Origin of the sequence: Acinetobacter sp. CFCC 10889, assembly GCF_003268395.1 — a bacterium.
Taxonomy (GTDB): domain Bacteria; phylum Pseudomonadota; class Gammaproteobacteria; order Pseudomonadales; family Moraxellaceae; genus Acinetobacter.
This window is the reverse complement of sequence record NZ_LQXQ01000008.1, coordinates 1-103595: the sequence shown is the minus strand read 5'-3', so window position 1 is coordinate 103595 and position 103595 is coordinate 1. Positions and strand designations below refer to the sequence as shown.

The following is a 103595-nucleotide window of genomic DNA, read 5'->3' as shown; positions in this document are numbered from 1 at the left end:
CAATACTTCCATTAGTTGAGAGATTTGATGATATTATAGATAGCTTATTACTGTCTATTTTATTAGACTCAGAAGAAGATAAAAGTGCTCCTCCAACTAAAAGAGCTCCCATCCCTAAACCACTACCTATATATAATGACAAATCAGAAGTTTCATTTAACTCTTCCAACTTCTTTTTAAAAAACAATAAATCATTATCTCCCATTTTTTGATTATTCAAAAAAGAAACAATTTGATTGTTCTCATTTATTATATTTAAATTAAAACTTTCTAAAACATCAACCTCAACCATTTCTCCATTTTTCAATACAAACAATATCTTATTTTTTTCAATAAATGATGTTTTGATATCAGCAATTTTTATACTAATATTTTTATTATTTTGAATAAAACTAATTTTATCATTAGACACTTATAAATCTCCAGATTAGCAATTTAATACCACATTAAAGTAATGTTGACCATTAATCAAACAAAAATTAGTACCATTAACACAATTGCTTTTGTAAAAACGGTCAATAATTTTTAGTTGATTTCAGGTAAATCAAGGTACAATCTCACAATAAATCCATCTCATACGCGTTTCTTCATAAAATTGAACAGAAAGCTCAGCAAGTGTTTGATCGCCTTTCAGTGCTGCTAATGCAGCCTTAGCTTTAAATTCTGCTGAGTGATTACGACGTTTTCTTCGTGTCATATTTGACTCCAAAAACAAGCATTTCCCATGCTCATTAGGGAGTAGATTATCACTTATAGCTGTGGTCTAAAATCCTGAGTCCACATCATTTATAAGTGGTCTATATAAATTAAACATGTCATAGCTTTTTCATAATTTACACAAAATAGGTGTTGTGATGTTTTTATTACATGTTTACTTTAAATACAGTACTTAGTGCAAATTTGAAAAATTAATAGACTCATTAACTTTTTCATAAGTTTTGTTAAAACCTGTTATTTATTTTATTACCTCAATATAAATTATTTATATTGAGGTATATTTTCAATCTTTCTGTTTCGACCAATAATTGGCAATTATTCCACAAACCATAAGCTGAATCTGATGGAAAATCATAATTGGCAATACAATCATTCCAATCGGCTGTCCAATAAATAAAATTTGTGCCATCGGTACACCACTCGCTAGCGTTTTTTTAGAACCACAGAAGAAAATCGCAATTTGATCAGACTTATTAAAACCAAGCCATTTTGGAATATACAATGCCAACAACATAATAATGGTCAAGAAAACCGAACATGCCAAAGTTAAATAAAATAGCGTTGTCCAACTTACTTGGTGCCATAAACCTGCAACCACTGCCCCACTAAATGCACCATAAACCACCATTAAAATCGTACCTTGGTCAAAGGTCTTTACGATACTCGGCACTTTTTGCATGAATGGGAATACATAAGGTCGTAATAACTGCCCTGCGATAAATGGCACAAGTAATAATAAGGTAATTTCAATAATGGATGAGGTTGGATCATAGTCATGTTTCGACTGCCCAAAAATAAAAAAACTCACCAAAATCGGAGTAATAAACATACCAATTAGATTAGAAAATGACGCACTACACACCGCTGCTGCAACATTCCCTTTGGCAACAGAAGTAAATGCAATCGATGACTGTACTGTAGATGGCAAAAAGCACATAAACAGGAAGCCCCAGTATAATTCTTGCCCAAGTACTGGCAATAAAATAGGTTTCGCCAATAAACCAATGATTGGAAATACTGCAAAGGTAAATGCAAATACCACCGCATGCAGTCTCCAGTGCAAGACACCTTCTATAATGGCTTCTCTTGAAAGCTTTGCACCATGTAAAAAAAACAAGATTGCAATAGCAATGGTTGTGATTTTACCAAAAATATCAGCAGCTTGCCCGTGAACAGGTAAAAAGCTTGCAAGAATGACCATCACAATCAATAAAATGGTAAAACGATCGAGTGCCAACAGTTTTAATATATTCATCTGAAACATCCTGTTTTTTTAATGAAATTTAAGCCTACAAAAAAGCTCAGTGCGATGAATTTACCTAAAGGTAAACAATGATCTTACTGAGCTTTTTTCATAAAGCGAACACTTCTATAGAAATGTTCACTATTTCATTTGGCTATATCATATACAAAACTCAATTATTTCGAGCATTTAGGTCTTGTTGAATAAGTTCAATTTTATAGCCATCAGGATCTTCAACAAAAGCAATCACAGTCACGCCACCTTTCATTGGACCCGCTTCACGGACAACATTACCACCACGCGCTTTAATTTCTTCACAAGCTTTATAAACATCATCGACAGCAATCGCAATATGCCCATAGGCATTGCCTAATTCATAGCTTGAAGTATCCCAGTTATGTGTCAACTCAAGCACTGTATGGTTTGCTTCATCACCATAGCCAACAAAAGCCAATGTAAAACGACCTTCTTCATAGTCACGTTTACGAAGCAAGGTCATTCCAAGTACTTCAGTATAGAACTTTAACGATTGTTCTAAATTGCCTACACGTAACATGGTATGCAGCATGCGCATATAATTCACCTTTTAGTTTTGAGAAAAGTTTTGATGTTCTCGTAGCAATTTAGCCACCCAAACCACCAAAATTAAAATCGGAATGCCAATAAATGTCGTCATCAAAAAGAACTTTGGATAACCTATATTGCTGACAATCGTACCTGAATATCCACCTAAAATTTTCGGTGTCAAAGTCATTAATGAACTGAAAATCGCATATTGAACTGCGGTAAATGACACACTGGTCAAACTAGAAAGAAATGCAATAAATGCAGCACCTGCTAAACCTGATGCCATATTATCCACAATAATTGCAAAATATAACCAACCTGAGCTATACGGCTCGATCAGCTTACCCTTAATTTCAATCGCATCATCTGAATGATTCGCCTTGACTGCTTGGATTGGATTAACATCTATGGCTAAAGTACTGTTGCTCTCTGCAATTTGATAACTTTTTTGTGCTGTTAAAGTTTGATTGACATCCTTAAAATTTACGCTAGCAGTGATAGTTTTCGTTACTGAGCTTTGCAAAGCTTGCGCATCAATTGAACCCGTAAATGTGCCCTCTTTATCTAATTTTGCAGGAAACTCTTTAGCATCCAATTTTAATGTAATCGCTTGTTCTGCTTTTAAATCTGCTGCATTTACCCCAACCAATTGTCCTTTTACAACCACATTTTGTTTTAATTCAGCTTCAGACAGCGTGTTATCACTGCTGATCGGTAAAAGTTGAATTTGTGCTGTGCCATTATCCTGTAAATAAGGCATGGTTACAGCAACTTGTTCTGATTGATCTTGATATTGTGAATGAATGTTTAATTCAGATGCAGTTGCCAAAGTTTGACTAGGCACTTGAACTTTCCAATAACCCACTTCATCAGGCGTTGCCTCAAATTGCTGTTGCCCCACTTGTACAGTCACTTGATCCATCGGCTTACCTGATTTTACTAAGCCAATAAAAATCAAATTGGTTGAGCTAGCAAGTACTGCACCGACAAACATCAACTTCATAATGTTCATACGTTGTGCAAGTAAGCCACCAAGAAAACCACCAACTAGACTAAAAATCACCCCGTAAATTTTAACAGCTTCAGCGATTTGCTCTTTCGTAAAGTTTAAATCTTGGTAATAGACATTCGAAATCACACCTGCAATAATGTCCGAAATACGATAAAAACCGATCAGCAATAACAAAACAAGTGCAAGTTTAACCCCATAACGTTTAAAGAAATCTGCGATTGGATTGACCCATGTTTCATGTGCCATTTGCTTATTTACAGCACCGATTTGAATCAATGCATACGCAACTAAAACAGCAACCGCACCTGAACCTATGAAACGTACAGCTTCCACACAAAATAATAAGAAACTGTCTTGAATCGTGAACTGTTCTACCAATGCCGAAGTTAATAATCCTGAAAAAATATAACTGGCAACAAAACTACTGACAGCAACAAAAAAGACCGCAACCAAACGGAAATAATCTGTCCGTTGATAATGTTTATCTACACGATTCACCTGTGGTTCACGAATACTTAATGTCGTCACAATCCCCACGCACATCACCGCAGCCATTGCTAAATAGGTATATTTCCAAGCCTCATAAATATAATTGCCTTTGGCTGTACCCAGTTTAGCTGCTAAAAATAATGCACCCGCTCCTGCAATGATCATCCCGATGCGATAACCCGCATTATAGGTCGATGCTAAAACGGTTTGCATTTCAGTTTCAGCAAGCTCAATACGATAGGCATCAATGACAATATCTTGGGTTGCCGCAGAAAAACCCAGTAAAACCGCACCGATTGCCATTTGATATAAATAGCTTTGTCCAAGTGCTGGATCAGAAAAAGCCATAATACAAATCGCACAGATAATCAGAATTTGTGCCATTAACAACCAAGCACGTCTGCGTCCTAATTTTTTGGTCAATACAGGCAGTGGAATTTCATCAATTAATGGTGCCCAAACAAATTTAAATGAATAGCCCAATGCCGCCCAGCTAAAAAAAGTCACTGCGCTTTTATCAATGCCTGCTTCACCTAACCACAAAGACAGACTTGAGAAAATCAGTAAAATCGGAATCCCTGCGGAAAAACCAAGGAATAACATGATCAAGGCACGTCGATCTAGAAATGCGAGAAAAGCAGATTTCCAGCCTGTTTTTTGTTCAGGCAATTGAGCTGAGTTTTGCGTAGACATTCGGTTGTTATTTTCTGCAAAATGAAATAATGCTATTCAACCGCTTAATGCAAATGGTTTCAATCACTTTTATGAAACCAAGCAGCAAATTTGTTGTTATTTACAGCATCAACGCTTGATCTTTTAGGGCAAACCTGTATACCTTAAAGCTTTCAACTTCTATTTAGTTTTGGATTTCACCTGTGACCCAAAGACACGACCAATTAAGTTCAAGCACTGTTTCAACTGTAACCACAACAAATCATTCAAAACAAATCGAATCCACTTTAGCCTCAGTATTTGACCAGACGGAAATTCAAAATACCTTGACGAAAACAGCCTTAAAACCAGAACAACTGACGCATATTCCAAATAGCTCAAATATTCCATTTTCAACCAAACGTATCAAACCATTAAACAACTTTTTAGGTCAAGATCGTGCACGTGCTTCTGTTGAAGCAGGTATTTCTTTACCTTATTCTGGCTACAATATTTTTGCAGTTGGTACAGCAGGCTTAGGTAAACGCACCATGATTAAGCGTTTACTCCAGCAACATGCCAAAACCATGCCTACGCCTGATGATTGGGTCTATGTTAATAATTTTAAAAATGCACGTCAGCCTTTAGCGCTATGTTTCCCAGCAGGACAAGGCAGTAAATTCCAAGCTTTACTGCATCAAGCTTGGCAAACCATTTTAAAACAACTTGAACGCCGTTTTAGTGCTGAAACCTATCACAATCGCATTGAACAAATTCGCCAAGTTACAGGCAATGAGCAACAACAAGCATTAGTTGAACTGACCAAAGAAGGCGAAATTCTGGATTTAAAACTCATTAATCGTCACGATGAACACATGTTTGTGCCTGTGCATTATATTGATGATAAAGCACAAGAAATGTCTCAAGAAGATCTAAATGCTCTTACAAATAAAGAACGTGCCGAAATCAATGCCAATATCCGCTATATGGATAAAAAATTAGAACGTTTAGGTTTACAACTTGGTGATCTTGAAGATGATGCCCGTGATCAAGTGTCTGAACTGAACCGTGATATAGCCAAACAAGTGATCATTCCTCGTATGGAACAAATTTTAAATAAATTTGATGGCGTACAAGGTTTAGAACAATACTTAAAACTATATGCACAAGATATTATTGAAAATGTGGAGACAGTGATCGACCAAGAAGGTGTTGAGTTTTCTCCCTCTTTGTTCAATCGTGTGCCTGCTCGCTATCAAGCCAACGTGGTGATTAGTAATAAAGCCAATTCTGGCGCACCTGTCATTTTTGAAGATTTTCCAACACATTACAATTTATTGGGACATGTTGAACAACTCACGCAAAATGGCACAATTACCACAGATTTCACCTTGATTCGCCCGGGGACTTTGCATCAAGCCAATGGTGGTTTTTTGATGCTTGAAGCGGAACAATTACTTGAGCAACCTTATGCATGGCAAGGGTTAAAACGTGCATTAAAATCAGGACAACTCAAACTTTCTTCACTGGAACACATGCTGACTTTAACAGGCAGTATTTCCATTGAGCCAGAATCTATTCCACTGAATCTCAAAGTCATTCTAATGGCTGAACCTGAAATCTATTATGAGATTTTAGAGGTAGAGCCTGAACTTGGTAGCGTTTTTAAAATTCGTGCTGACTTTACAGATACATTACAACGTAATGACGAAAATGAACAAGCCTATATGCAATTGATTGCCGACTATGTGCAGCAAGACAAATTATTGCCTTTTGATCGTTCTGCCCTGTCCGCATTGCTCACTGATTCAAGTCGTCAAGCCGAAGACCAAAGTTCATTGTCTCTACACGCATCAACTTTAGGTGATCTAATTCGTGAGTCCCATCACCATGCTGCGCAGCAACAAGAAAAAATGGTTACAGCACAGCATATCAATACGGCATTGAAGCATCGTCAATATCGCTTAGGCTATTTAAGAGAATTGTATTGGCAAGACTTGTCACGTGGCACACAATTGATTGAAACCAAAGGTCATCGTTTAGGACAAATTAATGCCCTTTCGGTGATTCAATATGCTGATGTCGAATTTGGTTTACCCTCACGTTTGACAGCTTCGGTATATCAAGGTGGTGGTGATATTCTTGACATTGAACGCAGTGTGGAATTAGGTGGCTCGCTACATGCCAAAGGTGTGTTATTGATGTCAAGTTTCTTAAAAGCACACTTTGGACGTGAACAAATTCTGCACTTCTCAGCAGCTTTGGCATTTGAACAAAGTTATGGTCAAGTCGATGGTGACAGCGCAACAGTTGCTGAGTTGTCTGCACTCATTTCTGCAATTAGCCAACTACCAATTGATCAGTCTTGGGCAATCACAGGCTCAATGAATCAATTAGGTCAAGTTCAACCCATTGGGGGCGTAAATGCCAAAATTGAAGGCTTCTTTGATGCTTGTAAATTACAAGGTTTTACAGGCAAACAAGGTGTCATTATTCCACGTCAAAATATGCAGCATCTGATGCTTCGCCAAGATGTAATTGATGCAGTTGCACAAGGACAATTTCATATTCATGCGATTGACACCATTGACCAAGCCCTTGAAATTTTAATGGCTCGCCCTGTTGGTACACTTGATAAAAAAGGTCGCTATAGCAAAGGCTCGATCTATGCTGCAGTGATGGCACAACTTGAGTACTGGCAAGCGCTTGAAGATGGTGTCGAAATCGAGGAAGAACCAAAGAAAAAAGACAAAAAGAAGAAGAAAAAAGACAAGGAAAAATCTGCAAAGAAAAAGGCAGTAGAACCATCTGAAGAAAACGGTAGTGAAATAACGACTGAAGCCACTCCAATGACGCAAGCGAAGGCTAAATAAACTGCGGATATAAATTTAAGCTCCATAAATAAAGCCCCTGAATTAATCAGGGGCTTTTTTAGACATTTTATTCAATCATGAAAATATAGGCTTAACCAAAACGACCCGTAATATACGCTTCTGTAAGCTGATGGTCGGGCTGTGTAAACACTTTTTCAGTTGAGTTTACTTCGATCAAATCACCTAAATGGAAATAAGCAGTACGATCAGATACACGTGCTGCTTGTTGCATTGAATGCGTCACAATCGCAATCGTATATTGATTCGACAATTCAGAAATCAATTCTTCTACTTTTGCTGTTGCAATCGGGTCAAGCGCAGAACATGGCTCATCCATCAAAATCACTTCAGGACTGACAGCAATTGTACGTGCAATACATAAACGTTGCTGTTGACCACCTGACAAACCTGTACCAGGTTGGTTCAAACGATCTTTTACTTCGTCCCACAAACCTGCTTTACGTAAACTATTTTCAACAATTTCTTCCATGTCATATTTATCACGTGCTAAACCATGAAGTTTTGGACCATAGGCAACATTATCAAAAATTGATTTTGGGAATGGGTTTGGCTTTTGGAACACCATTCCCACTTGTGCACGAAGCAATACCACATCAAGATTTGGATCATAAATATCTTGATTATCTAAAGTCACTTTACCTGTAACACGGCAGCCATCAATGGTGTCATTCATACGATTTAAAGTACGTAAGAATGTTGATTTACCACAACCTGAAGGTCCAATAAAAGCAATTACTTCATTTTCATAAATTTGTAAATCAATGCCTTTGATCGCTTCAAAGTCACCATAATACACATGGGCATCTTGCGCACTGATTTTCACAGTCGTTGCTGGATCTTTTTTAGGCGTACTATTTGAGTCAAATTGCGAAACAAATGAAGTCGCAGGGCGTTTTTGCTCAGTTTCTTGAGACGTAAATTGTGTGTGATCTTGATTCACGGATTGATCCTTTTCTAAGGAATTTTTAATATCTAGAGTACTCATATTTTGTCCTCAATTACCAGCGTACTTCAAACTTCTTACGCAACCAAATTGCAAAGCTATTGAGTAAAATCATTAAGCCAAGTAATACAATAATGGCAGCCGCAGTACGCCCCTCAAAGAAGTTACGTAATTCATTACCTTGCCATAAGAATACTTGTACAGGTAAAGCCGTTGATTGATCTAAAGGCGTTGCAGGAATATTCGCAACGAATGCGCTCATCCCAATCAAGAGTAACGGTGCAGTTTCACCGAGTGCTTGTGCAACACCAATAATCGCACCCGTTAAAATACCAGGTAAAGCCAAAGGTAAAACATGATGGAAAATGGTTTGTACACGTGATGCACCGAGACCCAAAGCGGCTTGACGAATCGAAGGTGGTACAGCTTTTAATGAAGCACGTGTAGTAATGATGACTGTAGGTAAAGTCATTAGGCTTAAGACCAAACCACCAACCAATGGTGCAGAAATTGGCATATGCATCCAACCTACAAAGATCGAAGCACCCAACAAACCAAATACAATCGAAGGAACAGCAGCCAAATTATTAATATTGACTTCAATGATGTCCGTTAACCAGTTTTGTTTTGCAAATTCTTCAAGGTAAACCGCAGATGCTACACCGATTGGAATCGAGATAAAAATCACGATCAGCATCATGAACAATGAACCCATGAATGCACCCGCTAAACCTGCCGTTGCAGGAGAACTGCGAGAGTCTGGATTGGTGAATAATTGTGTATTGAAAGTACGATCCATATCACCCGATGCCACCATCGTATCGGCTAATTTACGCACTTCAGGACTTAATTGTTGCTGATCATCAGGTAAAGTACGGTCAATATTACCTGCAAGCCACACATCAATATTTGCATCTGCCAAGACTTTTACATCTTTCTTTTGACCAATCAATGCAGGATCTTTCATCACCATATCACGTAAGCGATATGCTTCTGAACTGGTGTAAATACTCCCCAAATCATCACGATATTCTGCTAATTTCGGGTCTTTTGTAATCATACCATTTACAAGTAAAGCATCCCAATCAACCATCCCCATCTTGGTTTGCCATTCCACAAAACGTTCTTGAAATTGTGCTGGCGATTCATTTTGAGACTGTGTTGGCTGTGGACCTGCATCAATGATTTTTGGATCAAAATAGACAGGAACATTGACACTTGCTTGCCAAAATGCAGGTAAACCTTTGGCTAAAATGCTTCCAAAAAGTAATGCAACAAATGCTAATCCAATGATCACTGAAGCTAAACCAAAGAAACGGAAAGATTTTTCAGTACGATGACGCGAAGCCAACGATTTTTCAATTTTTGCTTTACGCTTTTGGCGTAATTCTTCTGCTAAACGAGGATCAAATACATTTTGATCCACTGGAGATGTATTTGATGTACTCATTCGTATTGCTCACGATATTTACGCACAATGTAAAGTGCAACGATATTTAGACCCAATGTAATCACAAACAAAGTCAAACCTAAGGCAAATGCCACCAATGCTTGTGGACTTGCAAAGTCTGTATCACCTGTCAATTGGTTGACGATTGTGACTGTCACTGTTGAAACTGCTTCAAGTGGATTAACATGCAATAATGGGCTATTCCCAGCTGCCAAGACCACAATCATAGTCTCACCAATCGCACGAGATGCAGCCAACAAGAATGCACCAATAACACCAGGCAATGCAGCAGGCATCACCACACGGCGAATGGTTTCAGACTTAGTTGCACCTAGTCCCAAAGAACCATCACGTAAAGCTCGTGGCACTTGGGTAATAATATCGTCAGACAATGATGATACGAATGGGATGATCATAATCCCCATCACGAAACCTGCAGTTAATGCGCTGGTTGCATTAATATTCAAACCAATCGTATCACCTGCCATTTTGAAAAATGGACCAATGATCATCAAGGCAAATACGCCATACACGATGGTTGGAATACCCGCTAAAATTTCAATGGCTGGTTTTGCCCAAGAACGGAATCGAGGAGAAGCATATTCAGCCAAATAAATTGCAATCATTAAACCAATAGGAACTGCAACCACAAGTGCCACAATACTGACCATGAGTGTGCCCCAAAGAAGTGGTAATAAACCATAACTTCCTTCCGCACTTCCTGATGTACTGAAGCCAGGATTCCATTCTGTGCCTAAGAAAAATTCTAATGGGCTGACAAATTGGAAGAAGCGCATTGCTTCACTAAACATCGACATCACGATACCAATTGTGGTTAAAATCGCAACACCAGAACATAGTGCCAATGCCACATTAATGGCTTTTTCAACTTTATTACGTGCTCTGTATTGTTTTTCGACACGCTTTTTCGCCCAAACTAAACCAAGTAATGCTGCACAAATCACCACAGCAAATTTAGCAAATGAACCAATTGTTTGAACTTTCTTTAACTCTGCAGCTGCGGCAACTTCATATGCAGCAGGTGTATCACTCACCCCAAAGCCAGAAGCAATCGCTTTAACACGCTCAACAAGAACTTGAAGACTAGCATGATCGGAAGATGCGACAACTGATGCAGGAACATGATTTAAAATAATCTGTTTTAATAAATTAGGCTCAACCAGATTCCATACAATTAAAATCAAAAATGCTGGAATCCCACACCACAAAGCAACCAGTGCCCCATAGTAACCTGGACGTGAATGTAAGGTAGCTGAGTTTTTCCCTTTACCCGCTATATTTCGACTTTTACTTAATCCGATTTGATACGCGATTGCCACGAGAGCCAATAACACGCCAATAAGTAGCAGATTCATGCATTCTCCACAGTTTTCTCAATGTCGTGCTTGAAAAAACACTGCTTAGCAAAAAATGCCAATGGCAGTCACCCACCATTAGCCTTTTTATCTTTTAAAATTATTTAACGCCTTGACCTGCTTTGAATGCTGCAAGAATTTTTGCACGCTCAGCATCAGACATTGAAATTAGACCTGCTCTTTCAAGTTTTGAGCCTTTACCAGAAACTTTTTTACTCAAGAAAAACTCTGTAAATTGTGGTAAGCCTTTGATTGATTTTAAATGTTCGCCTTTCACATAAAAGAATAATGGGCGAGATACTGGATAAGAACCATTCAAAATCGTTTGCTCAGATGGAGAAACATTATTCACAGTCGCTACACGTAACTTGTCACGGTTTTGATCATAGAAACCTAGACCAAAGACACCTACTGCACTTGGAGAAGTTTTTAAACGTGCCAATGTTTCAGTGTAGTCACCTGCAATTTCAATCACTTTTCCATCTTTACGGAAAGTTGAACATGCTTTCTTCATCGCATCTTTGTCTAATTTTTTGATTGCTTCATATGCTTCACAACCTGCATCAACCATTTTTTCTTGGAAGACTTCACGTGTACCATGATTCGATGCTGGAATTACCAAAGTAATCGGTTCATTTGGTAATGCTTTGTCGATTTGGTTCCAACGTGTATATGGGTTTGGCACCATTTTACCGTTTGAAGGTAATTCAGCGGCTAAAGCTGCAAATACATGTTGTGGACGTAATTTATACGCTGCTTTATTTGAGTTTGAAGCAAATACGATACCATCATAACCAATTTTGATTTCTAAGATTTGGTTTACGCCTGCTTTTTTACATGCAGCAATTTCAGTATCTTTAATTTTACGAGAAGCGTTTGCGATATCAATCGTGTTGTCGCCCACACCAGAACAGAATTGTTTTAAACCTGCAGAAGAACCACCAGAGCCAACAACAGGTGCTTTAAACTGCGGGAATGTATTACCAAATTCTTCAGCTACAATACTCGCATATGGAAGTACAGTTGAAGAACCAGCAATTTGGATCGTATCACGAGCTGCGTGTGTTGTAGATGCTACTGCTGCCCCTGAAACTGCTAAAGCAATTGCGATATGATTTAAGCGCATTCTTTTCTCTCTTTCTTAATTGCAATTATAAGTACTTAACTTCCACAATGGCGTACTTTTTGGATAACTGCATTTTGATTTTAAAATATGACAAATAAGTTACAGCTTTATGACGCTTTTATGATAATTAATGACTTGTTTTTGATTTAATTAAAATTCTTTAAAATTCAATATGTAAAAACATTTTACGCAATATTTATTTTTTTCATCTTTTGGGTTTGAATTGTAATAATTCATGAGAATGTCATGATGATGTAAGTGAAACTTGTAATAAATATGGCTCAAAGCTCAGCTTTTTGAGTTAGAAATCATAGAATATATAACCAATACAACACTTCTTTGAGTGTTCTAAAGTGCATTGTTATATTTAAAAGAAAATAGCTCCTCACATGTGAGTTACTCTTAATGATCCTTAAACACTGACAACTAAAAGAAAGCTTCATTTCCCCCAAAAGTTATAAAATCAGCAATACGACTCAAGGCTATTGCTGATTTTTCATTGTCAAAAAATAGGCTTTTAAAATCTACAAGACTGTAGATGACTAGAAAACTTCTCTAATTTCCACACTTGGATCATATGCATCTAAACGCTTGGCTAAAATATGTAAATGTCGTGTCGGCACAGCAGGAAACAAATGATGCTCTACATGGTAAAACATATTGTAAGTCACGACCCGTTTAAACTCATTTCGCACTGTACGTGCCATATACACATGGTCTTCAGTGTCATGATGCACTGTCCACACCGCAAAAAATGCAGTCATACATTGTCCAATAAACATCGCAATCACGTGATATTTTAAAATTGTGACATCTAAAATAAAAAACACGACAATCAATAAAATAACATTTGCCAATAGTTCAGCACTCATCCATTTTCTTTGCGTTTTTGTCCCAACCGCAAATGCCTTTTTATGTAACATCATTGGAAAAAATGGACCAAATAAAAAAGCTTGCCACCATTTCATACGGGCACTTTTGGCTTCAACATCTTCATCTTGCATACAATACTGGTGATGACGTAAATGGTTAATCTGCACCGCATGCATTGAACCGAGCATCAAAATACTCAGCACAAACATTGCCCAATGGGTTTTTTCTCGACTGATGCCTAAAGCAAAATGAAAAGCATTATGTACTTGACGTAAGCCTGTTAAAAAGAACATAAATGAACAAAATAATGCAATGGGATACCATGCAAAATATGCCATGACCAAAGAAATGATCAACCATGGCAAAGAGATTAACAGTTCAGACCAAACATCTTTTTGTTGTAAATGGACAAGATCTTTCCATTGTACTTGTTCTAATAAATGTGCATGTGTATTCATATTATAGCTGTTATTGTGAGACTTATTCGACTATAAAATGAACATAGATTTGGCGCAACCTCTATTTGCAATACATTAGGATTTCACTTGTCTTTGCATAATTTGTTCACTCAATAAACGGTAGACTTGCACTAAATCATCACGTTTTGTATCAGCTAATAACCCTTGATGCATATTTAAAATATTTTGGTCTCCACGCATTGCTGGTCCAGTTTGTACCATTTGCGGATCATACTGTGTTGCTTTATGCGCTGTTTCCAGCATCAAAGGAAATAATAAATTAAAATCAACCTGTTGAGCATCCACGATTTGTTTTGCCATGTCATAACAATAATTACTGAAATTACATGCAAATACTGCTGCCAAATGCAAACTCAAGCGCTGTTCAGACGAATATTGATATACACTGTTACTTAGGCTATTTGCAAGTTCTCGTAAAACTTCGCTTTGCTCAGACTGTGCTGCTTCAATAAATAATGGTGTATTGTCCCAATCAATCTGACGCTCAAAACTAAAAGTTTGTAATGGATAAAATACTCCAACATTTTCATAATATTTTGCCAATACATGAAGATGCGTACTACCTGAAGTATGTACCACCAACGTATTTTTAAGATACGGAGATAATTGCTGCATACAGGTAGAAATGGCTTGATCACTGACTGCAATCACACAAAGATCAATCTCGTAATTCATTTGTTCAACGTGATTGATCGCTTGAGCTGCAACTAAATTTGCCAGTTTTTGTGCATTCGCAAAGTTTGGACTCATGATTTGTACAATATCATGTTGTTGAGCAAATGCTTGTGCCAAATGTGTGGCAACTCGACCAGAACCAATAAAACTGATACGCATAGGACTGTTTCTCTTTGATAAAGCAATGATTTCACTTGATCTATTTTTCAATGAATCTAGTGAGAAAGCAAATAAAAACGAGTGACCAAAGTCACTCGTCATCATTCGATTTCATTTGAAATTAATTGGTTTTTTCAACACCCTGTTCATCTACTGTACGCACAGTGCCTGTTTCAGTATTGATCACCTCAAACTCAATACGGCGATTTTTAAATTGACCCTCTTTGGTTGCATTATCCGCAACAGGGTTTTCTTGACCAAAACCTTGTGCTTGTAATTTACTCGGATCAACCCCTTTACTAACCAAATAGTCCACTACTGACTTAGCACGCTTTTGTGAAAGCGTTTTATTGGCAGCCGCATTGCCTGTTGCATCGGTATAGCCTTTCACCACTAACTGTACATTTTGTACTTTATTCATCAGTACCGAAGCTTGATCAAGTACAGATTTATTCACATCTGGAATGTCCGCAGATGCTGAGGCAAAGTTAATAATTTGCAGATTCAACGCTGTTGCAATATCTAAAGGTTTTACTTGATTTGGATCAATTTGACTCAGTGCTTCTTTGGCTTTATCGACACTACTGGTCACTGCAGTATTTTCATCAAGTACAGCAGGCTGTTCAACCACAACTTGTACATCTTTTGCTAAAGGTTTAATTTTATCTGCTAGAGCTTGTAAAGCTGCTGTATCAGCGCCTTGTAAAGTGATTTGATTTCCAGTCCAAATCATTGAAACATTTGGCACACCTTTCAATAATTTTAAAACACTCACCAGTGAATTTTGATCCACCAAAGCCGCATTAAAATGACGACTTGAATCTGCGCCACAGCCATTTTCATGAGTAAAAATTTGCTTCACTTCTTTTTGTAAAATATCGATGAAACTCGGATCACCAATTTTTGCCTGACAAGTGACTAAGCCACCAGTATGATCCGTTGAAATTTGGAAATACGCAGGCTGTTGATTCACATTTGCAGTGTTTTCCGTTGCCGTCACAGGTGCTGTGGATTCATTATTTTTGCAACTACGTAATAACCAAAATGCCAAAAACAGTAAAATCAACAATGCAATCAATGGCAACCAAAAGTTAGATTTCTTCTGCTCCTCAACTATTGGTGCATGTGTTGGTGATGCTACAGGCTGGGATGTTACATTTGCTGTACCCGCCAAAGTTCCTAAACCTAAAGCCGCTAAAATTGCTTTTGCCCAAGGTGCTAAACCTGCTCCAATATCTGCATGATTTTGCTCTAAAAAATGTTGAATGACTGTAGGATCATGCGATCCTGCCTCATCCTCTAAAACATTTAAAGTCGCAGGAATTGAACGATTGAGTAGGTGCTCAATTTCATCTTGAGGAACTTGCTGACTCACGCTCGCTAAAAACTGATCTTTCAGTTCAGAACGTGTATTAAATAAATCACTTAATCTCGGGTTTAAATTATTTTGAAACAAAGAAATTAAACTGGGCTTTCCCTTTAAAATCGCCAATAAAAATGGAAAAAATTCAGCCAGTGCAGTACTTTTCTCGGTTAAATCCGTTGTTTCACCTTTTAAAACAATAGGTATCACTCTTTCTTTCAATAATGAAATCAGATCCATTGCTATACTCCTCACATGAAAATTCTACTTGTTATGTGACTTTTTATTACATGGAACAGTATGCGCCTAAAAATTCTACAATTTATTTAAGTTTTGTTATTTCACTCTACCTTCAATAACAATGCACTCACAGGAATACTGCTGATTCTGTCCAATTTTACAATGCTATGTTACGAAAGAAGTCTCTCAAATTATGTTAATTTTTCCTTAAATTTCGGATGATCATCCAAAATTTCAAACCAAGCAGCTTTATAGTCAGTAAATGCATGTGATGCAATCTCAGCCTTTAACGGTTCATTAATAATCCCGACTCTTAAACGAATCAGATCAGGCAAATCCAAACGTGCACTAAACAAAGGTGAACCACAGCATTTACAGAACACCCGCTTTTTATTGGTTGTTGCATAATATTCTGAGCATAATTCTTGCCCTTTAACGATTTCCACATTTTTCGTTTCAATCGGTGCAATTGCGACAAAGGCTGAACCTTGGGCTTTTTGGCATTGCTGACAATGACAGACAAATACGTGTAGAATTTCGGTATTAATTTTCAGTTGAATACCCCCACAAAGACAAGAAGCTGTGTACATTTTTATTCTTTCTTCATTTATTTTGATGAAAACAGATTAGCCTATTTTTTTGGTAAAACAATCAATATTAAAATACAAAATTCTGATCATTTAGACGCTGCTATATCACTATCCCGAACCTGTTTTAAATTGTCTATTTCGGTATAAATCAACTGTTGCAGATCATCTCGAAATGCAATCATATCGTCCATCGTTTCAATCTGATCAATGGCTAAACGGGGCATAAATTTAAAATAAAACGGAATTCTTTTCGGGATAATATGCGTTGGAATCGAGGGAATGACTTCTCCCTGACGTAGAAAAGAACCTATTTTTTTATTGGACAATAATTTATTGAACCATTTTTGCTTTAACAATATATTGGCATCAAAACCTAACTCAAAAACTTCGTCTCCACCCAAAGCAACAAAGGGTGCAATGTCATAACCAAATTCTTGGGCTAATTTTAAAAAGCCAAAGCGCTGTTTCCAAATCAGTTGATATGCTTCACCTTTACGTTTAATCACTTCTCGTCCACCACCCGGAAAAACAAGGATGGAATAGCCTTGTCGCATGGCTTCTTTGGCATATTCTTGAATACCATCGACACCACCGACTCGCTTGACCACTTCTTTCCAAATCGGGAGATGAAAATGGATGTGATCCGCCAAACTCACCACTGCAATTTTATGTTCATTGAATAAGTAATCAATCAGAATCGGAGAATCCAACACACCATAAATGGTATGATTGCCGACATACATGGCAGGTTTTTGAGGGTCGAGATTTTCAGTACCGAGAAAAGTTGGTCGGAAATAATAGCGTTGTAAAGCACTGATCATTTTTATAATTTTTGAATTGTGCTGAATTTTTAATTCTTTTTGGGTCATGTTGTATCCCTACAAATTTTTATTTCAAATCCAAAAATTATCTCCCCTAGCCCCTCTTTAAAAAGAGGGGAATTTTACGTATCCGCTTACACTAAGTTGCGCGATACCCCTCCCTTTTTTAAAGGGAGGTTGGGAGGGATTATATTTCAAAACAGAAAATCCAAATTAACCGTTTTGATATTTATATTAGAGAAGAATTATGCAACATCAAACCACATGCTTCTGTACAAGAATCGAACCGACTGAATAGCCTGCACCAAATGAACACAGCACACCATATTCACCATCACTCACCTGATCGGCAGTACGATGCAATGCAATGATCACACCCGCAGAAGAAGTATTGGCAAACTCATCCAAAATGATTGGCACAAGATCAGGATCAGCTTCAGCAACTTCTTTACCCACGATCAATTTAAGAATCAATTCATTCATATTGGCATTGGCTTGGTGTAACCAAAAACGCTTCACATTTTCAGGTTGAATGCTGTTCTTTTCCAACTGTGTCGAAATGATTTTTGCCACCAATGGACACACTTCTTTAAACACTTTACGACCATCTTGACGGAATTGTTTATCGTCACGAGAAGTCAATTCTGAACCATTCAAGAAACCGAAGTTGTTACGGATATTGTTTGAAAATTGTGTGAATAAATGCGTATCTACAATTTCAAAACCTGATTTGCTGTCTGTCTCTTCAATGATTGAAGCTGTCGCCACATCACCAAAAATAAAGTGACAATCACGTGAACGATAGTCTGTATGACCAGACGTAATTTCCACATTTACAAGCAACACACGACGTGCGCCTGTTTTTACCGCATCATACGCTTGTTTCAAACCAAATGTTGCCGCAGAACACGCCACATTCATGTCATAAGCATAGCCTTGAATACCCAACGCAGTTTGAATTTCAACTGCAACCGCAGGATATGCACGTTGTAAATTTGAACAAGCCAAAATCACCACATCGATGTCTTCCGCAGTTACGCCTGCATTTTCCATCGCTTGTTTTGCTGCAATCACGCCCCATTCAGCTTGAATTGATAATTCTTCATCAGTACGTTCTTCAAGGCGTGGACGTAAACGATTAATATCCAGTACACCTGATTTTTCAATCACATAACGGCGTTTTACACCTGAAGCTTTTTCAATAAATTCTGCACTTGAACCACGACGAGCTGCAACTTCACCCGCTTCAATTTTCTCAGCATTTACGCTGTTAAATTGTTCCACATAAGCATTTAAACTTTCGACCAATTCTTCATTGGTAATCACTTCTTCAGGATGATAGAGACCTGTACCTGTAATACGGATGCCCATGTAAAACTCCTTTTCCAAATTTACAAATATTTCAAATTGTTTCTATTCTAACTGATTCCGAGCTTTTCCCAAACTTTTTGCAGTCGGGTTGGCGAAATCGGCATCTTGGTTTTCATCGGTTGAGAGAAGATCGAAATGCGTAATTCTTCAACCATAAAATACAGCTCTTTCAAACGATCATCATTTTTAAACTTAAACAGTTTATCCATCCACGGATCAATCTGTGCAATTGCATCATCATCTCGATTGAGATTATTGGGCAAACGCTCCAAACGCAAGATTAAAGCTTTCAAATAACGTGGATATTCCTGCCATACATCGGAAGATTTGCTATAGACAAAGTCAGATAAATTCATCAAATCCAATTGATCTTCCATGTCATCTATATTCTTGGCAAAGACATTTTGATCGACCATCAGTAACTTTTGGCGGATCTCTTGCCATTGAATATAAATTTCACTGATCAGACGCAATGCATCCTGACCATGAGACAGGAATTTTTGCTTGACGTCGATGACTAATTTGTCAAATTCTTCTGCATTAATCGGTAAATCTGTAATCGACATTTGCAAAGTGGCATAGACCAACATCTGTTCCAATTTCGCCTTATCACCCAATGGCGAATATGCCAAAGCCAAAGGTTTGGAAATTTGCTTTTTCAACTGACGAATCAAATCACCGAGTTGCATGTGAATCAAACGAATCACACCTTCACGATGTTGTTTAATGGCTTCATTTTGATCATTAAAAGTCTGAATCACAATGCCTGATTCATCTTTAGCATCGAGCTTAGCAAAGTCTTTGGTGGTAACAAGTGCTTGATATTGCTTGACCACCACACCTGTGACTTTTTGTGAAGCTTCAAAAACGAACTTGTCAGGGAATGTTTTAAATTCGCCTTTCAATTGCTTCACAGGGCTATGCGTTTCAGTACGACAACGCGCTTTCAATTCGCTTAAATCACGCCCTTTTTCAATCAACTTACCTTTTTCATCAATCACTTTGATCAATGGAATCAAATATTCTTCAATGCGTTCAAAAGAAAAATCTTTGGCAGAAATTTGTTCGCCACGCAACTGAAAGGCAAGGAAATCGAAAATGTGCGCATTTAAATGTTGTGCATCAACCGCTTTCATCAGCTTTTTAGCAGTATCAGGAATTGGTACAAGATTACGACGCTTATCTTTTGGCAAAGCTTTGAGTAAAGCTTCGATCAAATCTGAACGCCAACCCGGAATCCCCCACGACCAAATATTTTCATCCACTTGTGGCAAGCTTGCACAGGAATTTTAACCGTTGCGCCATCTTCATCATGACTTGGATCAAAACGATAACTTGCAGCCAAACGCAATTGACCATTATGTAAATAGTCAGGGAATTGCTGTGTAGTCGGACGATCATTCATCCACAACGCATCATCATCTACAAATAAATAACGTGGATTTTTCGGCTCTACAGTTGCACGCCAATCTTCAAAACTACGACGACTTGCGATTTCCGCAGGCACTTTCGAAGCATAGAATTGGTAAATGGTTTCTTCGTCCACCACCAAATCACGACGACGTAATTTATCCTCAACGCGTTCAACTTCTTCAAGTTTGAGTAAGTTATGTTTTAAAAATGGCGGCGTTGTTCCTAAGTTTCCTGTGGTCAGTGCGTCACGTAAGAAAATTTCATGTGCCGCAGGCTGATCGACCTTTTCATAATTGGTCGCACGCTTCGGCTCAATAATTAATCCGAATAATGAAATCTGATCATAGGCATTGACCACACCCGGCTTTTTCGCCCAATGCGGTTCAAAATAATGATGTTTTAATAAATTTGGAGCGGCTAATAAAATCCATTCAGGTTCAATTTTCGCCAAAGTTCGCAAATACACTTGCGAAGTTTCCACCATTTCAAATGCCATCACCCACGGCGTATTGGTTTTATGCAAGGTTGATGCAGGGAAAATTCGGGCTTTTTGCTGACGCACTGCCATAAATACATTGCGTTCATCGGTTTTATTGGCAATAAAAGACAATAATCCTGTCAATAAAGCACGATGCAGATTTTCATAATTGGCTTTCTTTTCATTAAAAGACAGCTTTAAACCTTGTGCTAAATCAAGCAATTGCTCATGGGTTTTTTTCCATTCACGTAGACGCAACCAACTTAAGAAATGCTGTTTTGCAAATGCACGGCGTTTATTTTCACTTAAATTTTCACGATTCTCAGTCAGTGTATTCCACAGTTTGATATAGAACAAAAAGTCTGAATCCGCTTCTTTAAACAACGCATGCTTTTGATCCGCTTGCATTTGTTTATCGGCAGGACGTTCACGCGGATCTTGTACCGCAAGTGCTGCAACAATAATCAAAACTTCATTCAACACACCAAAATGCGCACCGCCTAAAATCATCCGCGCAAGCCGTGGGTCAATCGGCATTTTCGCCATTTGTAGACCAATTTTAGTTAACTCATCTTTTTGCTCGTTATATGCCCCCAACTCAATCAGCAATTTACGACCATCATTCACCAAACGATGATCAGGAGGCTCGATAAAATCAAAAGATTCAACAGCACCCAAACCCAAACTTTGCATTTGCAGAATAACTGACGCTAAGTTAGTCCGTTTAATTTCAGGTTCAGTAAATTCAGGACGACTTTGGAAATCTTCCTCAGAATACAAACGTATACACACGCCGGGTGCAATACGACCACAACGTCCTTTACGCTGATTCGCTGCTGCCTGTGAAACGGCTTCAATCGGTAAACGCTGCACACGAGAACGATAATTATAACGTGAAATACGTGCAAAACCGCTATCAATCACATAACGAATATTCGGTACAGTTAAAGCTGTTTCCGCTACGTTAGTGGCAATAATAATGCGTCGTCCACCACCTGATGGATTAAAGATTTTCTGCTGTTCAGCAAGTGCTAAACGTGCATACAGTGGTAAAACTTGAGTATGCTTTGGACCAAATTTATGTAAAGTTTCCTGTAATTCTCGAATTTCTTGTTCGGTGCTTGCGAAAATCAAAATATCCGCATGTTCAGGATGACCTTTACTTTCCGCATCATGGAAACATTCTTCCACTGCCGATACCACTGCACGAGGTAGATTCTCTTCAAAATCATCGAAATCGTCATCATCACTGCCCCCAATCGTCAATTCTGAAATTGGGCGATAGACCACTTCTACAGGGAAACTACGCCCTTCCACTTCAAAAATCGGTGCGTTATTAAAGTATTGACTGAAACGATTTACATCCAACGTTGCAGAAGTAATGATAATTTTTAAATCAGGGCGTTTTTTAACGATTTGTTTTAAATAGCCCATGATGAAGTCGATATTCAGTGAACGCTCATGCGCTTCATCGATAATAATAGTGTCATATTTATTTAAATAACGGTCATTGGATAGCTCTGCAAGCAGAATACCATCCGTCATTAAACGGACGATTGAATCATTTGAACCTTGTTCATTAAAACGAACTTTAAAGGAAATAGATTCACCGAGTTTTTGCCCCACTTCTTCAGCAATACGTTGAGATACGCTACGAGCCGCCAAACGACGCGGTTGGGTATGACCAATCATGCCCGTTAAGCCACGCCCTGCAAGCATTGCAATTTGAGGAAGCTGTGTGGTTTTACCTGAACCTGTTTCCCCTGCCACAATAATAATTTGATTGTTTTGAATCGCTTCAATCAATTTATCTGCATATTGGGTTACAGGCAGGTCTTGATTCAGTTTAATGGTGGGTAAACTTGCAAAACGCTTTTTGACCTGATGATTGGATTTTTCGAATAATGCTTGAAATTTTTCAGGATTCGCCTCTTTGCCTTTTTTCAGCCGACTTAAACGATGACGATCCCGAACCATGACCAATTGATCGACATTGAACTGATTTGGCACAGATAGATTTTCCTAAAGATAAATTTTGAACGAAACATTTTACGCTGTCTGTCCAAAGAGTTAAAGTTTATTCTCTTGTGGAAGATAAAGATAAAGCAACACTGTCAATATAAAATACCAAAGTGCAAAGCACCACAGCAGCAAAAAATGGTTGTGGCATAATCGAATACTGTCATAAACAATCTTAAAACCTGAAGCATCAAAGAACATATTCAGTGGAATCATCAGGAAAAATAACGTAAAACCTGAAATGATAAGAAATTTAATTTTAGATTTTACAAAGCACAGTATCACCACACCAATCAAGCTGAATATTGCAACATAGACCATCAATACAGGTTCATCTGCACTGAATCCGTTCATCTCTGCAAAATAAAGAGGTTGTGTATGTCCTTTTGGAATCACACAAAATTGTCCGTTATTCCAAAAGGACATACATGCAAATATTGATGAAAGCAATAGACTGACGATTGCCATCTTTCGAATCCAGTCTGAACGCAGCAATAAAAGTTTTTCGATCATTTCAAAATATTGTTTCCTTTATTTTATTAACCTGTTTTTAAAATCAAGTTTTATGACTTACCAAGATCAGAGTCATCTATAAAGCATTTAGACTAGCTTTCTCGACAAATAAAAATCAAACTCAGCAAAATAAACATCATCTCACCAACAACATAGGTGAGAAGCCAATATTGCTGACAATGCACAATACTGTCGTAAATTATTTCGCTAAAAGAAGTAGTATCAAGTAACGCAACAACAAATAATTGCAAGAATGCATACAGCGCCAGCAGACCAACATACCAGCCACGATGGTAGGAGAACAATAACGGAAAAAACATCAGTAACCCTACAAATCCACTTGCACCAATCATGGCAGGATCATCCGCCGATGAACTTTGTAACTCACTGAAATAAGTCACCATCTTCGGACTGATATATTCATACACACATAAATCTGTTCCTGCATCATCTACCATGAATAAACAAACCGATGCGATCATCAAACAAAATACGGCAATACAACGAATAATCTGATCTACCCACATATATTGACGATTTTCCTGTTTTATTTATATTCCTTTGTGCCTTGTATCACACTACAGTGGTTAATTTTATATTTTTTTGTTTTTTCACCTTGAAAAAAGCACCTTTAACCTGCATGTTTATCACGACTTAAAATTTTGTTTTGTCATTCAGCGATCATGTTTTTAATGTTTTAATAACATGGAAATGATGCTGCATGAACAAAATGATTCATTGAAGAAATAGTGTTAAAATCTGACTGATTCGGATTTTCCGATATTAACCATGAAAAAATACTATTTCCCCAATAAGTAAAAATGCACTATTCTACTTTCAAATTAAAGACTAACCTCAATCATGGAGATAATGATGAGCTTGATTAATACTGAAGTTAAACCATTTAAAGCACAAGCTTTCCAAAACGGTCAATTCATCGAAGTTACTGAAGCTGATCTTAAAGGCAAATGGTCTGTAGTTTTCTTCTATCCTGCTGACTTCACTTTTGTTTGCCCAACTGAGCTTGGTGACCTTGCTGACAACTATGCTGAATTCCAAAAATTAGGCGTTGAAATCTACTCAGTTTCTACTGACACTCATTTCACTCACAAAGCTTGGCACGATTCTTCAGAAGAAATCAAAAAAATCCAATACGTAATGGTTGGTGATCCAACTTGGACTCTTGCTAAAAACTTTGAAGTATTAATCGAATCTGCTGGTCTTGCTGACCGTGGTACTTTCGTGATCGATCCAGAAGGTAAAATCCAAATCATCGAAATCAATGCTGGTGGTATTGGTCGTGATGCTTCTGAACTTCTTCGTAAAGTTAAAGCAGCTCAATACGTTCACGCTCACCCAGGTGAAGTATGTCCTGCTAAATGGAAAGAAGGCGAAGCGACTCTTGCTCCTTCTATCGACTTAGTTGGTAAAATCTAATTTGTAATTAGATCATACTGATTGAAAAACCACGCTTTTTAGCGTGGTTTTTTATTGGATGATTTCAAATGTACTCACTCAGACCAAATTGCCAGCTCATATCCATCCAAATCCTCAAAATGAAAACGGCGACCACCAGGAAAACTAAAAATTTCTTGCACAATCGTTGCTCCTGCATCTTTTACACGCTGTAAACTGCCTTCGAGATCATGGCTGTACAAAATGATCAGTGCCCCTCCACTACTTTTTACATTGTCAGATTGAGCAAAACCACCTTTTAAAGCCCCAGAATGAAACTCACAATACGCTGATCCAAAGTCAATAAAAGTCCAACCTAAGTGTTGATAAAAAGCTTTTGATTTTTGAATGTCTCTAACATTAAACTCAATATAATTGATTGCATTTCTTTGGTCACTCAGTGTTTGATCCATTTTTTCCAAACCTTTTTTTCACAATAAAAATTATTAAATAATTTTAATTTACAACAGTTTAATAAAGCTTAGATTATTATGGTATTGCTCTACTTAATCGGTCAACCTCTTTCAACAATTCAGGAATACGAAACTTCCCATACATATTTTCCACATGATTCTTGGCGACATCCAAATCAATTCCAATCGCAGTCACATATAAAGGCTTCTGACTTTGCCCTCGTAAAATTTCACAATATTTCGGCGTCCCTTTAAATTCATTTTTAGCTACACCAATCACAGGAATTTTACAGTCCAAGGCTTCATATAAATATTGCCCTAAACCATGATGCTGATCTTCTCCTAAGGTGACATAGCCATCTATTACAATGATCTCTATTGGTTCTTTGACCTCTTGCAACAATGCCAACAGACAAGGTAATTCACGCTTATAAAATTGCCCTGATTCATATTCAGCAATCTCTTGCACCTTAAGTGTATAAGTTTGAGCTGCTTTCGGACTCATCCAATTCTCAAAAACAACACCTGCCACATGTGCAAAATTTTCAGTATAAGCCACATCAAAAGCAATAATCATCTCATTCCTCATCTTGCTTTAAAATGCTGATTCTAAAGCCATATAACCAACCAACTGTAAAGGACTCGTCACTACATCAAAGGTAATTGCCAATGGCATCAATAGTGCCTTACCTGCAACTTGTTTATAATTAAATTGCTCAATGTTGTATTCCACTTCAAGCTTTATAGGATGATTAAATTTATGTGCGAGTTGTTGTTGATTCCGAACTGGATTTGCCACATATAAATCAATCAAAATTTGTCTAGAGCAGCGCAAGTTTTGCTGAATATATTCACACTGAAAACCCAAAGCTTGCATTTTGCTTTCTTCACCTTGCGTTAACTGCTTCAAAGGCTTATAAAAAATAAATCCGATTTCATCTTGTAAAGTCTTATGTTTGGTATTTTTTGAATCTTTCATAGTGACTTTAATTTTTTGTTCCAAGCTATAATTTATATGTTGACCATCCTCAGCCATTCCTAGTGATTTAAACTGCCCTACTTTTAAATAATTTAAATCTACTTCATGCAATATTTTTTGAAATAAATCAGTCTGTTTCGTATATTTTGCAGCAGGTTGAGTCAAATAACTATATTTTTCACCTACCACCACGACTGCATTTTCAAAACCTTGAATTGGGCTTTTTGCAGTTCCAATCGCAATCAAAGTATCTTCTAGTGCAATACCTGTTTTTGTTCCTGAACTTTTATAAGGATGTTCATTCATCAAGATCATAGTTGCGCAACCAGACAATACTATTGGCACTAAACTACATAACAACAAATTTTTAATTTTTAACATAGTGACTCTCTATTTTCTAAAATAATTTTAGCTATATGCGTTCGATCATGCAGTTTTATATATTTTTAAAGTTTGATCATGGAAATATTCAACAATACTCATGACATTATCGACAATATGCAAAAAAAGCATATCCATAGTCAAAAAATTACGTGATAAGTTACAAAACTGTAATACTTTCCAACATACAAATAGACTAAGTTCAAATCATACAGAGAAACAATTTTCTGTAAAATAATCAAAAATTTAAGGGGTTGCTTATGGGATCAATGATTACCGTGACTTCTTGGAAGTACAATGCTTCTTCACGGTATTTAAAAATTTTTTATAACAATGGTTCTGGTGAACTTTACCATCCTGTACCAGAATTTATTTACAATAACTTATTACGATGTAGTGATAAAACTGCTTTTGTACATAAATACTTAGAATACGATTTACATTTTAAACGACTCTCTATTTTATAATTTTAAATGCCTTATACAACATCAGGGAGCAATGCTCCCTGATTTAAACGTACAAATTTTCTTAGTTTTTAAATGTCACAATAAAAAGCCCTGCACCAATCGGTAATGTCGTTGTCATAAAACGTTGATCTTGTTTGACTTCAGAAATAAAACTTTTCACCTCTGCTGAATGTGAAATAACATTATCGACAATAAGTACACCACCTTGATTTTCAATCATATTTTGTAAATATTTCCAGTAATGTAAATAAGCATCACGCTCAGCATCTAACAAAATAAAATCATATTTTTCTTGGCATGTTTCTAAATAATGCTGCGCATCACCTACCCAGAAATCAATAATATGATCCACCTGCAACTCTTTCGCATAATCTTTTGCCTGTTGAGTGCGCTTTTCATCAATTTCAAGGGTAGTGACTCTCCCACCCGTGACTAGAGCGGCATCAGCCAACCACAGTGTGGAGTAACCTGTCGAAGTCCCAATCTCTAAAATTCTTTTTGATTGTTGCACCCGAATCTGCATGGCTAAGAATAAAGCCGACTCTGGTTCAATATTACGATAACGTTTAATACGATCACATTGCGTGGCATCAAATTTGATAAAGGACTGGTATAACTCATTTAATCGCTGTAAAAATGGGCTACTCAAACTCATATTCAGATCATCCTCATCGTTTCTATTTCTATTATTTCAGTTGTTTACGTCATTCCTATGACAACTGTACGCCATACACACTGTTTTATAAATCTATGCATCCCTTTAAACATCATATTTAGATTTGAATAAAATATCTCAAAATTAAACTTCATGTAAAAATTCAAAACGAGGAACAATTTGACCATTTTCCAATGTTACAGTTTCAACAAACATATCCAACGGTCTTACCCAAATCGAATAATCATCATATAAACATTGATAAACAACTAATTTTTCTCGTGTTTCACTATGCTGTGCAACATATAACACTTGATATAAATGACCTTTATAGTGACGATAAATACCTTGTTTCACAATATACAACTACTTCATCTCAAAAATATCAGTATAAAGTTAAGCTTTGCGCCACACAAATTTTAATCACAAAAAATCCGCTGTGACAGCGGATTTTTTGCATTTTTGAATTAAGAAAAATCTAATTCTTTTTCGAAGCCTTTTAACTCGTGACGAGCCATTGCTAGGTTTGATTTAGAACGCTCTAGAACCAAGTAAAGGAATAAATGTTCATTTGACTCTAAAGGACGGATGATGTGATATTGTTTACCTAAAGTAATCAAAATATCTTCAATTTGGTCATCTAATTTCAATGCTTTTGCAACTTTACGCTTAGCACGAACAACTTCTGTGTTACCAGCAGCAGCTAATTCTAAATCGATACCAGTACCTGCAGTTGCAAGTGATAAACCACTTTCACTGTCAACCAGTGCAGCACAAACAAAACCATCGATATCTGATAAAGGTTCTAAAGTAATACGAGCCATAGGATTCCCCATTGTTTTCTTGTTTAACATGTTATTTTGCTTTAATTATATCGTTAAATATAACTAAAACGATTCGCCTCTCGATCTTAAAATCGAGTCCTTGCTTAAAAACTAATATTGAGTTTCTTTATTCTCATCCACCTCAATATTAAATTTTTATCTCTACTTAATTTTTTACTAATATATCAATATATAACCATCTGTATATAGTTTATTTTGATATATTTTTAATTTACATTATCTTTAACATAAATCTTTAAAAAAACTTAATATTTTACCAAACTATCAACTGTTACTTTAGTTTCATACAACATCTGTCCAATTAAAATATCTTTAGATGTTAATGCAACTAAGACCATCGGATATTTAGCATGTGGAACTGCTGTAAGTAAAGCCTTGCCATTTTCTGCATCAAGTGTAATGGTTTGACAACCGATTAAATTAATTTCAGAAATAAAGGCTGTTACCATTGCTAATATTGAGCTACTGACAGCTGCAATCTTACTTGAGTTTGCTACATTTTTTTTGTTTGCCAATGCTATTTCAAAACCATCTGAAGAACATAACATCACAAAATCAACACCAGAAACGCTATTTAGCAATTCTCTGATTTTTTGTTCCCCATATTTCACAAAGTCGTCTGGAATTTTTCTTGATAGATTTACATCTAACATGATCCACCTATAAATTTATTTAAATTAATACACTTTTCATAGATTAATTTTCTATGATCAAGGGATCAATTTATTATCAGCCCCAATTGATGTGAAATATATCACATATTTTATAATTTAAAATATATTTATCACACATTATTCAGTAAATTTCAGCTATTTCTTACTGTATTCTACAACTTCATTAAAATAAATTAATCTATTTTTCTACTTTTCTAATGCAATTATTTAGAAGAAGTAAATAAATATTATTTTATTGCTACTCACTTATATAAAATTAAAACGCCGTTAAAATAAAATCGAAAAAACAGATCATTAAAATAAAAACAAACTGTTTTACCTGTTATTAATTTTAGCTTACTATAGCCTCAATGAATAAATTTACTCCCTTGGAGATTGTTAGCATGTTAGATACAAATACTTCTGCTCAATTAAAAACATTGTTAGAACGTCTTGAAAGCCCAATCGAAATTGTTGCTTCTTTAAATGGCACTGAAAAATCAGACAAAATTAAAGAATTAGTCACTGAGGTTGCTGCACTTTCAGACCAAGTGACTGCACGTTTTGATGGCGAAAATGGTCGTAAACCAAGCTTTGGTATCGCTAAAGTCGGGGAACAACCTCGCGTATTCTTTGCTGGCTTGCCAATGGGGCATGAATTTACCTCTTTGATTCTTGCATTATTACAAGTGTCTGGTTATGCGCCAAAAGTCTCAGATGAAATTTTAGCGCAAATCAAAGGCTTGAACTTAACTGCAAACTTTGACGTATTTGTCTCTTTAAGCTGCCATAACTGTCCTGATGTCGTTCAAGCATTGAACTTAATTGCAATCAATAATCCAGGTACGACAGCAACCATGATTGATGGTGCATTCTTCCAAGACGAAGTTGAAGAACGCAAAATCATGGCAGTACCGATGGTATTCCAAAATGGTGAACATATCGGTCAAGGTCGCATGACTTTGGAAGAAATTGTAGCGAAACTGGACAGCGGTGCTGCTGCAAAAGATGCTGAAAAGCTTAATGCCAAAGAAGCATTTGATGTGTTGGTGATTGGTGGTGGACCTGCGGGTGCAACTTCTGCTGTCTATGCAGCACGTAAAGGTATTCGTACAGGAATTGTGGCAGAACGTTTTGGCGGTCAAGTCATGGATACCATGGACATTGAAAACTTTATTTCAGTGCAAAAAACCCAAGGTCCAAAATTTGCAGCAGATATGGAAGCACATGTACGTGAGTATGGTGTCGACATCATGAACTTACAACGTGTGAAAAACATTGTTGGTGCAGATCAGACAGCCAATGGTTTGGTAGAAGTTGAACTTGAAAATGGTGCAAAACTTGAATCAAAAACCATCATCTTATCAACGGGTGCTCGTTGGAGAGAAATGAATGTACCGGGTGAGAAAGAGTATAAAACACGTGGTGTTGCTTACTGCCCGCACTGTGATGGTCCATTATTTAAAGGTAAACGTGTTGCAGTGATTGGTGGTGGTAACTCAGGTGTTGAAGCTGCGATTGACCTTGCAGGGATTGTAGAACATGTGACTTTGGTTGAATTTGATACCAAATTACGTGCTGACCAAGTACTTCAAGACAAATTGAACAGTTTGCCAAATACCACTGTAATCATGAATGCACTTTCTACGGAAGTGGTTGGTGATGGTTCACAAGTAACTGCATTGAAATACAAAGATCGTGCAACAGATACAGAACATCAAGTTGAACTTGCAGGGATCTTTGTACAAATTGGTTTATTACCAAATACAGATTTCTTAAAAGAAACCGCTGTAGAACTTTCAAACCGTAATGAAATTGTAGTTAATGATCGCAACGAAACCAATGTTAAAGGTGTATTTGCAGCAGGTGACTGTACTACAGTGCCTTATAAACAAATCATTATTGCTTCTGGTGAGGGTGCAAAAGCGGCATTGTCTGCATTTGATTATATGATTCGTTCTGGACAATAATATTTCCCAGACATAACGATTCTTCCGATTTACACATGGCTCTTTATTTTTCGAAATAAAGGGCTTTCTATTTTTCTATCTGAAGTAACAATTTTTAATATTTTTTTCTCATTATTTTGTTTATATTGAAAATATCCGCCTTTGGATGAAAAATAATAGGTTAAAAGGTAAAATAAATGAATAAATTAGTTGTTGCTTTAGGTCTTGCTGCTACCGTTGCTCTTGTAGGCTGTAATAAAGACAAAGCGCCTGAAACAGGCGCTACGACTGGCGAACACATTGAAAATGCTGCTGAACAAGCAGGTCATGATGTTGCTAATGCAACTGAAAATGCTGCAAATGCAACAGCAACTGCGGTAGACAATGCAGCAAGTGCGACTGTTGATGCTGCAAATACTGCTGCAACTGCGACAGCAACTGCTGCTGATGCAACTGTAGAGGCTGCGAAAGATGCAACCGTTGCAACCGCAGGTGCTGTTGAGCAAGGTGCTGCAAATGTTAAAGAAGCTGCTAAAAACTAAGATCATATAATAAATAAAGAAACTCCTTCGGGAGTTTTTTTATACGAAAAGCTAAGTAAAGTATTTGATTTTTGTCAATATCCTACTATATTGATAAGAATACTTCTCATTTAAAAACCACTATGACACATCTTCCCCATCACGAACATCATTTAATGCAACGTGCAGGTTGGCTACGTGCAGCAGTTTTAGGGGCAAATGATGGCATTATTTCTGTGACAAGTTTAGTGGTAGGAATGGCTGCAAGTGGTGCATCGGCACAGACGCTCTTTATTACCTGTATTGCAGGTTTAATTTCTGGTGCAACTTCGATGGCAGCAGGTGAATATATTTCCGTTAAATCCCAATCCGATATTGAAGAAGCAGATTTAGCTGTTGAAGCACGAGAATTAGCCAAGAATCCACACCATGAACTCAAAGAACTGACCCATATTTATATACAACGAGGCTTAACACCTGAGCTTGCACATCAAGTTGCTGTACAATTGACGGAAAAAGATGCACTCGAAGCGCATGCAAGAGATGAAATTGGTATTAATGAAATAACAACAGCAAAACCCTTACAAGCCGCTGGCTCATCTGCACTCTCTTTTTCACTCGGTGCACTCTGCCCGATGCTTGCCATATTACTGAGCCCTGAGCAATGGATGGCACAAATTGTGATGGCTGTTGGAACTCTTTCTTTAGCAATTCTAGGCGCATTATCTAGTTATTTTGCAGGTACTTCAATGTTACGAGGGAGTATCCGTGTAACGGTTTGGGGACTGATTGCCATGTTCTTTGCCATGTGGATCGGCTCTTTATTTGATGTAAATCCGATATAGCGATATGTAAGAATGTAGAACATCATAAATTACTGCAAAATTTTTCACACAAGCCCTGCTGCAAGATTTAAAATACCCGAATCTACGAGTTCTCCACATTTGGTGACTTGATACATTTTTGCGCTGTTTACATAACGCTTTAAATCACGTCTTGATCATAAAAAATGATATTTTTTGCAACGCGAAAAATCATATCAATCATCAAGATTTGTAGATTGAACAGACGTTAAATGAGGTTATAAAGTTGAGTCAACATCAGGTCATTCAAGACTTATTTGATCGATCAAAGCATGCTCCTATATTTGTTGCACCAATGGCAGGTGTGACGGATCGTCCATTTAGAACATTGTGTAAATACTTTGGTGCAGGACATGCAGTCAGTGAAATGATGACCTCTGACCAAACTTTACGCATGAGCAAAAAAAGTTTGTATCGTGCCAATTTTGAGGGTGAACTCGCCCCAATTTCAGCACAAATCGCAGGTTCAGAACCTGAACAATTGGCTGAGGCAGCACGATATCAAGTGTCTAATGGTGCACAAATTGTCGACATTAATATGGGCTGTCCTGCCAAAAAAGTCTGCAATAAACTCGCAGGCTCGGCACTGCTTAAAGATGAAGATTTGGTTGCACGAATTTTGGATACGGTGGTTGCTGCGGTGGATGTTCCTGTAACATTAAAAACCCGTTTGGGCTTTTTAAATGGTCATGAAAATATTATGCGAGTTGCCAAACGTGCAGAAGAAGCAGGCATTGCAGCGCTCGCTTTACATGGACGTACCCGTGAAGATATGTATTTAAATACAGCACGTTATAGCTTAATTAAAGAAGTTAAAAGTATGCTGTCGATCCCTGTAATTGCCAATGGTGACATTGACAGTCCTGAAAAAGCCAAATATGTGTTGGATTATACAGGTGCAGATGCGGTGATGATCGGGCGTGCAGCACAAGGTCGTCCGTGGATTTTCCGTGAAATTGCACATTATTTGGAAACAGGTGAGCATTTGGCAGCACCTGATATTCAGGAAGTGAAAGAGGTACTCCTTGGGCATTTGTCTGAATTATATGGCTTTTATGGGGAATACTCAGGTTGTCGTATCGCTCGCAAACATATTGCGTGGTATACCAAAGGCTTACGCTCAAGTAATGAATTCCGCCAAAATATGTATAGGGTCGAAAGTACCGCAGATCAAGCCAAAGTGGTTGAAAGTTATTTTGATCATTTACTTGAACAAGGTCATATTATGAGTGATGTGCAAGTTGAGAATGTAAATTTGCTGGAAACAAAATGATTTATGAACAAACATTTAAAGTTTAACAAATAGGAAATTAATGAACTTAAGGAAATTTCATAATTGGTTAAAAAATAATACTGGCATCAAGGTGATCTATGAAGTATTCATAGTTGATCTTGATACAGACGGGCTATGTCCTAAAAAAAATCATTGTATCCAAGAGTTGATATTTAAAATCAATGAAAATTTTTGGTTTATTTCCGTTAATCATGAATATGATGATATTGATATAAAAATAAGAAAAAAACTTCCGATTAAGTATGAAAAGTGGAGAACTAACTTAATTTTTACAAATTTGATTGGAGCACATGTTGAGCAAGTTTTTATAGGATTTAATTTTAATTTATACACCGACTCAATGAAGCTAAAAATTATTGACAATGAAAATGAAAACTTGATTGGAGTGTTAAGTTTACATGCATTATCTGATATATATTATCAGTTTAGAGCTGATGGATTAGACAGGTATTTATAAAATTATTTAGGGAGTAAATTATGGATGCTCTAGATTTTCAAAATTGGTTATATAAAGTTCCTGAAGATAAATTATATATTGAAAATATATTTGTTGTTGACCCAAATGAAGAAAAATCGAATGTAGATAAAATTGTTTTTCAAATTCATAATAAATTTTGGATTATCACCGCCAATCAAACTGAAAATGAGCTTAGATTTGAGCTGAGCACTAATATTTGTGATTTATTTCCTGAATTACAGACAACTAAGTTTTTTGACCAATTTGTTCGATATTCTATTTGGTTATTTAGTCTACTTGATAATGAGCGGGGAAAAACTGTTGGGATTAAAATTCCTCTTTGGGATAGTTCTATAAATGAGGGGGGTAGCAGGAAGAAGGCAAAATTAAATATTTATGCCTATAAAGGGGAATTATACTATGAATATAGTGATGAAGGACTGGATGCTTTGATCTTATAAATTGGAAATGGATGAAACTTTTTTAATGAATAAAACCACTTTTCAACTTCTTGCCGAATACAATCTATGGGCGACACGGCGTTTGGTTCAACATTTGGAAAATATCTCAGAGGCAGATTTTCACCAAGATGCAGGACTGTATTTTAAAAGTATCGCAGGAACTTTAAATCATTTATTGTTGGGTGAGCATACGCTGTGGTATGCACGTTTTAAACAGGGTATATCACCGATTCTATCTTTAGAAACGATTTTACATACAGAAAAACAGCCATTATTAAATGATTTAGTTCAAAAATCACATAATTGGATTGACTTTGTACATGGCTTAGATGAGACAAAACTCACAGGAAATCTAAACTATCAACGGGCATCAGGTGCGCAGATGTGTTTGCCTTATGCAGCAACTTTATTACATGTGTTTAATCACGGTACACATCATCGTGGACAGGTTACAGCAGCCATGACGGCTTTGGGGTATGAATGCCCTGAATTGGATTTGGTCTATATGTTGGCAGAACAACATCAGGCTTAAATTCATTTAAACCTGATGTTAAAAAGATTTATTTAATTAATACTGATTCATTTCTACAACCAACTGATTAATCAAATCTTGCGCTTCAAGCTGACGAATTTGAGCAACATTTGAACCTGCCCAAAAAGCCCCATAACCTACCTCGCCATTTTGAACAGCTAAAGCATTTAACTGCTTCGCCAAATCATAAGCATAAGGATAAGGTGCAACTTGAGGACGATCAGGCAAATCAATAAATGAAGCCCATTGGTTAATTAAACCACGTGCAGGACGACCTGAAATACTCGCCGTGATTTGAGTGATCGGATGATCAAATAAGGCTTTGCGATACGCTGCATTGGCATTGGAGCTTTTACATTGCACAAAAGCTGTGCCGAGCTGTACCGCATCTGCACCTGCATTTAAGGCTTGTTTGGCTTGCTGACCATTCATGATTCCCCCCGCAGCCACCACAGGAGTTTGACAATACTTTTTAATCAGTTGAATCAGGTCCAAAGTTTTGATTGCACCATCCAAATCAGGATTAAAAATCCCACGATGTCCACCTGCTTCCACACCTTGCGCAATGATCAGGTCAATGCCTGCTGCCTCAATAGCTTTGGCTTCAGCAAGATTGGTCGCAGAAACCATCGTGATAATTCCTGCATCTTTTAATTTCTGAATTTGATCCGCATGCGGAATACCAAAGTGAAAACTGACCGCTTTGGGCTGTGTTTCCAACACTAAATTTAAAAAATCATCATTGTCCAAAAAACTTGGGTAAATACATTTCAAATCTTGAGGTACATCTGCATGAAACTTGGCAAATTCAGGTTTTAAATGCTCAATCCATGCTTGATTTGCAGTTTCATTCAACGCTTCAGGCTGATGGCAAAAGAAGTTCACCTGAAAGGGTTGATCAGTCAATTCTTGAGTTTTTAAAATTTGTTCACGGGCAGCACTGACAGAACTTGCACCTAAACCCAATGAACCAAGCCCCCCTTGATTGGAAACTTCTGCTGCCAATTCAGGGGTGGAGACACCTGCCATCGGTGCAAGGAAAATAGGATGTTTAATGTTTAAAAGATCGAAAATGGACATGGCTGAGCTTCCGTTCAATGATATTTTTACTTTGCCTAAGCTGAGGGAAATTAGCAAATTATACTCAGTATTTTTTATAAAAATATATCTGAAATACACCTTATGATTTATAACAATAAAAATGCAAAATCCCTTTCATTTTGAAAGGGATTTCAGCGTATCCTAAATAAAAAATAAATGTGATTTTATGTAGAAAATAGGACATTTTCTTAACTAAGAAAAAATTTGTGATTCAGCATAAAATGGATGAGATTGCCCTTTCATGATAAAACGGTTGTGATCTGCTTGCTGCAAAACATCTTGACTTTTTGACTGCTGATCAGAAACAGAAATACCATAACTCAATCTTAACTCTATTTCTTTACCTTTCGTTTTAACAGGATGTGCTTGAACAACTTGTAATAAACGATTGACGATTTGCGCCATATTTTCTTGATTAATATCGTTTAAAATCAAAATAAACTCAGAATCACTCAAACGCCCGACCAAATCAGTTTCACGAATATTATTTACAAGTTTATGAGCGATATGACGTACTGTATCATGGCTTGCTTTTTGAGAATATTGACTGCAAATCTCATCAAAATTATCTATATTAATCAATAAAATTCCATAATTCATCGCTTCTTGTGGATGTAATTCTTTAATAAATTGATTAATACCAAATTGATTATACACTCCCGTCAAAGCATCTATTTCTAAACTTTGATGTGTTTGCTCTTTATGAATCAGTTTTGCAATAAATGAATTTTTCAAAACTTGGTTCACAAATCTATAGATTGTACGGCGTTTTTCTGAATAGATTTTATTTCTCATTGCAGTCCCCTAACGGTTACATTTTTTTATTTTTCATCTCATAAATGTAGCAATTTATCGTGAAACTTCCAACACAAATTTAATACGCATTATTGATACAAGAAGTAAAATATAAAATTAACGTGACAAAATTCACAAAAAAAATAAAATAAATATGAAAAATAATTGATTTTTTTATTCCCAAAATCCCTTAAAAATGTTATGGGTTTATATTTTTTAATGATTCATATCAGATCACATAAATCATATTTATAGAAATATTCACACCATATATTTTTAAATATTTTATAAAACACACTTGATGATAATGTTTTCATTTATTTTATCTATTATTGCATTTTTATCAAAAATTTCATGCTCCTCCATCAACAGTTTTACATTCGATAATCTCTTCAACATGGATATAATTTAGACTTTCTAAATAAATGCTTAAGCTATTTTCTAATCTGAAATTAAGGCATTGTAAATTTTATAAAGATAAAAACATGAAAAATATTCACTGAATCTACCAAGCTATTCACACACTTGTGTTAAAAATTTCTCAATCGCAAATTGAGCAATCTCTGCATCCTGAAATGACTTTACACCTGAAACACCCACAGCACCGACCAATTGTCCTTTATACAAAATTGGTTCTCCTCCTTCTAGCATGCCTGAAAAAGTATCCATGGTCAGAAAACCCATTTGACCATTTTTAATCAGATTTTCAAACACCCCTGATGATCGACGACTGATTGCAGAACATTTGGCTTTTTCCACAGATAAATTTGCAGTCATAGGGGAAGCTCCATCCATGCGCTTCATTGCCAACAGATTGCCCGTTTCATCAACAATGCAAATGCTGACGTTAAACGCCTGTTCAACTGCATATTGATATGCTTGATTTAAAATAAATTCTGCATCGAACAAGGTTAAATAATGTTTGGTTTTCATCTTCAAAATCCTGTTTGAAATAAAAAAAGCCCGTAGAGAAATACAGGCTTATTTTAAACGAAGTAGCGACTTAATTTAGTACACTTTTACTTCATTTCCGCAAAAACTTCTTTCGCCATATCAATGGTGAATTGAATATCTTCATCGCTATGTGCAGCCGAAATAAAGCCAGCCTCAAAAGCTGATGGTGCAAGGTTTACACCACGTTGCAACATGCCGTGGAAGAACTTACGGAATGCATCTACATCACATTTCAACATCGAATCAAAACTGGTAATATCGGTTTGATCTGTGAAATATAAACCAAACATACCACCCACTTGTTGGGTTTTAAATGCAATGCCTGCCGCATCCGCAGCAGCTTGTAAACCTGCAAGTAATTTTTCAAGCTGAGCGGTTAATCTTTCATAGAAACCTTCAGCACGTAAATGCTTGAACATTTCAATTCCTGCACGCATTGCCAATGGATTTCCTGACAACGTTCCTGCTTGGTAAACTTTACCCAATGGTGCGATACATTCCATCACTTCACGCTTACCACCGAATGCACCAACAGGCAGCCCTGCACCGATGATTTTACCCAAAGTAGTCAAATCAGGAGTGACACCATAATGTGCTTGCGCACCACCTAAACCGACACGGAAACCTGTCATCACTTCATCAATAATGAACACTGAACCATGTTCATCACAAACATCACGAATCGCCTGTAAAAAACCATCAATCGGTTTAACCAAGTTCATATTGCCTGCAACAGGCTCAACAATCACACCCGCAATTTCTGAACCAAACTTGGCAAAACATTCTTTTAAAGTGGCAATGTCATTATATGGCAAAGTTAAAGTATGCTTGGCAAAATCAGCAGGTACACCTGCCGAAGTTGCTTCACCTTCACCACTGGTCAATAAACCTGAACCTGCTTTTACAAGCAGTGAATCAGAATGACCATGATAACAACCTTCAAATTTTACAATTTTGTCACGACCTGTATAACCACGCGCCAAACGAATTGCAGTCATGGTCGCTTCTGTGCCTGAGTTGGTCATACGCACCAATTCAATCGAAGGCATAATTTCACAGATCACATCAGCTAAAGTGGTTTCATGTACAGTGGGTGCACCGAAACTCAAACCATCAACAGCAGCGTCCTGAACTGCTTTGATAATGTCAGGATGCGCATGTCCAAGAATCATTGGTCCCCATGAACCCACATAGTCGACATAGCGTTTACCATCAACATCGTACAAATAAGCTCCTTTGGCTTTTTCAATAAATACAGGTGTCCCACCGACCCCATTAAACGCACGTACAGGTGAATTCACACCTCCTGGGATATGTTTACTGGCTTGTTTAAACAATTGTTCTTGCTTGGCAGATAAAGTCATGAAAATGCTCAACTCAAAAATAAAAAGGCATACAAAAAAGCTTAAGCTTTTGCTGCAAATAAATCAGCCCATTCGTGGGTACGCACAGAAACGCCTGATAAAGATCGACCTAATATATCACTGATCACAGCACAAAGGTCGGCACCAGCTTCGATCACAATGTCTGAATTTTCAACAGTTAAGCCACCAATTGCACAAATCGGTACATTTAATGTTGCTTTGGCTTGTTTCAAGGTTTCAAGTCCAATATTGCCCGCTTCTGGTTTGGTATCTGTGGCATAGATCGCACCAAATGCCACATAATTTGCCCCATCCGCAATGGCTTGCTCAGCAAGTTCAATGGAATTATTACAACTGCGACCAATCAAGACATTTTTAGGCAAACGAGCTACAGCATCAACGATTGAACCATCATCTTGTCCTAAATGCACGCCCACGCCATATTTCACAGCTGCTTCCAAATCATCATTAATCACGAAAGGCACTTTATATTGTGCGCACATTGATTTCATATATTCGATTTCATAGGCTTGATCTTCTTTAGCAACTTTTTTACGACGATATTGCAACACTGCAATTTCATAAGTTGCCATCGCACCTTCAAGTTTTGCCAATAAAAGTTCAATCGGATCATCATTGGTGATGAGATAAAGACCGCGCATATCAACTGCCTAAATTTTTTAATCTTTTTGATTATACCTTTGTTATTCTATATTTCATGTTATAAAACCATTAAAAATCAATTTCATTTGTTAAATAATCTTGGATAATTTAGATTATTTGTGCAGGTTTTCAATATACCTCTTCTTTGCTTTAACGTTGCTCTAAAGCTAATCTATCCATTTTTCTGATAAGAACTTAAATTTTAAACAAAAAAATGCTGTGTCTGGAGCACAGCATTAACTTAAAAAAACTAATCTTATTTTATTTAAAATTCTCTGTTAATAATCTAAAAGCTCGGACCAATTTTTGCTTTCATCAAATAGCACTTTACCATTCACAACCGCTTTGTATTGTGCTTTTTGATCATTTAAAGTTGAAATTGTGGTAATATTTTGATTATTTTTAAGATCTATAATCGTCATTACCCCTGCGTATGGTGCGGAAACTATATTTTCATTTGCATCTAATTTTACAAAAAATGGGCTATTCGTATTGTCATAAGCAACATTGAAATCACCAAATTCTCCACCTGTTGCAGCGACTTTACCACTTAGCTGTAATTTAAGATTTTTTGCATCTTGAGGTGTCCAAATCAATTTATAGTGATCAATTGTGTAATTAACAGTTCTAAGTTTTTTACTCGTATCAAATTCTTTGATCACAGCTTTAATTTGATTTACAGAAATAATCGCTGTAGTTGTTGTTTCAGTGACATTTAATCCTCCATTAATGAGCTGACTTTCTCCATTTGCAAAAGTCACTGTCAAGTCTTTAAACTCATAATCACTGCTACTATTGTTCACGCGTGTAAATTTCACGATACCTGAAGCACTTCCTTTATCTTCGTCTTCAAAAATCCCCACACAATTGTTAAATGTAATGCTATCTGCTGTTTTTTGATACGAACCAGAACTACATTTTGCACCATCTCTTGCTTCATCAGTAGCATAAACTAGAGAGTCAACTAAACCATCTGCTAGTGATTCACGTAATACAATTCCACTGACTTCTTTTATCAATGCTTTACTTGCTGCATCCGTTGTTGGCGTTGTTGGCGTTGTTGGCGTTGTTGGCGTTGTTGGCGTTGTATCATCATCATTGTCATCACCACACGCAATCAAAGATAAACTCACTAATAATATCAATAATTTAGCTTTCATAATCTTCCCCTATTTTTTTATCGTCATTTTATTTTGCGAGATAAAATACTGTGAATCTATTCCCTAAATGAGATATAGACTTATGGCATAAATCATCTGAAAATTAATATTTTTGTAAGTATGGATTAAAAATAAGAGAAGCTAAAATAAAATGCTATACTCTACAAAACAATATTGAACCTACAATAAAAACATTAAGAAAATGCAGATCTACAACAAAACACTCGAAAAAAGTATATCTAGACTTCATTATGAGTCATTATTATTTGGCTTCTTAGGATTATTAATTTTTATTTTTTCTGGATCTATTCTTGTTTCTATCTTTGGATATTTAAGTTTATATTATATTTACAAATCATTTAAAGCTATTTATGATAAAAATCAAACTAAATCTAGTTTATTTTTATACAATAAAAAATATATAAAAATCAAAAAAAATATTTCATTTATTCTAAAAATTTTCATTTTCCCACTCCCATTAATTATATTTATACCATATTTAATTCACTCTAATTTTGCAAAAATCCTCATCATAATCTATCTATCTCTACTACTTTATGCAATCTTTTATTATTTCCCTATTTTACTCTTAAATTTAATTTATTCTAAAATAAGATCCTCTTTTCAAACGATAATACTAGAAAATAAAAATGAACAGTTTTCTGAAGCTGAACCAATCCAATTAACCACATCGGAAGAAAAACCACTACCTGCTCCAACATCTTTTGTACATAAGCAAAGAAGAGTCAAAATAAAGCAACCTGTAAAATTTGAGTTTAATCCACAAGATTCTTCACTTAAACAAATATTTGAGTTAAAACAATATTTTCAGTCTAACTTAGGTTTAAGGCATCGAAGACAACTCAATGAATTACATCAAATTTTTCAAGATATTGAAAATAAAAATGCATCAACACACATACTGATCACACAGCGCCAAGCACTAAAAAATGCACAAGAAATATGCTTAGAACAGACATTAGATGCGATTACATTATTCTTAGATATTCCAAAAGAAGAGCGTTTGCGCTTTAATCAAAATTTAAATAACGTGCCTGATCTTTGGTTTACACAAACACTCAATAAATGTATCGCAAATTTACTCAAAGAGATTGAACCGCTCTATACGCATGATTTACAGTCATTACTTGATCATGAAAAATTTTTACAACAGAGTTTAAAACAAGAAAGTGATTTTAAAATAGACAATAAATAATATTTTAAAATAAAAATGAGAATAAGGAGTCCAATGAGAAAAGAAAAAATATTAAAAACTTATATTCATACAGGCTCATTTATGCATAGTCTAAAAGTTATTTTAATAATCTTGATCTGTAGTGTATGTATTTATAGCAAAATAGGATTTTTAAAATTTTTTGGTATTTTTATACTCATTTTTGTTTTCCTTTATCTCTTTCTACTTGGATTTATGACAATATACAATCGAATTTTATTTCCAAATTTAACACATGACCATTTTGAAAAAAACCAAAATCAACAACGACAAACATCTATTTTAAATCCATTATCTAAAGTCACATATGGACAAATCACTCAACCTAAAATCAGCATAGAACAACAATTTCAAAATTTTAAAGCGCATATTTACACTCAACTTGATGCACAAAACCAAGCCTTTTTAAATGAAATTGAGATGATTTTCCAAGACATTGAGCAACGTAAACAGTCTGCTAAATTTAACATGTCCAAAAAATTAAATCGTCAACTCCAATCAGCTCAACACAATTGTCTAAAGCAAAGCATACGACTCCTAAATGCTGATTTATATAATAAAAATAGAACTTTTGAACAACACGAAATTCTGGAAAACTTACTCAAAAAAATAGAATTTTTATACCAAAATGACTTACAATCTTTACTTGATCATCAACATTTCATACAAAAAAATTTAGATGTGAAACAAGTCTTTAAACTAAATCAAACTACAAAGAGTATTTGGCAAAACAATGAGGAATGATAATCAAACATCAAATAAAATTTCAGGAAAGGAAATTTTTATCACTTGTTTCATATCTGTCGCACTCGCGCTATTTATTATCATCCTTCTTGTGATCAATACATGGTTTTCTAATCTCATCGTTATCTTTATGCTCTTTGGCACTATTTTCGGCGTATATCGGTTATATAAACTCAGTAATTTAGAATTTGAAAAAAGTATGCAACATCAACCAGAAGATGATAAAGCAATACAGACTGTGCCTAAACCACCAACCGAATATTTTTTACAATATCAACAACTTGTCTTAAATTATCAATATTTACAAAATACCAGTCTGCAACATCTCAGTAAAAATGCGCAAAATAAACTGAAAAATATCGAAGAAATTATGCAACTAATGAATGAAAAACTACAACATAGCCAAGATCAATCCTTTCAACATGAAATTATGGATATTCAAAGAACCCTAAATGCTTATCTGAGTCCTGCTTTACAGCATTTCATTGATATTCCAAAATTTTTACGAGATCGACAAGTGTTGGATCAACAACAAACACCGAATCAAATCATTGAACAACAATTACAAATGATTGTCGATGAGTTTCAAAGTATTGCCGAATCCATCTATTTAAATGATTTAAATCAATTGATTGATCATGGGCAATTTTTAAAATATAAATTACAACAACCTGAACTGTTTAAAATTAAGCAAAATTCACATGAAAATTAGTTTTATGCAAATAGAAAAAGCTACATTTGATATGCAGCTTTTATTTTCTAAATATATTGATACTATTCAAATCAAAGACTAATTTACTTTTTCATCCACAGAGATAAAGTCTTTTAAAATCAACTGTTCATCTTTTAACTGTTGCTCTACTTCTTGTGATCGAACTTGATCCGTAAATTGCTGTGCTCGTTGTAACTGTGTTGCTAAGTGATCCATACTTTGTTGTAAATTCGGTAAAGCTCGAACTTTAAATTCATTCACTAAATCAATTGTTTCAAAGATTTGATTAAATGCAGTTTGTAATTTTTCAACCTTAATCACACTATTGGCAGATTGTGACTGTATTTCACGCGTTTGCTGATTCAACATTTTACTGGTGGAAACGATCAAATCTTCAGTCGTACTATTGATAATTTTGACTTGATTTAACACAAGTTTTTGCGTTGAAAGCGCTTGAGCAACCACCATCGCCGTTTGTAATGCAGATACAGTGGTCATCAGCGCACGATCAACGCCTTTGATCAACTCTAGATTATTCTTACGAATCAAATCTAATGACATATACGCTTGCACGCTGACTGCTTGCTGAGTCATCAAGTCGGTTACTTTTTGTTTGACATAAAATAAAACTTCTTCTTGCAGCACCATAGCTTTCTGCGGGTCAGACTGGCGAACATTCTCGATCACATGTTCCACTTTCTGCCCCAATTCTTGCCCAATATAACTATATTGTTCAAGTTCTTGCATGGTGTCCCACATGGTACGCTTATCACGTTCTAACGCAATATTATCCTTAATCAGCTCATCTTTGCCATTTTCTAAACTGATTAAAATGACATTTAAATGTTCTTCTGATGATTTATATTTATCAAAATAATCTTCAACACGCTCACCCAAAGGTAAAAATTTTAGCCATTTACGTACAGCAAAAAACTTTTGATTATTGGCAGGATTTAAACTATCTAATGTTTGTTTAAGATCGACCAAACTTTGGCTAATATTTTGACTTTCAGCATCATCATTCAATTGGTTTAAAGATCGAGACAACAAGCGATGACTTAGACGAGATGATTTTTTAACGCTACTCGTCCCCAACTGATGTACGGCATTCACTTTGTCTTGAAATGATTTTTCATGTACAGGTAATTCAATTAAATGCTGTAAAAATTGTTCAACTTGTAAATTTAAATTTTGTACAACTTCTGGCTTGATCTTTACCGCCCCACCCACTTGTTTTTCTTCAACTAAAGGCAATGCATCTGGTGGAGTCAATTCAATTTTCGCCATATTTCCCCTCACAATTTTATTTTATCATGTTTAATTACTTCTTTTATTTCGTATAAATTAATTTAATCCACTAAAATAAAAGAAGTTTTATTTTTCACTTTACTTTTTAAATTTACATCACGCTTAGCTTTCGATTTTATCTCGTGTACGATCTCTTAAGCTCAGATTGCCCCGTAAAATATCCGACAACATGCGCCAATCCGAAATAAAACTATATAAAGGTTGTTTAAAACTCGCAGGCTTATTTTGTTCAAAGATAAAGTGTCCAACCCATGCACAGGCATAACCTGACACTAAACCATAAACAACATATTTGGCTTTGCGTTGGCGAATCGCTTTGCTAAAAAAATATAAACCCACACTACTACCCAATGCATGTAGACGGCGACTGGTAATGTTGCGATGTTCCGTTAAATAAAAACGGTAAAATTCAGAATAATTTTTAATCGGTAATTGAAATTGTGGCTGAACGGATAGATCCCGTTTTGGCTCAACATGGCTATTCATAGCAGATCCTTTTGAATATTTTTTATCCCTTTCACTGTATAGTTTGCATTAAAAAAAGGCAATGTCCTTTTCAGCACAATATGGCGAATTCTTGCAAGATCAACACAGGATTCATCTGCTTTATTTTGCAATATCCGTTACAATTTCAATGTGTCAATTCTCAACGATTTTTGAATTGTTATTTTTAAATGCTTTTTGAAATATTGATATGACATTTTATTCTTTTTATTTTTGGTCGTTTAGGAAAATTCCATGCTTGAAGTTGAGTTAAAATTTCAGATTCCAGAAACTCGTCGCCATGCGTTGCTCAAAGCATTAGATCCCAAAAAATCTGAAACGATTCAATTACAAGCCAAATATTATGACACCGAAGATAAGTTGTTGGCGCAACATTCGGCTGCATTACGTCAGCGTTTAGAGGGAACGAAATGGATTCAAACTCTCAAAGCAATGGGGAAAAGCCAACTGCATCGCTTTGAAGATAATCATGATCTTGGTGAACTAGAACAAGCCCCTGAGTTAAATTTAGCGATTTATCAAGACAATCCTGAAGCATTACACATTTTACAAAATGCTTTGGGCGAACATCGTGAACAACTCAAACTTCAGTTTGAAACTGACATTCAACGTACGTTCCGTGTGATCGAATACCAAGATGCAGAAATCGAAATCAGCATTGATATTGGTGAAATTCGTACTCAGACTGCGAAACAAGACATATATGAAGTTGAATTTGAACTAAAAAGTGGTTCGATTCAATCTTTGCTGGCTTTTAGTTTTGAATGGGTAAAAAAATATCAATTGTGGCTTGATGTACGCAGCAAAGCTGAATTTGGCAATTTACTGGTAGAAAATAAATCGGTTAGTCCCGCTAAACTTACCAAAGAACTGATTTTAAATAAAAAAGAATCTGCCGACTTTAATTTAAGACTGCTCATCGCCAACCAATTACAACATTTACTGCCCAATATCGCTGCAATTTCAGCGCATGTTGCTGAACCTGAGCACTTACAACAAGCCCAAACAGCTTTACACCATTTACATTTAAGTATTTCATTATTCAAAGAATGGAGTAATGATCTTTCGGACAAATGGGCGTATCAATTGGCAGCGTTTAAAAGCCATTTCCAAAACCTCGCACATTTTGAACATATGCAAAATACCTTAGGTGCATTGCTGCAAAATCCTAAAACAGCAGAAAGCTTGGATAAAGATATTTTATATGCCAAAGAGAAATTGAATAATTTAGTGAAATCGACACTAAATGTGCAACATTATTTAGAGCTTCTCATGTTTAGTTTAAATGATGAAAAAAAAATCCAAAGTCATGATTTAAAATGGTTTGCACAAAATACCTTGCAAAATCAGTATAAACAACTACAAGAGAGCTTAAATCATGCTGATCTTGCTGACCTTGAAACCTTAGAAGAACTCGCACTACGTCTGAGTGAATTAAAATTTAGCTTCCCGATTTTAACCACAATTTATGATGTTAAAAATCTACAAAAATATGGCAAAGCACTGAATGATGCTCAACATGCATCTGAACAATATCAGGTACTTGCTTCATCCGCCTCTTATTTACAACAAACTGACTTAGAACCAAGTGACTGGTTTGCTTTAGGTTGGTTAACGGCAAAACAAGAAGTTTATGCAGAAAAGCTACTTGAAGCGACTGAGCAATTTCTAGTCAGTCGTAAATTCTTAAAATAAACCTAAAAGAAATCTATTGCGCAGCGTAATCTATAGCTCTACGCTGCGCTGATTTTCCTGTACCAATTCATCAAAATGAATGACTTCATCTGCATATTGCATCGCAAAATTTGCGTGAGAAATCATGAAAATTGAGGGAACTTCGGCACGGATTAACTGCATCACTTCAACACTAGTTTGTTCATCTAATGCTGCCGTTGGCTCATCCATAATCAACAGTTTTGGCTTTTTTAACAATGCTCGAATAATGCTAATCCTTTGTTTTTCACCACCTGAAAAACTTTTATAAATATGCTGTAAATCATCATCCAAAGTTAAGTTATTTTTCTCTAACAAATTCAATAAATTAAATTTAGATAAATAATCTTTTAATTCATGATCAGTATAATGATGTTGACTATTATGGATTAAATTTTCACGCAATGTCCCTGAATACACCACAGGCATTTGACTCACCACTGCGATTTCTTGAAAAATGTTTTCTGAAAATTGCTGACTAATCTCAATATTTTTATAAAATAACCGCCCTGCTTGAACACGCTCCAACCCTATTAAATAATTGATAAAACTGGTTTTTCCTATGCCCGTTTGTCCAATGGCTACATAAATTTTGTTCTGCTTAATCTGTAAATTAAAATTTTGAATTAAGTTCTTACCTAAATAAAATTCTGCATTCTCAAAATGATATAAAATGGGCTGATCGATGATCCTTTCAGACTTAAATTGATCCGTGTCTAAACTAAAATATTGGTAAAATTTTTCAATGGCAATAAAATCACCTTTCAAGTGAATAATACTTTGTGACACCATCAACAATGGCATGGTTAAAGCAATAATATAGGTACTGATCAGGACAAAATCGCCTGAAGTCACATTTTGATGTTTAAATAAATAGACGGTAAAAAGCATAAATGTCAGCAAGAATGCACCAACAAAGAATACTTGTATCACCATAATCATCGCTAATCTTTTATAACTATTCACCATTTCATTTTTATAATGGCTCAACCGATTCTCATATAAAGTCATTTCATATTGTTGTGCGCCATTCACTTTAATATCATAATTCGCTTGGATTTTTTCTATAAAAAACTGCCCAACTTGATTTTGTGCATTGTACATTGAGGTAAAAATATCATTGCCCTTTGCCGTAAAATAAATATTTAATGCAAATGTAACAAAAGCAAATAGCATAAAATAAATCGCATAATTTAAGGCAATCGACTGTGCTAATACCCACACCATACTGAGTATTTGAAAAATAATGGGAATAAGTACAAAAAGAATCACATAAGTAATCGTGCCGAATGCACCTGCTCCACGTAAAATATCAGTTTGATAAACACCTAATTCTATTTTCTTTTGTTCTGCAAAAGTGGTCTTAAAATATTGTTGTACGCCACCATGTAGTAAAGCAATTTTAAATTTAGTTTGTAAATTTGCCCCTAAAAAACCCTCGACATGATTTAAAATATTCATCAACAACCAGCCTAGTGCGTATGCGGTGGCTAAAATATATAAATTCATCCATGAAAATAACGCTGTCACTGCAAGTTGTGTTGAACCTAATTTCGATTGATCAACAATTTCTTTTAAAATATAAGGCACTGCAACAGACAATAAAGTATGAATCAGTAGAATAAAGCCTAAAATCAGCATATCTTTGATCGGATGTTGATATTGGGTTTTGACCACATTCCAAACTAAACGGTAAACTTTAAATATTTTCAAATCCATATTTAGCCTAATTTTTATAATAACTTGATTTTATTACGCTACTCAATTGTATAAAAAACATTCTCAAAAATACGATTTAAATAACCAATTTAAACAAAAGCATATCGACATGTTTACATACAATATTTTAATCACTTATAACAAACTGTCAGGTATTGTTAAGTTAAACCATTGTTCTAAAACAAGGATACATGCAATGTTTGAAGTCGAATTAAAATTCCAAATTGCCAAGGATCAACAGGATGTATTGCTTAAAACATTACAAAGAAAAAATCCATCGACCTTAAATTTAAATGCTAAATATTTCGATACCGATACATTTATCCTCTCAGAAAAACAGATTTCACTGCGCCAACGTTTAGAAAATACAACTTGGGTACAAACACTGAAACTTCCAACAGCACAACAATTACAACGTACAGAATTTGAAAATGAGTTAGGCGATATAGAACCGACTGAATTAAATCTGGATTTTTATCAAACACAAAAACACTTCGATAAAAAAGCGTTGAAACTTTTAAAAAATATCCAAATGGACTTACACATTCAGTTTGAAACACAAATAAAACGATCTAGCACTTTATTTAATTTTCAAAAAAGCCAAATAGAAGTCAGTGTTGATGTCGGAACAATACAACATCAAGATCAAACTCTTGAAATTTTTGAAATAGAATTTGAGCTAAAACAAGGTTCTATTGAGGATTTTATTTCTTTTATCCTGCCACGGGTAAAACGTTATGGCTTATGGCTAGATACTCGCAGTAAAGCGCAATGTGGTTTTTTACTGGCGCAAAATAATCCTGACAATCCGATTAAACTTCAATCTCAGCAGTCTTTAAATGCAAATAAATCCCCCGAACAAGCGCTAAAAGACATTATGAACAATGGCTTACAACACCTTTTACCCAATAGCACCGCAATTGCTTCAGGAAATTTTTGCAGTGAACATGTGCATCAAGCACGTGTCGCTATTCGCCGTTTACGCAGTGCCTTAAAAACTTTTTCCAAATGGTCAAATCATATTGATCCTACATGGGAAGAACAACTTGCTCAATTGTTTAGACAATTAGGGAATCGTCGTGATCTTGATGTAATAGAGGAAGAATTACTCCCCCAACTCAAAGCTGCGGGTGCGCCTGATTTCGAATTAGCACAAAATAAGTATGAAAATAAAACCAATTTAAGTGCTGTATTTCAATCTATGCAATTTAACCATTTGGTTTTATCACTCATTCAATTTATCAATGAAAATACACATGCAAAAAGCAAAGAAAGTCTCAAGAAAAAATTTGAAAAAGAGATTAAAAAACTGCATCAACAAATCACTGAGGACGCACAACATTATTTGGATTTAAGCATTGATGAACGTCATCGAACCCGTAAACGCTTAAAACGTTTGCGCTATAGTATTGAATTTGTTGCTTCTATTTATGACACTGACAAAGTGAAAAAATATCTTAAAGCACTCAAACCTGCACAAGAAAGTTTAGGTCAATATAATGATTTAATCGTGGCTGAAGATTTCTTTAAAAATATGCTCGAACAAGAACCTAAAGCATGGTTTGCAATTGGTTGGCTTGCTGCACGTCAACAACTTTTATTAGAACAAAATTCACAAGATTTATCGCATTTTTCAGCAGCACAACCATTTTGGTCTACATAAAATGTAGTGGAATTATAGTGAGTAACATACTTGGAAAATATACCTAGCGATATTTTCCAAAAACTTTCCAAGTATTATTATCTGCTAAAGGATCGCTATAACTGTCATTACGCTGTTTTCTCGGTTTATCACGTGCATCGACCAACTCAAAATGCTGCTCAGTACTGAGCACCAAACCATTCACATAAAAACGTGTACGTGTATATTCCGTTTGCCCATGTTGGAAAATATAAGTACGCAAATCAATAAATTCACGATGAGCAACCAATGCTGCGGTATCGTCACTGTCTAACCATTGCTTCATGGCAAGAATTTGTTCAGGCTCAAACTGCCCGCATTTTTCCATTAAACTGGCAAGACCTCGAAAAGTTTTTGACTCTTTAGCACGAGTTTTATTGATGCGAATACGGTCTACATGAAAGAAAAATAATGGTAAATTTAAATGACTCGGCAAATGAATCGCATCTAAAACTTCATCTTCCATAAAAGGTTGAAACAAGTCTTGTGCACGCTCAATCAAACCTGTCCATTGTTGATAATAATCTGCAACTTGTTGTTTTGAACCATAATAAATCGGTAAACCTTCAACATTTGCCAAATCTACTGGTGGCCAAATATTTTGACGTAATAAAGCAATATCACTTTTTAAACTTTGTACTGCGATGGCATCTTGCATGAGGAGTCCTTAAAAAGCTTGATTTAACTACTTAGGCTATTTTAAGTATGCTATAGTTCGTTTATACATACAAGTAATTGAGAAATTTTAAAATGTCAAAAAATTCAAATGATTTTGACGGTTTATTAGAACCTGTAGAAGCCATTGCAGATGAACAGTTTTACCACCGTGCAGATGAGTTCATTGCCCTTGCCAATACACTTTCAGACAGTACAGGTGATGAGGAGTTTGCAACATCAGCCTCTAAAGTCAGCGCATCATTGATGTACGCTAATGCCCGTTTTAATATTTGGCTAACTGCCTGTGGTTATCACAATGCTGAAGATTTAAAAGCCAATAAAGAGCAAGTTTTGAGTTATTTTTTAGAGCAATATAAACTGATGCTTGAAGATAATTTTGATGAATATTCTAACAATTTTGATGAATATATGAATCCACCAGAGGATGAAGTGAAGCATTTCGTTTAATCACGATATTGCCCTATAATACGCTCCTATTTAAATCATTGTTGTGGAAATTTTCATGTCTCAAAAAATTGATGCTACGGATGTCACCGAAGAAGAAGCGTTAAATGCGGTTTTTTTTGAGCGTGCTGACGAATTTATTAAACAAGCCAATGAGTTTTGTCGTCCACCAAAAGGGCAAAAACCTGATCCAAATGAGTTACGTGGACAAGTCAGTGCTGCGATGCTGTTTGGTACTGCCCGCTTTAATACTTGGGTGGCAGCCAATACTTTTAAAGATGGCGATGAAATGCGTGATGCTAAAGAACAAGTGATGTCTTATATTCTTCAACAGTTTCAAATGATGCTTGAAGACAATTATGATGAATATTGTGAACAGTTCGAAAATTATTTACGCTTCCGTAAAAATGAAGAATTTCATACACATAAGCATGACCATCATTGATACATTCGTTCGATTCTTAAAAAAGCCTTGCTCGATGCAAGGCTTTTTAATCATAAATCGATAAAGACATCATTTGTACTCATCGTATATTAGAAATAAAAAAGCTCCCGAAGGAGCTAATACCAGTCAGTTAAGGATTTTTGAATCCTCCCCTTGCGGAACATGTTCCTCACCTTTTCCAAAGGAGGGGACTTTTCATTACTAAAAATCATTTTAGTTACAAGAAGTTCCCCTCTTTTTCCTTGCACCATATATGGTTCAGGGTTAGGGGAGATTTTAGGAATTTTTCAAATAATTTTGCTTAACTGATCAGCATTACCCAAAGGAGCTTTTAAATCATTGAATTCAAAATAATTAAGGCTTAACTACCACCAATACTTGAATCGCTTCTGGCGTAACAGCTAAACCATCAAGTAACTCTAAACCTTCTTTTTGCAGTTTTTGTAAACGACTGATTTCATCTTCACGGATGCTTGGGTTGAACTGTTTTAAATAGGTCAAACGATCAATTTCGTATTGCCATTTACTGCCATAGATTTCTTTGGCTTGTTGTTTCAACTCAGGTAATGTACCTTTGGCAAGCTCAAGTGCTTGTGCATAACGTTGCTCAATCACATCACGGCGTGCTTTCACGACTTGACGACAGCTATTGCTATCTAAGTGATGCAAATATGGTTTTAAAATTTCAGGTGCGATTTTATTGGATAAATCCTGACCCTTTTCACTGAGTAACACACGGATCAATTGCGTTGGTAAGCTTGAAGGTAAATTTAGTGCTTTTGGCGCAACGACATCGACCTTAAACCATACTTCAAGTAAAACAGAACCTTGTGGTAAAGCTGCTGATTTAAGTAGAGCAACATTGGTACTACCAAAAGATTGTGTACGGATCATTTCCATTACACTTTCAGTAAATGGATGCTCTAAAGTGATGTACTGTGCATCTTCACGGATCTGTGCCTGATCACGATAGAATGTTACTGTCATGCCTTCTTCATCAATATCCAAGCCTTGCACTTGCATTTGATCGGTTGGCTTAATGATCACAGTACCATTACTTTGCTCATCAAAATCAATATTGGTCGATGCCATAAAACGCTTCATGAACATTGGCAATAAAGTATTGTCATCATAATCTTCAAGTGCATTAACAATCTCTTGTGCCACCATTGGACGGCAAGAGTTGTATTCAAGCAAACGGTCACGACCTTCTTGCAATTCGTCTTCAAGTGCTTGACGCTGTACATTTACCGCTTCGAGCACATCTTCAAAGCCTTGACCTTTATCTGTTAATAAACAATCTTTTAAATCAACAATAAAGTTTTCTTGCAAAGTTTGCGCAGTTGGCGAAATATTACTAAAAATATTGAGTGCTTCATTATACCAACGGAACATACGTTCTTGTGCTGTTCCCACAAGATAAGGTACATGGATTTGAATACGGTTTTCTTGACCAATACGATCTAAACGACCAATACGTTGCTCTAAGACATCTGGATTTGCAGGTAAATCGAATAAAATTAAATCCGATGCAAATTGGAAATTACGCCCTTCCGAACCAATTTCAGAACACAGTAAAATCTGTGCACCATATGATTCTTCTGCAAAATAAGCTGCAGCTTGGTCACGCTCAAGCAAGCTCATGCCTTCATGGAACATGGCTGTACGAATACCTGCATGAATACGCAGTGCATTTTCTAATGCCTCAACAACAGGACCACTACGTGCGATCAATAAAACTTTTTTATGTTTTAACTGCGTGCGAAGCATTTCCATAATCCACGATACACGTGGATCAGTTTCCATCCAAGCACCATCTAGTTGTGCTTCTTCAGGCCACATTTGCTCACGTAACTTACCATCTTTCGACCAATTCTCAGGTGCAGGCAATGGTGCAGGTTGACAATCACGACCAGGGAAGCCTTGAATCGCTTCACGAGTATTACGGAATAAAATACGCCCTGTACCATGACGATCTAATAGTTCATGAATAGCACGGAAACGTTGCTCAGGTTGATCTTCGATGGCATGACCAAGTAAGGTTTCTACCGCAGCCAAATGCTCAGCTTCAAGTGGCAGATCAGACATCAACGCTTCAGCAATTTTTGCTGTATGGTGATATTGCTCTTCTTCATCTAAGAAACGATCAAGCGAACTAAAACGTTGTGGATCAAGCAAACGTAAACGCGCGAAATGACTTTCTACACCCAATTGTTCAGGTGTAGCGGTCAATAATAAAACGCCTGCGGTTTTTTCAGCAAATTCTTCAACAAGGTCATAACGGTCATTCCCACCTTCTTCTTCGCTCCACATCAAATGATGTGCTTCATCGACAACCAGAAGATCAAAACCTGCTTCAATTGCTTGTTCACGCAAATCATCATGGTCAATCATCAAGTCAACTGATGCAATAATACATTGTTCAGTCAGGAATGGATTGAGTTCAGGATCATGTTCTTTGATCGATGCTGTACGGGTTAAATCAAATAAAGAGAAGTTCAAATTGAAACGACGGCGCATTTCAATCATCCACTGATATTGCAGTGAATCAGGCACTAAAATCAAAATACGTTCAGAACGACCTGTTTTCAGTTGTTGGTGAATGATCAAACCTGCTTCAATGGTTTTACCCAAACCCACTTCATCGGCAAGCAAAACACGGGGCGCAAAGCGTTTACCCACTTCATGTGCAATATAAAGCTGATGTGGAATCAAACCAACACGTGCACCAATCAAACCACGCAAAGGAGAGTTTTGCATATTGGCTTGCATTTGCATCGCTTCAATACGCAAGTCATACCATTCTTTATAATCGACTTGGCTTGCAAGCAAACGATCAAGCGGTTTTGAAAGCTGAATAGATGCTCCGATCCGAGTTTCATTCAAGGATTTACGTTCTTGTGTACCATCCGCAAGTGTACGAATCACATCATAACGTAACACGCCGTGACGATCTTCAACTGATTCAACTGTCCAAGTGACGCCCTCTTGATCTTGTAACTCGTCATTTGGATTAAACACAATACGAGATAAAGGTGCGTTGTTACGTGCATAAACACGTGTTTCATCACTTTTTGGAAAAAGGATGCTAATTGAACGCTCATCGACATCAATTAAAACACCTAAACCTAGCTCTGTTTCTGTATCAGATAACCAACGTTGACCTATAGCAAATTGTTGCAATTTTTCCACCTTTATCTCATGTTAGGACTGAAAACAGTTGCTCAAATCAGGAGAATATTTGAACAAAGTTTTACCCCATTACGCAATACTTTTTGACACAAAGCTCACTAAAATAATGAGCATTTTCAATCTTTGTTAATAAAACAACCTAAAACGGCACAGGACAGTCGAATTGTACACCCTCCTCTGTTTTAGGATGATGAAAGCGTAGCTGTTCTGCGTGTAGGCACAGACGAGGCATCAGCGCTTGTTGCTCAACTGTCGCATATAAAGTGTCACCAATAATCGGATGACCTAAAAACTGCATATGTACTCGGAGTTGGTGAGAACGACCTGTGATCGGAGTTAATTTGACACGAGTGACAGGTTGCCCTTGTATTTCAAAATGTTCGATTGCCTGCCATTCTGTGATCGCAGGTTTATGATGTTCAGGATCGGCGATATGTAAAGGTGGGCGACTTGGATCATAGACCACTGGCACATCTATCGTGCCTTGACCTTGTAAATGTCCTGCGACAATAGCTTGATAAGTCTTTGAAGTTTGGCGTTCTTGGAACTGGCGAGAAATGCTTTTTTGTCCCCATTTAGATAAGCCGAAGACTAAAATGCCTGAAGTATCACGGTCTAAACGGTGGATCAGTAAGGTTTTTGCTTCTATTTTTAATAGCCGATTAATCACACAATCTTGTAAATCTTCTGTTTTTCCCGGAACTGTGAGTATACCTGCGGGTTTTGCGATCACCATAAAATCTTCATCACGATGTATCAGGTGTTCGGTAAGAAAATTACTCAAGGTTCAATTCCGCTGATCGTGCAAACAAGCAGGCAATGATAAGAATCTTAGCTTAAAAATACAATGAATATTTTCGTTTTTTCACTTTGTTGATCTGATTTTCTACCTTTCTTTAGCCTTTAAATTTTTCACACTCAAAACACAGTAGATAATGTTAAAATTCACTCATCTCAGTATTTATAATTACAGAAAAATGTCAGATTTATTTCAAATACAACCTGATATTCAAATCATTACTTCAGAAAATAAACTTATACGAAAATACGAGCTATTACATCATGTTAAAGCCAATCAATTCACAGTCATTTGCTGCAATTTTTATGATGAAAATTTAACGTCCGAACACTATCATCAACTTGAAAAACAAACGCATGAGCTTCTTTTAGGATTTTCACCTCTAGAAAGAGAATAGTTTTCAACCATAGAACAAGCAATTCAAGCACATGATGAAGATTTTGTACTTTAATTAAATAATTCAAGATGAATTAAAACTTAAGAATGATAATATTTTGCCAAGAAATCCATGAAAAATGCTCAATAATGGCTTATTTATAGTAAATTTTGGTATCTTTCAAACTTATCGCATTCACAACGAGCTGCTATAAATACGGTGAAAATAAACTGATGAGTATAATAAATGAAGCACCTAAAACATTCTCTTATCGCCCTTGCACTTGGCACATCTAGCATTTTAACAGGCTGTGCTACAGCAACATTACTCGACAAAGATGATGGCATTCGCACCAAAACAGTGAGTGAAGTCCTCATCAACGACTACGTTGTTGCCTTTGGTAAACCTGCTCAAGTGATCCCAAATATTCCACAAGATAGCATCGTGATTGTTGGACAACAATATAGTTATGTACTCACACACGGCGGGCAAAATTTGCCAAAGTCATCTCTGCACTTGACCCAAAAAATATCCAAGTCACACGTTCACTCGACTTTTATTCCGCAAAAAATGATGGCAACTTCTCAGGTGCACTCAACCTTTCTTATGTCAAACTTAGTGAAGATGTAACCAAAGCAGATCGTGAATTCTTCATTGAAAATGGTGCGGAAGAATGTACCAATTCTAGCGATAAACGTATGGAAGCACAGCGATTTTGTTTTGAAATCAAACTTGCAGGTGTGGTCTACCCTGCGGCAACTAATCGAGATTCATTCAAAGCATTAAGTAAACCTTATCGTGTCAGCATTTATACACAAAAAGAGGAAAAAGATTATTCAGAAGCAGGAGGCAAAGCAGCCAATAAACTCATGTTATTCCCTTTTGCTGTGGCATTTGATGTTGTGACCTTACCTTTCCAAGCGATTCATAAAATATTTGATTAATCTCTTCAATCTATGCAGGATAAACATCACATATCCTGCATCATTCCAATATCTTTTATGATTCCTTTTTCATTTGCTTATTTGTGGATTTTTCTCGTTGCAGCAATGGGCAGTTTTATTTTTTGCTTATTTGCAATTGGGCTCATTTTCAGTAAGCAATGCCGCATAAAACTTAAAAATGGCAATATTTTTCTACAATCTTTATTTGTCAGCAGTTGCTTATGTGCCATGCTTGCTATTGGGCTTTCTTTTCTAGTAAAAACTGCCAAACACGAAAGCCAAACTGAACATGAAGCAACCTATAAAACCCTGACTGCGCCACAGACGATCTTAGGCATCACCATGCCAACTGGGACTGAACTTTATTTATTTGAACCCAATAATTTAGACTCATTTCGTGAAGCGACTTTTCCTACACCTGTGGCTTTTGCAAGTTTTAAAATTAATAATGTACGAATCCCTAGAGGTTTTGAATTAGAAATGTCGGATGATCGTTCAATCACCTTACGTGGCAAAGGTCGAGGTCAAATCGAAGGTTGGCAGTGTAAACTTGAAAATTATATGAAAGTATATTTGGATGAAAAAGCCAATATTTCGGGTTTAGAATTTTGTGTATTGGCAGATCCTGTCAAACTCAAGCAGATCACATTACAAGCCAATGCAGATATACAACGTAGTCAATCCCCCAAATATCCTGATGGTTTCATTGCCCAAAATATATGGCTGATTAGAAATCCAATCACGCATTATAAAAATATCCCCATAGAATGGGCGAATATATATTTAGATAAAAATCATCAATTACTTGGTATAGAAAATGGTACGCTTGCTCAAGATTTACATTTTGGTGGCATAGATTATCCCAAAGGTACAGAGTTTAGTTTTTTAGTACATCCATGGGTTAAAGATCAAGAAACTTGGCTCTTTACACCACCTGTAAACCAAACCGCAAAAGCGAAAGATGGAACAATTTATACGAATCAACAAGCAATTTTACATACACCAAAGGGGCAAATTTTACAGGTTTTAAATGCCTATGATGACAAAATTATGTACCGAAGAAGTAATGATTAAAGTATGGCTCTAAATCAATATAAAATGGATGCATAACACAGGATAAGTGATCTTAATCATGCAAAATATGTAACATATAAATGTAATATACGATTAAAAATTCATATACATATATTTTCTTACATTTTCTATTCGACATAGTATACTGCTAAGATCTATTCAGCTCATCTCTTTCTGAGTGCATTTTCATCGTTATGAAAAATTCTAGTTTATCAAAAACTTTTTTTAAATCTTTCAGTATTTTAGCAATCTCTATCAGTCTTGTTGCTTGTGGCAAAGGCTCATGGTTTGCCGATGACGAGCCACAACTTGAAAGTGATCAAATCCGAAAATTGATTCCGAACCGTGTCCAAAACCGTGAGTCTTGGGCGAAAGATATGTTTGATATTTCCAAAGAACTGAATATCCCAACCACCAAAGACAATGTTTGTACCATGATCGCTGTAGTTGATCAGGAGTCAAATTTTGTTGCCAATCCTGTTGTACCTGGCTTAGGTGACAAAGCTGTAAAAGAAGTCACGACTCGTTTAAATGAAAAATTTGAAGAAAAACTTGGTGAAACTATTGGTGGTACAATTGCCACCTACTTTGAACAAGTACTAAAAACACAGCCTACCTCCGAAGACAATTATCTCAAACAAATGCGTAAAGTCAGAACTGAAAAAGACTTAGATGTATTGTATCGTGAAATTTTTGCCTACATGGCAAAGCATTATCATGTCAGTGCATTAACAGGTGCAGCCAAACTGGTAGGACAAGATATTGGTGAAAAAATGAATCCAATCACTACATTGGGTTCAATGCAAGTGCATATTAATTATGCCAAAGACAATAAACGCAGTAGTATGAGTACCAATGAATTACGTGATGATTTATATACAGAATATGGTGGTTTATATTACGGAATCCATCGTTTAATGTTATACCCTGCAGATTATGATAAAGCGATTTATCGTTTTGCGGACTACAACTCAGGAATGTATTCGAGTCGTAATGCCGCTTTCCAAAAAATGGTAGACAAACTTGCCGATGCCGATTTAGCCTTAGATGGCGATTTATTGTCTTATGATAAAAATGGCGATCCTCGTGCAGCCACCACCACAACTGAAAAAACCATTATTAATTTATTTGCAAAAAATAATATTTTGGTTACGCCACGTCAGTTACGTAATGACCTGAAAAAAGAGAAAGAAAAAGGCTTCGAGAAAACCCAAACTTATATTGCGATTTCCAAGCTTTATAAAGATGAAACAGGCAAAGATCCAATGTATGCAATTATGCCAGAAGTGGTGATTTCTGGTCCTAAACTAAGTCGTGATTACAATACCAACTGGTATGCAAGCCGTGTAAATGGACGCTATGAAACATGTATGCAACGTGCAAAACGTATAAAAACTTAGCCTTATTTGATTTTGATGGCACTTTGTGTAAAAAAGACAGCTTCACAGGGTTCATCTTTTACGCTTTATCAAAACGACATATTGTCAAACAAGGCATTAAAATTCTACCTTGGATTCAAGCGTATTATTTAAATATTTACCCTGCGGATGCGATGCGTCCGAAGCTATTCAAAGCCATGTTTGCTGAAGCTGATACGACTGAACTAATACAATTAGCAGAGGAATATGCTTCTCATTTGCTTACGCAACTCGATACAAAGCTATATCAACAATTTTTGAAGCATAAAAATCTAGGTGATGATATTGTCATTGTTTCAGCATCCATTGACTTATATTTAAAACAGGTTTGTACACTTTTAGATGTCGATTTAATTTGTACTGAAACTGAAGTGATAAATCATACATTTACAGGGCGTTATTCAACGCCTGATTGTAGTTGTGATCAGAAACGTATTCTTATTTTAGAAAAATATGATCTAGATCAGTATGATAAAATTTATGCTTATGGAAATAGCATTGAAGATACAGAAATGCTCAGTCTTGCGGATCACTCCTTTATGGTGGGTAAAGATCAAGACTTACCTATACTCAAAGAACAAAAGAAATTTGCCTAAAATCAACTACATTTTTTCAGCAATCATTTGTGCAAACGAGCAAAAATAAACAATAAAAGAGGAAGTATATGAATAAAATTTATCTATTAAAACAACGCTCTTTTATGTTTAATGATGAAAATTATCATTGTGTACTTGATGGTGAGTATGGTGCGATCACCTATAAAAGTAACCATTTAGAAGATTTAACTGAGCAATGGAAATCCTTAGAATTTCAATATGCCCATCAAAGTTCATGGTTGCACATTAGTAACAATGAAAATGAGTTATACAGCAGTCTCACTTTTCAAAAAGTGATTCAAAAGCATAAGTGTAATAGTACAAATCAATACAATAATGATCAAATATTAAGCAACCTAAATAAAGAAGATTTATTTGATATTTTAATCGAGTTAGATGCAAATGCCTTTTCATGCATTGAATATATAGACTTATCAGAGTTTTATGTCCTTTGGAATACCACAGAAGATCATTACGATATCAGTGATGCAAATGTTCCTGAACTTGAACCACCACAACTTTTTCTGAGTAAAGCTGAAAGCTTAGAAAAACTCATCAATAATTATGCTGTAGCAAAAAATATTCCAGAAAAATTAGTAGGCTCTTTGCAGGAATTAAGTGAATCTCCGACATTGCTACAAGCGATTATCGAACAATATCCATGTTTTCACTTTAAAAATAATCTACTTAAAATCAAGGAAGCGGACACAAATGCAATTCTTGCAATCAATGGCTTATTAAAGATTCCTCTTTTTGCGTATAGAAAATTATCTTTAGATGAAATTATTCAGATTGAACTAAATCTTAATAAAAATTTAGAAACTGATTGTGATGATTTTAAAGAATATCTATAAATAAAAAACCTCGCTAATTTTGCGAGGTTTCCATGTTAAAACTTTACTTTTAAAATCAATAGATTGCCATGTGATTGCGATGAATCATTTCCAAAGAACGTGCTTCACCTAAAACTTGATGAACTTTGTCCGAAGCTAAACCTTTCACAATGTCAGCCGAACGAGAACTAAAATTCACTCGCCCTACAGCGACACGATGACCTTGTGTATCAACACACTCCACCACATCACCACGATCAAAATGCCCTTCAACCGCTTTTACACCCACAGGCAACAAACTACGATGGTTTTCTTTAATGGCTTTCACAGCACCATCATCCAAAACCAAACGCCCTGCGGTTTGTAAATGCGCAGCAAGCCATTGTTGATGCGCTGTGACACGATCATCATCAGTAATAAATAACGTACCGAGTAATTCACCTGCCATTAAACGAGCCAGAACATTGTCACTTTCACCACTTGCAATCAAAGTTGGACAACCAGACTTCGCAGCCAAACGAGCAGCACGGACTTTGGTCAGCATCCCACCACGACCAAACTTACCACCACCACCTGCCATATCAAACAACGACTCATCCATCGCACGAACTGTATCAAACAATTTTGCATTTGGATTTGAACGAGGATCAGAGTCAAACATGCCCTGTTGATCTGTCAGGATAATCAATAAATCTGCATGGACTTGACCTGCCACCATTGCAGCCAAAGTGTCATTATCCCCAAAACGAATTTCATCGGTAGAAACTGTATCATTTTCATTGATCACAGGAATAACACGCCAATCAATCAGGTTTTGCAAAGCATCACAAGAGTTCAAATAACGGCGGCGATCTGCCAAATCATCATGGGTTAATAACACCTGTGCAGTTTGAATGGCATGATTTTCCAAAACGCTTGACCACGTTTGGATCAGCCCCATTTGTCCAATGGCAGCACAAGCTTGCAGACTGGGTAGATCGGTGGGTCGATTCTCTAGCTTCATGCGAACCATACCTTCAGCCACAGCACCTGATGACACTAAAATAATTTCGTGCCCTGCATTGTGTAGATCTGCAATTTGTTTCGCCCAATGCGAAATTGCATCCAAATCCAAACCTTGCCCATTTGCTGTGAGTAAAGATGATCCGATTTTAACAACGATACGTTTTAAAGCCTTGAGCTGACGTTGCCCATCTACCACTTCTATCATCTTGTCCTCAGTTGTACGTTTGCTTAACGTACGTAATACACTTCCATTTCGCCATCATCACCATCGTCTTCTTCATCGTCATCACCCAACATTCCTGCAAGGCGTTGTTGACGGCGCATTTCACGATAAGCTTCTTTTGCGGCAATTGTTTGCTCACGTGTTTCAGCTTCAAGCTGATCACGGAAAGCTTTGATTTCTGCTGCATATTCAGGATCTTCAACTTCACGTTCGTGTTGTTGTTCGATTTGATCCATCAAGTAATACACAACATCTTTGGTTCCTTCAGATGTTAAACCTGAAGTTTTAAATACAGGTCCATCCCACTGTAATTCTGCAAGAATATGATTACACCATTCTTCTCGCTCAGATTCAGCGATTTGGTCAAGCTTATTTAAAACCAATACAATGGGTAACTTTGACAATGTTGGAGAGAATTTTTTCAATTCTTCCAAAATTGCTTTCGCATTATAAGCAGGGTCAGAACCATCAATCGGTTGTACATCGACAATATGTAATAAAATACGTGTACGTGCCAAATGCTTCAGGAAGCGAATACCAAGACCTGCACCTTCTGCTGCACCTTCGATCAGACCAGGAATATCCGCCATCACGAATGAACGATGACTATCTGCATCCACTACGCCTAAGTTTGGCACCATTGTCGTAAATGGATAATCCGCAACTTTTGGTTTTGCCGCAGACACTGCACGAATAAAGGTGGATTTACCTGCATTCGGCATACCCAGCAAGCCTACATCAGCAAGTACTTTTAGCTCTAAACGAACTTCACGAAACTCACCTTTTATTCCATGCGTACATTTACGTGGAGAACGGTTGGTTGATGATTTGAAATGGGTATTCCCTAAACCGCCATCCCCGCCTTGTGCAACTAAAACTTTTTGACCATTTTCAACCAAGTCGCCAATAATATCGCCTGACTCAGTATCGACAATCGTCGTTCCTACAGGTACTTTTAATGTAACAGTTTCACCACCACGACCTGCACAGTTTGCACCTGCACCATTCTTACCACGTTCAGCACGAAATCTACGGGTATAACGATAATCTACAAGTGTACTGGTGTTGTCATCAGCTTCGATAAAAACGCTACCACCACGACCACCATCACCACCATCTGGACCACCAAACGGTACGAATTTTTCACGGCGAAAACTAGCTACGCCATTGCCACCGTCGCCAGCCTCTACGGTAATGACTGCTTCATCAACAAAGCGCATGCTGCCAATCCTCTAAAATCTTTAAAACCGCATATTCTGCCATATTTTGAAAAAATTCTCGAATAGAATTATTCAGCAAAAGCCTAAATTTGATTCATTTTATGAAACTCAAGGCATAATTTTGGTAGATTCAGGTAAATATAAATCAGCTTGCATTAAATTTTTTATTTTCACATGATTTAACACAATCAAATTTAAATCCTTATTTAATTTACAGCACTATTTTGACAACACCTGCTATTGTGCGTAAAATCACCAACGTAATCTCTTCAATATAAGGAAAATAAGATTGCCCATCGTCCAAATTAGTGCTGCGCTTGGACCCGCAGAATGTGAACTTGCTGTAAAATATACCCTGCAAGAATTAGAAAAAGATGCAAAAAAGCAAAACATACTTTTTGAAATCCTTGAATCCAATCCTACCCAACATGGTTATTCTTCTGTTTTATACAATGTTTCCGATGATGCACAGCTTTGGTTAAATACATGGCTGGGTACAATTCAATGGACATTTCAAAGTAAAATTCGCCCCAACCATAAGCGTAAAAATTGGTTTGTGGGTATCAGCCAATTTGCCACACCACAACAACTCCCTGCCGATGACACAATTCATTTTCAAGCCTGTCGTGCCTCAGGTGCAGGTGGGCAACATGTCAATACGACTGATTCTGCCATTCATGCAACACATGTTGCTTCAGGCATCAGTGTAAAAGTCATGTCTGAGCGTAGCCAACATGCAAACAAACGTCTTGCCAAAGAGTTAATTGCTCTCAAACTTCAGCAACAATTAGAAAATAATCAAGCAAATCAAAAACAAAATCAGCATTTACAACACAGTTTAGTTGAACGTGGCAATGCTGTACGAAGCTTTAAAAAGTAAACCAGACTAAACGCAGAATATACGATTTAAATAGCATGCAATAGCACAGAGTTTACATTCAAACCTTTGCCACACTTTGTTTATTCTGCAAAATTTCAGGCAAGCTGCGCTCAATCCAACCAATCAAATAATTCAATTTTTCAGCTGCTTGTGCGCCTAAAAAAGTCAGTTGATACTCTACTTTGGGCGGTACTTCAGGATAGACCGTCCGTAAAATAAAACCATCTTGCTCCAATGTTTTCAGGGTTTGCGCCAACATTTTTTCACTTACCCCCTCAATGCGCTTACGTAATTCACTAAAACGTAGCACACCATCACTTAAACTCCGTAAAACAAGCACCGCCCACTTACTGGTTAAATGCTCCAAAATCTCACGTGATGGGCATTCACTGGATAAAACTTGACCAATTAATTCACTGCACGCATATTGACTCATCAAAATCTCTCCTTTAAGTGAATAACTTACTTTTAGGTATGTACTTACAATTAGAAAGTATTACTTTTAAGATAATAGCATCAAGTTTAAAAAACAGACAAGTCAAAAGGTAAAAATATGAAAACTGCTATTACAGGTGCTACAGGTCAACTTGGTCGCTTAGTCATTCAAACATTACTCAAAAAAACGGCTGCAAAAAATATCGTCGCTTTAGTTAGAGATGAGCAAAAAGCTCAAGACTTACAAGAACAAGGTATTACTTTACGTCATTTTGATTATGATCAACCTGAACATTTAGCGGATGCTTTACAAGAGATTGATCAGTTGTTATTGATTTCTGCTAATGAGATTGGTCGTCGTACCCCACAACATCAGACCGTGATCACTGCCGCACAACAAGCAGGAGTAAAACATATTCTCTATACCAGTTTATTACATGCTGATCGTAATCCTTTAGGTTTAGCGCAAGAACATCGTGAAACTGAAGCGTTGATTCAAGCCAGTGGTTTAACATTCACATTTTTAAGAAATAATTGGTACAGTGAAAATTATTTAACCAATATTGCACATGCTGTTGAAACAGGTACACTTTTCGGCAGCGCTGAACAAGGCAAAATCAGTTCAGCCTCTCGTCAGGATTATGCTGAAGCGGCTGCACAAGTGTTGGCAAGTTCAGGGCATGACAATAAAATCTATGAATTGGCAGGTTCTAATAGCTATAGCTTAAGTGATTTAGCTGATTATATTTCTCAAGCAGCAAATAAAAAAAGTGATCTATCAAAACATCAGTGCAGAAGATTACAAGCAAGCTCTAAATGCTGCGGGTCTACCTTCCGCTTTAGTCGATGTTATTGTAGATGCCGATGTCCATGCCGCACAAGGCGCATTATATAGCCAAAGCCAAGATTTAGAGCACTTACTTGGACGTAAAACCACACCTATTCAAGATCAAATTCAGACAATATTAAATCCTTAAAACTTATATCAAATCAAAAATAATCCTTCTACAACGAGGGATTATTTTATGCTTTACCATTTGTTAGGGATGAATATTTTTCACAGGTAGATCAATCTGTAAATCTAAATCAGCCAATGATTGACGTTTGCTGTTATACATCGTGGCATTAAACTTGGCTATTTTTTTCATGGTCATCGGATCATTGATATTCAACACAGGTTTAAATTTATGCTTTACATAAACATTTAACATTTCATTAAACTCAAACTGCACTTGTCCACTAAACATAATTTTGATGGGTAATTGATAGGTTCTTTTAAGATGAAATGGCACATCAAGCTGTACAGGAATATCCACTTTTATCGGAAATTTTGGCAACAATTTACTTTGATAAATCAAATCTGTTGTAGCATCCAAAGGCATAATCGTATTAATTTTAATATTGGTTTGATAATCAATATCGACTGAAATCGGTGTTTCTACCACAAAACTTAAATCTGCCGCATAACGTCCTTTTAAAGGTAAATTTAACTTACGATCAATGACCAACTCCGTATCTAATTTTCCTACTGCTTGCGTTTCAAGATAATTTCCCACATGAATTTGTGTGGGTAATTCATCAGAAAGTTGAATCTCTGCATTGTGGGCTGAAACTTGCATAGAGGCTTGTAAGTTTAAATATAACCAAAATAAAACAGCCACCAATAAGACAACCAAAATAAAACTCACCAGCAAATTACGTATCGTATGAAATACAGCCATAGATTTACTCCTTTGCTGACTCAGGAGGCACTACTGCTTTGACTTTTTCCGTTTCACTTTGAGAAAGCCGAATACTATTTAAAGGAATTTTTAAATCACCCTTTTGAATTTTCACTGGTAAAGTATTTTTGACATCAACCGTTGCATCCAAACTCGATTTGATTGGAACATTTAAATGCCCTTGAATTGGAATATTAGTTTTTAATGTTGCAGTCAGTGGAATATGTAAATTTTCTTTGAGCACTGTGCGTACAGGTGCATCAAATTTTAAATGTACTCTTTGATTTAATGGGACTTGTAAATCTATTGGTACTTCCATTTTTATGGGAATAATACCTTTCAATGGCAAAGTAATATCTTTACCCATGACCTTGACCTGAACTTTGGTGTCAATCGGCATATTCTGATCAACTTTTAATACTTCTTTTACAGGAATTGTGGTTTGAATCGGCACAACATTATCAAAATAAACATGAGGAGTGAGTGCTTGCTTCACAGGTAAATTCAAGTTTTCATTAATTGGAATTTCGGCATTGACACGACCAGTCACATCCACATCCAAGGCATCATGAATTTTTACTTTAGCTTGTAATGGCTCTTTTAAATCAATATTGACCGCTTGATTTTCAAGTGGAATATAAATATTAAAATGCTTAAAGACCCAGATCGCAATCAGTACACCACATAATGCAGCGAATAAAATAAAGACAAGACCACCCACAATATGTTTAGTTTGCAAAATTCGTCCTTAAACTCAATATTTGTTTTACTTGTCATCATTTTAGTCATAAATGTGATATTTTTATCGTTTTATTGTGTGTATGAAATGTCTATTTGTTCACAAAGCAAGCGTATTATATTCATTTTTTAATTCACCCTATTACTCACCATGATAAATAATAGGGCTTGTTTTTAATCGAATACTTCAGACCAATAACATTGAACTATGGTAAATTTGCCTTCTTTTCTAATCACTAAACCTGCATCTTCAACTTTTTGATTTTTATTCCACTTTATTTTATTAAACTGTTGCTTCGCTGCTTGTGTAGAAAGATCAAAATATAAATACTCACTTAACGTTCTAGAACGCCCCCATGAAAATTCTATTTTCTTTACAGGCAAACCCTTATAAACAGTATTTTTAAGTGTATAAACAGTTGTCGTATAGGCTTGATCTTCATCAAAATCTTTCTTTACTACCTGATTTTTTAAAATTTTCAGAATCTCATCTTCATTTTTATGTAAATCATAATGATCTCGAATCGCACAATTATTTTCAAAACGATCTTGTAAATGCGGTGTTAAATCTAAAGTTGTACTAGATGCTGCATGCGAGAGCGTTGCAAAGCTCATTCCTCCAAGCATGATCATTGAAATCATATTTTTCATAAAGTTTTCCATTCATTGAAAATTATTGGTAATAAGTATATTTAATGTAATTACACGATTTATATTGATATAAAAAAGAGCTTCAATTGAAGCTCTTTTTTATGACTGCTTTAAAAATTAAGCATTTGTTTCAGCAGGAACTTTTGGATAACTTACGCCACCCATTTGTTCAGCAATACGTAATACTTGGCAGCTATAACCCACTTCGTTATCGTACCAAATGTACGCAGTTAAACGGTTACCCGAAGTAATTGTTGCTTGTGCATCAAATACGCCCGCAGTGCGTGAACCGATAAAGTCAGATGATACAACTTCAGTCGAATTTGTATAACCAATTTGACCTTGTAGGTTTGAATTGATTGAAATTTGACGAATGTATTCATTCACTTCTTCACGATCAACTTCTTTATCTAAAGTTAAGTTTAAAATCGCAAGAGAAACGTTTGGTGTAGGAACACGTACAGAGTTACCTGTTAATTTACCTTGAAGTGCAGGCAATGCTTTCGCAACTGCTTTTGCAGCACCAGTCTCAGTAATCACCATGTTTAATGTTGCAGCACGACCACGGCGATCTGCTTTATGGTAGTTATCGATTAAGTTTTGGTCATTGGTAAATGAGTGAACTGTTTCAACGTGACCATTAATCACCGTGTATTTGTCATGTAACACTTTTAATGTTGGTGTAATTGCGTTGGTTGTACAACTTGCAGCAGAAATGATGTTATCTTCAGCTAAGATATCTGCTTGGTTCACACCAAATACAACGTTCTTCATATCACCTTTACCAGGTGCAGTCAGAATTACACGTGCAGCGCCTGGGCATTGTAAATGCTGTGCAAGACCATCATTGTCACGCCATTTACCAGTGTTATCGATCACAAGTGCATTTTCGATACCATATGCTGTGTAATCTACTTCAGCAGGGCTAGATGCGTAGATCACTTTGATGAAGTTACCATTTGCAATGATTGCTTCATTTTCTTCATCTACAGAAATAGTCCCTGCAAATGGACCATGAATAGAGTCACGGCGTAATAAAGACGCACGTTTTTCTAAGTCACCGTCAGATGATTTACGTACAACGATTGCTTTTAAGTTTAAACCACGACCCAAACCAGATTGGCTGATGATTAAACGTGCAAGGATACGACCAATACGACCGAAACCGTAAAGTACAACATCTCTTGGCTCTACAGATGCAGCATTACCTGCTAAAGATTGAACTGCATTTGCAACAAATGCATCAACATCGCCGCCTTTTTCTTTAAATTCAACCGCAAGTTTACCCAAATCAACTTCTGCAGAACCGATGTTTTCGATTTTCGCTAAAGCTTCTAAGATTGGGAAAGTTTGCACAACAGAAAGTTCAACATCTAACACACGTGTACGACGATGTGTTTTAAGAATTTGAATCACTGAACGGTTCACTAAAGAACGACCGTAAACAGAAGTGACAATATTTTTTTCACGGTACAATTGTCCGATTAAAGCAATCATACGTTCCGCGATTTCTTCACGGTTTTTCCAACGACCTTGATGCTCTGCGTGTAGGGCGATGATAGTGTCTTTGCTCACAGATACGTCCTCTATTTTATGTATATCTAGACTTAGTTTAAAAACCCCAACATTGTAATGGAATTCTGGTAAAGAATGAATCGAAAGCTGATCAAGCAAAGCACTTTTTGTTGTATATTCATTATAAATTTACAAAATAACCATCATTATTTTAATGATTTCTAGTTTCAATCACCAAATCACATATTTAAATACAGATTTTACCATACGATCGCACTGATTTTACTCAAGGCGTTGCTCTATATTCTCTACATTTCTTTTTAGATTTTGTGTATTTCGCTTTTGTTTATACAAATGCAAACTCCCCTCAATCACTAAAATTCCCACCGCACACCAAATCGGAATATAAGTCAGCCATTCGTCTTGGCTAATCTTTTCGCCCAACACCAAAGATGCCAATGCCAACAACACAGGCTCTAAATAACTCAACAAACCAAAGAGTACCAAAGGCAAATAACGACTGGCTAAAATATAACTTCCTAAACCAATCGCACTGAGTAAACCCAAACCCGCTACTACAAGCCATAAATAGCCATGCTCAATCAGCATCGCAAAAGGTGCATCTCCCATCTGTACCAAATAAATCGCTACAGGCATACAAATGAGCAGATCCCACCAAAAACCACCTAAATTATCCGTTTTAATCTGCTTACGAATCAGGAAATATAGTGAATAGCCCACTGCTACCGCCATCGTTTCCCATGCGATACTTCCCAAACGCCAGATTTCATGCCCCACTCCAAATACAGCACATAACACTGCTAACATTTGTAATTTGGATAATTTTTCTTTATAAAAAACACGACCTAAGAGCACTAAAAATAAGGGCAATAAAAAATAACCCAAGGACACTTGTAGCCCTCGTCCATTCATTGGTCCCCATAAAAATAACCACAATTGAAAACAGGTCAGTGCGGAGGTGATAATCAAAATAAGTAATAAGGTAGGTTTTGCAACGATGCGATGGTAAATGGTTTTTACATGCGCCCAATCACCACTATAAAACATAAATAGCGTTAAAAAAGGCAAAGTTGAAATGATACGCCAACCAAAGGTTTGCTGATTATCAAAAACATGAAGTAACTGACTATAGAAATATAAAACACCAAAAGTGACCGATGCCAAAACGGATAATGCAACACCTTTAAACATCTATCACCTCTCGCTTATTTCATAGAGGTATTATAAGCATATTTATGCAAATGTAATTGAAAATTCAACTATCAATATCAATGAGCAACTTTAAACTAGGGATCAGTCTGCTCGGAACGCACCATGTCTTTAATACTAAAACCGAGAGTTTGTGCATAACGTAAATACTCAGTGACTTTTTGCTCATCAGGATGAGGGGTCCGTGATAAAACCCAAAGATATTTACGTTTAGGTTCACCCACCAATGCCATTTGATATTGCGAATCTATTTTCAAAATCCAATAATCCCCACGAGCAAATGGCACCCAACGCAAAGCTTCAGGTAAAAAACTCACTTTGATCTTTGAGTTATATGGTGCATTGCTGACAAAGCCCTCACCCAAAGAACGTAATTCATTTCCCTCTTGATCTATACAGCGATTATCGACTTCCACATTGCCATATTCATTGATGGTATAACGTGCAGTGACATTTTTTTGACATTCTTTTTGGAAAAATAAGGGCTTACGTGCAACCTCATACCAAAGCCCCAAATATTTATCCAACTCGACTCGTGGCACAGTGGCAAGCGAACGATCTTGTGCATACAATGTTGGACTCATGACCACAGTTGCCAACAACATACCCCGTAAAAATATTTGGCTATTTTTATGACAAATTGTGGGTATTTTTTTGATTAAATTCACACACTACCCTCACATTTTTTCGAACTTATAATTATTAAAATAATCATAAATTTAAGCTCAAATTGTAGCTTTATGTATCTCTACATTCCGTAAAGCTTACAATCTAAGCCATGCTGAGTGCAACTATTGTAACATTAACGCTTTTAAACGCATGATTTCATCACGAATTCGAGCAGCTTGCTCAAATTGTAATTCTTTCGATGCTTTTAACATTTCTTTTTCAAGTTTAGCAATATGCTTAACGAGCAGTTTTGGATTGGACAATAAATGCTGTTCATCCGCACTCATGACTTGCGCTTGATCAATAATTTTTTCATCAATTTGATCATCATCCAACATTTCGCCTGTATCAATTTCTTTCACCACTTGACGCACAGCACTACGTGGCACAATGCCATGTTCTTCATTAAACTGAATCTGTTTGTTACGGCGGCGTTCCGTTTCATCTATCGCTTTTTGCATTGAATCGGTAATGCGATCTGCATATAAAATCGCTTTACCTTTCACATTTCGAGCAGCACGACCAATGGTTTGAATCAATGATCGTTCTGAACGCAAGAAACCTTCTTTATCTGCATCTAAAATTGCAACCAAAGACACTTCAGGCATATCCAAGCCTTCACGTAATAAGTTAATCCCCACCAACACATCATGTACACCTGAACGTAATTCGTGAATAATTTTTACCCGTTCAACCGTATCAATATCTGAGTGCAAATAAGCAACTTTAACCCCATATTCTTTTAAATACGATGTTAAATCTTCTGCCATACGCTTCGTTAAAGTCGTCACTAGAACACGCTCATCCAAGTCTTTTCGAATATTAATTTCAGATAAAACATCATCAACTTGGGTCAATACTGGACGAATTTCAATTTCAGGGTCAATTAAACCTGTAGGTCGTACTACCTGTTCAGCCACTTGTTCAGATTTTTCTAATTCATATTTTGCAGGCGTTGCACTGACATAAATCGTTGCAGGGATGATACGTTCCCATTCTTCAAATTTCATCGGACGATTGTCCAAGGCACTCGGTAAACGGAAACCATAATTGACTAAGTTTTCCTTACGCGAACGGTCACCTTTATACATTGCACCAATTTGTGGAACAGTCACGTGAGATTCGTCAATAATCAACAAAGCATCTTCAGGAATATAATCAAATAAAGTCGGTGGTGCAGCGCCCTCTGGTCGCCCTGATAGATGTCGTGAATAATTTTCAATACCGTTGGTATAGCCCAACTGTTGCATCATTTCCAAGTCATATCGAGTACGTTGTTCAATGCGTTGTAATTCAAGCAATTTATCATGTTCTTTAAAATATGCTTGGCGTTCTTTAAGTTCTTCTTTAATCGTACCAATCGCACGTTCTAAGTTATCTTTTGGTGTGACATAATGACTTTTTGGATAAATCGTAATACGTGGCACTTTACGCACCATTTTTCCTGTTAACGGATCAAACCAACGGATCGAATCGACTTCATCATCAAAGAGTTCAATACGAATCGCATACTGGTCTGATTCAGCAGGGAAAATATCTAAAATTTCACCTCGAATACGATAAGTTCCTCGTAAAAATTCAAGTTCATTACGAGTGTATTGCATCTCGACCAAACGGCGAATCAGGTCATCACGGGCAATACGATCACCTTGTACCACATGCAACAACATACTCATGTAAGCATTTGGATCACCCAAACCATAAATCGCAGACACAGAAGCGACAATAATGGCATCTTTACGTTCTAAAAGTGAGCGTGTTGCCGAAAGACGCATTTGGTCAATATGATCATTGATCGAAGAATCTTTTTCAATAAAGGTATCAGATGATGGTACATAAGCTTCAGGCTGATAATAATCATAATAACTGACAAAATATTCCACAGCATTGTTGGGGAAAAATGCTTTAAATTCACCATAAAGCTGTGCAGCAAGGGTTTTATTATGTGCCATGACAATGGTTGGTCGTTGCGTCTGTGCAATCACATTCGCCATGGTATAGGTTTTGCCTGAACCTGTAACGCCAAGCAAAAGTTGATCATGCAAGCCTCTATTGATCCCATCCACTAATTTTTCAATTGCTTGTGGCTGATCACCCGCAGGCTGATAGTGTGTAACGAGTTCAAAAGGTTGACCATCTTGCATAAAAATACTTCGACATCATAAGAATATGTCTATTATGGGGGCAAAAAAAACACATACAACTATTTTAATTTCTATTATTTTTTATAAATAGCATTTAGATCAATGTTTCTTAAAAGCATGAAAAACAATACCAAAAAGCGAAACTCAACCCAATGATACAAATATCAACACTTTTTCCTTTATTGCCTTGAGTACAACGTATTTTACATCTTCCACAAGCATGTTTAGATATAAGGTTACCTTTAGTAGGCTGTATCGCAAGATATTTCCAAAACAATAATAATTTAATTATTATTTAAAATTCAAATATTTATATTAAATAAAATTTTTAAATATTTACCAGAAAGCAAAATAATGTAAAAAATAAGGATAATATAAGTGATAATTATTATCATTTAGTGTAAGGTTTGTCTAAATTTGTAATTATGTGATAAGCAAAGGTGTTGATATGCGTTCAAAAAAGGTAGCTCTTCAAGGTACAAAAAAAATATTAAAAAATATACCTACAATCCCAATTAAAACAAATCTTTATCTATCAATGTCACTCATTACCTCTACAACATGGGCTAATGACGAAAAACCAGAAAACATTAGTGTTCTCCCTACAATTGAATTTACAGCTCAAAAAGAAAAGACACCATTTAAAAATGGAAATATGGATATCACGAGAACAGAAAATGATATTCAAGCATATAAAATTATTGACAATACCGAGATTGAAAACTCAGGAGCAACATCAATAAGTGAGTTAATTCAAAAAGTTTTACCAATGGCAAGTAATGGTTCATCTGATACAGGTGGAGCACAGGGTTTTACAGGAACTTCAACTCAAATAAATTTAAGAGGTTTAGGTGCTAGTCAAACTTTAGTACTAATTAATGGTCGTAGAACCGCAGGTATTGGTAATAGAGGAACATCCGAATCTACCGACCAACCTAATTTAAGTAGTATTCCCCTTGCTGCTATTGAACGTATAGAAGTATTACCAACCTCTGCATCAGCTATTTATGGTGGTGGAGCTGTAGGTGGTATTATTAATGTTATATTGAAGAAAAATTATGTAGGGAATGAATTAAATATCCGATATGGTAATAACTTTAATGGAGATGCTGATGCAAAAACAATTAATCTTGTCAGTGGTTTTTCATTAGAAGATGGTAAAACGAATGTATTACTGAGTGCCCAATATCAAAATACAGATTCATTATCTGTTGCTGATAACCCATATTATACAACAGAATGGCGTAATCGAATTCTAAAAAACAACCCAAATGTTATTTATGGTGCTAACCGTCCACCCGTAGGAAATGGTATCAATATTATTGCTGCAAAAGGAAATCTTAATGGTTTAGATAGTAATAAAACATTTATTGATAGAAATTATATTTATAATTCAAACACAATAAATAATGAGTTGAGTAAAAACCAAGGGAATTATGCATTAGGGCTAAGTGAAGGTGTCAGTAGTTTTTCCAAAGATACACTCATGATCCCTGAATCAGAAAATACTGCATTAAATATGAGCATCAATAGAAGTTTTAATAAAAAATTAGATGCTTATTTAGATGTTGGATATAACAAGATAGAAAATGAAGGATACTCGTCATATTATAGTGCTTCAAATGTTTTGGTTAAAGCAAATAGCCCGATCAATCCATTTAAACAGGATGTATATGTCACATTCCCTGCATCTTTACAACATAACTCAAGATCAGATTTTGAGACAGAAACTAAAAATTTTGCGACAGGGCTCGTCTATAAAATAACACCCAAATGGGCATTAAATTTAGATTATCAATATAGTAAAAGTGATGTGCAGTACTCATATGCAAGACCTCTTACTACCGTAAAATTAGCAGATGTAGTGAATAATGGTAGCTTTAATCCTTTTGACCCTGCTAGCTTCTATAAAAATATTTATGAATATGCAACTTGGCAAACTGCAACAACTGAACAAGAGTTAAATGATTATAGTATTCGTGCTTCAGGACCTTTATTTAATTGGTATGCTGGAGATGTCAATTTAACTACGGGTATCGAGTATCGAGATTATAAAAGCAAAGGGCAGGCAGATTGGGCATTGGATGTGCCGTGGGAAACACGTAAGCAAAATACACTCAGCTTTTATGGTGAAATGAATATCCCTTTAATATCACCTGAATTGAATTTAGCATATGCAAAATTATTAGATATTCAATTGGCTGCACGTCATGAACGATACAATATGAAAACTAGCAATGCTAAATTTGAAAGTACAACACCAACCATTGGCTTTAGATTCGCTCCGATTGATGATATTTTAGTACGAGCTTCATATAGTGAAGCATTTGTAGCCCCTGCTATGGCAAGATTAGCTCCTCCGATCTTAGGAGTAGAGACCTCCGAAGTTATGGATCCTTTGACAAATCAATTAGTCAATATCACAACAAATGGTACAGGTAATCCTAATTTAAAACCTGAAGAATCTAAGAGCTATAATTTTGGTTTAGTTCTAACACCAAGCATCATGCCTGATGTCAGACTCTCTGTTGACTACTATAAAATTAAGAAAAGTAATAATCAGATTAGTTTGAGCGCTCAAGATATTTACAATAATCAAGATATTTATGCAGATAGAATTCACACTACAGAAAATGGCATCATTGTAGATACAGGATGGACAAATGCCTTAAGTTTAGAAACCTCTGGTTTAGATACGAGTTTAGGCTATACATTAGATACAAGTATATATGGTCAATTTGACTTTAATATTGGATATACCCACGTCTTTGATTTTCTTCAACAGGATAAAATTGGGGCTCCTGAAAATCAAAATGTAAATATTCCTTCTCGTTCAGACGCACCGTTAAAGAATAGAGCAAATTTTGCATTAAATTGGCAACCGATAGACAATCTAAACTTAGGTTGGAATAGTCAATTTTACTCTAGTTATAAATTAGATCCAAATAATGCAGCAAATATTCAAACACAAGGTTCTGAAAAGATTGGAGCACAAATCTATCACGATATTTTTGTAAGAACCGGTATTAAAACGACTGGTAAGAAAAGTAATGATGTAGTCCAATTAACAGCTGGTATAAAGAACTTATTTGATCATAAGGAGTTTGATGTTGCTGGCTCTGGATATTATAGTAAATTTAATGATCCTAGAGGACGCCAACTTTATTTAAATCTAAAATATAATTTCTAAGAGTAGTCGAGTATTAAATTTTTTATACTGGTCTTTCAATAATGATATGACCCGTATCTCAAAACAAAAAACCTTTAAAAAAGAATGAGAACAATGCTAAAAAGCCTAGTTTATTTCTTATTACTAGTTAAGTAATATATATAAAACATATAAAAAAGATCTCTTTATAGGGGTCTTTTTTATTCTTATAAGGGTAATTCAAAGTAAATAATACTAGTAAATAATATATAAATCACAACAATAGACTATTGTTGTTCTCAACCAAATGAATGCTAATTTTTGTTTTACTTGGATACTTAACTCTTTTTAAATTGATCAATACATAAAACATACTTTAAATCAATTCAAGTATTCCTCTTAAACCTTATCGAAAATATCTTTACAATAACTAACAGTAAATACAAGCATGAACCAAATGAGCTACTCAAAAGCCTTAAATAAGAATCCTCAAAACAATAGATTCCAAATTTGATTAGAATCTATTGTCGGAGGCGAATACTGGTAAAAACCTTATTTCTTAGACAACACTTAACATCGCATCTAAACTGTAGCGAAATGATTACATTGCGATTTTATTGAAAACTCATTTGGGATTACTTTGCAGTAGCCAAGACTACATCTGTCTGCTTCATGTGAGCATTCAACTCCTCACGCACCATTCGGCAAACACCACGGCCTTCACTTGCATCTTTAGTGTTTTGGAACATAACATTGACAGCTGTTGTTGCAGCAACAATGTTCAAATTATCACGACTGGCAATGCGCTCTACCAATGCTTGATGAACTTTAGGTTCGCCATGCTCTTTGATAGCTCGTAATAAGTGATAGTGCTCATTATGACCCGCTAGTGCCTTATGAGAGGCTTGCGCTGCATCTAAAGTCTCCGTAATAAAACTCGGAATTATCTTACTCATATGGTATTTCCTAGGTAAGGTATGTAGTTAATTTTTTACGTCTAAGTACACACGATTTGATAAAGTTAAACCAATTGAAAGCTAATTAAAGCCATCAGTTCGAAGATCAGAATAATGCGGTTGCTTGATAAGCTCAAAAGTAAAATTGCGGTGATGAAGGTAAAAATGAAAAGAAATGCAAACACAGCACCAAATTGGTATCAAATAATAGATGATCTAGTGACAGGATCTTCGATTGAGACCACGAACATTACATATTGTCGTAACATTAAATCCCTTCAGTTAAGACGGCGAACTTGCGAGCTATTAGAAAAGAAACTGATTGACCATTACGCAACAGAAGTTACAAGTAAACTTTTACTTCAAATTTTTCTTAAGCAAGCTAAGTGCGCAGTTTACCGATTTAGGCGTCATAGTCTATTCCCTCAACGCCGCAAAGAGCAACATGCATACTTTTGGTTAATTGCATATCCACGACTACTTATATTTTTCAAAGAACATCAAAAACAATTTAAACAACACGAACCAATTTTTCATATTGTAGAATTCTTTGTAAACGAGCAAGCGTCGATACCTAATAAAAAAAACTATAAGCAACGTGCGGCCAAGATTGTGCACGGCATGATTCAAAACTCAACTAATACTTACTTGAATCAATCATCGCTAAAGCCAATTGAAGTTAGTCAATATTTTCCGCTTATTAACAATCGATCATACTTTACGCAAAAATCTGCACAATCTGCAACTTCGGAATTACTTGGCTCGATCTCAACCTTGAATAATAGGCCTATAAGTGAACTCACATATTTTAAAGAAGTATTACTTTCCCTAATATCAGCAGGAAGATTCATTTATTATTATTCGACTCACATAATAACACCGACACCTGAATTAAGTTCTTTGATGATTAAAAGCAACAATTATATAGAACAAAGTAATAAAGCTTTATATGTGCTACCGAAATATCATTGGGAAGTTGAAACACGTACAATTACAAGTGATCTAACCACGTATCTAAGCTATATAAAACACAAAGATCCCGATCTTTTTTTATACAAGAAAAAACATGTTGAAAAAGTTGAGAGGCCTACTAGGGAATTAATCGAATTTGATGAAGGGCTCTTTTTGCCCTATGTGTTTGTCCAACAAATATTTTCAGACTTACTTACAAGTGGAGATGATATGAATAAACGTCAAAAAAGGGTCAATATGTTGACACTGAAATTAGAGTCAACAAATAATATTAATTGGAAAAATTATTATACTCAGCTTTCTCGTTCTGAATTTTTAATGTTTGCAATTTTTTCTTCAGTATTAGGAGCAATCGAAAAAGGATATTTGAAAATTGATAGCTCTACTACTTCACTACTAGACTCCCTTATCTCTAATATCAGCGATTTGTCTAAAAAATCATATAAAAACGATGATATATATTTAAAAGAAACTATCATTAATATTCTTAATTTTATGACCAATATTTTCCTAAAATTTAACAATGAGTACCAATATGGAGAAATCGGAATTGAAGCTCATATTTTTTTATACGTATTCCAATTAAAATACAAGAACACGCGACAGCCAAATGAGTTCCAAAAATTTGAGTTAATATTGGATGAAACTGGTTTACTTAGTGAAAAAACAGCTTCACAAATTGTAATACATTCATATAACTCCAAGATTCATAGGTACTACAATAGCGACATAGATTTAATTTTTAATCCATTAGAGACTATAAATAAAAATTTAGAAATAATTTTTAAGACATTAGATAATCAAAATGCTGATTTATGCTCATTAACTCCAGAAGTTGCCAAACTCATCAAAAAGACAATTAACGTAGTTTACAAAAAGAAAACTCTTACATTAGTTTTTACTGGCGAACGTCATCATGAAGTTTTGACAAACATAAAACACAGATTAGTTGACTATTCCTTAGATAGCACTTTAAAGATTAATTTAAGTATCCAACGCTTCCAGTCCCTCACTACTGAGCTCCAAGAGTTTTTTATTGAAACCCTCACTTAATTAACATTACTACACGTTCGCCTTGTATGTGGACAAATATCTCCCTAAGCGAAGTCTTACCACTATTATTTCGCACCCACGATTAAGAACAATTTTGGGTCTATATTATCACGACATCTTCAAGCAACCGAAAAACATCATCTTTTTGAATCAAATCGAAACTAATCAACTTACTATAAAAAATGTCACAATATCAAATTTTCAAGCACTACCTATCTACATTCTTAGTGGAAATTCAAAAATTCATTCAAGGCTCATTAAGAACACAATCAGCAATATCGAGCTTACTTGCCAATGATGTTCGATTTGAAGTTGATAGCGTTGGAACAGATATAAAAAGCCGGTTCTTGGCTCGACTGACAGCTACGTAATTGATCCTATGTTCTTCATTACTTACTAAATCTGGATTTAGAATGAAATCCAAATCATTTTCCGAATCTAGCACCAATAGCACGTTATTGAATTCATCCCCTTTAGATTTATGGATTGTTTTGTGTAGACTCATGTCTTCAGGAATATTTACACATAGAGCTAATTGCTTATAACTATAGTTATCATAAAAATTCTTTGCATTTCCACCCCTTAACTTAGCAATTTTTATATTTGATAAATTTCTAATTACATCTACAAAATTAGTCAAGGTTAAATCTTTAAAGTTATCATACTCCCTTAGAAGGTCGGATAAATACTTTAATGATTTAGAAACACTGTCATCCTCATCTATGAATGACTTTCTTACCTCTTTGATTGCATCTTTAAATTTGTTCTCTCTAATAAGTTCAATAGCTTTTACGCTTCGACTTAATAAATTACGTCTCTCAGATGTGCTGTCTACTGATAATTTATCAAAAAGATACATATCTAAACCCTGTGCACCAATCTGAACTTTTAGAGCATTAGAAGTAATGTTATTTCTAGAAAGAGTATTTAATTTTTCATTTACACAAATTAAACTAGCTCTTTGTATACACAAACTCCTATCTCCAATAAAAAGTTGTGGATTGGATATATTTCGTTGGCTGTCGGGGTGTTGATTTATGTCAGTCCTTAAACCATTTAAAAAACCAACAATTTCAATGGTACTTCTTTTATTATTTGCAATTTCGTACTCTTGCATATTTATTAGATTGAATGAGTGAAGTTGTCCTTGCTCAGCACCTTGAAATGCATAAATAGATTGTGCTTGATCGCCAATAATCCCAATAATGGTTTCTTCATTTCCAATTTTTGTAAGAATTGCCAGTTGAATTGGATTGCAATCCTGAAACTCATCAATAAAAAAATATGGAAACTTCGATCGTAAAACCTTGAGTACAAACGGGTGTCTTTCAATAATTTGATGGCTGAAAAAAAGTACATCATCATGATGAATAGCACCTTCATTCCAATATATTTTTCTATATTCGATATAGCTTGCGTTTCTTATTGAAACTTTTTTGTTTATTTTTCCTAACCAAGGTTTTCTAGGTTTAAGAATAAGGTTCCTTTGATCATCAAATTGCCATTGAAGATCCATCAAAGCATCAGTAATAATTTTGAAATTATCGGGAGATGACAATAGATATTTTTGATTAGTAGTTGTTAGCCAATCATTAACTTTACCGTACGAAATATAAAGTTCATCATGCCCATCAAGTTTTGCTACATTTAATCCATATTCATGGGCAATTAAATTTGCATATGGCTTAACTATGTGTCTATACAAAAAGCTATGTATTGTTGAAACATCTACATGTTCAACAGATGTTCCCAATCGCTCTAAAATTGTTTCTACTGCAATATTAGTATATGTAGTACAAGCGACTTTTCTTATCTTCCCTAATCGACTTGAGTTGTGAAGCACATTTTTTATATGCTCAACTAGCCAATGTGTCTTTCCTGCCCCTGGACCTGCTAATACCTTGAAATGCTGTTCAATATTTTGCAGTTTTGTGTTTGAAGTAATTGCTTTTACTGGCATAAGGATTCGATTGCCTCCGCAATGTAGCTTGGAACATTAAATTCTTGATACTCAGCAGTTCCTTTTTTCTCTAAATTTTCCAAAAGAATTCGAGATAACTCTAAGGCGTTTTCGCCTTTGCCGACCGAGTTTAGGTATCGAGAGGCAATTACCGCCTCTTTTTTATCCTTCTCGTTCCAAGTTGTATTCGTATTTATACCATTCTTAATACGTGTATTTTCCTCACTAGCTTTCATTAGATTAGTTATATCGTCTAAACCTTTCCCATCACGATTTGCTTTCATTAGTCTCTTAATTTCTGACTGATTTTTCATAACGCCTGTGACTAACAATTCTAATGTAGGATTACAACGAACCAATTCATACTCTAATGTTTTCCCATAAGTAGAGTCTTGACTATAAAATGATATATTTACGTGGGCGCTATATGTAGCTGGTGTTAAATTCTGTTGATATGCATATTCAGCTGTATTTGCATTAAATTCAAATGGGTAACATTTCTTAAAATGTTTACTTTCATCTTCTTCATCAGGATCTATAGGAGCTACAGGATGTTTTTTATATTCAGGATCAATGTCAGTTATGCAAACAATTTTTTTTAGAATTGTATTTGACTTTGTACTATCGAACATGTGTAAAAAGTGATTAAAATACCGTCCGCCCACATTAATCACAGCAACATGATTGTCCTCTAAGGATTTATCAAGGTATTGTGCAAAAACTGACATCAAAAGCTGCTCTGCGAGTCCCTCTACAAATAAGACCTTTTGGGCGAATAACATATCTGATTTGGTAGCATCTAAAAAACGTTGAACATATTTTAAACTTTTTCCATCAAGTGGAAACACCTTACTTGGATAACCTACTTTCACCTCGCCATTTTCATTATGTAGACAAATGATTTCATCTAGTGAAACAGCTGAAGTAATATGAGTAGAGTGTGTAGTTACAAAGATTTGTCTAACTTTGCGAGAATCTTTATTATTTTTTAAAAATTTAAGAAATTTATATTGCATTGCTGGGTGTAAATGAGCCTCAGGTTCTTCGATTACTAAAGTTGCGAATACTTTGGCATTGCTACCCATGTATGACCCATCGGAATTCACTTGCATTTTTGCTAGGAGTAAGGACATAAAAATAAGGTTGTTATAACCTAATCCGTTATGTGTGGCAGGCACCTTTATGCCTGTTTGATACTCAATAATTAGTCTTAAAAATGAAAACATTTCTACATCAGAAATACTGCCATCAAAATTTGGAGTTGCATTATTAAATGAAGCTCCAGTCTCATTTGCATATGACAGAATTTGCTCTTTCCCTTTCTCCATGCGCCCTTGTAGTGCTTGGATCAAATTATCAGCATGCGATACAAATGAATCCTTTTTACTCTTAATCTCTGTTTCTATTTCTTCTTTTGTTTTGGTCTTATCTGACTTAATTTCATAATCCATGAAAAAATCAAATACATTACGTAATAATGTATTTTTACCAGTCAACATGTCACGCTCAACATCACGAATTGCATCTAAGAATTGGAAGTCGAACTTACTTAAAGATTCGCTATCAGCTACAGCTTGGTTAGCTAAATTACCGCCCCACACTTTATAGGTGTATAACCTAATGAAATCATTCTTGATAATTCTCCATGCTACATCTCTGGCATCAGTAGCAGTACCATCTATCGCTACCATTGCCTGATCATATTTGTTTTTTTCTTTCTCAGGAAGAAAGAATTCATACGTAAGTTTAGCTTCAAATTCTGTATCAAGTTTCGTAAGCCAATTTGCAACCATGACCAAATCGTCTTCTTCCTCATGGCACCCTTTTTTGATCGTAACTTCAATGCTTATTTTTGGCGGAGTATTTTTTAACTCTACAAATGTCATATTTTTATTAAAATCATCAACATCGAGCCTTTTGCTCACATCTGGATTTATTACTAAAGAGAGTGCCTTAAGTAGGTTCGTTTTTCCTGCATTATTGTGGCCAATAATGACATTAACGCCATCTTTAAAGATTACTTCTTGTACTTTGAAATTTCTGAAATTCTCGATTTTAATGTTTGATATATACATCTCTCAGTATTTTCCTTTTCTTTGAGTATTCTACAGCTTGTTCAACTAGCACTTCAGCGATTTGTTGCTAGGGCTGGTAATTTGAGATTTCAGTGAATCGCAGAAGATCATTAGTTTATAGAATAGTGCTTGGTACAGAATCACTCTTCATATATAAGCGAGATGCCCCCAGAGTTCAACAGCCAAGTGCAAAAACACTTGATCGTCTTCAGTCCTCCACACACTGAGTATGTTTATATAAGATATTCTCGATATTTTCTATAGTTAAATCAGTGAACTACTCTTAAAAATAATTAGTGGATGATAGTTACTGATCAACTCACAAAATATAAACTTTTCTACATGTGAAACACTACGACTAGCTAAATACTGGTGAAATTGTAGTTTGGAGGTTCAATAGGTAAACTCACATGTTAAAATAAACTATTATTTTTAATTGAAGTGTTTGCATGTTTATTTCAAATTGAAAACTTACAAACCAATTTTTCTGTTAAATTTCCTTAATTAATCTGAGTTTTTCATACCCATTGGCTCATTTAATTGATCAATACGCACACCATATTTATTGAGCATTGTATTGCCACACCACAAACTGCTCTAAAACCATTGAATTTTCTTTTTCCAATCTAATATTCTTAGCCTCCAAAGCATCAATCCTAACTTGAGCTATTTTTAAGCTCGCTGGTACTTTCTCTATTATTTTAGAAAGTCTTAATCTGGCAACAGGCGACTTTTCCCGAGATCAAAAGCATTTTTAATACGCACATATTTGCAAAGTTTGGCGAGTTGGGGGCAGGCACAAGCTCTATCTGCACTTCAATGGCCCTCTAGTGGCGAATAAACAGCAAATAGGTCATTTGTTCCATGACTTCAAGTGGATTGGAAATATCACCACTCCAAAATGCATTCCAAATCTGGTCAATTTTGCTTTTAATTTCGCCTGTAATCACTTAAATGAATCTCAAATTTTCTTTGAGCATATTGTGTTGGATTTGGATTGGAAAAGTTATGTAAAATAAAGATGATGCGACAAGGTTTGGCGTGCCATCGAAGCTAACTATTTTGTAGGACTGTAATGATCCTTAGAATCTACTTGTACCTCATAAAAAATTCCATTTTTATTAGCTTTAAAATGCTTAATCGGTCTTTGCTCCAATTCCGCAATTATCATCAGGTCTTCCACCATTTGGTTACCTAATTCATTTCTTTTTTCTTCTTCTAAATCAATATTTTTTGGCATATTAAAAATCTCTCATTCATTTACTTAAGAATAATCATTACTTATGGGAGTAGTTCTTGTACTTTAACCTCTAACTCCATGGCAATTTCATATAACTTTTCAACAGTAATATTCACTTCACCACGTTCAATCCGTCCCATATAACTATGGTCTATTCCGCATTGTAGCGAAAGTTTTTCTTGTGTTAATTTTTTTTCGACCCGCTTTACACGAATTAATTGGCCAATTTTTAATGATAAATCTGTCATTTGAAACTAAATGCTCAAAAATAGAAATATCACCAATTGAGGATTATATATCCACGGACTATAATCCTCTTTTATTTTATAGAAGCTTAAAATGTCAAAATCCGTCAACTTACCTTTGTATCATGATTTTTTGAAAATCTTTATGGATAATGAAATCATCAATTGGCAAGCAAAACACTTTTGGGAAAAAATGGGGCTTAATCAACGTTATAGAGCTAAACGTTGTAAACAGCTTATGTATGTAGGGTTAAGGGTCTTACTTAAATGTCAATATTTAGAAATTGATGAAAAGCAATCTACAAAAAAAGCATTTAGCTATACGGAAACTCTCAGACTAAATGAACTGAGAAATCAGTATAAGAAACAGAAGCTTGAAAATATTTTTTTGATAAAAGAAACTGAATTTATTAATCAAATTAACGATAAAAAAAACAATTTAACATTCTTAGAATCATTATTATCAAATGATAAAACATTAGAGAAACATTTGATTAATCATAAAGAAAAATTAGAGAATGAAATAAGAAATATGCATTCAAATATTCGATTAATGAAAGATATTATGAGTTAATAAAACAGGTATTATAAAAAATATAATAATAAAATCATAGTGTTAATCTAATGTTTTTCTGCTTGACCTAGGCTTTTTTCTACTATATTTTTTCGTCAAATTTATTCAAAATTCGTCTGATATGCTCAAATCAATTAAACAAGTTAGAGATGATTTTTCTCAATCAGGAACCTCAATAGCTGAATGGTCGAGAGATAATAATTTCTCGCCTGATCTTGTATATCGAATATTGAAAAATAATAAAATTCCTCAGCGCGGTGAAAGCCATAAAATTGCAGTCAAACTAGGAATTAAGGAGCAGAAATTTATGAAATAAGATATTAATTTATATTTTTATTAACGCAGAAAGTATAAAGACCCATGCTGTAACATGAGTCTTTATAGGTTTGTCTATCAATTAGCATCTCAAGACAAATTCATTCTAAAAGACATTGGTTATTTTATCAATGTTTAGGATTCTTTCTGCTGTGTATTTTCCTAAATTTATATTTTTAATGGATAAAACATGCAGATTGTAAAAGTTGTAGATGATAATTCAGGTATTTTTACTGAGATCCCAGTATTACTTGATCAATATAAAGAGCCAATAAAACCTTTAGTCGAATATGCTTTGAAGTTAAAGCGAGATGGTATGAGTCCATCAACAACTAATAATTACATTAAAGCAACTCAACTTTTACTCGAATATATGACAGCAAATGTGGGTGCTTTTTCTTCATCACAAGCCTTATTTGAAAGTTTTAGTAGTCGATTATATACAGGTACTATTGGAAATGATGGTTTAGATCCATCGGGTTTGTATTGGTTGCCTTGCAGTAAACAAGTCGCCAGATCACACATCAATGCTTTGAGCAAAATGACTGATTGGTTAACCGAAAAACAGGGTTCAATGTCAATGAACCCACTTGTTGAGGCTGACAGTTTGACACAACGCCTTAACTACGCTGCTTGGTTTCGCAAGAATCAGCATAACTTCCTTGGTCACATCAAAGATAAGCACATTAATTCAACCGTCCGATATGCTCGTAGCGTTCAAGGTAAACGTCCATTGGGTAAACAATCACAAGAGGCGATAGAGTTTCCTGAGCGTTATTTTGAAGCTTTTTATTTCGATGGTTTAGGAGGGGCAATAGACCGTAGGGTTGTATTGCGTGACCAATTAATTCTACTGCTCATGCATGGCGGTGGTTTGCGTGAATCAGAAGCTTTACACCTGTGGCTTGAAGATGTCTTAATCGACCAATCAAACCCGAATAGCGTTAAGGTTCGCATCTATCATCCAGAGGACGGTAAAGCCCCGAATAACTGGCGTGGACGTTCAGGTAAAATAACTCGTGCTGCTTACCTTAAAGAGAAATACGCATTAAGCCCCCGTAATGACCTCATGTGCAAGAAACGAGTCGGATGGAAAAGCCGAGTCACGGACAGCAAAGATGAATATTTGGAAGTTCACTGGTTTCCGACTGTCTTTGGTGAAGTATTTGCCAAACTTTGGCAAGACTACACTCGATTTCTGACTGCTGTTGAACGTAATCACCCTTATGCCTTTGTGAGCTTCCACCGTGAGCATACAGGCAATCCATATACGCTTAATGCATTCCACGATAGCTACCGTAATGGCTTAAAGCGTATTGGGCTTAAGCCGTGTAAAGCCGATGGCTTATCCCCTCACTCACACCGACACAGCTACGGCAGACGGTTACGCAGAGCTGGCGTACAGGAAATTGTAATTAAGAAGTGTTTACATCATGCCTCGTTGGAGTCACAAGCGGTTTATACCACACCAACAGCAAAAGAAGTTACAAGTTGCCTTAATGCAGCAACGCAACAACTCTTAAACCCAAAAGAGCCAGTTGAGCAAATAAACACACCAAGTTGGGAAGTGTTAACTGAACATGGATTTAACGATATTGACCCCGATGGATTATTTACGGGCAAGAACCCAAAACTAGGAAAGCGCAATGGCTACTAACACAAGAGCTAAAAGGAAAAAGCATGATGGTCGCAGTTCGGATTTAACCTTGCAATGGCTTGTAAATAATCACGGCAAACAATGGGAAACATGGCGACAAATAGCTGAGGAATGGATTAACGCTCAAGATGCAGGAACGTCGACTAAACTTGATGCTTTATGTATTTTTTTAGAGCTTTACCTATGTGGCACAGTGCCTTTTACATCAGACGTTGTGAGCCTATTCGAGGGTAAAAATGGTTGGCAAGCCTCAACTGATGAATTGAAACGTATCGTGCTGGAAAAGACCAATCGTAGTGACACTTCAGGTACAGCAGAAAGATTAAATCAATGTAAACAATTCATTGATTGGGTGCTAGATACTCATTTCAGCGACAAGGACGATTACGGCAAAACTATCCGCTTATACGCCAATCCTTTTGAGCAAGTCAAAGCCAAAAAAAATAATACTGAATCCGTTCATAACCCACTGCCGTATCGTTACATTTGCGATTTACGCCATATCTTGTGTCCTAAACCAAGAGGGCATTTTTCTGATTGGAAGTGGGCACAACAGCAGACCGGGCAAGGTAATCAAGGTGGTGACTGGATTGAGGTCGATGAGAGCCTGCTTGATAAAAACGATCTTGATTGCGTGTGGCGCAGCAAAGAAGTTACTCGTAGTAATAAGCATATCACCATTCATCAAATCTGGTCACCAGTGACCAGCATGGTGTTGTTCATTAAACTGCATTTACCGCTACGTACCTATCAGGTGCGCATGCTCGATTCTGGTGAGGCTGACACACTACGTTATGAGAATGGCAGCTGGATTGAAAACCCTCATAAATTTGCCTTAAATCGTTACAGTAAAGGTGTGTTTCGCCAGTTTAAAGACAATGCCACAGGGCGTGAATCAACAGGCTTGTATATCAGTACCAACAAAACCGCAGACCAAAACAAGGATGAATTTGAGCGTGGTTATGAAATCCCTTGGCAAAACGAAGGTGTGCTGTATTGGCTCGAAAAACTGCGTAATTGGCAAGAGAAATACAACCCCATCAGCAAGCCTACGGACTGTACTACGTTAGAGGCAAAGCACACTATCTCTAAGAGATCGAAAGCCTTTTTAAGCGCGATGGGTCACAGTTGCTTTCTGTTTCGTGATGCGACAGCAAGTAAGCCAGAAGATAAAGTTAAGCCTGTTCAAGGCTCAGCAATATCAAAGGGTTGGTACAAACTACTCTATCAACTTGAGCAAAATCTTTTAGTTTCTGGTGACATCTTATCTGACGGGACAGCACTGCGATTAGTGCATGATTATGGTGAAGCTTATAAACTAGCTAAAAAAAGCACTGAGTTCCCCTTACACAGCCTGCGTGTCTCTCTGATTACCTGTTACATCATGGATGCTAATTGCCCTTACCAGTGGTGTCAAAGCTGTTAGCGGGTCATTCACGCATTATTATGACAGTTTATTACACCAAGCTTACCCCTGCGGTGATGAAAGAGAAAATGACCGAAGCAAATAAATTGCTTGATGATAAATCACAAGAGAGTGTTCGCACATTCCTAAAAGATGCTGAAATGCGTCAAATTAAATGCAAAATGGCATATCACGATGGTCAATCTATTGAGGCTGCATTGGTTAATCGAAACCCTCTTGGTTGGGAAAACCGTCATCATGGTTTGTGTTTAGCGGGCGGCAATACCGTTCGCTCTGATGAAGCCAAAACGGTTGCTGGTTGTTGGAATGGTGGTGAGTTATTACAAGATTCAATAATTCCCAAACTGAGAGTTTATAACCAAGTGGCGCACGGTTTTGAAAATTGTGTTCGCTGTCGTTGGTTCATTACTGATGCTCGCTATCTTCCTGCGCTCAATGCTCACCTTAACTTTATGAGTTATAAAGCCCATGAAGCTGCTAATTTAGCGGTTCAGTTAGAGGGCGAGATAGAGGTAATGGATGAGCTCAAATACGAAGCTGAATGTAAGGGTAAACCATTTACTCAACATAATGAGCTACAAGCACTTCAACGCAGATATGAGAAGCAATTAGTTGAAGCTGATGAATACACAAAAGACTGGATTTCAACCTTTGGGTTGATTCGTCGAATTATCGAAATCGAGCAAGATCGTACTGAAAGCGATACCACGAATAAACTGGTCGCAGTTGGCTCAGTGAGCGACATTAAAGTTGGCTTTGTGGAAACAGATTCAGAATTGTTACAACTGTCTTTGCTTTGTGACGATGCTGAATTTTATCCTGACATACTTGATGATGTTAAGAAGACCCCAACGATTGAGCAAAGAACTCAAAGCCTAAGCCGTTTTATGATGCGTAAGGGCTATATGCCATACCTCCTCATGCTTGATAAAGACCAGCAACTTATTGCGGCAAACGCGATGATGCGCCAAATGGCACTACAAGCTAACCCAACAGACAAACTGGATGGTTACAAACAGGTAGCAAGCTACTTGGAGCTTGGTCAATTTTTGCAAGACAGTACACTACTCGACTTAGGCATTAATGCATTAGAGCACAGTATAAATGCACCTGTTCATGGTATTTCAATTAAATCATTAGGTTCAAATGTTGTTAAAGGAGATTCTCTAAATGCAGGTTGATATTAATACTATTCTGGAAGACCTAAAATCAGGTAAAGCAAGTCGCACACAAGACTCTTTAGATAAGCTGAATACCTTATTAGAAGCTCGATTTAATGCAGGTGAAAAAGATTACTCCATTACAGCGATTGGTCGAGTATCAAAAGCCGAAGGTGGCGTTGGTACGGTTAGCATTCGTAACAAAACGGGTGAGCATTTTCGCCTTTTGATTGATGCGTGGGCAACCAAAGCCAATACAACGATGAAAAAGCCACCTGTACCTCAATCCAGAAAGCTAGATACACCATCTGATATGGATTTATTGAAGCGATTAGATGACCCCGCGATGAGGGCTGTTTTTGGTCAAATTATTGCCGAGAAGAATAAACTAAAAGCAGAAAACCGCATTCTTAAACAAAATGTGGAAGTCGTTGTAGATATGCGACCTAATCGGGTGATCCAAGCCGAACAAGTGCATCAAGAAGTCGAAGTATTACCATCATTAGATGGTGTGCTCCTACAGGCAGATATTGAAGCTTTGGAGGATGCTATTAATGAAGAGAGAATGGCACAGCGAGGTTGGACGGTATCTAAATATGGAGCAGTTAAGGATGAGCATGGGCGACCTCTGTTTAAGAATGGGTTCGTGTTGGCAATACAGAAAGTCTTGGCACAGGTATAACGAACATTCTCTTACTGGGCTTAAAATATCTTTCTAACGCATTTATGGACAGTTTTTTCTGTTTTAGGGTTAAATGAGACTACACAAAAGCGTGGAACATTGCTCAAATAATGATTGTGAAACATGATAAATCATTAAAAAAGCCCAATCGGGGTGGATTGGGCTTGAACAGATATGATAAGAGACTGAATTATATCAAGATAAAAGAAGAATTTCGTAGAAGCTGTATTATTTTAATTTTAGCTATTCTTTACAATAGTGAAGGAATATTAAAGTCTGAAAGATTTTCAGGATCAGGCAGATACTGAATAACATTCAAGTCTCTTACTTCAAACTCACTTAATTTAAAAAAATCTTTCGTATAAATTCCTTTTTTGGTCTTAGGATAATATATTGAAAAGTTTTTTTTATTAAGTTGAAGACTAAAATGTTCTAAATGCTGAGAATAATCATCTAATAATGGATGAATAAATTTATAGTTATTGCTAGAGTATATAATTCTATTTAACTTATTAACTGTAATCCCTCTCTCACACTTATTTATATATCTAAATAAATTTTCTTTACTTTTTAAATATTCAGTAATTTTTAATAAATTACCATCCACAAAATCGACATTATCTTTTTTTATTTTCATATTACATCTTTTACAAGATAAAGTTAAGTTGCTAAAATCAAATGCTAACTCCCTAAAAATAGAGGATGGTAAAATATGTTCAATATCTATTACCATTCTGAACTCGCCAATAAATGGCCTTAAACAATAGCAGCAATGGTTACAACTCGTTAGCAAATAATCTTTGATTTTTGTTTTAACATTTGTTAAGTTTTTTGAGTACCAAATATCTAATTCTGTGTGAGCTAGATCTATAGCTAAGATATCTGAGTTGTCAAATTCCATTAATTAATACCTCTTTGCAATTTCTTACTATTTGCAATGATTTTTTCTTTTAATTCTTTTAACCATGATACTTGATTAAAATCATGAGATGCCTCTATATAAATATCTAACTCAGATATCACTAGCTCTAAAGGTATTTCATCTAATGTTAGCTTATTAAGTAATTCAGTAATTTTTCTGGATAAGAAAGAGCTTTGAGGTGTTAATATTCCAAATATATTCCAGTATATAGCCTCTATACTCTTTTCATTTTCATCTTCAATAACTTTTATATTTGAATTTTTTACATGAAATATAGTATATGAAAGACTTATCTTTTTTTCTTTATCAAAAAATAAGTTCGTTAAAAGTAATGGGGAATGTGTCGCTATATATATTTTAATATCATATAAGTAAAATAAATCACTAATATTTTCTAAATAATCAATTTGCCATCTTGGATGGAGACTTATTTCTGGTTCATCTATAATTAATATATTATTCTTAGTATCCGACAAAGAAATAGAGATAAAAAAAATAGTTAGAATTATATTTCTCTCACCTGAGCTTAATTGACTAAATTTTAGAATTAATCTTGTTTTTTTACTGATAAGGTGTGTTTCAATCTTTTCCCCCCAGTAATATTTAATCAAATACAAAAATTTTATTGAATTCTCTATTTCACCATAAATATCCCCCATAAAATCAATACATATATATTTATTGCCAGAATCATCTTCTTGAATATCTAAATAATCAAGAAGTGAACTAACTATATATGATTCATCATAATCACCATCAAATGTATCACTACTAAGAAAATCTTTTTCTAAAAGATCATCTTTAACAGAAAAGAAAATTGTACTTTCAAATCCAAGATACTCGAGCATTCTAGCTATTTTAAAAAACTTACTTTCGACTTCATCATATTTATTATTTTCAATTAAGTTAAATGTTTGCTTAAGTAGTTTATAAAAAACTGAATTTAGGTCATTAACCCTATGATTTGGAACTAAAAATTTAGATGAGCGCTTTACTAAATTTTTACCTCTTGGGTTGTTAATGGTAATTAAATTGGTTTGATTTTCCTTAAATTGTAAAGCAATATTGTCTAAAAGCCGAGTTTTACCTTGTCCATTTTCACCGATCAAAATATTAATTTGTGATGAACTATCTGTTATTTCACTTAAACTCATAAATTTTAACCAAATAATAATTTTCCTACAATAACCCGAATTCTGCTTAAGGAAATGAGATCATTTATATTGAGAATTATCCATCTTTTGAAGTATAAAAAAGTCTATATTTTAATCTGATAACACTAAAAATCAATCATAAAATTATATTTATCTCATGATTTTAAAGAGAAATCCTTATCCGTGATTCTGGTTACAAGATAAAGATTCTCTTTTTTAACTGTCATCACAGCCATTGGGTTTAACTTATGTTTACCTATTTGACGGCTCACATCACGGCTTTAAGATATGAGGTAATATTACCATCCGCATAACTATAGCTGCGTAATGAGGGATAATTTTGGCAATGATAGACTTCAATCAAATTCGATCTACACCTAAGAGTAAAAATGACAGCTTTGAATCGCTCGCGATTCAACTTTTTAAAGCACATTGTAAATCACCACAAGGCTCCTCGTTCTTTAGTTTGCGCGGCGATGGTGGTGACGGGGGTGTAGAAGCTTATTACAAAACCCCCGCAGGAGATATTCTAGGAATTCAAGCAAAATACTTTTTTAAGCTTGGCAATAGTGAATTTGACCAGATCAAAAAATCATTAACCACTGCATTAAAAAATCATCCAACATTATCTGAATACTGGATTTATATACCATTTGATCTAACAGGTAGAGTTGCAGAAGGAAAAAGAGGAAAAAGTGAAGTTGAAAAATTTGAAGAATGGTGCGAAGACATCAAAACTCAAAAACCAAATCTTCATATAAAACTGGTTACGGCTGAAATATCTAGACAGCAGATATTAGAAATAGACAAAAGTGGTGGTTTTGTAGCCTACTGGTTTAACGAGAATACATTAACATCTCAGAAGATACAAAACTGTATTGACTCAGCAGCCGCCTTCGCTGGTCCAAGGTATTGCAGTGATTTAGATATAATTACAGAAGCCCATGATGCTTTAGATTCTTTTGGAGAAGTTTATGATTTTAAACAGTGGCTCGTTAATATTTGGAAACCATTAAAAATCAGCTTCAGAACAAAAGCTCAATATTCAGAAAAGGTATTCTCCCAGACACCTGAAAGCGAGAGAGTGCAAGCGATACAGCTACTAAAAGTACTTTTAGATAAAACTTCTAGTAAGCACAACATTATTGACCAAACAGTTATTTGTTCAACTTTAGATATCATAAGATCACTTAAGCCGCTCTGTGAAAATGCTGTAAAACAGCAAGAGAAAAAGTTTTTTGCGGAACACGGTGAAGGTAGTGATACGCCTTCATTTAGACAATTCCAGGCTGAATATATGTGTGTATTCCCTGCTGAGAACCTAGATGCCTCAAGGGAATTACTTGCTTCGATAATAGATATTGAAATTTGTCTCAACAGCCCTCTGATTCAGTCCTGCCACGCTCGATCTTTCCTACTAACCGGTCCGGCAGGTGCAGGCAAGACACATTCTATCGTAAGTTTTGCGAAGAGAAGGCTCGACAAAGGCGCTCATACTCTGGTGCTATTTGGGGAAGATTTTGATAACGCGGAACCTTGGGATGTAGTAAGAAGCAAACTAGGCTTTGGAGCCGATGTTGGTCGAGACAAATTACTATCTTGTCTTCAAGCAAGTGCTCAAGCCAATAACTATTGTTTTGTTATTGCTATCGATGCGTTAAACGAAGGAGCAAAAGCAAGAAAGTGGAAAAACAAACTGCCAGAAATAATCCAACAACTAAATGAATATCCTCGTATCAAGATTGTTGTGTCTAGTCGCGATATATATACCAATTTAGTTGTTGATGAACGATTCCCTGGCTATGCATATAGTCATATTGGATTCACTAGGAATTTTCACGATGTCCTCTCCTCATTCTCTCAACGCTACAATGTTGAAAGTGAGATAACACCTATTTTTACAGATGAGCTACGAAACCCATTACTTCTACATTTAGTCTTCAAAACTCACAAGTCGGAGGACTCTTGTTCTCTTGACGTATCGACTAGTGGCTTCTCAACCATTTTTTCTAAACACCTCAAGCAAATCGATGACTCATTGAGAGAGCGATTAGACTATGTTAGTCCTAAAAATATCGTTAGAGCGGTAATGAGCAAATTGTCTGATTTTCTAGCTCATTCAGAAACCCAAACTATAAATTGGGAAACTGCCGTAAATACAGTTAAACCTATTCTAGGTAATGAGCTACTTCCAGAAAGGTTTATTGATGAGCTAGTTAAAGAGCAACTGCTAATTTTATCAGCAACTAACGATGAAAATTTTCTTATTAGGTTTGGTTATCAGAGGTTTGGAGATATGCTGCGCGCATCTTCAATAGTTCAATCCTATCAAGAAACTGGCAATAGTGATCTATCAATCCTTGCAGAAAAGCTGGCGATTTTAACAGATATGGAGAGTGGCGTTTTAGAAGCTCTTGCAAGCATTCTCCCTGAAGAGATCGGTATCGAAATCACTGATAACCGCCTGGGCTTAGACAACGATTTAGCACATAGCCTTTTTGTAAAGTCACTAACTTGGCGTTCAAAGCAAAGTGTTACCCCTGCCATTAAAGAACATATGTTTGGGGCATTAAGAACGGGCGGATTGTGGCAGACTGTTTTTGAAAGCCTATTCCAACTATCTATAGTTCCAAGTCATTATCTTAACGCAGAAAGTTTGTTCAAAGATTTTCAATGGAGACAAGACTCTCCATCAAGAGATACCTACCTTTCTGTCGCCTTATCAGAGTCATATAATAAAAAAGGTGCAATTTGGTTTCTAATTGAAGCTTTGGAAAAAATAGAAGCAACCAATTGGCCCGAAGAAAGTTATAAATTAGCATCCTCGGCTTTACTTTGGTGTTGTTCAGCTACGGATCGTCGAGTCAGAGATCAAGCAACAAGATGCCTTGGCTTGCTTTTTAAACAATACCCTGTGATATGCCTGCATGCAGTAAACACGTTTACTGGGTGTGACGACGACTACATACTTGAAAGCTTGATTCTGGCTATGTATACGTCCTGCTTGCTTTCACCTGAGTCAGTTGAGAACTTCGTACAGCCATTAAATAGATATATTAGAGCAAATAGCAGCTCAAATAACATTTTAATTCGCGAGCATTCCCAGCTATTGAGACAGGAGCTTGTGAAACTAGGGATTGAAGAAGACAGAATATCAAATCAATATGTAACTCCTTCTCTACCATCAACATGGCCTATTCTAAGCGATGTGCAGACCTTGCTTACACTAGAAAATTTGCCCTCAAACATGCGCCTATGGGGTGATCAATTAGGTCCTGACTTTTGGCGCTATGTAGTTGAACCAAGACTTAGAGCCTTTAACTTACAATCACAGAACATAACTCTTGAGAATATTGCCTGTTGGATTATGAGAGAAGCCGAATATATCGGCTATCCCGGATATGGTAATGGAGCCCTCAAGCATGACTTGGCAACTCTTCATAAATATGGAAGAGGAAGAGCAAAGCCCGGCTATGCAGAAACCATCGGCAAGAAATGTTATTGGGTTGCTTTTCACCGATTGATAGGTCTGTTAGCTGCGAATGTAGCACCGGTCCAATCTCGTTGGAAGCCACAATTAACCTCTGATAGATTCTGGTCGTTAGAACTTAGAAAAGTTGATATATCAGACATAAGAGATTTGTCATCAAAGCAAAAGTACCCTCTTAGAAACCTAATAATACAAGAGCTTGAGCTGCCAGAAAGTAATGTGGACTATTGGTTGCAGACTGATGATTATTTCGTTGCAAGCAACGTACTTGTCTTGAATGACGAGAGCAGTACAACTTGGATTAACTTGAGTTTTTATTCAGAGGTTCACGCTAAACGAGATGAGGACGACGTCTCGTTCGACGCTGAAAGCTTCCTTGGTATATCGAGTTATAATGGCTATTTTGTTGACCCTAGCAACACTGAAGCATTCGAACTCCACAATCATAGTAATGACCACTGCTACCGTGTCTACTTGGCGGAGTACCCTAGAAGCCCAGCTTTCAAGCAATGTATTGCTGAACAAGATACGACTATTTCAGATGACCAGAGAATATTCTCTAGCATTCAACTATTGAGAGGTGGGGAGTGGCAGTACGATTACTCAAGCAATGTTGAACAAAGCTCTATTAGTATGCCTTGTCCTGATTTAATTGAGAAGATGAACCTTAGCTGGGATCAAGACAGTGGATGGCTCGATGAAAACCAAGACTTGGCTGCGTTTAGTCATAACATTGATAGAAATTCTTCTTTGTTTATTAGGAAAGACACCTTAGATAGTTACCTATCTAAGGTTGGTAAATCTTTGGTATTTTCGCGTTTTGGTAGAAAACAGATCAGCCAAGGTTTTGCCAACGATGCAAAATTAATGGAAGTCACTAGTAGGTACGTTTACATGCCGAGCGATTGCTCTTTAAAACGCATTAGCGAAGAGACCGAGTACTTGGGCTTTGAGCCTCGTGAAGAACCGGAGTAAAATTTCTGGAAAATAGCTTCAATCCGTACTCTTTTCAGGAAAGATGGTCATAAAAACTAATTTTTCTGGAAAGAGCTTGAATGCCACACTACAAAAGGCGTTGCAGAAAAATTCCAGACTCTGGGTGTTGCAGTATCAAACGAATAAAAAATTATAAAGAAATATGGAACATTTGTTCCATAGTTGTTGTGATTCTCGGAACGGTTGTTCCAAGAACGGGTCGCAATATGAAAATACGTCGAGTTTATTTCAGAGATAATAAGCTGCCTGTATTACAGGCTCAGTTATACGAGGGCCAATTAGTTGTGCGATAAATTTTAGGTGCTAGCTTCTTCATTCGGAAATTATATTGCTGAAGAAGCTCCTAAGAATAGGTTTGTGCAGCAAAGCCCGCCACCAAGCATATTCATGAGATGGAACATTGATGTCAAAATGAGCTAGAACGAGTACAAACTAGTTGTGAGCTTAATTTTATTAAGTCGAGTGTGTTTTATATACCTAGTTTTTATACATATAAAAAAGTAGAAAAACACAATTACTTGATAGTAAATGGTTTTCTACTTTTTATTCAATTTTATACACTTTCAACTAGAAAGAGACGTGCAAACTGGGCTTTTTAGTGGATCAAATATATTTTTTCAAGTATATGATCAATACTGAAATTCTCTGCACCATTAAGCATTAGCATGAATATCAATAATCTACCTAACATATAGATATTTTTCATAAAGCGAATACTTGATCCATTCCTATAACCCTGAAATTAAAAATTTTGATGTAAGACTCCACCAAGTCTGCTTTAAAACAGTTTACAACCATGCTGTTATTGTGAAATGCATAACATCATTAATTAAATAATAAATGAGCTTTTATTTAGACTTATCCGACTCTTAGAGAAACATGCACTCAAAAGAGTAATTTAATGGAAAAAAAATCAACTAAAACGATGCTAGAACTAGCCATTCGTGCAATTATTTTAGGTATACCATTTACGATCGCTAATATCGTTACAGTATCTGCGCATGCAAAAACTGAACAACAAGTGATCACCACAGAAAAAATATCCAATCAAAAATCAGAGGAAAATGAGAATATTGCTCAACTACCTGAAATATCAATGATTGCAAAATCCAAAAAACTTACAGCAAATGTAGGAAAAACCACGCAAAATTTAAAAGATATCCCTCAATCTGTCACTGTGATCTCTAGTGAGCGTATGGATCAACAAGGACTAAAAACTTTAGATGATGTCATGCTACAAACCACAGGAGTTACTCGAGAACAACTTTGGTTAAATAACAACTATAGCTCTCGTGGTTTAAAAATAGAAAATATTCGTTATGATGGTGGTGGTAGTTCAAGCATTCAAAACCGTAATAATAACGCAGATATGGCACAATACGAATCAGTCGCTTTACTTCGTGGTGCTGATGGCTTGTTTGGAGCGGGTGAAGCAGGTGGTGTAATTAATTTAACATCAAAACGCCCTAAAAATACAAATGAAATTAATTCTAAATTTAGTCTTGGTAGTTGGAATAATTATCGTACTGAAATTGATGCCACAGGTGCATTAAATACTGAACAAACCATACAAGGAAGAATTGTAGGAGTATTTCAGGATCAAGATTTTTTCTATAAACCAACGCATAATCGCCGTGAAATGATCTATGGTGCACTTAACTTTGATCTTACTCCTCAGACGACTTTATTTACAGGAGCAAGTTATCAAAGAGATAAAACAGATGCTTTTAATGCCAGTTTACCACGTTGGCAAGATGGTGCTGATTTAAATTTATCACGTAACACCACAATGGGCGCACCGTGGGGATGGATGAAACGTGAAAATATTTCTATATTTGCAAACTTAGAACACGCTTTTAACTCGGATTGGAAAACACAGTTTAATGTCCGTCATAATATTGGTGATGATGGTATTAATACTGCTGAAATGGAGGGTGCTGTTAATTATGATACCCTTGAAAGTCAATGGTGGCGCAATCAAAGTAAAACAGATTTTAAAGAAACAACGCTAGATTTAAATCTGCAAGGTAGCTTTAATTTATTTGAACAAAAACATGATTTAATTCTCGGTATTGATCATAGTAATAGCCATAATGACTATAAAGAAAATTGGATTTATTATGCAGATGGCAATGCTTTTGATCGTGTAGCACCGCCAGAATGGGCATACCCTGCTCAACCTTGGACAACTGACAATACAACGAAAAACCAAAAAACAGTAACTTATGCGTCATTACGCTTACGCCCATTAGAAGCACTTGCAGTCACTTTAGGTGGTCGTTATACCCTTAATGATACAACAACTTTGACAGACCATACCGATATAACAAGTGACAAATACAAAGAGCCTCGCAAATTTGTTCCATATTATGGCATAACCTATAATCTTCTACCTACGACTACACTGTATACAAGTTTTGCAGAAATTTATAAAAGTCAAAGAAACTATTTAGCAGATGTCAATGATAAAGTTGGCTTAAAACCATTAACAGGAAGAAATATAGAATTTGGTGTTAAGCATCAACTTAATTCAAATTTATTGGCTTCGCTTGCCTATTTCGATGTACGAAAAGAAAATGAAAAAGTTTATAAATCACACGGAACATTAGACAATACCAATTCATCTTGTTGTTATGTAGCATCAGGGTCAATGCAAAGTAAAGGTATCGACTTTGAGTTAAATGGCACAATTACACCCAATTGGAATATATCAGTTGGATACACTTATAATGAAAATGAAAATAAAGAAAATTTAGATAAACCCTACAATACCTACACGCCAAAAAATCTTGCTAAAATTTGGACAAATTATAAGCTAGATGACATTATAGAAGGCTTAGAAATAGGTGGTGGGGTTACAGCACAAAGTAAGAACTATATTACTGGATGGAAGCAAGAATTTAATCCTGTAACAACAAAGTTTGATGGAGACTGGGTAAGTGTGAATATTATTCAACCTGATTATGCAGTTTGGTCATTAAGAGCAGCGTATATCATTAACCCTAATCTTGATCTAACATTTAACCTAAATAATCTATTTGATAAAAAATACTATAGTACGATTGGTCAACCAGGTTATGGTAATTTTTATGGTGAACCTAGAAACTTTCTTTTAACATTAAAAGCAAAATATTAATAAAATAAAATCAGCCATATCAATATATGGCTGATTTTTAAATATTTATATTATAAATTGCTCACAATTATCTATTTTTAAACTTTATAACATGATCAAGTATGTTTCTATTTATAGACTTCATGAAAATATAGAAAACTATTTTAGTGATCATAAATCCTCTTTTCTCATATTATCACTTGACCATTACCCAATTCAATTGCAACATGAAGCAAAGCCATATTATGGAATCATAGCAAAATGACTTACCAATATCATGATGAAAGTATTATTAAAAACTTAGCTGAAGATACAGTTTTTGTGTTTGGCAGTAATATGGCTGGAACTCATCAAGGTGGCGCAGCAAAAATCGCACTGAATCATTTTGGCGCAACCAAAGGTGTAGGACGTGGTTGGGCGGGTCAAAGTTTTGCGATCCCAACCATGAATGAACATTTACAACAAATGCCTCTGTCACAGATTCAGCATTATGTTGAAGATTTTAAAATTTATACTAAAAATCATCCTAAAACTAAATATTTCATAACTGCTGTCGGTTGCGGTGTTGCAGGTTATAAAGTTGAAGAAATTGCCCCGATGTTTAAAGGCATCTCACACAATGTGATTTTTCCTGTGTCTTTTCGTCCTTTTGTAGAAAAAACCCTGCCGAAACTCACCCAACATCTCTTACATGCATTTATTCAAAATACTGTTATTTTTAATGATGATGTTGTACAGGCAGTACAAGCCTTAGACCTCAGCGAAGCAGAAAAAAGCTTGGCAAAAATCGTGATTAATACACCAATGTATCCAATCGATAGTAATGGTCGTGATCGCAGTTATGAAATTAGTGATATTTTAAATACACTTAAGAATAAAAATGTTTTAGAATTAAACTCATACAATGAGGAAACAAAAATCCTCGGTGGTGTGATTTTAGCAATTTTAGAGTTGTATAATATCAATGAGCATGATTTCATAGCAGCATGGCATGGTCAAAAAGAAATAGCTCCACCCAAAGCGGCTCACCGTGCTAAAAAATAAAACTATTTAATTGAAATTAAAAATTACTTTATCACTTGGATCATACAAAGGAGTTTAATTATGGGGGAAATTGAGTTATCCATTTTCAACTTAGCCCCTATGGCGATGTGGATCCAAGACTTTAGTGCGGTCAAAAAAATCTTTCAACAATGGACCGATGAGGGAGTTGAGGATTTAGAACAATATTTACTCGAAGATCCTGAACGCTTACAACCTTGTTTAATGGTCATTAATACCATTCAAGTGAATCAAAGCACTTTAGAATTATATGAGGCTGCTGATTTAAATGAAATCTTAGCAAGTTTCGCACGATTACATCATGAAAGAATCAGTATTGAAAAAGTCAAATTCTTTGTTGCACTTTGGAATAAACAAGCACAATGCGTCTGCCCTTCGATCAATTTTACCTGTCATGGCAAACAAATTGATATTTTACTCAAAGCCAGTGTCATGCCTGGTTATGAGGACAGTTGGGAACGCTTGTTACTGACCACAGAAAATGTCTCTGACTACCAAAATGCCCGTCGTTTTGCAGAATCATTGTTTATCCACTCTCCAACAGCACTTTGGGTAAAAGATTATAGTGGAATCAAACAACTATTTACCGAATTAAAAAATCAAGGTATTCAAGACTTAGAACAGTACATTCAACAACATCCTGATTTTTTACTGCTGTGCTTCCAAAACATTCGCTCTATCGATGTAAATCAAGCATTGCTCAATTTATTTAATGCTGCCAGTAAACAGCATTTCTACCAAAATGTACGCACTTTACTCAATGAAAATGGCAAACAACATTTTCAAAATGAACTACTCTATTTATGGCAAGAACATTATCATTTAGAACGTGATTGTGAATATAAAACACTGGATGCCAAAACAATTCATTTACGTGAACAACTGATGATTTTCCCAAATGCACATCAAACATGGGATACAGTACAAATCGCCTATACTGATTTTACCGCGCGCAAACAGCTTGAAGAATATTTAGAGTTCATGAGCCATCGTGATGAACTGACACAACTGTATAATCGTAATTTCTTTAATGCTGAAGTGAAGCGTTTACAACATGAAACCGTCTATCCAACAGCATGTATTTATTTAGATATTAATGGACTTAAAACCATTAATGATCTTGG

At 35.8% G+C, this 103595-nt stretch carries 87 protein-coding genes and 5 pseudogenes; 36 read left to right on the top strand and 56 right to left on the bottom strand.

Annotation, left to right across the window (positions count from 1 at the left end; all coding sequences use genetic code 11):
* The 5 genes from AVJ19_RS04640 to AVJ19_RS04625 all read right to left on the bottom strand — a co-directional run.
* The coding region (locus AVJ19_RS04640; protein ID WP_162626536.1) for a hypothetical protein at positions 1–412 on the bottom strand (412 nt) is incomplete at its 3' end.
* A gap of 132 nt (positions 413–544) precedes the next feature.
* On the bottom strand, positions 545–697 hold the full coding sequence (locus AVJ19_RS21990; RefSeq protein ID WP_162626532.1) for a hypothetical protein: 153 nt from the start codon (positions 695–697) through the stop codon (positions 545–547).
* 303 nt (positions 698–1000) lie between these two features.
* Complete coding sequence (locus AVJ19_RS04635; RefSeq protein ID WP_111858618.1) at positions 1001–1972, bottom strand: bile acid:sodium symporter family protein; 972 nt, start codon at positions 1970–1972, stop codon at positions 1001–1003.
* 160 nt (positions 1973–2132) lie between these two features.
* Positions 2133–2534, bottom strand: coding sequence for a lactoylglutathione lyase (gloA, locus tag AVJ19_RS04630; RefSeq protein WP_111858617.1), 402 nt, complete (start codon positions 2532–2534; stop codon positions 2133–2135).
* A gap of 12 nt (positions 2535–2546) precedes the next feature.
* Positions 2547–4697 carry an AmpG family muropeptide MFS transporter gene (locus tag AVJ19_RS04625; protein ID WP_111858625.1) on the bottom strand — a complete coding sequence of 717 codons (2151 nt, stop codon included), beginning with the start codon at positions 4695–4697 and terminating at the stop codon, positions 2547–2549.
* A gap of 206 nt (positions 4698–4903) precedes the next feature.
* Between AVJ19_RS04625 and AVJ19_RS04620 the strand changes: the two genes are divergently transcribed.
* A complete protein-coding gene (locus AVJ19_RS04620; protein ID WP_111858616.1) occupies positions 4904–7552 on the top strand; it encodes a Lon protease family protein in 2649 nt (882 codons plus the stop codon).
* A gap of 91 nt (positions 7553–7643) precedes the next feature.
* Here AVJ19_RS04620 and pstB read toward each other — a convergent pair whose 3' ends face one another.
* The 13 genes and pseudogenes from pstB to AVJ19_RS04555 form a co-directional block, all read right to left on the bottom strand.
* On the bottom strand, positions 7644–8558 hold the full coding sequence (gene pstB / locus AVJ19_RS04615; protein WP_111858615.1) for a phosphate ABC transporter ATP-binding protein PstB: 915 nt from the start codon (positions 8556–8558) through the stop codon (positions 7644–7646).
* A gap of 13 nt (positions 8559–8571) precedes the next feature.
* Positions 8572–9966, bottom strand: a complete 1395-nt coding sequence (gene pstA, locus AVJ19_RS04610; RefSeq protein WP_111858614.1) for a phosphate ABC transporter permease PstA — start codon at positions 9964–9966, stop codon at positions 8572–8574.
* Positions 9963–11342, bottom strand: coding sequence for a phosphate ABC transporter permease subunit PstC (gene pstC / locus AVJ19_RS04605; protein WP_111858613.1), 1380 nt, complete (start codon positions 11340–11342; stop codon positions 9963–9965). The genes pstA and pstC overlap by 4 nt, the downstream gene beginning before the upstream one ends.
* 100 nt (positions 11343–11442) lie before the next feature.
* On the bottom strand, positions 11443–12468 hold the full coding sequence (locus AVJ19_RS04600; protein ID WP_111858612.1) for a substrate-binding domain-containing protein: 1026 nt from the start codon (positions 12466–12468) through the stop codon (positions 11443–11445).
* A 542-nt stretch (positions 12469–13010) separates the two neighbouring features.
* Positions 13011–13799: a fatty acid desaturase family protein gene (locus tag AVJ19_RS04595; protein ID WP_111858611.1), complete on the bottom strand. Its 789-nt coding sequence runs from the start codon at positions 13797–13799 to the stop codon at positions 13011–13013.
* A 75-nt stretch (positions 13800–13874) separates the two neighbouring features.
* Complete coding sequence (locus AVJ19_RS04590; protein ID WP_416240567.1) at positions 13875–14654, bottom strand: Rossmann-like and DUF2520 domain-containing protein; 780 nt, start codon at positions 14652–14654, stop codon at positions 13875–13877.
* 121 nt (positions 14655–14775) lie between these two features.
* The gene (locus AVJ19_RS04585) at positions 14776–16257 is read right to left on the bottom strand and encodes an OmpA family protein (RefSeq protein ID WP_322873940.1); all 1482 of its coding nucleotides are present in this window, start codon (positions 16255–16257) and stop codon (positions 14776–14778) included.
* Positions 16258–16448: 191 nt separating this feature from the next.
* Complete coding sequence (locus tag AVJ19_RS04580; RefSeq protein WP_111858609.1) at positions 16449–16847, bottom strand: GFA family protein; 399 nt, start codon at positions 16845–16847, stop codon at positions 16449–16451.
* Between the two features lie 86 nt (positions 16848–16933).
* Positions 16934–17716, bottom strand: a complete 783-nt coding sequence (locus AVJ19_RS04575; protein WP_111858608.1) for a lysophospholipid acyltransferase family protein — start codon at positions 17714–17716, stop codon at positions 16934–16936.
* Positions 17717–17923: 207 nt separating this feature from the next.
* Positions 17924–19039, bottom strand: a complete 1116-nt coding sequence (locus AVJ19_RS04570; protein ID WP_068972750.1) for a beta-ketoacyl-ACP synthase III — start codon at positions 19037–19039, stop codon at positions 17924–17926.
* A 47-nt stretch (positions 19040–19086) separates the two neighbouring features.
* A pseudogene (gene hrpA, locus AVJ19_RS04565) lies at positions 19087–22907 on the bottom strand (ATP-dependent RNA helicase HrpA).
* Between the two features lie 93 nt (positions 22908–23000).
* Entirely contained in the window at positions 23001–23462 is a 462-nt protein-coding gene (locus AVJ19_RS04560; RefSeq protein WP_111858607.1) for a hypothetical protein, read from the bottom strand.
* 92 nt (positions 23463–23554) lie between these two features.
* A complete protein-coding gene (locus tag AVJ19_RS04555; RefSeq protein ID WP_111858606.1) occupies positions 23555–23989 on the bottom strand; it encodes a hypothetical protein in 435 nt (144 codons plus the stop codon).
* 346 nt (positions 23990–24335) lie between these two features.
* On the opposite strand from AVJ19_RS04555, the gene ahpC reads away from it, so the two are divergent.
* Entirely contained in the window at positions 24336–24899 is a 564-nt protein-coding gene (gene ahpC, locus AVJ19_RS04550) for an alkyl hydroperoxide reductase subunit C (RefSeq protein ID WP_068972746.1), read from the top strand.
* 74 nt (positions 24900–24973) lie between these two features.
* Here ahpC and AVJ19_RS04545 read toward each other — a convergent pair whose 3' ends face one another.
* From AVJ19_RS04545 to AVJ19_RS04535, 3 genes are all read right to left on the bottom strand, one after another.
* Positions 24974–25330, bottom strand: a complete 357-nt coding sequence (locus tag AVJ19_RS04545) for a VOC family protein (protein ID WP_111858605.1) — start codon at positions 25328–25330, stop codon at positions 24974–24976.
* Between the two features lie 76 nt (positions 25331–25406).
* Complete coding sequence (locus AVJ19_RS04540) at positions 25407–25907, bottom strand: endonuclease V (RefSeq protein WP_111858604.1); 501 nt, start codon at positions 25905–25907, stop codon at positions 25407–25409.
* Between the two features lie 18 nt (positions 25908–25925).
* Positions 25926–26690: a hypothetical protein gene (locus AVJ19_RS04535; RefSeq protein ID WP_111858603.1), complete on the bottom strand. Its 765-nt coding sequence runs from the start codon at positions 26688–26690 to the stop codon at positions 25926–25928.
* Between the two features lie 260 nt (positions 26691–26950).
* Between AVJ19_RS04535 and AVJ19_RS04530 the strand changes: the two genes are divergently transcribed.
* A complete protein-coding gene (locus tag AVJ19_RS04530) occupies positions 26951–27157 on the top strand; it encodes a KTSC domain-containing protein (protein ID WP_004721830.1) in 207 nt (68 codons plus the stop codon).
* Positions 27158–27218: 61 nt separating this feature from the next.
* Here the strand turns inward: AVJ19_RS04530 and AVJ19_RS04525 are convergent, their stop codons facing one another.
* The 4 genes from AVJ19_RS04525 to AVJ19_RS04510 all read right to left on the bottom strand — a co-directional run bounded on the left by AVJ19_RS04525 (position 27219) and on the right by AVJ19_RS04510 (position 29310).
* Positions 27219–27812 carry an O-methyltransferase gene (locus tag AVJ19_RS04525; protein ID WP_111858602.1) on the bottom strand — a complete coding sequence of 198 codons (594 nt, stop codon included), beginning with the start codon at positions 27810–27812 and terminating at the stop codon, positions 27219–27221.
* Positions 27813–27956: 144 nt separating this feature from the next.
* Positions 27957–28172, bottom strand: a complete 216-nt coding sequence (locus tag AVJ19_RS04520; protein WP_111858623.1) for a DUF1653 domain-containing protein — start codon at positions 28170–28172, stop codon at positions 27957–27959.
* Positions 28173–28279: 107 nt separating this feature from the next.
* Positions 28280–28636: a roadblock/LC7 domain-containing protein gene (locus AVJ19_RS04515; RefSeq protein ID WP_111858622.1), complete on the bottom strand. Its 357-nt coding sequence runs from the start codon at positions 28634–28636 to the stop codon at positions 28280–28282.
* A gap of 266 nt (positions 28637–28902) precedes the next feature.
* Positions 28903–29310 (bottom strand): roadblock/LC7 domain-containing protein, encoded by a 408-nt coding sequence (locus tag AVJ19_RS04510; RefSeq protein ID WP_111858601.1) that lies wholly within the window; start codon positions 29308–29310, stop codon positions 28903–28905.
* 404 nt (positions 29311–29714) lie between these two features.
* Here AVJ19_RS04510 and ahpF point away from each other — a divergent pair, with 404 nt between their 5' ends.
* The 7 genes from ahpF (at position 29715) to AVJ19_RS04475 (ending at position 35387) form a co-directional block, all read left to right on the top strand.
* Positions 29715–31280: an alkyl hydroperoxide reductase subunit F gene (gene ahpF, locus AVJ19_RS04505; protein ID WP_111858600.1), complete on the top strand. Its 1566-nt coding sequence runs from the start codon at positions 29715–29717 to the stop codon at positions 31278–31280.
* Between the two features lie 176 nt (positions 31281–31456).
* A complete protein-coding gene (locus AVJ19_RS04500) occupies positions 31457–31801 on the top strand; it encodes a hypothetical protein (RefSeq protein ID WP_111858599.1) in 345 nt (114 codons plus the stop codon).
* Between the two features lie 122 nt (positions 31802–31923).
* Positions 31924–32625, top strand: coding sequence for a VIT1/CCC1 transporter family protein (locus AVJ19_RS04495; protein WP_111858598.1), 702 nt, complete (start codon positions 31924–31926; stop codon positions 32623–32625).
* A 298-nt stretch (positions 32626–32923) separates the two neighbouring features.
* Complete coding sequence (gene dusB / locus AVJ19_RS04490) at positions 32924–33916, top strand: tRNA dihydrouridine synthase DusB (RefSeq protein ID WP_416240568.1); 993 nt, start codon at positions 32924–32926, stop codon at positions 33914–33916.
* A gap of 40 nt (positions 33917–33956) precedes the next feature.
* Complete coding sequence (locus AVJ19_RS04485; RefSeq protein WP_111858596.1) at positions 33957–34394, top strand: hypothetical protein; 438 nt, start codon at positions 33957–33959, stop codon at positions 34392–34394.
* 20 nt (positions 34395–34414) lie between these two features.
* Positions 34415–34855, top strand: coding sequence for a hypothetical protein (locus tag AVJ19_RS04480; RefSeq protein WP_111858595.1), 441 nt, complete (start codon positions 34415–34417; stop codon positions 34853–34855).
* A gap of 25 nt (positions 34856–34880) precedes the next feature.
* A complete protein-coding gene (locus AVJ19_RS04475) occupies positions 34881–35387 on the top strand; it encodes a DinB family protein (RefSeq protein ID WP_111858621.1) in 507 nt (168 codons plus the stop codon).
* A gap of 36 nt (positions 35388–35423) precedes the next feature.
* On the opposite strand, the gene AVJ19_RS04470 is transcribed toward AVJ19_RS04475, so the two are convergent.
* The 6 genes from AVJ19_RS04470 to AVJ19_RS04445 form a co-directional block, all read right to left on the bottom strand.
* Positions 35424–36467: an NAD(P)H-dependent flavin oxidoreductase gene (locus AVJ19_RS04470; RefSeq protein ID WP_111858594.1), complete on the bottom strand. Its 1044-nt coding sequence runs from the start codon at positions 36465–36467 to the stop codon at positions 35424–35426.
* Positions 36468–36680: 213 nt separating this feature from the next.
* Positions 36681–37283 (bottom strand): GGDEF domain-containing protein, encoded by a 603-nt coding sequence (locus AVJ19_RS04465; protein ID WP_111858593.1) that lies wholly within the window; start codon positions 37281–37283, stop codon positions 36681–36683.
* A 513-nt stretch (positions 37284–37796) separates the two neighbouring features.
* Positions 37797–38216 (bottom strand): GlcG/HbpS family heme-binding protein, encoded by a 420-nt coding sequence (locus tag AVJ19_RS04460; RefSeq protein WP_111858592.1) that lies wholly within the window; start codon positions 38214–38216, stop codon positions 37797–37799.
* Between the two features lie 86 nt (positions 38217–38302).
* Positions 38303–39601 (bottom strand): glutamate-1-semialdehyde 2,1-aminomutase, encoded by a 1299-nt coding sequence (hemL, locus tag AVJ19_RS04455; protein WP_111858591.1) that lies wholly within the window; start codon positions 39599–39601, stop codon positions 38303–38305.
* Between the two features lie 41 nt (positions 39602–39642).
* Entirely contained in the window at positions 39643–40263 is a 621-nt protein-coding gene (thiE, locus tag AVJ19_RS04450; RefSeq protein WP_111858590.1) for a thiamine phosphate synthase, read from the bottom strand.
* Between the two features lie 279 nt (positions 40264–40542).
* Positions 40543–41424 carry a hypothetical protein gene (locus AVJ19_RS04445; protein WP_111858589.1) on the bottom strand — a complete coding sequence of 294 codons (882 nt, stop codon included), beginning with the start codon at positions 41422–41424 and terminating at the stop codon, positions 40543–40545.
* A gap of 202 nt (positions 41425–41626) precedes the next feature.
* Here AVJ19_RS04445 and AVJ19_RS04440 point away from each other — a divergent pair, with 202 nt between their 5' ends.
* The 3 genes from AVJ19_RS04440 (at position 41627) to AVJ19_RS04430 (ending at position 44114) form a co-directional block, all read left to right on the top strand.
* Entirely contained in the window at positions 41627–42640 is a 1014-nt protein-coding gene (locus AVJ19_RS04440; RefSeq protein ID WP_111858588.1) for a hypothetical protein, read from the top strand.
* 33 nt (positions 42641–42673) lie between these two features.
* On the top strand, positions 42674–43402 hold the full coding sequence (locus tag AVJ19_RS04435; RefSeq protein ID WP_162626535.1) for a hypothetical protein: 729 nt from the start codon (positions 42674–42676) through the stop codon (positions 43400–43402).
* Between the two features lie 199 nt (positions 43403–43601).
* Entirely contained in the window at positions 43602–44114 is a 513-nt protein-coding gene (locus AVJ19_RS04430; RefSeq protein WP_162626534.1) for a hypothetical protein, read from the top strand.
* A gap of 78 nt (positions 44115–44192) precedes the next feature.
* Here AVJ19_RS04430 and AVJ19_RS04425 read toward each other — a convergent pair whose 3' ends face one another.
* Positions 44193–45401, bottom strand: coding sequence for a toxic anion resistance protein (locus AVJ19_RS04425; protein ID WP_111858585.1), 1209 nt, complete (start codon positions 45399–45401; stop codon positions 44193–44195).
* A 123-nt stretch (positions 45402–45524) separates the two neighbouring features.
* The gene (locus AVJ19_RS04420) at positions 45525–45908 is read right to left on the bottom strand and encodes a DUF962 domain-containing protein (protein WP_111858584.1); all 384 of its coding nucleotides are present in this window, start codon (positions 45906–45908) and stop codon (positions 45525–45527) included.
* Positions 45909–46160: 252 nt separating this feature from the next.
* On the opposite strand from AVJ19_RS04420, the gene AVJ19_RS04415 reads away from it, so the two are divergent.
* The gene (locus AVJ19_RS04415; RefSeq protein WP_111858583.1) at positions 46161–47621 is read left to right on the top strand and encodes an inorganic triphosphatase; all 1461 of its coding nucleotides are present in this window, start codon (positions 46161–46163) and stop codon (positions 47619–47621) included.
* Between the two features lie 30 nt (positions 47622–47651).
* Here the strand turns inward: AVJ19_RS04415 and AVJ19_RS04410 are convergent, their stop codons facing one another.
* Positions 47652–49358, bottom strand: a complete 1707-nt coding sequence (locus AVJ19_RS04410; protein WP_111858582.1) for an ATP-binding cassette domain-containing protein — start codon at positions 49356–49358, stop codon at positions 47652–47654.
* A gap of 196 nt (positions 49359–49554) precedes the next feature.
* On the opposite strand from AVJ19_RS04410, the gene AVJ19_RS04405 reads away from it, so the two are divergent.
* Entirely contained in the window at positions 49555–51021 is a 1467-nt protein-coding gene (locus AVJ19_RS04405) for a CHAD domain-containing protein (protein WP_111858581.1), read from the top strand.
* A gap of 43 nt (positions 51022–51064) precedes the next feature.
* On the opposite strand, the gene AVJ19_RS04400 is transcribed toward AVJ19_RS04405, so the two are convergent.
* The gene (locus tag AVJ19_RS04400) at positions 51065–51697 is read right to left on the bottom strand and encodes a hypothetical protein (RefSeq protein WP_111858580.1); all 633 of its coding nucleotides are present in this window, start codon (positions 51695–51697) and stop codon (positions 51065–51067) included.
* A gap of 92 nt (positions 51698–51789) precedes the next feature.
* On the opposite strand from AVJ19_RS04400, the gene AVJ19_RS04395 reads away from it, so the two are divergent.
* Positions 51790–52164, top strand: coding sequence for a DUF3144 domain-containing protein (locus AVJ19_RS04395; RefSeq protein WP_111858579.1), 375 nt, complete (start codon positions 51790–51792; stop codon positions 52162–52164).
* 55 nt (positions 52165–52219) lie between these two features.
* Entirely contained in the window at positions 52220–52606 is a 387-nt protein-coding gene (locus AVJ19_RS04390; RefSeq protein WP_111858578.1) for a DUF3144 domain-containing protein, read from the top strand.
* A gap of 354 nt (positions 52607–52960) precedes the next feature.
* On the opposite strand, the gene rapA is transcribed toward AVJ19_RS04390, so the two are convergent.
* Positions 52961–55798 carry an RNA polymerase-associated protein RapA gene (rapA, locus tag AVJ19_RS04385; RefSeq protein ID WP_111858577.1) on the bottom strand — a complete coding sequence of 946 codons (2838 nt, stop codon included), beginning with the start codon at positions 55796–55798 and terminating at the stop codon, positions 52961–52963.
* Positions 55799–55937: 139 nt separating this feature from the next.
* Complete coding sequence (locus tag AVJ19_RS04380) at positions 55938–56582, bottom strand: RluA family pseudouridine synthase (RefSeq protein ID WP_111858576.1); 645 nt, start codon at positions 56580–56582, stop codon at positions 55938–55940.
* Positions 56583–57219: 637 nt separating this feature from the next.
* On the opposite strand from AVJ19_RS04380, the pseudogene AVJ19_RS04370 reads away from it, so the two are divergent.
* From AVJ19_RS04370 to AVJ19_RS04350, 5 genes and pseudogenes are all read left to right on the top strand, one after another.
* Positions 57220–57917, top strand: a pseudogene (locus AVJ19_RS04370) (hypothetical protein).
* A 228-nt stretch (positions 57918–58145) separates the two neighbouring features.
* Positions 58146–58991 (top strand): hypothetical protein, encoded by an 846-nt coding sequence (locus AVJ19_RS04365; protein WP_228203287.1) that lies wholly within the window; start codon positions 58146–58148, stop codon positions 58989–58991.
* A gap of 194 nt (positions 58992–59185) precedes the next feature.
* Entirely contained in the window at positions 59186–60391 is a 1206-nt protein-coding gene (locus tag AVJ19_RS04360; protein WP_213067192.1) for a DUF1615 family protein, read from the top strand.
* Positions 60358–61005 carry an HAD-IB family phosphatase gene (locus AVJ19_RS04355; RefSeq protein ID WP_111858573.1) on the top strand — a complete coding sequence of 216 codons (648 nt, stop codon included), beginning with the start codon at positions 60358–60360 and terminating at the stop codon, positions 61003–61005. Before AVJ19_RS04360 ends, AVJ19_RS04355 begins: the two co-directional genes overlap by 34 nt.
* A gap of 68 nt (positions 61006–61073) precedes the next feature.
* Positions 61074–61859, top strand: coding sequence for a hypothetical protein (locus AVJ19_RS04350; RefSeq protein ID WP_111858572.1), 786 nt, complete (start codon positions 61074–61076; stop codon positions 61857–61859).
* A gap of 55 nt (positions 61860–61914) precedes the next feature.
* Here AVJ19_RS04350 and proB read toward each other — a convergent pair whose 3' ends face one another.
* A complete protein-coding gene (gene proB / locus AVJ19_RS04345; protein WP_111858571.1) occupies positions 61915–63048 on the bottom strand; it encodes a glutamate 5-kinase in 1134 nt (377 codons plus the stop codon).
* A gap of 23 nt (positions 63049–63071) precedes the next feature.
* On the bottom strand, positions 63072–64286 hold the full coding sequence (gene cgtA, locus AVJ19_RS04340; protein WP_111858570.1) for an Obg family GTPase CgtA: 1215 nt from the start codon (positions 64284–64286) through the stop codon (positions 63072–63074).
* A 289-nt stretch (positions 64287–64575) separates the two neighbouring features.
* Here cgtA and prfH point away from each other — a divergent pair, with 289 nt between their 5' ends.
* Positions 64576–65166: a peptide chain release factor H gene (gene prfH / locus AVJ19_RS04335; RefSeq protein WP_111858569.1), complete on the top strand. Its 591-nt coding sequence runs from the start codon at positions 64576–64578 to the stop codon at positions 65164–65166.
* A 58-nt stretch (positions 65167–65224) separates the two neighbouring features.
* Here prfH and AVJ19_RS04330 read toward each other — a convergent pair whose 3' ends face one another.
* The gene (locus AVJ19_RS04330; RefSeq protein ID WP_111858568.1) at positions 65225–65602 is read right to left on the bottom strand and encodes a winged helix-turn-helix transcriptional regulator; all 378 of its coding nucleotides are present in this window, start codon (positions 65600–65602) and stop codon (positions 65225–65227) included.
* A 117-nt stretch (positions 65603–65719) separates the two neighbouring features.
* Here AVJ19_RS04330 and AVJ19_RS04325 point away from each other — a divergent pair.
* A pseudogene (locus AVJ19_RS04325) lies at positions 65720–66578 on the top strand (SDR family oxidoreductase).
* 63 nt (positions 66579–66641) lie between these two features.
* Here AVJ19_RS04325 and AVJ19_RS04320 read toward each other — a convergent pair.
* The 7 genes from AVJ19_RS04320 to uvrB form a co-directional block, all read right to left on the bottom strand.
* Positions 66642–67322: a hypothetical protein gene (locus tag AVJ19_RS04320; protein WP_111858567.1), complete on the bottom strand. Its 681-nt coding sequence runs from the start codon at positions 67320–67322 to the stop codon at positions 66642–66644.
* A 4-nt stretch (positions 67323–67326) separates the two neighbouring features.
* The gene (locus tag AVJ19_RS04315) at positions 67327–68061 is read right to left on the bottom strand and encodes an MFS transporter (RefSeq protein ID WP_111858566.1); all 735 of its coding nucleotides are present in this window, start codon (positions 68059–68061) and stop codon (positions 67327–67329) included.
* A 173-nt stretch (positions 68062–68234) separates the two neighbouring features.
* Entirely contained in the window at positions 68235–68711 is a 477-nt protein-coding gene (locus AVJ19_RS04310; protein ID WP_111858565.1) for a hypothetical protein, read from the bottom strand.
* Between the two features lie 117 nt (positions 68712–68828).
* On the bottom strand, positions 68829–70286 hold the full coding sequence (locus AVJ19_RS04305) for a glyceraldehyde-3-phosphate dehydrogenase (RefSeq protein ID WP_111858564.1): 1458 nt from the start codon (positions 70284–70286) through the stop codon (positions 68829–68831).
* A gap of 222 nt (positions 70287–70508) precedes the next feature.
* Entirely contained in the window at positions 70509–71438 is a 930-nt protein-coding gene (rarD, locus tag AVJ19_RS04300; protein ID WP_111858563.1) for an EamA family transporter RarD, read from the bottom strand.
* Positions 71439–71533: 95 nt separating this feature from the next.
* Complete coding sequence (locus AVJ19_RS04295; RefSeq protein ID WP_111858619.1) at positions 71534–72061, bottom strand: lipocalin family protein; 528 nt, start codon at positions 72059–72061, stop codon at positions 71534–71536.
* A 186-nt stretch (positions 72062–72247) separates the two neighbouring features.
* Positions 72248–74269 (bottom strand): excinuclease ABC subunit UvrB, encoded by a 2022-nt coding sequence (uvrB, locus tag AVJ19_RS04290; RefSeq protein WP_111858562.1) that lies wholly within the window; start codon positions 74267–74269, stop codon positions 72248–72250.
* A 448-nt stretch (positions 74270–74717) separates the two neighbouring features.
* Here uvrB and AVJ19_RS04285 point away from each other — a divergent pair, with 448 nt between their 5' ends.
* The gene (locus AVJ19_RS04285; RefSeq protein WP_111858561.1) at positions 74718–77459 is read left to right on the top strand and encodes a TonB-dependent receptor; all 2742 of its coding nucleotides are present in this window, start codon (positions 74718–74720) and stop codon (positions 77457–77459) included.
* A 593-nt stretch (positions 77460–78052) separates the two neighbouring features.
* On the opposite strand, the gene AVJ19_RS04280 is transcribed toward AVJ19_RS04285, so the two are convergent.
* A complete protein-coding gene (locus tag AVJ19_RS04280) occupies positions 78053–78373 on the bottom strand; it encodes a hypothetical protein (protein WP_111858560.1) in 321 nt (106 codons plus the stop codon).
* A gap of 114 nt (positions 78374–78487) precedes the next feature.
* On the opposite strand from AVJ19_RS04280, the gene AVJ19_RS04275 reads away from it, so the two are divergent.
* Positions 78488–80398 (top strand): hypothetical protein, encoded by a 1911-nt coding sequence (locus AVJ19_RS04275; RefSeq protein ID WP_111858559.1) that lies wholly within the window; start codon positions 78488–78490, stop codon positions 80396–80398.
* A 247-nt stretch (positions 80399–80645) separates the two neighbouring features.
* Here AVJ19_RS04275 and AVJ19_RS04270 read toward each other — a convergent pair whose 3' ends face one another.
* The 6 genes and pseudogenes from AVJ19_RS04270 to AVJ19_RS04245 all read right to left on the bottom strand — a co-directional run bounded on the left by AVJ19_RS04270 (position 80646) and on the right by AVJ19_RS04245 (position 85921).
* A complete protein-coding gene (locus AVJ19_RS04270) occupies positions 80646–82358 on the bottom strand; it encodes a UvrD-helicase domain-containing protein (RefSeq protein WP_111858558.1) in 1713 nt (570 codons plus the stop codon).
* The gene (locus tag AVJ19_RS04265; protein ID WP_111858557.1) at positions 82349–84433 is read right to left on the bottom strand and encodes an ATP-dependent nuclease; all 2085 of its coding nucleotides are present in this window, start codon (positions 84431–84433) and stop codon (positions 82349–82351) included. Before AVJ19_RS04265 ends, AVJ19_RS04270 begins: the two co-directional genes overlap by 10 nt.
* 504 nt (positions 84434–84937) lie before the next feature.
* A pseudogene (locus AVJ19_RS22860) lies at positions 84938–85260 on the bottom strand (hypothetical protein); the annotation flags it as partial.
* A gap of 6 nt (positions 85261–85266) precedes the next feature.
* Positions 85267–85383 (bottom strand): annotated as a pseudogene (locus AVJ19_RS22450) (type I restriction-modification system subunit M N-terminal domain-containing protein); the annotation flags it as partial.
* A 107-nt stretch (positions 85384–85490) separates the two neighbouring features.
* On the bottom strand, positions 85491–85673 hold the full coding sequence (locus AVJ19_RS04250) for a hypothetical protein (protein WP_111858556.1): 183 nt from the start codon (positions 85671–85673) through the stop codon (positions 85491–85493).
* Between the two features lie 41 nt (positions 85674–85714).
* Positions 85715–85921: a helix-turn-helix domain-containing protein gene (locus tag AVJ19_RS04245; protein ID WP_111858555.1), complete on the bottom strand. Its 207-nt coding sequence runs from the start codon at positions 85919–85921 to the stop codon at positions 85715–85717.
* Between the two features lie 91 nt (positions 85922–86012).
* Between AVJ19_RS04245 and AVJ19_RS04240 the strand changes: the two genes are divergently transcribed.
* The 6 genes from AVJ19_RS04240 (at position 86013) to gmtX (ending at position 91732) form a co-directional block, all read left to right on the top strand.
* Positions 86013–86492, top strand: coding sequence for a hypothetical protein (locus AVJ19_RS04240; RefSeq protein ID WP_111858554.1), 480 nt, complete (start codon positions 86013–86015; stop codon positions 86490–86492).
* Positions 86493–86613: 121 nt separating this feature from the next.
* On the top strand, positions 86614–86808 hold the full coding sequence (locus AVJ19_RS04235) for a DNA-binding protein (RefSeq protein WP_111858553.1): 195 nt from the start codon (positions 86614–86616) through the stop codon (positions 86806–86808).
* Between the two features lie 189 nt (positions 86809–86997).
* Complete coding sequence (gene gmtY, locus AVJ19_RS04230) at positions 86998–88464, top strand: gamma-mobile-trio recombinase GmtY (protein ID WP_111858552.1); 1467 nt, start codon at positions 86998–87000, stop codon at positions 88462–88464.
* Positions 88454–89890, top strand: a complete 1437-nt coding sequence (locus tag AVJ19_RS22445; RefSeq protein ID WP_228203286.1) for a VPA1269 family protein — start codon at positions 88454–88456, stop codon at positions 89888–89890. The genes gmtY and AVJ19_RS22445 overlap by 11 nt, the downstream gene beginning before the upstream one ends.
* On the top strand, positions 89860–91071 hold the full coding sequence (locus AVJ19_RS22440) for a hypothetical protein (RefSeq protein ID WP_228203285.1): 1212 nt from the start codon (positions 89860–89862) through the stop codon (positions 91069–91071). The genes AVJ19_RS22445 and AVJ19_RS22440 overlap by 31 nt, the downstream gene beginning before the upstream one ends.
* Positions 91061–91732, top strand: coding sequence for a gamma-mobile-trio protein GmtX (gene gmtX / locus AVJ19_RS04220; RefSeq protein ID WP_111858551.1), 672 nt, complete (start codon positions 91061–91063; stop codon positions 91730–91732). Before AVJ19_RS22440 ends, gmtX begins: the two co-directional genes overlap by 11 nt.
* Positions 91733–91982: 250 nt before the next feature.
* Here gmtX and AVJ19_RS04210 read toward each other — a convergent pair whose 3' ends face one another.
* Entirely contained in the window at positions 91983–92633 is a 651-nt protein-coding gene (locus AVJ19_RS04210; protein WP_111858549.1) for an HNH endonuclease, read from the bottom strand.
* Entirely contained in the window at positions 92633–93808 is a 1176-nt protein-coding gene (locus tag AVJ19_RS04205; RefSeq protein ID WP_111858548.1) for an AAA family ATPase, read from the bottom strand. The genes AVJ19_RS04210 and AVJ19_RS04205 overlap by 1 nt, the downstream gene beginning before the upstream one ends.
* A 340-nt stretch (positions 93809–94148) precedes the next feature.
* Here AVJ19_RS04205 and AVJ19_RS04200 point away from each other — a divergent pair, with 340 nt between their 5' ends.
* The 4 genes from AVJ19_RS04200 to AVJ19_RS04185 all read left to right on the top strand — a co-directional run.
* Positions 94149–98273: an ATP-binding protein gene (locus AVJ19_RS04200; RefSeq protein WP_162626533.1), complete on the top strand. Its 4125-nt coding sequence runs from the start codon at positions 94149–94151 to the stop codon at positions 98271–98273.
* A gap of 922 nt (positions 98274–99195) precedes the next feature.
* Positions 99196–101430 (top strand): TonB-dependent siderophore receptor, encoded by a 2235-nt coding sequence (locus AVJ19_RS04195; RefSeq protein WP_111858546.1) that lies wholly within the window; start codon positions 99196–99198, stop codon positions 101428–101430.
* A gap of 240 nt (positions 101431–101670) precedes the next feature.
* Positions 101671–102453 (top strand): hypothetical protein, encoded by a 783-nt coding sequence (locus AVJ19_RS04190; protein ID WP_111858545.1) that lies wholly within the window; start codon positions 101671–101673, stop codon positions 102451–102453.
* A gap of 60 nt (positions 102454–102513) precedes the next feature.
* Positions 102514–103595: GGDEF domain-containing protein (locus AVJ19_RS04185; protein WP_111858544.1), on the top strand; the 1082-nt coding region annotated here is incomplete at its 3' end.

Bases quoted from the DNA above. Each gene is read 5' to 3' on its own strand.
- AVJ19_RS21990 (WP_162626532.1), bottom strand. From the start codon at position 697: ATGACACGAAGAAAACGTCGTAATCACTCAGCAGAATTTAAAGCTAAG.
- AVJ19_RS04635 (WP_111858618.1), bottom strand. From the start codon at position 1,972: ATGAATATATTAAAACTGTTGGCACTCGATCGTTTTACCATTTTATTG.
- gloA (WP_111858617.1), bottom strand. From the start codon at position 2,534: ATGCGCATGCTGCATACCATGTTACGTGTAGGCAATTTAGAACAATCG.
- pstB (WP_111858615.1), bottom strand. From the start codon at position 8,558: ATGAGTACTCTAGATATTAAAAATTCCTTAGAAAAGGATCAATCCGTG.
- pstA (WP_111858614.1), bottom strand. From the start codon at position 9,966: ATGAGTACATCAAATACATCTCCAGTGGATCAAAATGTATTTGATCCT.
- pstC (WP_111858613.1), bottom strand. From the start codon at position 11,342: ATGAATCTGCTACTTATTGGCGTGTTATTGGCTCTCGTGGCAATCGCG.
- AVJ19_RS04600 (WP_111858612.1), bottom strand. From the start codon at position 12,468: ATGCGCTTAAATCATATCGCAATTGCTTTAGCAGTTTCAGGGGCAGCA.
- AVJ19_RS04595 (WP_111858611.1), bottom strand. From the start codon at position 13,799: ATGAATACACATGCACATTTATTAGAACAAGTACAATGGAAAGATCTT.
- AVJ19_RS04590 (WP_416240567.1), bottom strand. From the start codon at position 14,654: ATGCGTATCAGTTTTATTGGTTCTGGTCGAGTTGCCACACATTTGGCA.
- AVJ19_RS04585 (WP_322873940.1), bottom strand. From the start codon at position 16,257: ATGGATCTGATTTCATTATTGAAAGAAAGAGTGATACCTATTGTTTTA.
- AVJ19_RS04580 (WP_111858609.1), bottom strand. From the start codon at position 16,847: ATGTACACAGCTTCTTGTCTTTGTGGGGGTATTCAACTGAAAATTAAT.
- AVJ19_RS04575 (WP_111858608.1), bottom strand. From the start codon at position 17,716: ATGACCCAAAAAGAATTAAAAATTCAGCACAATTCAAAAATTATAAAA.
- AVJ19_RS04570 (WP_068972750.1), bottom strand. From the start codon at position 19,039: ATGGGCATCCGTATTACAGGTACAGGTCTCTATCATCCTGAAGAAGTG.
- AVJ19_RS04560 (WP_111858607.1), bottom strand. From the start codon at position 23,462: ATGATCGAAAAACTTTTATTGCTGCGTTCAGACTGGATTCGAAAGATG.
- AVJ19_RS04555 (WP_111858606.1), bottom strand. From the start codon at position 23,989: ATGTGGGTAGATCAGATTATTCGTTGTATTGCCGTATTTTGTTTGATG.
- ahpC (WP_068972746.1), top strand. From the start codon at position 24,336: ATGAGCTTGATTAATACTGAAGTTAAACCATTTAAAGCACAAGCTTTC.
- AVJ19_RS04545 (WP_111858605.1), bottom strand. From the start codon at position 25,330: ATGGATCAAACACTGAGTGACCAAAGAAATGCAATCAATTATATTGAG.
- AVJ19_RS04540 (WP_111858604.1), bottom strand. From the start codon at position 25,907: ATGATTATTGCTTTTGATGTGGCTTATACTGAAAATTTTGCACATGTG.
- AVJ19_RS04535 (WP_111858603.1), bottom strand. From the start codon at position 26,690: ATGTTAAAAATTAAAAATTTGTTGTTATGTAGTTTAGTGCCAATAGTA.
- AVJ19_RS04530 (WP_004721830.1), top strand. From the start codon at position 26,951: ATGGGATCAATGATTACCGTGACTTCTTGGAAGTACAATGCTTCTTCA.
- AVJ19_RS04525 (WP_111858602.1), bottom strand. From the start codon at position 27,812: ATGAGTTTGAGTAGCCCATTTTTACAGCGATTAAATGAGTTATACCAG.
- AVJ19_RS04515 (WP_111858622.1), bottom strand. From the start codon at position 28,636: ATGGCTCGTATTACTTTAGAACCTTTATCAGATATCGATGGTTTTGTT.
- AVJ19_RS04510 (WP_111858601.1), bottom strand. From the start codon at position 29,310: ATGTTAGATGTAAATCTATCAAGAAAAATTCCAGACGACTTTGTGAAA.
- ahpF (WP_111858600.1), top strand. From the start codon at position 29,715: ATGTTAGATACAAATACTTCTGCTCAATTAAAAACATTGTTAGAACGT.
- AVJ19_RS04500 (WP_111858599.1), top strand. From the start codon at position 31,457: ATGAATAAATTAGTTGTTGCTTTAGGTCTTGCTGCTACCGTTGCTCTT.
- AVJ19_RS04495 (WP_111858598.1), top strand. From the start codon at position 31,924: ATGACACATCTTCCCCATCACGAACATCATTTAATGCAACGTGCAGGT.
- AVJ19_RS04485 (WP_111858596.1), top strand. From the start codon at position 33,957: ATGAACTTAAGGAAATTTCATAATTGGTTAAAAAATAATACTGGCATC.
- AVJ19_RS04480 (WP_111858595.1), top strand. From the start codon at position 34,415: ATGGATGCTCTAGATTTTCAAAATTGGTTATATAAAGTTCCTGAAGAT.
- AVJ19_RS04475 (WP_111858621.1), top strand. From the start codon at position 34,881: ATGAATAAAACCACTTTTCAACTTCTTGCCGAATACAATCTATGGGCG.
- AVJ19_RS04470 (WP_111858594.1), bottom strand. From the start codon at position 36,467: ATGTCCATTTTCGATCTTTTAAACATTAAACATCCTATTTTCCTTGCA.
- AVJ19_RS04465 (WP_111858593.1), bottom strand. From the start codon at position 37,283: ATGAGAAATAAAATCTATTCAGAAAAACGCCGTACAATCTATAGATTT.
- AVJ19_RS04460 (WP_111858592.1), bottom strand. From the start codon at position 38,216: ATGAAAACCAAACATTATTTAACCTTGTTCGATGCAGAATTTATTTTA.
- hemL (WP_111858591.1), bottom strand. From the start codon at position 39,601: ATGACTTTATCTGCCAAGCAAGAACAATTGTTTAAACAAGCCAGTAAA.
- thiE (WP_111858590.1), bottom strand. From the start codon at position 40,263: ATGCGCGGTCTTTATCTCATCACCAATGATGATCCGATTGAACTTTTA.
- AVJ19_RS04445 (WP_111858589.1), bottom strand. From the start codon at position 41,424: ATGAAAGCTAAATTATTGATATTATTAGTGAGTTTATCTTTGATTGCG.
- AVJ19_RS04440 (WP_111858588.1), top strand. From the start codon at position 41,627: ATGCAGATCTACAACAAAACACTCGAAAAAAGTATATCTAGACTTCAT.
- AVJ19_RS04435 (WP_162626535.1), top strand. From the start codon at position 42,674: ATGAGAAAAGAAAAAATATTAAAAACTTATATTCATACAGGCTCATTT.
- AVJ19_RS04430 (WP_162626534.1), top strand. From the start codon at position 43,602: ATGCAACATCAACCAGAAGATGATAAAGCAATACAGACTGTGCCTAAA.
- AVJ19_RS04425 (WP_111858585.1), bottom strand. From the start codon at position 45,401: ATGGCGAAAATTGAATTGACTCCACCAGATGCATTGCCTTTAGTTGAA.
- AVJ19_RS04420 (WP_111858584.1), bottom strand. From the start codon at position 45,908: ATGAATAGCCATGTTGAGCCAAAACGGGATCTATCCGTTCAGCCACAA.
- AVJ19_RS04415 (WP_111858583.1), top strand. From the start codon at position 46,161: ATGCTTGAAGTTGAGTTAAAATTTCAGATTCCAGAAACTCGTCGCCAT.
- AVJ19_RS04410 (WP_111858582.1), bottom strand. From the start codon at position 49,358: ATGGATTTGAAAATATTTAAAGTTTACCGTTTAGTTTGGAATGTGGTC.
- AVJ19_RS04405 (WP_111858581.1), top strand. From the start codon at position 49,555: ATGTTTGAAGTCGAATTAAAATTCCAAATTGCCAAGGATCAACAGGAT.
- AVJ19_RS04400 (WP_111858580.1), bottom strand. From the start codon at position 51,697: ATGCAAGATGCCATCGCAGTACAAAGTTTAAAAAGTGATATTGCTTTA.
- AVJ19_RS04395 (WP_111858579.1), top strand. From the start codon at position 51,790: ATGTCAAAAAATTCAAATGATTTTGACGGTTTATTAGAACCTGTAGAA.
- AVJ19_RS04390 (WP_111858578.1), top strand. From the start codon at position 52,220: ATGTCTCAAAAAATTGATGCTACGGATGTCACCGAAGAAGAAGCGTTA.
- AVJ19_RS04365 (WP_228203287.1), top strand. From the start codon at position 58,146: ATGCTTGCTATTGGGCTTTCTTTTCTAGTAAAAACTGCCAAACACGAA.
- AVJ19_RS04360 (WP_213067192.1), top strand. From the start codon at position 59,186: ATGAAAAATTCTAGTTTATCAAAAACTTTTTTTAAATCTTTCAGTATT.
- AVJ19_RS04355 (WP_111858573.1), top strand. From the start codon at position 60,358: ATGTATGCAACGTGCAAAACGTATAAAAACTTAGCCTTATTTGATTTT.
- AVJ19_RS04350 (WP_111858572.1), top strand. From the start codon at position 61,074: ATGAATAAAATTTATCTATTAAAACAACGCTCTTTTATGTTTAATGAT.
- proB (WP_111858571.1), bottom strand. From the start codon at position 63,048: ATGATAGAAGTGGTAGATGGGCAACGTCAGCTCAAGGCTTTAAAACGT.
- cgtA (WP_111858570.1), bottom strand. From the start codon at position 64,286: ATGCGCTTTGTTGATGAAGCAGTCATTACCGTAGAGGCTGGCGACGGT.
- AVJ19_RS04330 (WP_111858568.1), bottom strand. From the start codon at position 65,602: ATGAGTCAATATGCGTGCAGTGAATTAATTGGTCAAGTTTTATCCAGT.
- AVJ19_RS04320 (WP_111858567.1), bottom strand. From the start codon at position 67,322: ATGGCTGTATTTCATACGATACGTAATTTGCTGGTGAGTTTTATTTTG.
- AVJ19_RS04310 (WP_111858565.1), bottom strand. From the start codon at position 68,711: ATGAAAAATATGATTTCAATGATCATGCTTGGAGGAATGAGCTTTGCA.
- rarD (WP_111858563.1), bottom strand. From the start codon at position 71,438: ATGTTTAAAGGTGTTGCATTATCCGTTTTGGCATCGGTCACTTTTGGT.
- AVJ19_RS04295 (WP_111858619.1), bottom strand. From the start codon at position 72,061: ATGTTGTTGGCAACTGTGGTCATGAGTCCAACATTGTATGCACAAGAT.
- uvrB (WP_111858562.1), bottom strand. From the start codon at position 74,269: ATGCAAGATGGTCAACCTTTTGAACTCGTTACACACTATCAGCCTGCG.
- AVJ19_RS04285 (WP_111858561.1), top strand. From the start codon at position 74,718: ATGCGTTCAAAAAAGGTAGCTCTTCAAGGTACAAAAAAAATATTAAAA.
- AVJ19_RS04280 (WP_111858560.1), bottom strand. From the start codon at position 78,373: ATGAGTAAGATAATTCCGAGTTTTATTACGGAGACTTTAGATGCAGCG.
- AVJ19_RS04275 (WP_111858559.1), top strand. From the start codon at position 78,488: ATGCGGTTGCTTGATAAGCTCAAAAGTAAAATTGCGGTGATGAAGGTA.
- AVJ19_RS04270 (WP_111858558.1), bottom strand. From the start codon at position 82,358: ATGCCAGTAAAAGCAATTACTTCAAACACAAAACTGCAAAATATTGAA.
- AVJ19_RS04265 (WP_111858557.1), bottom strand. From the start codon at position 84,433: ATGTATATATCAAACATTAAAATCGAGAATTTCAGAAATTTCAAAGTA.
- AVJ19_RS04250 (WP_111858556.1), bottom strand. From the start codon at position 85,673: ATGCCAAAAAATATTGATTTAGAAGAAGAAAAAAGAAATGAATTAGGT.
- AVJ19_RS04245 (WP_111858555.1), bottom strand. From the start codon at position 85,921: ATGACAGATTTATCATTAAAAATTGGCCAATTAATTCGTGTAAAGCGG.
- AVJ19_RS04240 (WP_111858554.1), top strand. From the start codon at position 86,013: ATGTCAAAATCCGTCAACTTACCTTTGTATCATGATTTTTTGAAAATC.
- AVJ19_RS04235 (WP_111858553.1), top strand. From the start codon at position 86,614: ATGCTCAAATCAATTAAACAAGTTAGAGATGATTTTTCTCAATCAGGA.
- gmtY (WP_111858552.1), top strand. From the start codon at position 86,998: ATGCAGATTGTAAAAGTTGTAGATGATAATTCAGGTATTTTTACTGAG.
- AVJ19_RS22445 (WP_228203286.1), top strand. From the start codon at position 88,454: ATGGCTACTAACACAAGAGCTAAAAGGAAAAAGCATGATGGTCGCAGT.
- gmtX (WP_111858551.1), top strand. From the start codon at position 91,061: ATGCAGGTTGATATTAATACTATTCTGGAAGACCTAAAATCAGGTAAA.
- AVJ19_RS04210 (WP_111858549.1), bottom strand. From the start codon at position 92,633: ATGGAATTTGACAACTCAGATATCTTAGCTATAGATCTAGCTCACACA.
- AVJ19_RS04205 (WP_111858548.1), bottom strand. From the start codon at position 93,808: ATGAGTTTAAGTGAAATAACAGATAGTTCATCACAAATTAATATTTTG.
- AVJ19_RS04195 (WP_111858546.1), top strand. From the start codon at position 99,196: ATGGAAAAAAAATCAACTAAAACGATGCTAGAACTAGCCATTCGTGCA.
- AVJ19_RS04190 (WP_111858545.1), top strand. From the start codon at position 101,671: ATGACTTACCAATATCATGATGAAAGTATTATTAAAAACTTAGCTGAA.